General features: G+C 63.5%; 96 protein-coding genes and 1 tRNA gene (1 of these 97 cut by a window edge). 54 read left to right on the top strand and 43 right to left on the bottom strand.

Translation table 11 applies throughout. The features are described from left to right. Positions 1-108: the 5' end (the start) of an amidohydrolase family protein gene (locus IC234_RS10460; protein WP_223827599.1), read on the bottom strand. The gene continues 2,979 nt to the left of window position 1, outside the view; the window shows 108 of its 3,087 coding nt (coding positions 1-108); it begins with the start codon at positions 106-108; its stop codon lies off the left edge, out of view. A gap of 179 nt (positions 109-287) precedes the next feature. Between IC234_RS10460 and IC234_RS10455 the strand changes: the two genes are divergently transcribed. Further along, entirely contained in the window at positions 288-497 is a 210-nt protein-coding gene (locus tag IC234_RS10455) for a hypervirulence associated TUDOR domain-containing protein (RefSeq protein WP_190924225.1), read from the top strand. A 67-nt stretch (positions 498-564) separates the two neighbouring features. Beyond that, the gene (locus tag IC234_RS22175) at positions 565-1,854 is read left to right on the top strand and encodes a DUF418 domain-containing protein (RefSeq protein ID WP_190924223.1); all 1,290 of its coding nucleotides are present in this window, start codon (positions 565-567) and stop codon (positions 1,852-1,854) included. A 74-nt stretch (positions 1,855-1,928) separates the two neighbouring features. On the opposite strand, the gene IC234_RS10445 is transcribed toward IC234_RS22175, so the two are convergent. Together IC234_RS10445 and IC234_RS10440 are read right to left on the bottom strand one after the other, a co-directional pair. Then, positions 1,929-2,474: a hypothetical protein gene (locus tag IC234_RS10445; protein WP_190924221.1), complete on the bottom strand. Its 546-nt coding sequence runs from the start codon at positions 2,472-2,474 to the stop codon at positions 1,929-1,931. A gap of 127 nt (positions 2,475-2,601) precedes the next feature. Further along, the gene (locus tag IC234_RS10440) at positions 2,602-4,182 is read right to left on the bottom strand and encodes an amino acid permease (RefSeq protein WP_190924218.1); all 1,581 of its coding nucleotides are present in this window, start codon (positions 4,180-4,182) and stop codon (positions 2,602-2,604) included. Positions 4,183-4,434: 252 nt separating this feature from the next. Between IC234_RS10440 and IC234_RS10435 the strand changes: the two genes are divergently transcribed. Both IC234_RS10435 and IC234_RS10430 read left to right on the top strand, forming a co-directional pair. Continuing rightward, positions 4,435-4,836 carry a hypothetical protein gene (locus IC234_RS10435; RefSeq protein WP_190924216.1) on the top strand — a complete coding sequence of 134 codons (402 nt, stop codon included), beginning with the start codon at positions 4,435-4,437 and terminating at the stop codon, positions 4,834-4,836. A gap of 172 nt (positions 4,837-5,008) precedes the next feature. Continuing rightward, positions 5,009-5,443 (top strand): hypothetical protein, encoded by a 435-nt coding sequence (locus IC234_RS10430; RefSeq protein WP_190924214.1) that lies wholly within the window; start codon positions 5,009-5,011, stop codon positions 5,441-5,443. A gap of 79 nt (positions 5,444-5,522) precedes the next feature. Here IC234_RS10430 and IC234_RS10425 read toward each other — a convergent pair whose 3' ends face one another. Further along, complete coding sequence (locus IC234_RS10425) at positions 5,523-6,884, bottom strand: T9SS type A sorting domain-containing protein (RefSeq protein WP_190924212.1); 1,362 nt, start codon at positions 6,882-6,884, stop codon at positions 5,523-5,525. Between the two features lie 382 nt (positions 6,885-7,266). On the opposite strand from IC234_RS10425, the gene IC234_RS10420 reads away from it, so the two are divergent. The 3 genes from IC234_RS10420 (at position 7,267) to sbcD (ending at position 10,619) form a co-directional block, all read left to right on the top strand. Further along, positions 7,267-8,646, top strand: a complete 1,380-nt coding sequence (locus IC234_RS10420; protein WP_223827598.1) for an MBL fold metallo-hydrolase — start codon at positions 7,267-7,269, stop codon at positions 8,644-8,646. A 152-nt stretch (positions 8,647-8,798) separates the two neighbouring features. Beyond that, complete coding sequence (locus tag IC234_RS10415) at positions 8,799-9,194, top strand: lipocalin family protein (protein ID WP_190924209.1); 396 nt, start codon at positions 8,799-8,801, stop codon at positions 9,192-9,194. Positions 9,195-9,362: 168 nt separating this feature from the next. Continuing rightward, positions 9,363-10,619: an exonuclease subunit SbcD gene (sbcD, locus tag IC234_RS10410; RefSeq protein WP_190924207.1), complete on the top strand. Its 1,257-nt coding sequence runs from the start codon at positions 9,363-9,365 to the stop codon at positions 10,617-10,619. Here the strand turns inward: sbcD and IC234_RS10405 are convergent, their stop codons facing one another. Further along, positions 10,620-11,546: an alpha/beta fold hydrolase gene (locus IC234_RS10405; RefSeq protein ID WP_190924205.1), complete on the bottom strand. Its 927-nt coding sequence runs from the start codon at positions 11,544-11,546 to the stop codon at positions 10,620-10,622. Between the two features lie 183 nt (positions 11,547-11,729). Between IC234_RS10405 and IC234_RS10400 the strand changes: the two genes are divergently transcribed. Next, positions 11,730-15,473, top strand: a complete 3,744-nt coding sequence (locus IC234_RS10400) for an AAA family ATPase (RefSeq protein WP_190924203.1) — start codon at positions 11,730-11,732, stop codon at positions 15,471-15,473. Here IC234_RS10400 and IC234_RS10395 read toward each other — a convergent pair. After that, a complete protein-coding gene (locus IC234_RS10395) occupies positions 15,470-15,709 on the bottom strand; it encodes an HNH endonuclease (RefSeq protein ID WP_190924200.1) in 240 nt (79 codons plus the stop codon). The two genes, IC234_RS10400 and IC234_RS10395, sit on opposite strands and share 4 nt — an antisense overlap. 261 nt (positions 15,710-15,970) lie before the next feature. On the opposite strand from IC234_RS10395, the gene IC234_RS10390 reads away from it, so the two are divergent. The 5 genes from IC234_RS10390 (at position 15,971) to IC234_RS10370 (ending at position 20,758) form a co-directional block, all read left to right on the top strand. After that, on the top strand, positions 15,971-16,420 hold the full coding sequence (locus IC234_RS10390; protein WP_190924198.1) for a hypothetical protein: 450 nt from the start codon (positions 15,971-15,973) through the stop codon (positions 16,418-16,420). A 134-nt stretch (positions 16,421-16,554) separates the two neighbouring features. Then, positions 16,555-16,866, top strand: a complete 312-nt coding sequence (trxA, locus tag IC234_RS10385) for a thioredoxin (protein WP_190924196.1) — start codon at positions 16,555-16,557, stop codon at positions 16,864-16,866. 136 nt (positions 16,867-17,002) lie between these two features. After that, entirely contained in the window at positions 17,003-19,318 is a 2,316-nt protein-coding gene (locus tag IC234_RS10380) for a TonB-dependent receptor (RefSeq protein ID WP_223827597.1), read from the top strand. 59 nt (positions 19,319-19,377) lie between these two features. Continuing rightward, positions 19,378-20,232: a DUF4249 domain-containing protein gene (locus tag IC234_RS10375; protein WP_190924192.1), complete on the top strand. Its 855-nt coding sequence runs from the start codon at positions 19,378-19,380 to the stop codon at positions 20,230-20,232. A gap of 196 nt (positions 20,233-20,428) precedes the next feature. Next, a complete protein-coding gene (locus IC234_RS10370; RefSeq protein ID WP_190924190.1) occupies positions 20,429-20,758 on the top strand; it encodes a hypothetical protein in 330 nt (109 codons plus the stop codon). 81 nt (positions 20,759-20,839) lie between these two features. On the opposite strand, the gene IC234_RS10365 is transcribed toward IC234_RS10370, so the two are convergent. The 3 genes from IC234_RS10365 to IC234_RS10355 form a co-directional block, all read right to left on the bottom strand. Next, positions 20,840-21,661 carry a purine-nucleoside phosphorylase gene (locus IC234_RS10365; protein ID WP_190924188.1) on the bottom strand — a complete coding sequence of 274 codons (822 nt, stop codon included), beginning with the start codon at positions 21,659-21,661 and terminating at the stop codon, positions 20,840-20,842. A gap of 147 nt (positions 21,662-21,808) precedes the next feature. After that, positions 21,809-23,584, bottom strand: a complete 1,776-nt coding sequence (gene sppA / locus IC234_RS10360; RefSeq protein ID WP_190924186.1) for a signal peptide peptidase SppA — start codon at positions 23,582-23,584, stop codon at positions 21,809-21,811. A gap of 207 nt (positions 23,585-23,791) precedes the next feature. Next, positions 23,792-25,120, bottom strand: a complete 1,329-nt coding sequence (locus tag IC234_RS10355) for a replication-associated recombination protein A (protein ID WP_190924184.1) — start codon at positions 25,118-25,120, stop codon at positions 23,792-23,794. A gap of 157 nt (positions 25,121-25,277) precedes the next feature. Between IC234_RS10355 and IC234_RS10350 the strand changes: the two genes are divergently transcribed. The 3 genes from IC234_RS10350 to IC234_RS10340 all read left to right on the top strand — a co-directional run bounded on the left by IC234_RS10350 (position 25,278) and on the right by IC234_RS10340 (position 28,805). Then, entirely contained in the window at positions 25,278-26,774 is a 1,497-nt protein-coding gene (locus tag IC234_RS10350) for an ArnT family glycosyltransferase (RefSeq protein WP_190924182.1), read from the top strand. Between the two features lie 81 nt (positions 26,775-26,855). After that, positions 26,856-27,791 (top strand): DMT family transporter, encoded by a 936-nt coding sequence (locus tag IC234_RS10345; protein WP_190924180.1) that lies wholly within the window; start codon positions 26,856-26,858, stop codon positions 27,789-27,791. 90 nt (positions 27,792-27,881) lie between these two features. Continuing rightward, positions 27,882-28,805, top strand: coding sequence for a tetratricopeptide repeat protein (locus IC234_RS10340; protein ID WP_223827596.1), 924 nt, complete (start codon positions 27,882-27,884; stop codon positions 28,803-28,805). Positions 28,806-28,897: 92 nt separating this feature from the next. On the opposite strand, the gene lpdA is transcribed toward IC234_RS10340, so the two are convergent. Beyond that, positions 28,898-30,292 carry a dihydrolipoyl dehydrogenase gene (gene lpdA / locus IC234_RS10335; RefSeq protein WP_190924176.1) on the bottom strand — a complete coding sequence of 465 codons (1,395 nt, stop codon included), beginning with the start codon at positions 30,290-30,292 and terminating at the stop codon, positions 28,898-28,900. A 222-nt stretch (positions 30,293-30,514) separates the two neighbouring features. On the opposite strand from lpdA, the gene IC234_RS10330 reads away from it, so the two are divergent. Beyond that, positions 30,515-31,471 carry a tetratricopeptide repeat protein gene (locus tag IC234_RS10330; RefSeq protein ID WP_190924173.1) on the top strand — a complete coding sequence of 319 codons (957 nt, stop codon included), beginning with the start codon at positions 30,515-30,517 and terminating at the stop codon, positions 31,469-31,471. A gap of 99 nt (positions 31,472-31,570) precedes the next feature. On the opposite strand, the gene IC234_RS10325 is transcribed toward IC234_RS10330, so the two are convergent. Further along, positions 31,571-32,812: an NAD(P)/FAD-dependent oxidoreductase gene (locus IC234_RS10325; protein ID WP_190924170.1), complete on the bottom strand. Its 1,242-nt coding sequence runs from the start codon at positions 32,810-32,812 to the stop codon at positions 31,571-31,573. Between the two features lie 100 nt (positions 32,813-32,912). Between IC234_RS10325 and fabG the strand changes: the two genes are divergently transcribed. From fabG to IC234_RS10295, 7 genes are all read left to right on the top strand, one after another. Beyond that, entirely contained in the window at positions 32,913-33,662 is a 750-nt protein-coding gene (gene fabG, locus IC234_RS10320) for a 3-oxoacyl-[acyl-carrier-protein] reductase (RefSeq protein ID WP_190924168.1), read from the top strand. Between the two features lie 8 nt (positions 33,663-33,670). Then, positions 33,671-34,447 (top strand): DUF4262 domain-containing protein, encoded by a 777-nt coding sequence (locus IC234_RS10315; RefSeq protein WP_190924166.1) that lies wholly within the window; start codon positions 33,671-33,673, stop codon positions 34,445-34,447. Next, positions 34,444-34,929: a YiiX/YebB-like N1pC/P60 family cysteine hydrolase gene (locus IC234_RS10310; protein WP_223827595.1), complete on the top strand. Its 486-nt coding sequence runs from the start codon at positions 34,444-34,446 to the stop codon at positions 34,927-34,929. The genes IC234_RS10315 and IC234_RS10310 overlap by 4 nt, the downstream gene beginning before the upstream one ends. A gap of 48 nt (positions 34,930-34,977) precedes the next feature. Further along, entirely contained in the window at positions 34,978-35,121 is a 144-nt protein-coding gene (locus tag IC234_RS21785) for a C40 family peptidase (RefSeq protein ID WP_223827594.1), read from the top strand. A 67-nt stretch (positions 35,122-35,188) separates the two neighbouring features. Next, positions 35,189-37,270, top strand: a complete 2,082-nt coding sequence (locus IC234_RS10305; protein WP_223827593.1) for a VWA domain-containing protein — start codon at positions 35,189-35,191, stop codon at positions 37,268-37,270. Between the two features lie 176 nt (positions 37,271-37,446). Further along, the gene (locus IC234_RS10300) at positions 37,447-38,127 is read left to right on the top strand and encodes an NAD-dependent epimerase/dehydratase family protein (RefSeq protein WP_190924164.1); all 681 of its coding nucleotides are present in this window, start codon (positions 37,447-37,449) and stop codon (positions 38,125-38,127) included. A 6-nt stretch (positions 38,128-38,133) separates the two neighbouring features. Beyond that, positions 38,134-39,264 (top strand): MBL fold metallo-hydrolase, encoded by a 1,131-nt coding sequence (locus IC234_RS10295; protein WP_190924162.1) that lies wholly within the window; start codon positions 38,134-38,136, stop codon positions 39,262-39,264. A gap of 45 nt (positions 39,265-39,309) precedes the next feature. On the opposite strand, the gene IC234_RS10290 is transcribed toward IC234_RS10295, so the two are convergent. Then, positions 39,310-39,966, bottom strand: a complete 657-nt coding sequence (locus IC234_RS10290; protein ID WP_190924160.1) for a class I SAM-dependent methyltransferase — start codon at positions 39,964-39,966, stop codon at positions 39,310-39,312. Between the two features lie 207 nt (positions 39,967-40,173). Here IC234_RS10290 and IC234_RS10285 point away from each other — a divergent pair, with 207 nt between their 5' ends. Beyond that, entirely contained in the window at positions 40,174-40,830 is a 657-nt protein-coding gene (locus IC234_RS10285; RefSeq protein ID WP_190924158.1) for a pseudouridine synthase, read from the top strand. Between the two features lie 86 nt (positions 40,831-40,916). Continuing rightward, positions 40,917-41,822, top strand: coding sequence for an alpha/beta hydrolase (locus IC234_RS10280; protein ID WP_190924156.1), 906 nt, complete (start codon positions 40,917-40,919; stop codon positions 41,820-41,822). 29 nt (positions 41,823-41,851) lie between these two features. Here IC234_RS10280 and IC234_RS10275 read toward each other — a convergent pair whose 3' ends face one another. The 11 genes from IC234_RS10275 to IC234_RS10225 form a co-directional block, all read right to left on the bottom strand. Further along, a complete protein-coding gene (locus tag IC234_RS10275) occupies positions 41,852-42,796 on the bottom strand; it encodes an SGNH/GDSL hydrolase family protein (protein WP_190924154.1) in 945 nt (314 codons plus the stop codon). A gap of 68 nt (positions 42,797-42,864) precedes the next feature. Further along, a complete protein-coding gene (locus IC234_RS10270; RefSeq protein WP_190924152.1) occupies positions 42,865-43,920 on the bottom strand; it encodes an alpha/beta hydrolase in 1,056 nt (351 codons plus the stop codon). A 201-nt stretch (positions 43,921-44,121) separates the two neighbouring features. After that, positions 44,122-45,411 carry a glycoside hydrolase family 5 protein gene (locus tag IC234_RS10265; RefSeq protein ID WP_190924150.1) on the bottom strand — a complete coding sequence of 430 codons (1,290 nt, stop codon included), beginning with the start codon at positions 45,409-45,411 and terminating at the stop codon, positions 44,122-44,124. Between the two features lie 146 nt (positions 45,412-45,557). Beyond that, positions 45,558-47,003 (bottom strand): glycoside hydrolase family 30 protein, encoded by a 1,446-nt coding sequence (locus IC234_RS10260; RefSeq protein ID WP_317173358.1) that lies wholly within the window; start codon positions 47,001-47,003, stop codon positions 45,558-45,560. Between the two features lie 62 nt (positions 47,004-47,065). Next, complete coding sequence (locus IC234_RS10255; protein WP_190924146.1) at positions 47,066-48,577, bottom strand: carboxylesterase/lipase family protein; 1,512 nt, start codon at positions 48,575-48,577, stop codon at positions 47,066-47,068. Between the two features lie 23 nt (positions 48,578-48,600). Then, positions 48,601-50,064, bottom strand: a complete 1,464-nt coding sequence (locus IC234_RS10250) for a glycoside hydrolase family 30 protein (RefSeq protein WP_223827591.1) — start codon at positions 50,062-50,064, stop codon at positions 48,601-48,603. Between the two features lie 44 nt (positions 50,065-50,108). Further along, positions 50,109-51,542 (bottom strand): glycoside hydrolase family 30 protein, encoded by a 1,434-nt coding sequence (locus IC234_RS10245; RefSeq protein WP_190924144.1) that lies wholly within the window; start codon positions 51,540-51,542, stop codon positions 50,109-50,111. A gap of 186 nt (positions 51,543-51,728) precedes the next feature. After that, a complete protein-coding gene (locus IC234_RS10240) occupies positions 51,729-53,216 on the bottom strand; it encodes a RagB/SusD family nutrient uptake outer membrane protein (protein ID WP_190924142.1) in 1,488 nt (495 codons plus the stop codon). Between the two features lie 23 nt (positions 53,217-53,239). Beyond that, positions 53,240-56,416, bottom strand: a complete 3,177-nt coding sequence (locus IC234_RS10235; RefSeq protein WP_190924140.1) for a SusC/RagA family TonB-linked outer membrane protein — start codon at positions 56,414-56,416, stop codon at positions 53,240-53,242. Positions 56,417-56,688: 272 nt separating this feature from the next. Continuing rightward, a complete protein-coding gene (locus IC234_RS10230; RefSeq protein ID WP_190924138.1) occupies positions 56,689-59,445 on the bottom strand; it encodes a substrate-binding domain-containing protein in 2,757 nt (918 codons plus the stop codon). Positions 59,446-59,730: 285 nt separating this feature from the next. Continuing rightward, a complete protein-coding gene (locus IC234_RS10225) occupies positions 59,731-60,324 on the bottom strand; it encodes an HAD family hydrolase (RefSeq protein ID WP_190924136.1) in 594 nt (197 codons plus the stop codon). Between the two features lie 231 nt (positions 60,325-60,555). On the opposite strand from IC234_RS10225, the gene dnaK reads away from it, so the two are divergent. Further along, positions 60,556-62,496 (top strand): molecular chaperone DnaK, encoded by a 1,941-nt coding sequence (gene dnaK, locus IC234_RS10220; RefSeq protein ID WP_190924134.1) that lies wholly within the window; start codon positions 60,556-60,558, stop codon positions 62,494-62,496. A 198-nt stretch (positions 62,497-62,694) separates the two neighbouring features. Next, positions 62,695-63,357, top strand: a complete 663-nt coding sequence (locus IC234_RS10215; RefSeq protein ID WP_190924132.1) for a hypothetical protein — start codon at positions 62,695-62,697, stop codon at positions 63,355-63,357. Positions 63,358-63,431: 74 nt separating this feature from the next. On the opposite strand, the gene IC234_RS10210 is transcribed toward IC234_RS10215, so the two are convergent. Next, positions 63,432-64,574 carry an endonuclease/exonuclease/phosphatase family protein gene (locus IC234_RS10210; RefSeq protein ID WP_190924130.1) on the bottom strand — a complete coding sequence of 381 codons (1,143 nt, stop codon included), beginning with the start codon at positions 64,572-64,574 and terminating at the stop codon, positions 63,432-63,434. A gap of 93 nt (positions 64,575-64,667) precedes the next feature. Then, entirely contained in the window at positions 64,668-65,153 is a 486-nt protein-coding gene (gene purE / locus IC234_RS10205; protein ID WP_223827630.1) for a 5-(carboxyamino)imidazole ribonucleotide mutase, read from the bottom strand. Positions 65,154-65,354: 201 nt separating this feature from the next. Between purE and IC234_RS10200 the strand changes: the two genes are divergently transcribed. Beyond that, a complete protein-coding gene (locus IC234_RS10200) occupies positions 65,355-65,975 on the top strand; it encodes a MarC family protein (RefSeq protein ID WP_190924126.1) in 621 nt (206 codons plus the stop codon). A gap of 46 nt (positions 65,976-66,021) precedes the next feature. On the opposite strand, the gene IC234_RS10195 is transcribed toward IC234_RS10200, so the two are convergent. Continuing rightward, the gene (locus IC234_RS10195) at positions 66,022-66,699 is read right to left on the bottom strand and encodes a response regulator transcription factor (protein ID WP_190924124.1); all 678 of its coding nucleotides are present in this window, start codon (positions 66,697-66,699) and stop codon (positions 66,022-66,024) included. A gap of 11 nt (positions 66,700-66,710) precedes the next feature. Next, positions 66,711-68,219 (bottom strand): sensor histidine kinase, encoded by a 1,509-nt coding sequence (locus IC234_RS10190; protein WP_190924122.1) that lies wholly within the window; start codon positions 68,217-68,219, stop codon positions 66,711-66,713. A gap of 150 nt (positions 68,220-68,369) precedes the next feature. Between IC234_RS10190 and IC234_RS10185 the strand changes: the two genes are divergently transcribed. From IC234_RS10185 to IC234_RS10155, 7 genes are all read left to right on the top strand, one after another. Further along, positions 68,370-69,173 carry a GLPGLI family protein gene (locus IC234_RS10185; protein WP_190924119.1) on the top strand — a complete coding sequence of 268 codons (804 nt, stop codon included), beginning with the start codon at positions 68,370-68,372 and terminating at the stop codon, positions 69,171-69,173. Between the two features lie 21 nt (positions 69,174-69,194). After that, on the top strand, positions 69,195-72,002 hold the full coding sequence (locus tag IC234_RS10180; RefSeq protein ID WP_190924116.1) for an outer membrane beta-barrel family protein: 2,808 nt from the start codon (positions 69,195-69,197) through the stop codon (positions 72,000-72,002). Positions 72,003-72,221: 219 nt separating this feature from the next. Further along, positions 72,222-72,656: a MarR family winged helix-turn-helix transcriptional regulator gene (locus IC234_RS10175; protein ID WP_190924114.1), complete on the top strand. Its 435-nt coding sequence runs from the start codon at positions 72,222-72,224 to the stop codon at positions 72,654-72,656. A 151-nt stretch (positions 72,657-72,807) separates the two neighbouring features. Then, positions 72,808-75,246: a TonB-dependent receptor gene (locus IC234_RS10170; protein WP_190924112.1), complete on the top strand. Its 2,439-nt coding sequence runs from the start codon at positions 72,808-72,810 to the stop codon at positions 75,244-75,246. A 117-nt stretch (positions 75,247-75,363) separates the two neighbouring features. Further along, positions 75,364-76,389 (top strand): uroporphyrinogen decarboxylase, encoded by a 1,026-nt coding sequence (gene hemE, locus IC234_RS10165; RefSeq protein ID WP_190924110.1) that lies wholly within the window; start codon positions 75,364-75,366, stop codon positions 76,387-76,389. Between the two features lie 142 nt (positions 76,390-76,531). Further along, the gene (locus IC234_RS10160) at positions 76,532-76,723 is read left to right on the top strand and encodes a hypothetical protein (protein WP_190924108.1); all 192 of its coding nucleotides are present in this window, start codon (positions 76,532-76,534) and stop codon (positions 76,721-76,723) included. A gap of 136 nt (positions 76,724-76,859) precedes the next feature. Beyond that, complete coding sequence (locus IC234_RS10155; RefSeq protein ID WP_190924106.1) at positions 76,860-77,069, top strand: zinc ribbon domain-containing protein YjdM; 210 nt, start codon at positions 76,860-76,862, stop codon at positions 77,067-77,069. A gap of 38 nt (positions 77,070-77,107) precedes the next feature. On the opposite strand, the gene IC234_RS10150 is transcribed toward IC234_RS10155, so the two are convergent. The 5 genes from IC234_RS10150 to IC234_RS10130 form a co-directional block, all read right to left on the bottom strand. Continuing rightward, complete coding sequence (locus IC234_RS10150; RefSeq protein ID WP_223827590.1) at positions 77,108-78,112, bottom strand: bifunctional heptose 7-phosphate kinase/heptose 1-phosphate adenyltransferase; 1,005 nt, start codon at positions 78,110-78,112, stop codon at positions 77,108-77,110. 118 nt (positions 78,113-78,230) lie between these two features. Next, complete coding sequence (locus IC234_RS10145; protein ID WP_190924104.1) at positions 78,231-79,454, bottom strand: pyridoxal phosphate-dependent aminotransferase; 1,224 nt, start codon at positions 79,452-79,454, stop codon at positions 78,231-78,233. A 71-nt stretch (positions 79,455-79,525) separates the two neighbouring features. Further along, a complete protein-coding gene (locus IC234_RS10140) occupies positions 79,526-81,544 on the bottom strand; it encodes a glycosyltransferase family 2 protein (RefSeq protein ID WP_190924102.1) in 2,019 nt (672 codons plus the stop codon). 138 nt (positions 81,545-81,682) lie between these two features. Continuing rightward, positions 81,683-82,297 carry a recombination mediator RecR gene (gene recR, locus IC234_RS10135; RefSeq protein ID WP_190924100.1) on the bottom strand — a complete coding sequence of 205 codons (615 nt, stop codon included), beginning with the start codon at positions 82,295-82,297 and terminating at the stop codon, positions 81,683-81,685. Between the two features lie 97 nt (positions 82,298-82,394). Continuing rightward, on the bottom strand, positions 82,395-82,676 hold the full coding sequence (locus IC234_RS10130; protein ID WP_190924098.1) for an ATP-dependent Clp protease adaptor ClpS: 282 nt from the start codon (positions 82,674-82,676) through the stop codon (positions 82,395-82,397). Between the two features lie 134 nt (positions 82,677-82,810). On the opposite strand from IC234_RS10130, the gene IC234_RS10125 reads away from it, so the two are divergent. Then, positions 82,811-83,368 (top strand): hypothetical protein, encoded by a 558-nt coding sequence (locus tag IC234_RS10125; protein WP_190924096.1) that lies wholly within the window; start codon positions 82,811-82,813, stop codon positions 83,366-83,368. A gap of 76 nt (positions 83,369-83,444) precedes the next feature. On the opposite strand, the gene IC234_RS10120 is transcribed toward IC234_RS10125, so the two are convergent. Then, complete coding sequence (locus IC234_RS10120; protein ID WP_190924094.1) at positions 83,445-84,089, bottom strand: YceI family protein; 645 nt, start codon at positions 84,087-84,089, stop codon at positions 83,445-83,447. Positions 84,090-84,167: 78 nt separating this feature from the next. After that, complete coding sequence (locus IC234_RS10115; protein ID WP_190924092.1) at positions 84,168-84,653, bottom strand: MarR family winged helix-turn-helix transcriptional regulator; 486 nt, start codon at positions 84,651-84,653, stop codon at positions 84,168-84,170. A gap of 157 nt (positions 84,654-84,810) precedes the next feature. On the opposite strand from IC234_RS10115, the gene IC234_RS10110 reads away from it, so the two are divergent. Then, positions 84,811-85,377 (top strand): DUF6799 domain-containing protein, encoded by a 567-nt coding sequence (locus IC234_RS10110; protein ID WP_190924090.1) that lies wholly within the window; start codon positions 84,811-84,813, stop codon positions 85,375-85,377. Positions 85,378-85,399: 22 nt separating this feature from the next. Here the strand turns inward: IC234_RS10110 and IC234_RS10105 are convergent, their stop codons facing one another. Next, positions 85,400-86,407, bottom strand: coding sequence for an enolase C-terminal domain-like protein (locus IC234_RS10105; protein ID WP_190924088.1), 1,008 nt, complete (start codon positions 86,405-86,407; stop codon positions 85,400-85,402). A gap of 200 nt (positions 86,408-86,607) precedes the next feature. On the opposite strand from IC234_RS10105, the gene IC234_RS10100 reads away from it, so the two are divergent. The 5 genes from IC234_RS10100 to IC234_RS10080 all read left to right on the top strand — a co-directional run bounded on the left by IC234_RS10100 (position 86,608) and on the right by IC234_RS10080 (position 93,372). Then, positions 86,608-87,831, top strand: coding sequence for a DUF6799 domain-containing protein (locus IC234_RS10100; protein WP_190924086.1), 1,224 nt, complete (start codon positions 86,608-86,610; stop codon positions 87,829-87,831). A gap of 187 nt (positions 87,832-88,018) precedes the next feature. After that, the gene (locus IC234_RS10095) at positions 88,019-89,419 is read left to right on the top strand and encodes a dicarboxylate/amino acid:cation symporter (protein WP_223827589.1); all 1,401 of its coding nucleotides are present in this window, start codon (positions 88,019-88,021) and stop codon (positions 89,417-89,419) included. Positions 89,420-89,617: 198 nt separating this feature from the next. Continuing rightward, positions 89,618-90,277 carry a hypothetical protein gene (locus IC234_RS10090; RefSeq protein ID WP_190924082.1) on the top strand — a complete coding sequence of 220 codons (660 nt, stop codon included), beginning with the start codon at positions 89,618-89,620 and terminating at the stop codon, positions 90,275-90,277. Positions 90,278-90,391: 114 nt separating this feature from the next. Then, positions 90,392-90,928: a hypothetical protein gene (locus IC234_RS10085; protein ID WP_190924079.1), complete on the top strand. Its 537-nt coding sequence runs from the start codon at positions 90,392-90,394 to the stop codon at positions 90,926-90,928. A gap of 74 nt (positions 90,929-91,002) precedes the next feature. Continuing rightward, positions 91,003-93,372, top strand: coding sequence for a GAF domain-containing protein (locus IC234_RS10080; RefSeq protein ID WP_190924077.1), 2,370 nt, complete (start codon positions 91,003-91,005; stop codon positions 93,370-93,372). A gap of 50 nt (positions 93,373-93,422) precedes the next feature. Here IC234_RS10080 and IC234_RS10075 read toward each other — a convergent pair whose 3' ends face one another. Both IC234_RS10075 and IC234_RS10070 read right to left on the bottom strand, forming a co-directional pair. Next, positions 93,423-94,097 (bottom strand): phosphatase PAP2 family protein, encoded by a 675-nt coding sequence (locus IC234_RS10075; protein WP_190924075.1) that lies wholly within the window; start codon positions 94,095-94,097, stop codon positions 93,423-93,425. 99 nt (positions 94,098-94,196) lie between these two features. Beyond that, positions 94,197-94,278, bottom strand: a tRNA-Leu gene (locus tag IC234_RS10070). Between the two features lie 191 nt (positions 94,279-94,469). Here IC234_RS10070 and IC234_RS10065 point away from each other — a divergent pair. The 10 genes from IC234_RS10065 to IC234_RS10020 all read left to right on the top strand — a co-directional run bounded on the left by IC234_RS10065 (position 94,470) and on the right by IC234_RS10020 (position 104,687). Beyond that, a complete protein-coding gene (locus tag IC234_RS10065; RefSeq protein ID WP_190924073.1) occupies positions 94,470-95,162 on the top strand; it encodes a class I SAM-dependent methyltransferase in 693 nt (230 codons plus the stop codon). Positions 95,163-95,331: 169 nt separating this feature from the next. After that, positions 95,332-97,194 carry a M61 family metallopeptidase gene (locus IC234_RS10060; protein ID WP_190924071.1) on the top strand — a complete coding sequence of 621 codons (1,863 nt, stop codon included), beginning with the start codon at positions 95,332-95,334 and terminating at the stop codon, positions 97,192-97,194. An 82-nt stretch (positions 97,195-97,276) separates the two neighbouring features. Next, positions 97,277-98,290, top strand: coding sequence for an MBL fold metallo-hydrolase (locus IC234_RS10055; RefSeq protein WP_190924069.1), 1,014 nt, complete (start codon positions 97,277-97,279; stop codon positions 98,288-98,290). 118 nt (positions 98,291-98,408) lie between these two features. Next, positions 98,409-99,911, top strand: coding sequence for a sodium:solute symporter (locus IC234_RS10050; RefSeq protein ID WP_190924067.1), 1,503 nt, complete (start codon positions 98,409-98,411; stop codon positions 99,909-99,911). A 6-nt stretch (positions 99,912-99,917) separates the two neighbouring features. Further along, positions 99,918-100,433, top strand: a complete 516-nt coding sequence (locus IC234_RS10045) for an energy transducer TonB (protein ID WP_190924065.1) — start codon at positions 99,918-99,920, stop codon at positions 100,431-100,433. Positions 100,434-100,626: 193 nt separating this feature from the next. Further along, positions 100,627-102,471: an ABC transporter ATP-binding protein gene (locus tag IC234_RS10040; RefSeq protein ID WP_190924063.1), complete on the top strand. Its 1,845-nt coding sequence runs from the start codon at positions 100,627-100,629 to the stop codon at positions 102,469-102,471. A gap of 32 nt (positions 102,472-102,503) precedes the next feature. Next, positions 102,504-103,037, top strand: coding sequence for a hypothetical protein (locus tag IC234_RS10035; RefSeq protein ID WP_190924061.1), 534 nt, complete (start codon positions 102,504-102,506; stop codon positions 103,035-103,037). A gap of 117 nt (positions 103,038-103,154) precedes the next feature. Further along, positions 103,155-103,391, top strand: a complete 237-nt coding sequence (locus tag IC234_RS10030; protein WP_190924059.1) for a DUF433 domain-containing protein — start codon at positions 103,155-103,157, stop codon at positions 103,389-103,391. Further along, on the top strand, positions 103,378-103,623 hold the full coding sequence (locus IC234_RS10025) for a hypothetical protein (protein ID WP_190924056.1): 246 nt from the start codon (positions 103,378-103,380) through the stop codon (positions 103,621-103,623). Before IC234_RS10030 ends, IC234_RS10025 begins: the two co-directional genes overlap by 14 nt. A 170-nt stretch (positions 103,624-103,793) precedes the next feature. Continuing rightward, the gene (locus tag IC234_RS10020; RefSeq protein ID WP_190924054.1) at positions 103,794-104,687 is read left to right on the top strand and encodes a DUF2911 domain-containing protein; all 894 of its coding nucleotides are present in this window, start codon (positions 103,794-103,796) and stop codon (positions 104,685-104,687) included. Between the two features lie 171 nt (positions 104,688-104,858). On the opposite strand, the gene IC234_RS10015 is transcribed toward IC234_RS10020, so the two are convergent. The 5 genes from IC234_RS10015 to IC234_RS09995 form a co-directional block, all read right to left on the bottom strand. Next, positions 104,859-105,947 carry an acyltransferase family protein gene (locus IC234_RS10015; RefSeq protein ID WP_190924051.1) on the bottom strand — a complete coding sequence of 363 codons (1,089 nt, stop codon included), beginning with the start codon at positions 105,945-105,947 and terminating at the stop codon, positions 104,859-104,861. A 31-nt stretch (positions 105,948-105,978) separates the two neighbouring features. After that, entirely contained in the window at positions 105,979-106,866 is an 888-nt protein-coding gene (locus IC234_RS10010) for a glycerophosphodiester phosphodiesterase (protein WP_190924049.1), read from the bottom strand. A gap of 120 nt (positions 106,867-106,986) precedes the next feature. After that, a complete protein-coding gene (locus tag IC234_RS10005) occupies positions 106,987-107,661 on the bottom strand; it encodes a phosphatase PAP2 family protein (RefSeq protein WP_190924047.1) in 675 nt (224 codons plus the stop codon). 88 nt (positions 107,662-107,749) lie between these two features. Then, the gene (locus tag IC234_RS10000) at positions 107,750-109,126 is read right to left on the bottom strand and encodes an aspartate kinase (protein WP_190924045.1); all 1,377 of its coding nucleotides are present in this window, start codon (positions 109,124-109,126) and stop codon (positions 107,750-107,752) included. Positions 109,127-109,348: 222 nt separating this feature from the next. Continuing rightward, entirely contained in the window at positions 109,349-112,033 is a 2,685-nt protein-coding gene (locus IC234_RS09995; RefSeq protein WP_190924043.1) for a PIG-L family deacetylase, read from the bottom strand. Between the two features lie 384 nt (positions 112,034-112,417). Between IC234_RS09995 and IC234_RS09990 the strand changes: the two genes are divergently transcribed. Then, positions 112,418-114,142: a S8 family peptidase gene (locus IC234_RS09990; RefSeq protein WP_190924041.1), complete on the top strand. Its 1,725-nt coding sequence runs from the start codon at positions 112,418-112,420 to the stop codon at positions 114,140-114,142. Positions 114,143-114,325: 183 nt separating this feature from the next. Here IC234_RS09990 and IC234_RS09985 read toward each other — a convergent pair whose 3' ends face one another. Next, a complete protein-coding gene (locus IC234_RS09985) occupies positions 114,326-115,135 on the bottom strand; it encodes an SDR family oxidoreductase (protein WP_190924039.1) in 810 nt (269 codons plus the stop codon). Positions 115,136-115,343 lie beyond the last annotated feature (208 nt).

The following is a 115,343-nucleotide window of genomic DNA, read 5'->3' as shown; positions in this document are numbered from 1 at the left end:
CTGGTCGTACACGCCGTTGCGCGGGAAGGTGCCGGGCTGGGCCGCGGCCGCGGTGCCCAGCATGGCCAGCACCGCCACCAGCGGCAGCGGTTGGTAAGAGTTTTTCATGCAGATGGAAAAAGGGATTTGAGATTTTGGCGGGAATCACCCGGCATCTTTCCCAATATTTCATCAAATGTAGTCCTTTGTGCCGTGCGCTGGCAACGGTGCAGCCCAAATGAAAGTAAGAATAGTTTTAAGGGGCTTCTCCCATCCTTTCTTCCACTTTTCCACTCCTTCTAGTAGGTATGCGCAAAGGCACCAAAGTCACCTGGAAATACGGCACCGGCTCGGCCACGGGCAAGATAGAATCGGTGCACAAAGAGCCCATCAGCCGCACCATCAAGGGCTCAGAAATTCACCGCAACGGCTCGGCCGACGACCCGGCCCTGGTCATCGTGCAGGAAAACGGCGACCGGGTGCTCAAGCTCAAAAGCGAGGTAAAAGCCGCCAGCTGAGTAGACCGGGCGGCAGCAGATTATATAATATTATAACTATATTACAGGCACACCACCTCCTGCGCCTGTGAACTCTCCTGTCCCATTGCCGGCCGCGCCGCTGGCCGAAACCAACCGCGCCGAGCTCCTGGACGCCCTGCGCGGCTTCGCGCTCTGCGGCGTGTGCCTGGCCAATCTTTTCACGGGCTTCGCGGCCTGGAACGAGCCCGGCGGGCCGCCCGCCGCCCAGCTGCCCACCGCCGCCACCGACCCAGCCGCCGCTTTCCTCATCCGCGCACTGGTCGATGGCAAGTTCTACTCCTTGTTTTCGCTGCTGTTTGGCGTGGGCTTCGCCGTGCAGCTGCACAGCGCCACCGCCAGGGGCGACACGCAGCTGCTGACGTACCGGCGGCGCCTGTGGGTGCTGTTGGGCATCGGGCTGATGCACTTGCTGTTCGTCTGGCCCGGCGACATTCTGGCGTTCTACGCGCTGGTGGGGCTGCTGCTGGTGCGGCTGCGCCACCTGCCCGACCGGGCCATTGGCCGCTGGGCCGCGGGCCTGCTGCTGCTGCCGGTGCCGCTGTGGGCGGTGTTCTGGTTGGGCGGCGGCTGGCAGGCGCTGGTGCCCCTCACGCCAGCGGCGCCCTTCTACGCCGTGGCCCAGGCCCTCGACCGGCCGCTGCACATCACCTCCTTCTACCAAGTGGTGGCCAACTCCGACTGGGGCTTTTTTTGGAAGGCCATGCGGTCGGGCTTCTTCTACCGGGCCGGCGACCTGCTCTTTCAGTGGCGCATTTGCAAGGTGCTGGCCATGTTTCTGCTGGGGCTGTGGGTGGGCCGGCACCAGGTGTTCCGGCAGCTCGATGCCTACCGGCCCCTGTTGCGGCGCGTGGCCCTGGGCGGGCTGGCCCTGGGCCTGGCCGCCAACCTGCTCAACGCCTACCTCAACCACGGCCGCGAATACAACCTGGGGCAGGCACCCGGCCTCTGGTTTGCTGTGCTGTATGCGCTGGGCGTGGGGCCGTTGGCGCTGGGCTACGCCGCCACGTTTGCGCTGGCCTGGCGGCGGCCGGGTGCCCGGCTGGTACTGCGCCAGCTGGCCCCGTTGGGCCGCATGGCCCTGACCTGCTACCTCAGCCAGAGCCTTATTGGCAGCTTTCTCTTCTATGGCCTGGGCTTGGGCTGGGCCGGCAAAGTGGGCCCCACGCTGCTGTGGCATTTGGCCGCGGGCATTGTGGGTAGCCAGCTATTGTTCTGCCGCTGGTGGCTGCAGCGCTACCAGTTTGGGCCCGCCGAGTGGCTCTGGCGCAGCCTCAGCTACCGGCGGGCCCAGCCTCTGCGCCGCGCGGCCGCGCTGGCGGTGACTGCCGCGGCTTAGGGCGGGTTGTGAGATTCAGCAAGATTGGGTGGGAAGGCGCTTAGGGCCCGGGCCGTGCAACCCCGGCTACTCCATTAGCGCCGCAAAACGGCCCCGCGGCCTGCTTCGTCGCCGTCGGCCACCACGGGCACGCCGTTGAGCACGAAGCGGCGGCGCGTGTTCTGGCCGCAGTTGCAGCAACCATCGCCACTGCCGCCCCCAATCTGCAACTCAATGTTGCTCAGGTCATACGTCCGGTTGGCAGCAGGGAGCACGAAGCGGAAGCTGTAGCTCTCCAGATTGTAGGGGGCGGGTATCGAAACTACTGTCGGCCAGGGCAAAGTGCGCAGCGTGACACCGCCAGTGTAGAAATTGGGCCCGCCGCGCACTAGCCGCACGGTATCAACCGGCCGGGCAAAACCCGGCGCCACGTAGCGCACCGAGTAGCTCCCGGCCAGGTCGGCCTTGCGGAAGCCACCGTGCAGGCTGTCGCCGTCTATGTAAACGGAGATGTTGTCGATAGAGACATCGCACGGCGAGCAATAGACGCCGGCGCATTTGTCGCCGCAGCCGCTCAGGAGCGTACCAAGCACGGTTAGCGCAACGGCGCTGACGGCGGCCAGAAGGTGAGCGTTTTTCATCGGAAGGCTAGGGACGGACCACGGCAGACTGACCGCCTACCGGCCAGATTGGTTGCTTAAGGATACTAAAAAAAATCCCCGCCAGTGAGTACCGGCGGGGGTTTCATTAGGTGGACCAACAAGCAGATTACAGGTTGTTCGGGTCGGGCTTAATGAAGGCTTCTTCCTCCATTTCGGTGGGCACCACCACCACGCCCTTCTGCAGCATGGAGTTGCGCTTGCCGTAGAGGAAGTACACGATGAAGCCCAGCAGCATCCAGCCTACGGCTACTTTCAGCGTGAACGAATCGAGGCCGACGATGAGCAGCGTGCACACCAGCGCGCCCATGATGGGCACCAGCGGGAAGCTGGGCGACGAGAGCGGCGCGCGGAAAGGCCGCGGCTGGTCGGGGTCGGAGCGGCGCATAATCCACACGCCGATGCTTACCAGCACGAAGGCCAGCAGCGTGCCAAACGAGGTAAGGTCGCCGGCCAGCGAGCCGGGCACGAAAGCCGCAAACAAGCCCACGAACACCATCAGCATCAGGTTCGACTTATAAGGAGTGTTGAACTTGGGGTGCAGCTCCGAAAACGCCTTGGGCATCAGGCCGTCTTTGGCCATGGAGAAGAACACGCGGCTCTGGCCCATGAGCATCACCAGAATTACCGAGGTGAAGCCGAGCAGGATGCCCACCGTGACGCCCGTGGCCAGCCAGCCGTAGCCGGGCATGTGCGCCCGGATGGCGTAGGCCACCGAGGCCTCGCCGCCCAGGGCCGGGTCGGCAAACTCGCGCCAGCTGGCCACACCCGTCAGCACGTGGCCGAACAGGATGTACAGCACCGTGCAGATGGCCAACGAGCCCAGAATGCCAATGGGCATGTCGCGCTTGGGGTTGCGCGCTTCCTGCGCCGCCGTGCTCACGGCATCGAAGCCGATGAAGGCAAAGAACACAATGCCGGCGCCGCCGATGATGCCGCCCAGGCCGTGCTTGAAGAAGCCTTCGTAGGTGCGCACCGTTTCGCCGGCCGCGTTTTTCACCACGGCATCGGCCGGAATGAGGTAGGGCGTGTGGTTGGCCGAGTTGATGAACTGCCAGCCCACGGCGATGAACACCACCACGATGAGCACCTTCAGCACCACGATGATGGCGTTGAACAGCGCCGACTCCTGCGTGCCTTTCACCAGCAGCAGGCTGAGCATCACGATGATGAACAGCGCCGGCAGGTTGACGATGCCGTGCTGCTCCACGTTGTTGATGACGGCGTGCTCGAAGGGCGAGTGGCTTAAACTATACGGTATACTGGTGTGGAAAACCTCCAGGAGCTTGTTGAGGTATTCGCTCCAGGCAATGCTGACGGTGGCCGCGCCCAGGGCATATTCCATCACGAGGGCCCAGCCGATGACCCAGGCCACAAACTCGCCCATGGTGGTGTAGGCGTAGGTGTAGGCCGAGCCGGCAATGGGAATCATGGCCGCGAACTCGGCGTAGCACAGGCCCGCAAACACGCAGCCAAACGCCGCCAGAATGAAAGCCAGCGTGACGCCCGGCCCGGAGGCCTGCGCGGCAGCCGCGGCGGTGCGCACAAACAGGCCCGCCCCGATGATGGCGCCCACGCCCAGGGCCACGAGGTTGCCGGCGCCCAGCGTGCGCTGCAGGGTGCCGTGTCCGGAAGCATTGGCCTCGCCCAGAAGCACGGACAGGGGTTTTTTGGCGAAAATACTTGCCATGTGTTAGATGTAAAGGAGGAAGAAGTGTGAAATAAAGGGTTCGGTAAGCGGGATGGTCCGACGCCATTTGCCCGGGTTTGATTCCCAAAAACAGCGGCGGGCCCGAAATATAGGCAGCAAATTGGCTCCGAATGGGAGCCGCCCGCCGGGGCCATTGGCGCGGCCGGGCTTCCGCCGTTGCCCGGGCGCGCTTAAACCCACCGGGCGCCGCGGCATCCAACGCCCGTGTTTCACCCCTCATCACTCCCGTTTATGAAAAGAATCCTTGTGTTGCTCGCCCTTTCGCTCGCCGCCGCCGGCGCGGCTTCGGCCCAAGCCCCTGCCGGCACGGCCGCCGCGCAGGCCTCGCCCGAGCAGCAGGCCCAGCGCCGCACCCAGTACCTCGCCAAAGAGTTGGGCCTCAGCGCCGACCAGCAGGCCAAGTTGCAGCCCATCTTGCTGGCCCAGCGCCAAGACATGCTGGCCATGCGCGAGAAGGTGCAAACCGGCGGCCGCCAGCGCGGCATGGGCCAGGAACTGAAAGCCGCCCAGGCCAAATACACCGAGCAGATTAAAGCCGTGCTCACGCCCGAGCAGTTTGCCAAATTCGACCAGATGAAAGACGAGGCCCGCGACAAGATGCGCGAGCGCCGGGCCAGCGGCCAGGGCCGGTAGGTAGGACGGTAAGCTCCCCGGTTTTGGTCTGGAAAAAGCGCCTGCTTATCGATACAAGCCGGCGCTACAAACCAAGGTCCGGCACTTGGCATACTGCTTGCAAACACCCTAGCAAGCGGATGAACCCCGCTTCCCCTCTCCCTTATTCCCTTCCTTCCTTCTGTTAAAAATCATGAAAAAGACCCTGATGTTGCTTGCTGCTCTGGCCTTTGCCACCGCCGGCACCAGCTTTGCCCAAACCGCTCCCGCCGCTACTACCAAGGTGAAAATGCACCACGGCAAAGGCGGCCACCAAGACCCCGCTAAAAAAGCCGACCACAAAGCCGCCAAAATGGCCAAAGAGCTTGGCCTCAGCGCCGACCAGGAAGCCAAAGTGGAGCAGCTGATGCTGGCCCGCCAGCAGGAAACCGCCGCCCTCAAAACCAAGTACGCCGCCAACAAAACCGCCGGGCGCGCCGAAATGAAAGCCTCGCACGAGAAATTCACCGCGCAGCTCAAAAGCATCCTCACGCCGGAGCAATACGCCAAGTTTGACAAGCTGAAGGACGAGCACCGCGGCCACGGCAAGATGCAGGGCGGCAAAACCAAGGTGAAGGCCAAAGCGTAATCGCCCACTTGCAACAAACGTAAAAAAGCCCCTGCTTAATAAGCAGGGGCTTTTTTACGTTTGTTTATTACTGATATGCTCAGTGCACCACTGAAATTCTCTGCGTTGTGGTCACTCCCGTGGTCTTCTTGATGGTGATGAAGTAGAGGCCCGCGGGGGCGGCCGAAAAATCAAGCTCGCCAGACATGTTGCTGAATGCCTGCACCCGGCCCGTGGCATCATATACCCTCACGGCGCTTCCTTCGCTGCCGGGCAATTGAACGCGCCCAGTGGTCGGATTAGGATATGCCAAGGCATTGCTGGCGGCGGTTGCTTTGGTTGCCAGTGGCGCGCCGGCATAACGAAGGATTACATCTGCTCCGGGGAAGCTTGGACGAGGAGAGTATGTAGGGCCAACGGTTGACCAAAGTTGTTCGTCGGCACTTAAAGCCAAATCTTCAATGGGAAAGTTTTCAACTTTTCGGGTTTGCCAGGTCACCCCATCGTCAGACGAAGTAGATATCGTGCTTATCCCTTGTCGGAATGAGGAAGAAACATAGGTGCTTGATGACCCGGGCTTCGTAGTTAAGATATATACTCCATCAGGCAACGTAGTCACGATGGGTGACCAGGTAATTCCTCCATCTGTGGTGCGGGCCATAGCACTGGTTCCGCTGAAAGCCAATCCGTTGAAAGTATCCCGGAACGCAATTCCACGCAAGGCAGCCCCTAGTCCAGTGTCGGAATAGGCCCAGGTCATGCCACCGTCCAGCGTTTGCAGCGAGTTGCCGTTCGTGAGGGCCAACCACAGGCATGAACCTTTGGCTGTTTTGGCCACTATCGTGGCTCCCCCCGCTGGTACCGGCAGAGCCGTTGGCAGGGCCGTCCAGGTAACGCCCGCGTCGCTGCTGCGGTAAATTTGCCAGGTAGTGCCGCTGTTGCCGAGGGCAGCGGCAACCCCCGTGGTGGCGTCAAAAAAATGTATTCTTTGAAACAGAGCCGGCAGCACGGCGCATACAGTTACAAAATGAGGATTTGAAGTAGTATTAGGACCATTTGTAGTCCTTGTCAAGATGGCCGTATTATTCGGCGAAACGGGGCCTATCGTCGCGTATGAGAGCGACCAGGCCGTATTGTTGTCAAGGATGGAAGAGTCCACTGGCCTTCTACCATTGAAGCTTCCACCCCAGCCTTCGGTATACTCACGCTGCCATGTTTGCCCATTGTCGAGCGTGCGAATGAACCCACCCTCATAGCTACGAGAAGAGCTGTTGATGAAGACGCCCCACAAAACGCCCGGACCGAGGGCCACTATTTTCCTTACCTCGAACCAATCATAATTATTCTTAGGCGCATTGGGCATGGTTACCCAGGTCTGCGCATTGGTTTGTTCAGGCAGAGCTACACTCATAAGTAACGTCATTACCACCAACAGGTTGCGCAGTACAAGATTAGGTCTCATTTGAATATAGGAAAAAGTGGAAGGCAGGTAAATGTAAGTAGCTCCGACCAATTTAAGGCAAATAGCTTAACCGGCTGTCGCGTGCTGGACCTGCTTATAAATAATTGTTTAACTAAACTGCGAAACGGTGACAATAGCGTAAAACAATGTTTGCTCCATTTTCATGCGCAGCACCGCGGCAACGGCAAAGGCCCGGGCGGCAAAAAAAAGTAAAAGTCAAAGTGTAATCGCCTTCGTTATCAAACACTTCAAAAAGCATCGGCCCCACCGGCCGGGGCTTTTTTGTGCGCAAAAGTCTACCTGAACCAAACCCTGCATTCGGGCGGTTGCTTATATTTGGCCTAACCACCTGGCCCGGATAGGGCCTTATTCCTCCACCCCCATGCCTCCCCTCCCCAGTAGCACGGCCTCGGCCGTGCAAATTCAGCAGTTTTATGACAAGGGCCTGGCCCACGCCAGCTACGCCGTGCGTTGCGGCCGCCAGGTTGCCGTCATCGACCCGGGCCGCGACCCCCAGCCCTACTACGATTTTGCCGACGAGCACGAGGCCGACATCGTGGCCGTGATTGAGACGCACCCGCACGCCGATTTCGTGTCGTCGCACCTGGAAATAGCTCAGGAAACCGAGGCCACCATCTACTGCAGCAAGCTGGTGGGCGCCAAGTACCCCCACAAAGCCTTCGACGACGGCGACCGCCTCAAGCTGGGCAGCGTGGAGCTGCACGCCATCAACACCCCCGGCCACTCCCCCGACAGCATCAGCATCCTGCTCATGGACGAGTTGGCCCAGAGCCGCGCCGTGTTCACAGGCGACACCTTATTCGTGGGCGACGTGGGCCGGCCCGACCTGCGCGAGGACGAGGCCATTGGCGGCCACAAGCGCGAAGAGCTGGCCGCCGAGCTCTACCGCAGCACCCGCAACAAGCTCATGACCCTGCCCGGCAGCACCCGCGTGTACCCGGCGCACGGCCCCGGCAGCCTCTGCGGCAAAACCACCAGCCCCGACCTCGACTCCACCATTGCCAAGGAGCTGAAAACCAATTACGCCCTGCAGCCCATGTCGCAGGACGAGTTCATCAAGGTGCTGCTCGAAGACCAGCCCTTCGTGCCCAAGTACTTCGGGCACGACGTGAAGCTGAACAAGGCCGGGGCCCCCAGCTTCGAAGACAGCATCCGGGCCGTGCCGCACCCGAGCGGCGCCGCCCCGCTGGAGCCCGGCGTGCTCATCATCGACACGCGCCCGGCGGCCAAGTTCCGCGCTGGCCACCTGCCCGGCGCCATCAACCTGCAGGACGGCGGCAAGTTTGAAACCTGGCTGGGCTCGGTGGTGGGCCCCAACGAGCCGTTTTACCTGCTGGCCGACACCAAAATAGCCCTGGACACGGTGGTGCGCAAAACCGCCAAAATCGGCTACGAGGCCAACATCAAAGGCGCCTTGCTGGCCCCGCTGGCCCTGCCCGAAACCTCGCCCGCCGTAGACGTGGAAGCCGTGCGCCAGCACCCCGAAGCCTTCACCATCGTCGACATTCGCAACCGCGCCGAGGCCAAGGTGCCGGTGTTCGACAACGCCCTGCTCATCCCGCTGCCCGAGCTGCGCGAGCGCGCCCACGAAATCCCCACCGACAAGCCGGTGCTCATTCACTGCGCCGGCGGCTACCGTTCGGCGGCCGGGGCCAGCATCGTGCACCAGGCCCTGCCCGGCGCGGAAGTGCTGGACTTAGGCGAAGCCATTACGGAGTTTCAGAAGCAGGCGGTGCATTAAGCGCTGGGGCCAAACCCAACGGCCGCCGAGCGTAACCCCGCTCCAACCAATGCAATGCGTGTTTGAGCCCGGACGTGCAATTGAATTACCACCGAGCCGCGCAGCGCACCAGTCGCAACCAAACCGCTAACGCACTGCGCGTCAGTTGATGTATGAAAAAGTGTACTATCCTCCTTTCCATAGGGCTTTCGCTTGCTTCTTTCAAACAGGCACCCGCCGCTAAGCAGCCCCAGCCAGACACCAAACGGGCACTTTGCCACAAGTGGGAACTGACTCATATGGAAGCACAGGGCAAGCAGCTTGCCTTACCGTCAGGAACGGGGGCATCGTTTATGACCCTGAAGCCGGATGGTACCTTTGTAGAAATAAGTGAGGGCCAAAGTAGCCCCGGTACGTGGAGCTATGCCCCACAGTCCAAAACCATCACCACCGTTGACAAAGCAGGCACGGAGGTACACAAGATACTAAAATTCAATGCCAACCAGTTGATTTTAAGAAATCAGTACGAGGGCTTGCTCATGAACATGGTTTTTAAGCGAGTTGATTAGCCCGCTGCGCTGTTCTCTGCGCAAGTAAGCATCTTGCCGTTGGTAGCCCCGAATATGCGGCACCAACACACCCAAATCCACTAACAAATTTCTCAAAAGCCCCGACGCCTCGCGCTGGGGCTTTTCCTTTCCTGCCAGCCTGGGTATCTTTGAGATTATCTCTACCCTATGCGCGTCCTCCACACCGCCGATTGGCACCTCGGCCAGCACTTCCTCACGGGCCAGGAACGCACCACCGAGCAGCAGGCCTTCCTCGACTGGCTCCTGCTGACCGTGCAAGACCAGGGCATTGATACCCTGGTGATTGCCGGCGACATTTTCGATACCCAAACGCCGTCGTACACGGCGCAGGAGCTGTATTATACCTTTCTGGTGAAGATGCAGGCCACCTGCTGCCGCGACATCGTGGTGGTGGGCGGCAACCACGACTCGCCCACCATGCTCAACGCCTCGCGGCAGCTGCTGCGGCGGTTGCGCATCCACGTGGTGGGCGGCGTGCCTACCGACCCCACCGAGCAAATCCTGCACCTGAACGCGGCCGATGGCCGGCCCGGGCTGGTGGTGTGTGCGGTGCCGTTTCTGCGCGACCGCGACATCCGGCTGGCCGTGGCCGGCGAAACGCTGGACGACCGCCAAATCCGTATTCGCCAGAGCATTGCAGACCACTACGCCGCCCTGGCCACCCACGAGTTGGTGCTCCGGCTGCGGGAACAAGACGTGCCGGTGCTGGCCACCGGCCACCTCTACGCGGCCGGCGGCGAGGCCCGCGAAGGCGCTGAGCGCGACGTGCACATCGGCGGGCTGGGCCTCATTGGCGCCGAGCATTTTCCGGCCGCGTTCGACTACGTGGCCCTGGGGCACCTGCACCGCCCGCAGGTGGTGGGGGGCCGGGCGCACATTCGCTACTCGGGCTCGCCGGTGCCGCTGTCCTTCACCGAGGCCGACGACAAGCAGCAGGTGCTGCTGCTGGAATTCAACGGCGCCGGCGCCCCGACGATTACCAGCGTCCCGGTGCCGGTGACGCGCCGTTTGCAGCGCTTCCATGGCACCCTGGAAGAAGTAGAGGCCGATATTCTGGCGTTCGACAACTCGGCCTTCCAACTGGTGGCCTGGGCCGACGTGCTGGTGCGCTCCGACGAGACGCCCGCCGAGGTGCAGCGCCGGGTACAGGCGGTGCTACAGCTGCAAAAGCAGCAGGTGGTGGCCCCGCGCGGCGTGCGCCACCAGCGCGCCACCGAAGCACCCGACCTGGCCGAAACCGCCATCCCGCTGGCCCTGCTACACGAGCTAACCGTGGACGAAGTATTTGGCCGGCGCGTGGCGGGCCTGCCGCCGGAGCGGGCAGCAGCCCTTACCGCCACCTTTGGTGAACTGCGCCAGCTGCTGGCCGAAGCTGACCCGCTGGCCTGGGGCGGCCAGGAATAATTACTTGGTAGCTGCTGGCCTTCTGGCCAATAGCCAGATGCCGCCCAGCACCAGCGCCGCCACGCCTGCCGCCACTGCAACCGACGCCTTGGGCGTTTTCACTTCTTGGCGGGCAGGCTGCGCAATGTCGGCCTCCTGAAATGATTCTCCGGCGGTAGCAGCCAGAATCAGGCGAACGGTTTCGGCGGGCTGGTCCCACTGCGGAAAATGGCCACAGCGGTCGAACCAGTACAGGCGGGCATCCGGGAATTTTTCCAGAGCGCGTCTGGCCTGGCCGGGCAGGCACACCTTGTCCTGCCGGCCCCAGCCGATGACCAGCGGGCTGCTGATGGTGCCCCGCGGCGCCCCCTGCTGCACTTCGCCGTAGGCCAGGTTCGAGAGCAATTCATCGAACGACGGCGAGTGCGCGAAGCTGCGCATCTCGTCGAGCGCCGCGTAGGCCGGAATGGCCCACGGCCGGGCCGAGAACTGCGCAAACAGCAGGGAGCGGGTGGCGGCGTTTCCGGTCAGGAAAGGCATCGCGGGCTGCAGGGCACGCACGAGCTTGGTCGAAATCGAGACGCTGTGGTAGAAAACCGGAATTTCCCAGCCCTGCCAAAAACCGCCGGGGTCGAGCGACACCACCGCGCCTAGCACGCCGCCCCGCCGGGCCAGCTCCAGCACCAGCCGGGCGCCCATGGAACTGCCCACGGCGTCGATGCCCAGCAGGTGTTGCTCGCGCAGGAAATCCGTCACGGCATCGGCCAGGGTGCCGATGGTGACCGGACCGGCCAGCGGCGGCGTGTTGCCAAAGCCGGGCAGGTCGACGGCAATTACTTCGCGCCGAGTGGCCAGGTCTTCCAGAATGGTTTGCCAGGAGCGCCAGCTGCCGCCAATGCCGTGTAGCAGCAGGAGCGGCTTGCCCGCCCCGCGTCGAATAAAGTTCATAGGTGCCGGCGTGTGTAGGTGAAGCGACGCTTGGCTGAACGGCGGCGTGGCCGCCAGGGTTATTGGCCAACGCGCCGCACTCCTGCGCTGGCAGGGAACCGAAACCAGCCGCAGCGCTTTTCCAGGGTGATTTCCGGCCGGGGCTGCCGTACCTTCGGGAAGTATTTTTGGGAGAAGTATCGAATGAAAATTATCAGCGTCCGTTTCGCTAACCTCAACTCGCTGCCCGGTCCGTTTCTGATTCGCTTCGATGAGACGCCCCTGGCCGATACGGGGCTGTTTGCCATCACAGGGCCCACGGGGGCAGGCAAAAGCACCCTGCTGGATGCCATTTCCGTCGGCCTCTACGGCCGGGTGCCGCGCCACGACCGGCAGGTGGGCGAAATGGTGAGCCGCCACGCTAAGGACGCTTTTTCGGAAGTGGAATTTGAAGTGCACGAAACCGACGCCGACACCGGCCAGGTGGAGCGGGTGCGGTACCGCTCGCGCTGGGAAGTGAAGCGCAAAGTGCGCGGCGAAGACAAAGGCAGCCTGAATGCCGACGCCATGACGCTGGTACTCAGCCCTTCCAACGTGGCCGTCATCAGCGGCAAGGAAGCTGTGCCGAGGCGGGTGAGCGAGCTGTCGGGCCTCGACTTCGGGCAGTTTGAGCAGTCGGTGCTGCTGAGCCAGGGCAAGTTTGCGCGCTTTCTGCACGCCCCGGAAAAGGAGCGCAGCGCCCTGCTCGAAAAGATGACCAACGTGGGCGTCTACTCGCGGCTCAGCGTGGCGGCCTTTGAGAAAGCCAAAGAAGAAGAACTGAAAACCAAGCTGCTGCGCGCCAAGCTGGACGCCACGCGCCTGCTGACCCAGGAAGAGCGCGCCGAGCTGGAGCGGCAGCTTGACGTGCTGAACGAGGAAGCCGAGCAACACCACGAGGAAGCGCAGGAACTGAACGTGTGCCTTACCTGGCGCACCATTCTGGACCAGCTCGACAAACAGCTCGCCGAAACCGCCCGCGAGGCCGAGCGCCTGCGCCGCGACGACGACACCCTGCAGCCGGAGTTTGCCCGGCTCGACGGCCACCTCCGCGCCGCCGCCGTCGACAAGCCCTTGGAACTGGCCGAAGCAGCCGAAAAAGAGGTAGCCACCGATGAGAAGCAGCTTCGGGAGCTGGAAGAGGCCCTCCCCCGCCTGACGCAGGCGGCCGAAACGGCGGCCACTGCTTACGCGGCCGCCACGGCGGCCCACGCCCAGGCGCAGGCCGAAGAAGACCGCCTGCGCCCGCTGCTCAGCCAGGCGCAGCAGCAGGACGCGGCCATTGCGGCCGCCCGGCACCAGCTGCAGCTGCAGCGCTATGCCCACGCGCAAGGCCAGCGGGAGCACCAGAAAAACGCCGAGGACCTGGACCTGGAGGCCCGGGAAATTGCCGCCCTGCAAAGCCAGAACAACACGCTGGACCGCTGGCTCATCGAGCACAGCGCCGAGGTGGACCTCAAAAACCAGGTACTGGCGCTGGACCGCGAAATCATCGACCTGCTGGGCGCGCAAAAAGAAATGGCGGCCCGCGACGCACGCCGCGCCGAGCTGCGCAACAACCTGGAGCAAACGGCGGCCGACCTGCGCCAGCAGCAAGCCCTCGAAGCCGACGCCAAAGCCCGCAAACAAGCCATTGAGGACGAAGGCAAGCCCTGCCGCACCGAGCGCGACGCCCTGCTGCTGGGCACCGACGCCGCTGCCCTGGCCCAGCGCGCCGACGACCTGACCGCGCGCCAGCAGGCGCTGCAGCAGCTGCTTCCGAAAGCCGAAGCCGCCTACGAGCACCACACCCGCGCCGAAACGCTGGCCGCGCAGATTGCACAGGAAGCGCCGGCCCTGGCCGCGGCCGAAACCACCGCGCGCCACCTCGAAACTCGCCGGGCCGACGGCCAAAACCTCCTCGAAAGCTACCGCCGCGAGCTGCGCACCCAGCAGGCCTTGGCCGACCTCAACCAGCACCGCCAGCACTTGCTGCCGGGCCAGCCCTGCCCGCTGTGCGGCGCGCTGGAACACGCTTTCACCGCCGATTTTGCCGCCGAAGCCGACGAGCAGGAGCAGCGCGTGGCGCAGCAGCAGCTGGCCCTGACCAAGCTCGATGAAGAGCTGCGCCAAGCCACCACCGCCCTCGCCCGCCGCCAAACCGAGCAGCAACAGCGCCAGCAGCTGCAGGCCGAAGCCCTGGCCGCTGCCGACCTGGCCCGCCAGCAGGCCGCCGCGCTGGCCGCCGCCCTCGCGCCCGCCCCGCCCACGCCCACCGACCCTGCCGCCGTGCGCGCCCTGCTGGAAATCACTACCCGCGAACAGGCCGCCGCCGGGGCCGCCCGCCGCCGGGTGGCTGAGTTAGACGAGCAGTTGGCCAAACTGCGCGAGCAGTACCTGAAAGAAGGCGAGGCCGCCTCGGCGGCCCAGCGCGAAATTCCCCGCCTGCTGGAACGGCAGCAAACCACCGAAGCGGACCTTGCCAAGTTGGCCGAGGAAATGCTACACTGGCAGGAACAGGCCGGCATTTTTGAAAATACCATTCGGGACTTTCTGGCGCCGCACCGGCTGGCGCTGCCCGCCCGGCCGCCCTACGACGGCGTGCTGGCCACGCTCCGGGAGCGCGCCGACCACTACGAGGCCCAGGTGGCCAAGCTGAATGAACTTGGCAAAATGCTGCTGGAAAAAACCAGCCAGCACAAAGCCCGCGCCGAGGCCCTGGCCCAACAGGCCGCCCAGCTTGCCGCCGCCGGTGCCGCCCTGCAAACCGAGCAGCAGGCCATCGACCAGCAGCAAGCGGCCCGCCTGGCCCACTACGACGGCCCCAACCCCGCGGCCGAAACCGAACGGCTTCGCCAAGCCACCCAGCGCCTGGCCGAGGCCGCCCAGCGCGCCCAAACGCAGTTGGCCGACCAGCAGAAGACGCTGGAAATTCAGCAAAACCGGCAGGGCGACTTGCGCGCGCAGCTGGCCACGCACCGCGCCACCCACAGCCAGCGCCACACGGAGCTGGCAGCGGCCCTTGCGGCCGCCGGCATGGCCACAGCCGCCGAGGCCCGCGCCCTGCTCCTGCCCCCCGCCGAGGCCGAACGCCTGCACCAGCGCCGCCAGGACCACCTCACGGCCACGGCCGCCACGGCCCGCCGCCTCGCCGACCTCACCGCCGAGCAGCAGCGCCACGCGGAGGTGGGCCTCACGCCCCTCACCGCGGCCGAGCTCACCGCCCAGCTCAACGCCCTCTCAGCCGCCGGCGACACGCTGCAGCAAAAGCTGGGCGCCGTTGGCAACCAGCTGAAGCAGGACGACGACGCCCGCCAGCTGCAGGCCGACGGCCTGCGCGAGCTGGAGCTGCGCCAAAAAGAAGAACAGCGCTGGCAGGACCTGAGCGAACAAATTGGCTCGGCGCGGGGCGACAAGTTCAGCCAGTTTGCGCAGGGGCTCACGCTCACGCATTTGGCCCGGCTGGCCAACTTGCGCCTGCGCCAGCTCACGGGCCGCTACACCATCTTCAAAACGCCGCACCGCAACCTGGAGCTGCAAATCATCGACCACGACCAGGCCGACACCGTGCGCCCCATGGCCTCGCTCTCGGGCGGCGAAAGCTTTCTGGTGAGCCTGGCCCTGGCGCTGGGCCTGAGTGAGCTGGCCGGCCACAAAGCCCGCATCGAGTCGCTGTTCATCGACGAAGGCTTCGGCACGCTCGACCCCGACTCCCTCAACACGGCCCTGGATGCCCTGGAGCGCCTGCAGCACTCAGGCAAGATGATTGGCATCATCTCCCACGTGTCCGACCTGAAGGACCGGATTGGCACCCAGATTCGGGTGCGGCCCGGCGCCGGCGGCAACAGCACGGTGCACCTGGTGGGCGTGATGGGCCACGAAACCAGCTGCGCCGTGCCCGCGCAGCGCCCCGAGCCCGTGGCCGGCTAGCGCCGGGCCCGCCGGTTGGTGATGCGCTCCACCCGCTGGCGCTTTATCCAGCGCAGGTAGGTTTGCAGGCCCTCAGCGGCGCGCAGGGCTTCCACCGTGGGGTACAGCCGCGCCAGCTCGCGGTTGGTGAGGAAGCGGTGCACGCTGCTGTGGCAGGGCTGGCACAGGTCGATGGTGGGGCCGTAGCGGCCGCCTTCTTCGCGCGGCACCAAATGGTGGCGCGACGTGGACTGCACCTCGCGCTCGCAGAGGCCACACCGGGTGGCCGCGTCAGCTGAATGGGTTAAGGGAGGCCCCTCACCGGGCCGCAAGCGCCGTCTCGCCATGCGTCGAAATCAGGAAATCAAAAGCCTACAATGAATTACACCAGCAACGGCCCCGGCGCGGCGCAAGTTGCTATTCTGCTGGGTACCCGCTAACTTGGCCTGTAATGAGCGTACTTGCTTCAATTAAGCAACCCATACTTTTTGCCCCTCACCTCTTTTCGCTACTTCTATATGACAACATCTGTACCCGCATTATCCTTCGCCGCCCGGGCCTCGTTTGGGGGCCGGGCACTGGCCGCGCTGGTGGCCTTGCTACTGGGTGCCGCGCCCGCGGCGCGCGCCCAAACCTGGATGGTGAGCACCACGGCCCACATCAAGCTCGGCATTCTGGACAAATACGGCCAGCTGGGCCCCTACACGGCCACTTTTGTGGTGCACAGCGAAAAAACCGGCAAGGACTACTTCCTGGTGAAACAGCTGGTCAACAACCAGACCGGCGTGGATGTGCTGTTTCCGACCGACCCCTCCGACCCCGACTACTTCAAGACCGAAGGCGGCGAGGCTGCCGTGGCCGCCCCCGGCCGCTACACCTGGGAGTGCCGCGTGAAGGGCGTGAAAGCCGTGGGCGGCCGCTTCGTGTTTCCCGAAGTCGGCAACGACGTAACGGTCATCAACAAATAGGGCGCTGCCCCGGCGCCCCTCGAATTTTACCAAAAGCCTGGCCGCGTGCCAGGCTTTTTCGTTATAACCACTTGCTCGTGCGGCGGCGGTTTCCGGGCCACGTGGGCTTTCTGGCTGACTCCATTCCTCTCCTTATGCCACGCAAATCCTTCCCCGAACTCATCAACAGCCCCGGCATGCCGGTGCTGGTCGATTTTTACGCCACTTGGTGCGGGCCCTGCAAAACCATGGCGCCCATCTTAGAGCAAGTGGCGGCCCAGCACGGCGGCAAGCTGCGCGTCATCAAAATCGACGTGGACCGCAACCCCGCCGTGGCCCAACAATACCGCGTGCAGAGCATTCCCACGCTGATTCTGTTCCACCAGGGGCAGCCGGTGTGGCGCCAGGCGGGCGTGGTGCCGGCCGCCCAGATTGGGCAGGCCCTGCAGCCTTTCGTGGGCAAATAGCGCCTCTTGGGCCCCCGCGGCCCTCCGGACAAACTATCTGCCACCGGCTGGCGTTGGGGGAGCCTTATCTTTGCGGTTCCCTGTTGCCAACTATATGATTTTTAGCTCTTCCGTACGTTATCTGGTTCTTGTTTTATTGTTGATTGGATGGGGGGCGCAGCGGGCCGTGGCGCAGGATGCCAGCCGCTTCACGCTGAGCGGCACCGTGCGCGGCGCCCGCGGCGAGGCGTTGCCCGGCGCCAGCGTGGCCGTGCCCCAGCTGAGCACCGGCACCGCCGCCGATTCGCTGGGCCGCTTCACGCTGTCGCTGCCGGGGGGCCGGCACCAGCTGGTGGTGACGTCCATTGGCTACCAGCAAATTACCCGCGACCTGAACCTGACCCGCAACCAGCGCCTCAGCTTTGTGCTGGAGGAGAGCGGCAACGAGCTGGGCGAAGTGGTGGTGCAGGGCGCCGTGACGCTGGAAGAAAAGCTCAAAACCACCCAAATGGGCGTGGAGCACCTCAGCGTGCGCGAGGCCAAGCTGCTGCCCGCGCTGTTTGGCGAGGTCGACATCCTCAAGACCCTGCAGCTCAAGCCGGGCGTGCAGAGCGGCGGCGAGGGCACCAGCGGCTTGTTTGTGCGCGGCGGCTCGGCCGACCAGAACCTGGTGCTGCTCGACAATGCGCTGGTGTACAACCCCAACCACTTGTTCGGCCTGTTTTCGGTGTTCAATTCCGACGCGGTGCAGAGCGTGGACTTGTACAAGTCGGGCTTTCCGGCGCAGTTTGGCGGGCGCCTGTCGTCGGTGGTGGATGTGAAGCTGCGCGAGGGCGACCGGCAGCACTACGTGGCCACAGGCGGCATCGGGCTGATTTCGTCGCGCCTCACCTACGAGGGGCCCATCAACAAGGGCAAAGGCTCGTTCATCGTGAGCGGCCGCCGCACCTACTTCGACATCTTCACGCGGGCCCTCAACAAGGCCAACGAGGGCAAGGAGGATTACAGCCCCATCCCCGATTATTATTTCTACGACATGAACGCCAAGGCGAACTACACGCTGGGCGACAAGGACCAGGTGTTTTTCACCGGTTACCTGGGCCGCGACGTGTTCGGGTTCAGCAGCACGGGCGGCTTCAACTTCAATTTTAATTGGGGCAACACCATCGGCACGCTGCGCTGGAACCACGTGTTTTCGCCGCGGCTCTTTGTCAACACCACGCTGGCCGTGTCGGACTACCAGTACAGCCTCACCAACCGGCTCGACCAGTTTTCCTTCGGCCTGGGCTCCAACATCCGGGACTACACGGCCCGCACCGATGTGGAGTACACGCCCACCGACAAACACCTCTTCAAGGCCGGGGCGCTGTTCACGCAGCACCGCTTCGGCGTGGGCCGCCTCGACGCCAACTCCGGCGACGGCCGCGTTAACTTCGGCTCCGACGTGAACTACTACGGCGCCGAGGGCGCCCTCTACGCCTCCGACAATTACAAAGCCAGCGACAAGCTGCAGCTCGAAGGCGGCCTGCGCCTCACCGGCTTCCGCAGCGGCTCGGACCAATACGGCGGCATCGAGCCCCGCGCCGCCGCCCGCTACGCCCTCAACGACCGCACCTCGTTCAAGGCCAACTACGCCCTGATGTACCAGTACGTGCACCTGGTCACGAACTCGGGCGCCACCCTGCCCACCGACATCTGGTACCCCTCGCGCCTGAGCGTGAAGCCGCAGCGCTCGCAGCAGGTGAGCACCGGCGCCAGCTTCCTGCTGGGCGATGGCAAGTACTTGCTTACTAACGAAGTGTACTACAAGTGGGGCCAGAACCAGGTCGATTTTAAAGACGGTGCGCAGCTGTTCGTGAACCCCGAGCTGGACGCGGAATTCATTTTTGGCAAGAGCTGGGCCTACGGCAATGAGATTTACCTGGAAAAGAAAACCGGCCGCACCACCGGCTGGATAGGCTACACCCTGGCCTGGAGCTGGCGCAATTTCCAGCCCCAACGCGGCACCACCGGCATCAACAACGGCGAGGACTTCCACCCCGGCTACGACCGCCGCCACAACCTGACGGTGGTGGTGCTGCACCAGCTCAACGCCCGCATCAACCTCACGGCCAGCTTTGTGTACACCTCCGGCAACCTGACCACGCTGCCCCTGGGCCGCTTCGGCGTGCAGGACATTCCGGGTTCCAGCGTCGGCATCGACCCGCGGCCGGTGCCCATCTACCCCAACCGCAATTCCTACCAGCTCATCCCCTACCACCGCCTGGACCTGGGGGTGGTCTACAAAATCGGCGCCCGCCTCAACCAAGACCTTACCCTGAGCATCTACAACGCCTACAATCGCCGCAACGCCTATTTCGTGTTCTTCGAAACCGTGCGCGACAAGGCCAGCGGCCGCACCACGGGCTTCGCAGCCAAGCAGGTGTCGTTGTTTCCCGTCATCCCGTCGCTGACGTACAATTTCCGGTTTTAGCGCTTTCTCCCGTCATGTCTCGGCGGCGCTCCCCTCGATGTGACGTTCTTTTTCCAGCCATGAAATTCATTTCCAACCTCACTGTTCTGGCGCTGCCCTTGCTGGCCCTGGCCGGCTGCGGCAAGCTCCAAAACGACATCGACGTGCCGCTGCCCACCTATGCCTCGGAGCTGGTGGTGGAGTGTTACCTCGAGCCCGGCAAGGTGCCCAGCCTGGCCGTCACCACGTCGGTGCCCTACCTGAGCTCGGTCATTCCGCAGGTGCCCACCGACGTTACCGTGACCCTGACCATGCCCAACGGCACGCTCGTGCCGCTGGCTTTCTCGCCCAACTACAAAGCCCTGACCGACACCACGGGCGAGAAATTCCATTCCCACATCGGGCGCGACCCGCTGGTGGCCCGGCCCGGCGACGTGTTCAAGCTCGACGTGCGCGACACCAAGGGCCGCCACGCCACCAGCACCACCACCTACCTGGCCCCCATTGCCATTGACTCGGTGGAGTACAAATTCAACGACAAGTCGGGCTCGGAGCGCAAGGCCTACTTCCTGACCAACTTCCGCGACCCGGCCGCGCCCGGCGACTACTACCGCCTGCAACTGCACAAGGGCGACCCCATTCCCAAAAACCTGCGCAAGGGCCCGGAATCCGACATTTCGCTGGAAGACCGGCTGCTCAACGGCCAGAACTTCACGGTGGGCACCAGCTACCGCTTCAACGCCAACGACACCGTGACGGCCACGCTCTACCACACCGAATACGCCATGTTCCGCTTCCGCCAGTCGGTGCGCGACGCCCGCAACGCCAACGGCAACCCCTTCGCCCAGCCGTCGGCCATTTATGGCAACGTGCAAGGCGGCGTGGGCATTTTTGGGGTGCTCAGCGCCACCCGCGTGACCAAGGTGATACGGTAAAGGCTGGTCGATTTTCAGGAAATATGTAACGATTCCGGAAAAAAGTCATACCTTTAAGTATTCCTTCTTTTTTTAGCATTTTGGTATGGCGCCTACTTTACGTCCGGCCCTGTTTCTTTTTCTTGGTTTCGCTGGCGCTTCATTGGCCAGTTGCGGTGAGAAGGATGACGTTCAGCCTGCTCAACCCGCTGCCCGGGTGCTCACCCCCGAACAGATGCTTACCGGCCACACCTGGCTGCTGAACCGCACGGTGTTCAACAACGGCCGCAGCACCGTGGTGGCCCCACAAGGGCCTAATACGCAATACACCATCAAGTTTGCGGCCGGCGGCACTTATACCCAGGTTTGGATTGGCAACAATTCGACCACCACCGGCACCTGGACCCTGGACAGCAACAACCTAGACCTCTCCGAATTCAGAGGCGGCGGCTACAAAGTCGATTCCCTGACCACCAACAAGCTGCGCTACAGCTTCACCAACCGGGCCAGCGTGCCCGAAGCCAGGGTGTTCTCGGCGCTGCCCTAGGGTCAATGCACTCTCAAACAAAAACGGCCTTTGCACTCATGCAAAGGCCGTTTTTGTTTGCATTTGAGCTAGTATCTTGTTCTACAGGCCCTCCACCACGGCCTTGATAAGGGCCGTTAGGCGAGGCTCGGCAGCCCCGGCGGCGGCGAAAATGTCGGCCAGCACCACGGGCTTGAGGTGGCCGGGCGCGCACAAATCGGTGATGACCGACACGGCCAGCACCGGTAAGCCCAGGTGGCGCGCGGCAATGACTTCGGGCACCGTGCTCATGCCCACGGCATCGGCCCCGATGGTGCGCAGGTAGCGGTACTCGGCGGGCGTTTCGAGCATGGGGCCGGGCACGCTGGCGTACACGCCGCGCCGGGTGGTGCCGGCCTGGCCCAGCGCCTGGGCGGCGGCTTCGGCGCGGGCCAGCAGGTCGGCGTCGTAGGGCGCAAACATGTCGGGGAAGCGCGGGCCCAGCTCGTCGGGGTTGGGGCCGATGAGCGGGTTGCCGGGCTGCAGGTTGATGTGGTCGTCAATCAGCATCAGGTCGGCGATGTTGAAATCGGGGTTGAGGCCGCCGGCGGCGTTGCTCACCAGCAGCCGGCCGATGCCCAGCAGCTTGAGCACCCGCACCGGCATGGCCACCTGCTGCATGCTGTAGCCTTCGTAATAGTGGAAACGGCCTTGCAGCACGGCCACCTTTTTGCCGGCCATGCGGCCCAGCAGCAGGCGCCCGGCGTGGCTTTCGACAGTGGAAAGCGGGAAGTTGGGAATGTCGGCGTAGTTGATTTCGTGCTCCACCTCCACCTCGCGGGCCAGGGCGCCCAGGCCCGTGCCGAGAATGATGCCCGTGTCGGGCTGGAAGGAGTTGGAGTGCGCCTGGATGTACGCGGCGGCCGCGCGGAGGTCCTGCATCATAAAGTGGAAGAATTTACAAAAACTGTCATCCTCATCTGGCGTCCGCGCCGCGAAGGACCTTCTCACGTGCGAACGACGAGTTCAACAGGAAGAAGGCCCTTCGCGACGCGGACGCCAGCTGAGGATGACAGACGTTTACTAATCGGGTTACTGAATGTCGAGCGTGTACGGCAGGCGGGCCTGCACGCCGCGCATCTGCATGAGCTGCTGGTATTGGGCGTAGGCCGGGTAGAGCGGCCCAAGCTCGGCTTTCAGCGCTTTGGTTTTGGCCTCGTCGTTGTCGTCGCCCATCCCAAAGGTGCTCAGCAGGCTTTCAATCTCCGAGCGCTGCCGCGGCAGGCGCTGCACGCGGTAGTCGTCGGCTTTGAGGTGGGCGCGGGCCGCGGCAATCTTCAACGCGTCCTGGTAGTCGCCCAGCACGTCCACGAGGCCGTTGCTCTTGGCTTCGAGGCCGCTCCACACGCGGCCGGAGGCCAGGCGGCGCAGGCGCTCCACGGGCATGTGGCGGCCCTGCGCGGCCTTGCTGGTGAAGTCGGCGTAGATGCGGTTCACTTCTTCCTGCAGGGTGCGCTTCTCAAACTCCGACAACGGCCGGGTGATGGTGGGCAGGTCGGAAAACCTACCGGTAGTCACGCGGTCAACCGTGATGCCGAGCTTGTCGGCCAGCAGCGGCTGAATGTTGGGCAACACCCCAAACACGCCAATGGAGCCCGTGATGGTGTTCGGATGGGCCACAATGGTGTCGCAGGCCATGGCAATGTAGTAGCCGCCCGACGCCGCCACGTCGCTCATGCTGGCAATAATGGGCTTCACTTTCTTGGTGAGCACCACCTCGCGGTAGATGATGTCGGACGCCAGCGACGAGCCGCCGGGCGAGTTGATGCGCAGCACCACGGCCTTCACCTTGTCGTCGAGGCGGGCCTTGCGGATGGCCTCGGCAAACTTGGTGCTGCCGATGTTGTCGTCGGAGCCCTTGCCGGTCACGATGTCGCCTTCGGCATAAATCACGGCAATGCGGTTGCCGCTGGTTTTGCCTTCGTTTTCGTCGGCTTCGTCGTTTTTGGTGTACTCGCTCAGGGTCACCAGGTTGGGTTTCTTGTCTTTGGCCAGGTCGAGCTTGCCGCGCATGTAGTCCTGCACCTCATCGAAGTAGCCGAGCTTGCTCACCAGCTTCAGGCGCAGGGCGTCGGGGGCGTTGTGCACCAGCATCGAGTCGGAGATGACCTTGAGGCGGGCGGGGTCGATGCCGCGGGCCTTGGCCACCTGGCCCACCATGTAGCCGTTGATGGAGTTCAGGAACGACACGGTCTGGTAGCGGGCCGAATCGGAGAAGTTCTCGCGGAAAAAGGGCTCCACGGCGCTTTTGAACGAGCCCACCCGGAAGATGTAGGGCTGAATGCCGGCCTTGTCGAAGAGCCGCTTGTAGAACAGCACCTCCGAGCTCAGGCCGTTGAACTCGAGCGTGCCCTGGGGGTTGAGGTAGATTTCGTTGGCCACCGACGACAGGTAGAAGCTCTTTTCGGAGGCGATTTCGTGGTAGGCCACCACGAATTTGCCGCTCTTCTTGAAGTCAAGCAAGGCGTCGCGCACTTCCTCCAACGACGCCATGCCGCCCTGCACAATGCCCAGGTTGAGCAGAATGCCCTTGATGTCGCCGTCGGTTTTGGCGCGGCGAATGGCTTCCTTCAGGTTCACCAGGCCCGTGGCCGAGTTGTTGCCGCCGAAATTGAACTTGCTGTCGCGCCCGCGTTCGGCGAGGGGTTCGTTCAGCTTGAGTTCGAGCACCGAGTTGGCGGCCACCTTCTTGTGCTCGCCGGCGCTGGCCGCCGCCCCAATGATGCCCGCCAGCACCAAAAACCCAATGAAACTGAATGCGACCAGCCCGACGAGGGTGGCCAGCACGTATTTAAAAAACTGACGCATGAGACCGCAGATTTAACGGATGGTGACGGAATGAACTGAATGCCTGAGCGGCAGGCGTAAGCCGTTGGCCACTCCTGCGCTTCCCAATGAGCTGGCAAGTTACAAGCCGTTGTATCGTTTGACTTTGCCGGGCATTACAGAAAAGCTAAATCTTCGCCGAACGGCAGCGAGGCCTTCGCCACCCGTCAAAACAGCCTATTTTGCCGCCTAATAGCCATACTTTTCGCCCCACCAGCCGCGCAGGCGCTCCTGAATTTTCTGCTCGCTGGCGTTGTGGCCGGGCTCGTAGAACCGGGTGCCGCTGAGGGCGTCGGGCAGAAACTCCTGCTCCTCGAAATTGCCTTCGCCGTTGTGCGAGTAGGCGTACTCCTTGCCGTAGCCGAGCTGTTTCATCAGGCGCGTGGGGGCGTTGCGCAGCGGCACCGGCACGGGGTACACGCCGTGGGCCTTCACCTCGGCCTGCGCCGCCCTGATGGCCAGGTACGAGGCGTTGCTCTTGGGCGAGGTGGCCAAGTACACCACCGTTTGGGCCAGAATGAGGTCGGACTCGGGCAGGCCGATGACGGTGCAGGCCTGGAAGCAGCTCGTGGCCAGCATCAGGGCGTTGGGGTTGGCGTTGCCGATGTCCTCGGAAGCCAGAATAACCATGCGCCGGGCAATGAACTTCACGTCTTCGCCGCCTTCCAGCATCACGGCCAGGTAGTAGAGCGCGGCGTTGGGGTCGGAGCCGCGCATGCTTTTGATGAAGGCCGAAATGACGTCGTAGTGCATTTCACCGCCTTTGTCGTAGCGCGCCAGCGGGCGCTGGGCCACTTGCTGCACCACGGCATCGGTCACCTGCACGACGCCCTTTTTGTCGGGCGGCGTGCTCTGCACCACAATTTCGAGCAGGTTGAGCAGCTTGCGGGCGTCGCCGCCGCTCAGGGCCAGCAGGGCGTGGTCCTCCACCAGCTTCACCTTTTTTTGCTGCATGGCCGCGTCTTCGGTTAGGGCCTTCTTCACCAGGTCGCGCAGGGTTTCCGCGCTCAGCGGCTCCAGCACGTACACCTGGCAGCGCGAGAGCAAGGCCGGAATGACTTCAAACGACGGATTCTCGGTGGTGGCGCCAATGAGCGTGACCGTGCCGTGCTCCACCGCTCCCAGCAAGGCGTCCTGCTGGGCTTTGCTGAAGCGGTGAATTTCGTCGATAAACAACACCGTGCCCCGTTGCCGCTTGGCTTTCTCGATGACGTCGCGCACGTCTTTCACGCCCGCGTTGATGGCGCTCAGGGCCGAGAAGGGCTGCTTCAGCTCGCTCGCCAGCAAGTGGGCCAGGGTGGTTTTGCCCACGCCGGGCGGCCCCCACAGGATGAGGCTGGGCAGCCGGCCAGAATTCAAATAGCGGCGCAACACCCCGGCTTCGCCCACCAGGTGCTGCTGGCCGGCGTAGTCGGCCAGGCGGCGCGGGCGCTGGCGCTCGGCCAGGGGCGCGTCGGGCCCGGGCGTGGGCGGCGGGGTGAAGGCGGTGGGTTCGTCGTCGGGAAAGAGGGAGGCCATGGCAGGGTTTTGGGCAAAGGTCGGGCAAGGGCAGGTTTCAACGGCCAGAAAAGTGGCCGGTTGCCACTGCGGGTTCCATACGTGCCCGGGGCCTGAAACGCTTCCCCTGGGCAGCTGCTTCGGACCTGGCCAGCGGCGGTCACGACTACCTTTAGGCATGGCATCTTTCTGGCGGCGTTTTGGGGCAGCTTCCCGCATCGACTGGCTAGTGCTGGCGCTGCTGGGGGCCGTGGCGGTGCTGTTTGGCTGGAAGGCGGGAACGCCGGTCCTGCACGTGTGGGACGAAGCCCGCCTGGCCGTGAACGCGACTGAAATGCTGCAAAGCGGCGACTGGCTCATCACGCGCTACAACGGGCAGCCCGACCTGTGGAACACCAAGCCGCCGCTGCTCATTTGGCTGCAGGCCGGCTGCCTGCGGCTGCTGGGCCACAACCTGTGGGCGCTTCGCTTGCCCTCGCTGGTGGCCGCCATGGGCACTGCCTGGCTGCTCTACCGGTTTGGGCGCCGCACGCTGCAGAGCCGATTCGTGGGCACATTCGCGGCCTTGACACTGGCCACCAGCCCCGGCTTCAACGGCACTCACGTGGCCCGGTTCGGCGATTATGACGCGCTGCTCACCCTGACGCTCACGGCAACGGCCCTGCAGTGGTACCAGTACGCGCACGACCGGCAGACCAAGCAACTGTGGCGGGGCGCCGCGTGGTTTGCGCTGGCATTGCTCACCAAGTCGGCGGCCGCGGTGCTGCTGCTGCCCGCCGTGGGCGCGGGGTGGCTGGCACTGCCCGGCGGGCGCTGGGCCGCCCGGCAATGGCGCACGTACGGGGTCGTTCTGGCGGCGTTTGGCCCGCTGGCGCTGTTCTACTGGCTGCGCGAAACCGCCGCGCCGGGCTATCTGGCGGCCACCTGGTTCAACGACTGGTACGGCCGCATCAGTCAGCACCTTGTCACAGTGCAGTATCCGTGGTGGGTGTATTTTCAGCGGCTGCTTTTTCCGGGCTTGCTCACGTGGAGCTGGCTGCTGCCCGTGGGGGGCTGGCTGGCCAGCTCAGGTGCCGCAGCGGCGCGGCCCAAGCGGCTGTTTGCCCGGTTTGCCGGACTGCTCGTGGTCACTTTTCTGGTCATCATCTCGGCCGCCCGCACTAGGCTGGGGTGGTACAGCGCGCCGGTCTACCCCATGGCCGCCCTGCTCTGCGCGCTGGGCCTGGAGCACCTCGTGCTGCTGGTGCGGGCGCGCTGGCACTGGCCGCGACCGGTGGTGGCCGGCCTCCTCGCCGTGGCCACGGCGGTGCCGGCGGGCCTGCTGCTCTACCACGAGCATGGGCGCTGGGAAGATGAAAAAACCGACCCCATGCTGCACCACGGCTACCAATTGCCGCCGCTGCTGCAGTTGCCGCCGCCCCGCGCCGTCACCCTTGTGCAAGCCGAACGCTACCCGGCGGTGTTGCTGTTTTACAAGGCCGCGCTGCGCGAAGCGGGCGTAGACTTGGCGGTGGTGGGGCCTGCTCCGGCCCACTTGCAGCACCTGCGCCCGGGGCAGCGGCTGCTGGTTGGCGCCGATTCGACCCGGCGCTATGTGCTCCGCCATTACCGGGCGCAGTCCGAACCCACCGTGGCCGGGGGTACGCTGCTAAAAATTATGGGCAGCCGGGAATAAAACGTCCCGGCCCGGCAAGGCATTCGGGCGTCGCGGCGCGACCTTTGTGGCCCGCGTCACGGCGCGCTTTGCTCCTTTCCTATGCGCAACCAACTCCGCGTGCACGCGGCCCTTCTCGTCGTCACCATCATCTACGCGGCCAATTATAGCCTGTCGAAGGACGTGATGCCACACTACCTTCACCCGTTCGGCATCGTCACGCTGCGCATCCTGGGGGCCATCATTTTCTTCGCCGGCATCAAGTTTCTGGTGGCCCGCCACGACAAAATCATCGGCCGGGCCGACAACCTCCGCTCCGTTGCCTGCGGGGTGCTGGGCATCGGGCTCAACCAGCTCCTGTTCTTTTCGGGCCTGAACCTGACGGCCCCCATCAGCGCCTCGCTGCTGCAAACGGTGGCGCCCATTGTGGTGGTCATTGCCTCGGCCGTGCTGCTGAGCGAGCGCATCACGCTGCCCCGGGCGCTGGGCATCGGGGTGGGCGCCGTGGGCGCGGCCTCGCTCATTCTGGGCCGCAACGCCCAAACGGCGGCCGTGTACCCGCAGGGCACGCTGGGCAACATTTTCATTCTGCTCAACGCCACAGTATTTGGCATTTACCTGGTCATCGTCACGCCGCTTATGCGCAAGTATCACCCGTTTACGGTGCTGAGCCGGGTGTTTCTGGTGGGCGGCTGCATCGCCATTCCCTTCGGCTGGCGCGAGGCCGTGCACGCCGACTATGCCAGCTTCCCGCCCTACATCTGGGCCGAGGTCGGGTTCATGATTTTCTTCCTCACCATCTTCGCCTACCTGCTGAATAACTGGGCCCTGAAGTACGCCTCCCCCGCCCTGCTGGGCGTCTACATCTATCTGCAGCCGGTGCTGGCCGTGCTCATCGCTGTGAGCCTCGGCAAAGACCACCTCACCTGGGGCAAGGCCGGGCAGGCAGCGCTTATTTTCCTGGGCGTGTGGCTGGTGAGCCAGAAACCCAAGGCGGTGAAGGAGCCGGCTGCGGCGGTGGAAACGGCCCGGGAGTGAGGCGTACCACATGGTTCTGCTCTTCGCTCTGCAGCGTAACTTGGCTGTTTCTTGACCTTTAATTGTGAGTGGCACGACGTCTTCTCGTTCATGACCAACTATTTCCGCTTCCTGCCTTTGGCCCTGCTGTTGGCCTGCAGCACGACCCGCCACTTCGACAGTGGCAACCGCTACATGGCCACCCGCAACTACGCTGCTGCCGTAGCTGAATTCGACAAGGCCCTGGCCACCGACGCTGCAAACTGGCGCTACCATCAAGCCCGGGGCATTGCCTATTACCACCTCGACCAGTACGACAAAGCCCGTCCGGACCTGGAACTGGGCGCAGCTGGCGGGGGCGACCACAACCCCGAGGTACTCTATTATCTGGGCGCCTTACACAACGACTTGGGCCAGTCGCGCGTGGCCGAGGGTTACTACCGCCGAGCCGTAATACTCGATTCCCTGAACTCGCAGGTACTCACCGGACTGGCTTGGACGTACGCCAACCTCGACGAAAACGAGCAAGCACTGAAATACTACACCCGCGCCCTGGCCGTGCTGCCCACCAACTGGAACGCTCTTAGCTGCCGGGCCGTGCTTCACCGCAAGGCCGGCCGCTTCCAGTTGGCGCTCGATGATTACGCCAAAGCATTGGAACTGAACCCAACTTCCAGCGACACGCACTCCAACCTGGGATTTTTGTACCTGGAAATGGACAAACCCCAAGCCGCGTTGCAAAGCTTCAACGAAGCGCTGCGCTACAACCCCAAGAATGCCTACGCCTTGGCCAACCGGGCCAAGTGCCGCCTCCGGATGGACCAAACCGCCGAGGCCCTTGCCGACATCCAGGCCTCCATCCGGCTCAGCCCCCAAAACGGCTATGCGTACCTAACCCGCGGCAAGATTTACGCCTCGTTGGCCAAACCCTCCGAAAGTTGCCGCGACCTGTTGCACGCCGACTCGCTGGGTGTTTTCGGTATCTACCGAAACGAATTGGACGCGCTGCTAGCGGCCGGCTGCCGCCGGAAATAGGCAACAGTGCCCATAAAGGCTTCAATCGAATACAGCCCCAACAAAAAAGCCCCTGCTACGACAGAGGCTTTTTTGTTGGGGCTGAAATCAACCTACAAGTGAATCACCTCGCCGTACGCCGCCGCAGCCGCCTCCATGATGGCTTCCGACATGGTGGGGTGCGGGTGCACGGCCTTGATGATTTCGTGGCCGGTGGTTTCCAGCTTGCGGGCCACCACGACCTCGGCAATCATCTCGGTCACGTTCGAGCCAATCATGTGGGCGCCGAGCCATTCGCCGTACTTCTTGTCGAAGATGACTTTCACGAAGCCGTCTTTCACGCCGCCGGCGCTGGCTTTGCCAGAGGCCGAGAACGGGAATTTGCCCACCAGCACGTCGTAGCCTTTTTCCTTGGCTTCGGCTTCGGTGTAGCCCACACTCGCAATTTCGGGCGAGGCGTAGGTGCAGCCGGGGATGTTCTGGTAGTTGAGGGGCTCCGGGTGGTGGCCGGCGATTTTCTCGACGCAGATGATGCCTTCGGCCGAGGCCACGTGGGCCAGCGCGGGGCCGGGCACGATGTCGCCGATGGCGTAGATGCCGGGCACGTTGGTCTGGTAGTAGTCGTCCACAATCACGCGGCCACGCTCCACCTTGATGCCCAGCTCTTCGAGGCCGATGTTTTCGAGGTTGGTGACCACACCGGCGGCGCTCAGCACCACGTCGCACTCAATCACCTGCTCGCCCTTGGCGGTTTTGATGGTCACTTTGCAGCCGGTACCGGCGGTGTCCACCTTGGTAACTTCGGCGCTGGTGAGCACGTTCACGCCGATTTTGCGGAACGACTTCTCCATCTGGCGCGACACTTCTTCGTCTTCCACCGGCACGATGCGGGGCAGGTATTCCACCACCGTCACTTCCGAGCCCATGGTGCGGTAGAAATAGGCAAACTCGACGCCAATGGCGCCCGAACCCACCACCACGAGGCGCTTGGGCAGCTGCTCCATGGCCATGGCCTTGCGGTAGCCGATGATTTTCTGGTTGTCGATGGGCAGGGCCGGCAGCTCGCGCGAGCGGGCGCCGGTGGCCAGGATGATGGATTTCGCTTCCACCGTTTCCTTGCTGCCGTCGGCCTTGGTTACTTCCACTTTGCCGGGGGCCAGCAGCTTGCCGGTGCCCATGATGGTTTCAATCTTGTTCTTCTTGAACAGGAAGTTGATGCCCTTGCTCATGCCGTCGGCCACGCCGCGGCTGCGCGCGATGACGGCCCCGAAATCGTAGCCCACGCCGTCGGCTTTGAGGCCGTAATCGGCGGCGTGGTTGAGGTATTCAAACACCTGCGCCGACTTGAGCAGGGCTTTGGTGGGAATGCAGCCCCAGTTCAGGCAGATGCCGCCCAGCGACTCGCGCTCGATGACGCCCACTTTCAACCCCAACTGCGACGCCCGAATGGCGGCCACGTACCCACCGGGGCCGCTGCCGACCACGACCAAATCAAATTGCAATGCCATAGAATTCTGCGAAAGAAAAAAGTACATCGGGCCCGGCTGGGGGACCCACCCAATTAGGGCAGCAAAGATAGCCGCCCCTGTGCACCGCGCCGCACTTCGGTGCCTGCTGCTTAGCTTGCCAACAATGTTTTGGCCCGAAGCGTGCTAGCAGCCAATCTTGTTCCGTCTCCGTATAAGCCCCCGGCCGCGCCCGGAAAGCGCGCCTTACACGTTCCGTACTCCATGAAATCACTTCTTCGCACGCCGCTGGCAGCCTTGGGGCTGCTGGCCTTCCTCACCAATTGCGCCACCACCGTCACGGAAAAGGAAAAACCCACCGTGACCAGCCAGCCCATGGCGGCGCCCGTGGCCACGGGCGCCACCCGGCCCGATTCGACCGGGGCCGCCGCCACGGCCACCGACGCCCGCGTGGCCACGCCCGTGCCCATTGCCACGGCCGAACCCGCCGCCACTGCTAACGGCCTGCCCGCCGAAACCGTGGGCGCCCCCGAAACCGCCGCCCCCAACACGCCCAGCGCCACCGCGGCCTCGGCCGAGCGGGCCAAAGAGAAAAAAATGACCGCCGCCGACTACCGCACCATGCTGGAGTCGGCCGATTCGCGCCTCAAAACCAGCCCCAAAGACCCCGCCGCCCTGCTGCAGCGCGCCAAGGCCAAAAGCTACCTCAAGCAGTACAAAGAGGCCATTCCCGATTACACGGCGGCCATCAAGTACCAGCGCAACAACCCCGACGCCTACTACAACCGCGGCGTGAACCGCCTCATGATGAAGCAGTACAAAGCGGCCGCCACCGATTTCTCGGGCGCGCTGAAGTACCGGCCCGACGACAAGGAATCCTTCTTCGGCCGCGGCGTGGCCAAGATGCAGATGTACCAGTACAAGCCCGCCGTGGTCGACTTCACGAAGGCCATTCAGCTCGATTCGGCCTACGCCGACGCGTGGGAATACCGCGGCATCAGCTACTCGTCGTTCGACAAGCTTTCCGAAGCCCGCCGCGACCTGGAGCGCGCCGCCAAGCTGAACCCCGATGCCGCCAAGAGCCTGAAGCGCTACGTGGGCAACGACGGCCACGAGCCCATCAAGCCCGCGCCAGCGGCCAAGCCCGGCACCGGCTACCACCCACGTCCCGGCTACAAGAAGCCGGCTACCCCGCCGGCCACGTCAACGCCAGCACAATAATTCAACAGGCGCGAAACTCCGGTTTCGCGCCTTTTTTGTTTGATTCGGCTGTTAGCCTGAACGCAGCCCGGCATGACGTTTTTTTTGTTCGCCTATGCCCTACTTCCCGCCGAAAAACAGCTTGAAGTAGAAGCTGGGCTTGCGCAGCTGCTCACGCAGGTCTAGGTCCATGAACATCATGGATAGGGTGGCGGCCAGCGTGGGGTTGCTCACGGCGCGGTTGGCCACGATGTTGAACAGGCTGGGGAAGTTGAGCAGGCGCTGCATCACGCGGCTCAGGCGCAGTTCCTGGCCCAGGCGGTTATAGACGGCTTTGTCGTAGTGTTTGCCAAACTCGGCGCTAAAATCGTCTTTTTTCACGGCCTCAGCGGCCCAAATGGCGGCGTGGCGCCCGCTCACCATGGCGTGCGAGATGCCCTCGCCCGAAAACGGGTCGATGAGGGAGCCGGCGTCGCCGAGCAGGAAGTAGCCCGGCCCCGACAGCGCCCGCCGCTTCGAGCCCAGCGGCAGGCCGAAGCCGCGCACCGGCCCCAGCCGCGTGGCCCCGGCAAAGCGCGGCGCCAGCGTGGGGTGCGTGGCCAGAATCTCGTCGAGGCGCTGGCGCAGGTTGATTTTTTTGGCGGCCACCGTTTTGGAGAGCATGCCCACGCCCACGTTGGCCTGGCCGTTGGGCAAGGGGAACACCCACAGGTAGCCGGGCAGGAAGTCTTTGATGAAGTGCAGCTCGATGAAATTATCGGGGCTAAGGCCGCTCACGCCCTCGTAGTAGGTGCGCAGGCCGGCACAGTGGTGGTCGGGCTCGAGGGCGTGGCCGGCCACTTTGCGGGCAAACTCCGACTGCGCGCCGTTGGCCACCAGCAGCAGGCGGCAGGTGGCGATTTCCTGGCCGGCTTTGTCGAACAGCTGCCAGCCCTCGGGGGTGCGCTCGGTGCGGGCCACGTCCACGTTTTCGCGGAAGTCGATTTCGGGCCGCTGCCGCACTTCTTCCACCAGGAAATTATCGAAGTCGAGGCGCTTGGCTACGTGGCCGGCGGTGGGGTCGGTGGCTTTGTTGAAGTTCGGCTTGAAAGGAATGCTGAGCTTGCGGCCATTCGGGGCAATGAAGTCGATGCCCCAGCTGGGAATCTGCATGGGCGAGGCGGCCAGCTTGGCGTGCAGGCCGGGCTCGATGCGTTTCAACTCGTTGATGACCTTGCCGCTGAGGGCGTCGCCGCAAATTTTGTCGCGCGGGAAGGCGGCGCGGTCGAGCAGCAGGCAGGTGTGGCCGGCGTTGGCCAGGTGCAGGGCGGCGGTGGCCCCGCCGGGGCCCGCGCCCAGTATGCAGATGTCGTGGTGGGGCATAATCTGCGGCGAAGTTAGCCCGCCGCAGCGCGGACTTTTAGTCCGTGCAGTGAAACCGTGCCCTTGCGGACTGAAAGTCCGCGCTACTTACCTTCGCCCCATGACCAACACACTCACCGGAAAAGTGGCCCTCATCACGGGCGCTTCCAAAGGAATTGGCCGCGCCATCGCGGCGCATTTTGCCCAGCTCGGCGCCGATGTCGCTTTCACGTATTTGTCGTCCGTAGAAAAGGGCCAGGCCCTCGAAAGCGAGCTTTCCACCGCCGGCACCAAGGTAAAAGGCTACCGCTCCGACGCCTCCGACTACGCCCAGGCCGAAAAGCTGATTGAAGACGTGGTGGCCGATTTCGGCAAGCTCGACATCCTCGTCAACAACGCCGGCATCACCCAAGACGGCCTGCTCATGCGCATGAGCGAGCAGCAGTGGGACCAGGTGCTCACCGTCAATCTCAAATCGGTGTTCAACCTCACCAAAGCCGCCACCAAACCCATGATGCGCGCCAAAGCCGGCTCCATCATCAACATGACCAGCGTGGTAGGCATCAAGGGCAACGCCGGGCAGGCCAACTACGCCGCCAGCAAGGCCGGCATCATCGGCTTCACTAAGTCGGTGGCGCTGGAACTGGGCTCGCGCAACATTCGCTGCAACGCCATTGCCCCCGGCTTCATCGAAACCGAAATGACCGATGCCCTCGACCCCAAGCAGGTGGACGAATGGCGCAAAGCCATTCCGCTCAAGCGCGGCGGCCGGCCCGAGGACGTGGCTAAGGCCACGGCGTTTCTGGCGTCGGATGACTCAGCTTATATCACCGGTCAGGTGCTGCAGGTAGATGGCGGGATGCTGACGTAAGAAAGCCAATGGCCACGCCGGAAGAACACGCTGCACACAACACCGCCGCCAAAAAGCGGATTCTCAGCGACATCAAGGAGCATGGGTTTCATGTGGCGCTGTTCAACGGCGATGGCTACTCGCCCAGCTTCGCCTATACGATTGGGTTGTACAGAAATTTTGGCTACCCGGAGCTAATCTGCTTTGGCTTCGGGCTGGATTTATTGCATTCGGTGCTTTGGGAAGGGAAGCGGCTGCTGGATAAGTACCCGCAACCTGACCAAAGCATCGGCTACCCCAATTTTCTGGAAGGATTCGACGTACGACTCGTAACTGTCGATGCATCCCGCTATCAGGATTATTTCGGTTACGCCGCGTGGTTTTATCAGAGCTGGGATTTCCCGGCGTTGCAAATTGTATGGCCTGATAAACAAGCATTTTACCCATGGAACGAAGGCTTTAACTCCGATTGGAAAGCCGCACAGCCGCTGCTGGACCGCGACCACGACTTTAAATTTCCGGAAGACCGCAAGCTCGGCGTCTACACTACCCGTCAGGTTTTAGAAGGCTCACCGATTCTGCGAGTGTCGCACGAAACAGATGGCGACTGGCAGTTTCTGTGCGATACGACGAACGATGTGGCAGACGTGAAGATTGTTTGTCTGGAACACATCATCGAAAAAGACCCATCTGTCAACGAGTTATTTCAGTTGAACTACGGGTGGACGGCATGGCGCGAATCGGTGGAGGACGACTGGGAAACCTGGGAAGAGCCTGAAGAAAACGCTGAAGACTCTGGGCAATGACCCGCCGGCTGCTCCTCCCCTTGCTGCGCCTGGCCGCCCTCGCTCTCGCCGCCTACCCGCGCCTGCACCGACGCCTGCTGCGCTACCAGTGCCACCGCGCCGCCGCAGCCGCTACCGCCCAAATCGCGCCGCAGCTCCGCGATGGCGACCTGATTTTCCACACTTCGCTCTCGGCCCAGTGCCGGGCCATTCAGCTCGCCACGCACTCGCCCTACAGCCACTGCGGCATTCTTTACCAGCAAAACGGCCAGTGGCAGGTATTTGAAGCCGTGCAGCCCGTGAAGCTGACGCCGCTGGCCGATTGGATGGCACGGGGCCAGGGCGGCCACTTCGTGACCAAGCGGCTGCGCGATGCCAAAGCCGTGCTCACGCCCGCCGCGCTGGCCCGCCTGAAAGCGGCCGGGCAGCCGCTGCTGGGGCACCAGTACGACCTGTATTTCGGCTGGTCCGACGACCGGATTTATTGCTCTGAGCTCATCTGAAAAGTGTACGAGCGCGGGTTGGGTCGCCGGCTGGGGCAGCTGCAGCAGTTGCGCGATTTTGACCTCAGCCACCCCGCCGTGCGGGCCAAGCTGCAGGAGCGCTACGGCAAGCGGCTGCCGCTGCAGGAAACCGTAATTTCGCCGGTCAGCATCTTCCGCAGCCCCGAACTGGTTACCGTGCTCAGCCGTTGAGGCAGCGGGCGGCTGCAACCTTGGCAACTGTTGCCGACCTTTAGCGCTGATTCAATCCGACTTTCATTTGCTGACCACTCAATATTCTGCCTGGTTTATTCCGCTGTGCCTGCTCGTGGGGGCCGGCTACGCGGGCCTTCAATACTCGGCCAAAGCGCCCTGGAGCAAGCAGTTCAACTTCGCACTGGCCGCTCTGCGCTTCGCGGTGGTGAGCTTCTTGTGCTACCTGCTGCTGGCGCCGTTGATCAAAACCACCACCACGCGCACCGAGCAGCCCACCGTGGTGCTGGCCGTCGACAATTCGCAGTCCGTCGAGCTGTTTACGCCCAAGCCGGTGCTGAGCCAGGCCACCGCCGGCCTGGCCCGGTTGGCCGAAACCCTGCGCAGCCGCGGCTTTGCCGTCGAAACCCGCTCGTTCACTTCCTCCACGGCCCGCCCGGCCCGCCTCGACTCGCTGCGCTTCTCGGCCGCCACCACCGACCTCGACCAGTTGCTGGCCGGCACCCGCGACGCCTACGACGGCCGCAACCTGGCCGGCGTGGTGCTGGTGTCCGACGGCCTGGCCAACCAGGGCCGCAGCCCGGCCTATTCGGAGTTTAGCTTCCCGATATACAGCGTGGCCCTGGGCGACACCGTGCCCAAGAAAGACCTGCTCCTCACCGGCCTCACCTACAACCGGGTGGCTTTTAGTGGCAACAAATTTCCCATCGAAGCCGAGCTGGGCTTTGAGGGCTACGCCGGCGGCACGGCCACCGTGGAGCTGCGCGAGGGCCGCCGCGTGCTGGATTCCCGCCGCGTGGCGCTGCCGGCCGGGCGGCGCCGGGCCCGCGTGGCGTTCCAGCTCACGGCGCCCGCGCCGGGCAAGCGCCGCTACGAGGTGCGCGTGGTGCCCCAGCCGGGCGAGTTTACGGAGCTGAACAACCAGCGCACGGCTTTCATCGAGATTGTGAAGGGCAAGCTGCGCGTGCTGCTGGCCGGCGCCGCCCCCCACCCCGACCTGAAGGCGCTGCGCGCCGCCATTCTGGCCAACGACAACTTCGACCTGACGCTGGCCCTGCCCGGCGTGGCCCCGCTCAAGGCCGATGCCGATTTCGACGTGGCCATTTTGCACCAGCTGCCGGCCCAGGGCGGGTTGGGCAACGAGATTGTGGCCCAGGTGAAGGCCCGGCGCACGCCCGCGCTCTACGTTATTGGTGCGCAGTCGGACCTGGGCAGCTACAACCAGCAGGGCGCCGGCCTCACCATTCAGGCCCGGGGGGCGCAAACCGACGAGGTGACGCCGCTGGCCAACCCCGGCTTTGCCCGCTTCGCCACCGACGAGGAATCGGCCCGCCGCTTTGCGCAGTACCCGCCTGCCCCGGTGCCGTTTGGCGACTACCGCCTGGGGGCCGGCGCCGAAGCAGCCCTGTGGCAGCAGGTAGGCCGCGTGGCCACCCAAAAGCCGCTACTGGTGTTTGGGGGCCCGCAGGAGCGCCGCCAGGCCACCCTGCTCACCGACGGCAGCTGGCAATGGCGCCTGAGCGAGGCCGTGGAGCACGACGACCGCCCCGAGGCCTACGACCGCCTCATCATCCGCACGCTGCAGCTCCTCACCCAGAACGCCAACAAGAAGCGCCTCGACGTGTACCCCACGCAGGACGCCTTCGGCACGCAAGACGACGTGACGCTGGGCGCCGAAACCTACAACGCCGTGTTTGAGCGGCTCTACAACCAGAAAATTGACCTGGTGCTGACCGACGCCAAGCAGCAAACCCGCCGCTTCTCGTTCTCCAACGCCGAGGACGGCTCGCCCCTGCACCTGGGCCCCTTGCCCGAGGGCCTCTACCGCTACCAGGCGCGGGCCACGCTCGGCGGCCAGGCGCAACAGGATGCCGGCGAGCTGCTGGTGCAGGCCCAACCCCTGGAAGCGCTGGAATCGAAGGCCGACCACAACCTGCTGGCGCAGCTCGCGCGCCGTAGCGGCTCGCGGCTCTATTACCCGGCGCAGCTTGACCAGCTGGCGCAGGACATTCAGAAAGCCAACTACAAGCCCGTGATTACGGCCGAGGAAGACCTCAAGGATTTGATAAATCTGAAGTGGATTTTCTTCGTGCTGCTGGCCTTTCTGACGGTGGAATGGGCGTTGCGGAAGTACTCGGGCAGCGTGTAAATCAGCTCGGCGTAGCGACGCGACCCTTCGCGTCTCGGTGGGCGCGCCGGTCGGTTGTCGTCGGGTATTACTCAACGCCGAGACGCGAAGGGTCGCGTCGCTACGCCGTTCTTTTGGGTATTTCGTAAAGTAGAACTGCTCCCGCTGCGTCCTCCCTCCTACTTCATCGAACCACTATGAAAATACGAGCCATCCTAACCGGCGCCACCGGCATGGTGGGCGAGGGCGTCCTCCTCGAATGCCTTTCAAATCCCACCGTGGAGCACGTGCTGGTGCTCACGCGCAAGCCCACCGGCCGCAGCCACCCCAAAATGAGCGAGCTAGTGGTGCCCGACTTGCAAAACCTGAGCGCCGTGGAAAGCCAGCTGACGGGCTACAACGCCTGTTTTTTCTGCGCGGGCATTTCTTCGGTGGGCGTTTCCAAGGAGGAATACGAGCGCATCACCCACGACCTGACCCTGCGCGTGGGCGCTACCCTGGCCCGCCTCAACCCCGGCCTGACGTTCATTTACGTGTCGGGGGCGGGCACCGACAGCAGCGAGCAAAGCCGCCAGCACTGGGCCCGCGTGAAGGGCCGCACCGAAAACGAGCTGCTGGCCATGCCTTTCGGCGCGGCCTACATGTTTCGGCCCGGCTTCATGAAGGCCACCGAAGGCCAGCGCAACCTGCTGAAATGGTACCCCGCCATTGCCTGGCTCTACCCCGTGGCCCGGCGGCTGGCCCCCAACTTTGTGAGCACCCTGCAGGAAGTGGGCCGCGCCATGATAAACGCAGCCGACTACGGCTACACCAAACCCGTGCTCGAAGTGCGCGACATTGTGGCGCTGGCCCACGGCAAAGCCGCCCCGCGCCCTTAAAACACTATGCGTGAATTAGTAAAGAAATTTCTTGTGACGACCGGCGGCATTCTCGGCACCCTGCTCATTGGCGTGGTAGCCTTCACCAACTTCAGCCCGCAGCTGGGCGGCACGCCCACGCGGCTGGAAAAGCAAGCGTTTGCGAAATCAGGCCATTACGACGAGAAGAAAGGTGAATTTGTGAACCTGATTCCGACGCGGGAAATGACCGGTGGCAGCATGCCTTCGGTGTTGTGGAAATTCCTGTTTCATAAGTCGCCCCAGGCCGCGCCGCCTGGCCCGCTGCCGATGCGGCCCCTCGATTCGCTGGCCATCGTGCGCAAAACGCCCGACGTGGTGCGCATCACCTGGTTTGGCCACTCGGCCAGCCTGCTCGAAATCGCGGGCCAGAACATCCTGCTCGACCCCATGCTGAGCGTGGAAATGGGCCCCGTGAGCTGGGCCACGCCCAACCGCTACAACCGCGAGCTGGTCATCACCCCCGAAAAGCTGCCTTACATCGCCGCCGTGCTCATTTCGCACGACCACTACGACCACCTCGACTTCCGGACCATCGAGAAAATCAAGGACAAGGTGGGGCAATTTTACGTGCCGCTGGGCATTGGGGCGCACCTGCGGGCCTGGGGCGTGCCCCGCGAGCGCATCACCGAAATGAACTGGGGCGACCAGGCCACCCTGCCCGGGCTGCTGCTGCATTGCACGCCCAGCCGCCACTTTTCGGGCCGCGGCCTCACCAACCGCAACTCCACCATGTGGTGCTCCTGGGTGGTGCAGGCGCCCACCAAGCGCGTGTTTTACACCGGCGACGGTGGGTATGGGCCGCACTTTGCCGCCATCGGCCAGCAATACGGGCCCTTCGACCTGGCCGTGGTGGAGTGCGGGCAATACAACGAAAGCTGGGCCGACATTCACATGAAGCCCGAGCAGAGCGTGCAGGCCGCCCGCGACGTGCGCGCCGCCGTGATGCTGCCCGTGCACTGGGGCGCTTTCACCGAGAGCCTCCACGCCTGGAATGAGCCCGTGACCCGGGCCACGGCCGAGGCCGCCCGCCTAGGCCAGGTCATCACCACGCCGCACCTGGGCGAGCCAGTTACGTTGGGCGCTGCGCTGCCGCAGCAGCGGTGGTGGGAGAAGTAGCGCGGGACTCCAATAGCTGCTGCAAGTGCGGTGAAGCCCGCTGAATTATTTCTCGGCCACCACCAAAAATTGCTTGCCCATCACCCGCCAAGCCAGGGGGGTGTGCAGGTACGTTTTCACCGTCAGGGGTGTCACGGGCAGGAAACTGCCGCTGCGAAAGGAAAGCGGAAAAAACCGGCCGATGCTCTTGAGGACGGTGAAGCCGGCACCGTGCAAATGCTCCGCCACGCCCAGGTCAGTTAGCACCACGGTGTGGTCGGCAAAGTCGAAGTATTCTTTGTAGGTGTGCTTAAAATTGGGCCCCATGACCACAATGCGCCCGCCTTTTTTCAGGCTGGCGTACATGCGCTCCAGAAAAATGGCCACTTCTTTCTGGGTTTCGAGGTGCTCCAGAAAGTTTGAGACGAAGATGCCGTCAAAATAATTTTCGGGTATCTCCACTTCCAGGTTATTGCCCACCAGCACGTGTACGCCGGGGTCCGCGTGCTCGCGAATGAAGGCTTCGGACAAATCGATGGTCCACTTTTCGGCCGCGGGAATGGCGTTGATGAATTCGCACAGGCCCCCGGCGAGGTCGAGCACGCGGCCGGGCCGATTGAGGTAGCCGTGGTAGAGCCACGTGGCAAGCGCCGTCCAGACCACCTTTTTTTTGGTTTCGTTGGTGCTTTGAAACCGGTACTGATAGATACGTCCGTAATTCATGGTTTCATCGGCGAGGTCCAAATGGATACTGTCACAATAGTAAGCTTAATTCAGAGACATTGGCTTTCTCGCTCCTTCTGCTGTTGCACGCCTCAGTGCCATTCAGCAGGCCTAAAATCTTTGGTTCAGCCAGTTGTTCGGCACGGCTTGTTCGCGCGTAGACTTGTACATCCCGGCCTGGGCTAGCTTAATTCTTTTGGTTTTTTCATGCGCTACATCCTCGTCAACAAGCCCTACGAAGTCCTCACCCAGTTCACCGACGAGCACGGCCGCGCCACGCTCAAGGACTTTGTGCCCGTGCCCGACGTGTACCCCGTGGGCCGGCTCGATTTCGACAGCGAAGGCCTGCTCCTGCTCACCGACGACAAAGCCCTGCAACACCGCCTGAGCGACCCCAAATTCAAAGTTCCGAAAACCTACTGGGCGCAGGTGGAAGGCACCGTTTCGGAAGAAGCGTTGGCGAAGCTGCGGCGCGGCGTGCAGATAAAGGAAGGCCTTACCGCCCCCGCGCAGGCCAGCATCATCGCAGAGCCCGCCGAATTGTGGGAGCGCAGCACTCCCATTCGCTTCCGGGCCAACATCCCGACCAGCTGGCTGGCCATCACCATCTCGCAGGGCATGAACCGGCAGGTACGCAAAATGTGCGCGGCCGTGGGCCTGCCTTGCCTGCGCCTCATCCGGGCCCGCATCGACGAGCTGGAACTAGGCGAACTGGCCCCCGGCCAATGGCGCGAACTCACGCCCGAAGAATCGCGCAAGCTGAAAGCCAAGTTCTCGATGACGAAGAACCCAGCTAATCGAAAGGTGCTTGTGAAGGGCGAAAAAGCGCCCCAACCAACGCCACGCCGTCCGCTGAAATCCTAAGCCAGCGCCAGTCGACATTGAGAAAAAGTGCCCGCCTTCGCCCGCTTCTGCTGCTCTCGCTAGCAGGCTTCGCCGCGCTGAACGCCGTGGCCTTCTTCCATGCCTGGCGCTTCACGCATTTCAGCAACGAGCCCGGCGTGCACTCGCCCAACCCCGAGCAGCTCAGCCCTGGCCGGAAGCTGTGGGTGCTGCTCACCGGCATCCGCAACCCCAAGCCGCAGAACGGCCCCAAGCCCGACTTCCTGGTCGAAACCGTGACCATCGCCAGTCCCAACGGCCCCCTCGAAGCCTGGTACGCTCGGCCCGATACCGGCCAGGTGCGCGGCACTGTTGCGCTGTTTCACGGCTATACCAGCAGCAAGTCGCACCTCAGCCACGAGGCCGGCCACTTCCGCCGCCTGGGCTACAACGTGCTGCTGGTGGACCAAGCCGGCAACGGCAACTCGGCCGGTTTTCGCACCACCGTGGGCTACCGCGAGGCCGATGACGTGGCGGCTTCAGTGGCATGGTTGTATGACAACGATAGCGCAACAACTAAACACCACGCACTCATTCTCTATGGTGTGAGCATGGGTGCCGTGGCTATCATGCGCGCCGAAGCCGATTTACGTGTCCGCCCCACCGCCAATATTCTGGAGTGCCCCTACGGCAATATGCGCCAAACGGCCTACAACCGCTTCGAATCCATGCACGTACCCGGCTTCCCGATGGCCGATTTGCTGGTGTTCTGGGGCGGCGTGCAAAACGGCTTCTGGGCCTATGGCCTCAACGCTGAGCACTACGCCAGCCAGATTCATACCCCTACCCTCCTGCTCTGGGGCACCGCCGACCCGCGCGTGACCCGCCCCGAAACCGACGCCATTTTCGCCAACCTGGCCGGCCCCAAAGCCCGGCATGACTTTTCCGGCGTGGGCCACGAGCCGTACTGGAAGCGCTATTCGGCGGACTGGGAACAACTGACGCGGGCATTTCTGGCGGAGCCGGGGCGCTAGCGAAGCACATCTCCCGGACCCATTCCTGCTCAGCGCCCCTTATTCTTGCGCGCCACTTTCAGTTGCTCGGCGGCGACGCGTTGCAGGGCCACAGCTTGCGTGAGGCTGATGCCCAGGGCGGCGGCCGCTTCTTCGGTGGGGCCGAACTGGCGCGGGTCGCGGCCCGTGATTTCGCCGAACACCACGCAGGCGTTGAGGTAGGCGCCCCAGCGGCTGGGGTGGCGGTGGTCGGCTTCCCAGAGTTCCATTTTGTTGGGGTCCGGGGTGTAGGGGTTGGGCATGGCCACGCCTTCGCGAATGGCCCGTAGCCAGGCATCGCCGGCCGGAGCCACGCCTGCAATATGGCCGTTGCGACGGGCGAGGCCGTAGTAGGCAGCGTGCAGGTCGGCCGTCATCGAGTCGAGAGGCAGGCCGGCGTAGGGCGAGTTGGGCGGGATATTGAGGGCCGCGCCGGCCCAGGTCTGGTAGAGATAGACGCGGGCGGCGGGGTTGGCGGCGTGAATGGCCTGTTCCAGCTTGGTGGCGTACTCCTGAAACCGTTCGGGCTGGCCGCCGCGGCGCGTGGGCAGCGGCCCGGTGCTGAGGTCGTGCATGATAACGCGGTCCCAGCGCGGCTGCTGAATGATGGCCAGGGCGCTGTCGTAGTGAAACTTCAGCGTCTGCCCGCTGATGGCTTCAATGTGCACTTCGTAGTTGAGGCCGGCTTCGTCGGTGAGCTTTTTGAAGATGCCGGGCACGCCGCCCCAGGGGCCGGGCTCGTTCACGTACATGCGTTGGCGCTGGCCGCGGCGGTCGGGCGTGAAGTTCTCGTCGGTAATGGCCGCCGCGTTGTAGTTGAGCATGGGCGGCTTAGCACTGTGGAAGTAGCTGTTGCCCACGAAGAGAATGACAACGGGCTTTTTGGGCGGCTTGGCGGCCGGGGCAACGGGCGCGGTAAAACTCAGGAGCGGAAGCAGGAAGGCGAGCAGACGCATGCGGCGGCGGGGAAATTCGGAGCAAAACCAGCTGACGGCCCACTATCGGGCAGGCCGCCGCACCGGGGTTAGTTGAAATCTAAGTGCTTATCAAAAAACGGCAGGACGTGCTGGAACATCCGCCCATCGTGGCCCATGATGCGGCTGCCGTGGGTGCCCTCGTACTCCTCGGCCGCGTGGCGGATACTGAAGGCGCTGAGCCACTGGCTGAACGTGCGGCAGGTGGGCGGAATGTGCCGCACCTCGTCCTGCGCACCCCAGTCGAAGGCCAGGGCGCGCAGCTGGCGCAGGGCCGCCGTGTGGGTGGGCAGCTGGTAGGTGGGCGTGGCCGCCACCCACTGCGCCAGCGCGGCATCGCGCCGGGTCAGGCTGTCGGCACCCAGCGAGCCGGGCAGGTTGGCCCCAAAGGGCACGGCTTTGGGGTTGGGCGAAAAGGCCCGCGACACGGACACCGTCGAGAAGGCCGCGTGGTTGCCCTGCAGGCCCGCTGGGCCAGTGGCCCGCAAAGCCTGGGGCAGGCCCGGGCCGGGCAGGTAGCTGGGGTGCGGCCCCACCAGCGCGGGGCTCAGGGCGTAGGCAGCGGCCCAGATGCCAGGATATTGCAGCGCCAGCCGCAGGGTGCCGCCGCCGCCCATGGAGTGGCCCGCCAGGCCCCGGCTGCTGGGCCGCGACAGGGTGCGAAACTGCCCGTCGATGAAGGCTACCAGCTCGCGGGCGGTGAAATCGGCCCAGGGGCCGTTGGTGGCCGAGTTGGCGTACCAGCTGCCGCCGAAGCGGGTTTGCTCGTTGGGCACCACCACGATGAGCGGCCGAATCTGCTTTTCGGCAATGGCTTGGTCGAGCAGGGCTTTCATGCCGTCCTTATTGAAAATCAGGCTGTCGTTCCAGGTGAAGCCGTGCAGGTAGTAGAGCACGGGGTAGCGCTGGCCGGGCGCGGCGTCGTAGCCAGCGGGCAGGTACACGCTCACGCGGCGGCGCGGGGTTTCGCCGCCGGGGTTGCCGCGCAGCAGCTTCGAGTCGAGATAGGTGACGACGACGCGGCCGGCCGGCGGCGGGCTGGCCTGGGCCGCGAGGCGGGTGCTGCTGAGCAGCGTCAGCAGCAGAAGGAGCAGCAGGTTTTTCATGCGGATATGGCGAGCACGATTAAAGAACGGTCATGCTGAGCGCAGCCGAAGCATCTCTCCCGCTTCGTTGCCTGGTCCTCACCAAACCGGGCAGCGAATACTTGTAGTACCATCCGTTGCAGCGAATGAATTACTACTGCGGTAGAGATGCTTCGGCTGCGCTCAGCATGACCGTTCCTTTTGCTCTTCTTCTAGTTCGATTTACTTTTTCAGCTCCGCCCTTAGCGCGGCGATGACGTCCGGGTTCGGCAGGCAGTTTTTGAACTTGATGTTTTCCAGAATCGGCGGCAGCTCGGCGGCAGTTTTCACGTCGACGATATAGGGCGGCTTGATGCGCAGCAGGGCGGCAATGGGCTTGTCGTTGAAGCGCTTGTAGGTCCACTGGCACCAGCCGATGCCGGCGGCGTTGAGGTTGCGGGCGGCTTCGCCCATCCATTCGGGCGAGTTTTCGCCGGTTTCGCCCACCCACACGGGCACGTTCTGGGCCTGGCGGAAGGCCAGCAGGTTGCCGATGGTGCCGAGCTGGTTGGCGTCGGGGTTGGTGGCGTCGGGCGCGTTGCTGAGCGGGTATTTGGGCAGAATGCTGTAGCGGTGGGCGTTGTACACCAGGTTTTCGGGGTGGCTGAAGGCCCGGCGCTCGATGTCGTTGTAGTTGTTGCCGTAGCCGTTGCCTTCGAGCAGCAGCAGGTGCTGGTCGCCCTCGGCGCGCACCGTGTTGATGAGCCGCTCGAACATCTTCTGAATGGCCGGGTTGCCGCCGGGCACGTGGTTGGGCTCGTTCACGATGTCGTACATGGCAATGCGGCCGTCGTTCTTGTAGCGCCGGGCCAGCATGGCCCACAGCCCGTTGGTGAGGTCCTGATACATGGGCTCCTGCCAGAAGTCGTTGGTCTGCAACGCATCCGAGATGTTGGAATCGGTGCCCTGGGCGCCGGGGGCGGCGTGCAGGTCGAGCACCACGTACAGCTTGTTGGCAGCGCACCAGGCCAGCGTCTTATCGATGATGCGGATGGCCTCCAGCTTCTGGGGCTCGCGGAACAGCTCGCCTTTTTGCTGCCATTCCTTCAGCCGGGCCACGTAGTCGGCATACGGCACCGTGCCGCGGATGACGCCGTTGCGCACCGCGCGCTGCGTCTCGGTCAGGAACAGGTCGTAGTGCAGCGGCAGGCGAATGCAGTTGAAGCCCTGCTGGGCAATGAAATCAATATCGGCTTTGGTAATGAAGTTGTCGCGGTACTGCTGGTAGAACTTCTCCACGGCCGCGTCGCTCAGGCCAGCCTGGTAGAGCACCTTCTTCACCGAGCCCTGGGTGCCGCCGTAGCCGGGCTTCATCATGTAGCCTTCCTGCAGCAGCCAGCCGCCGAGGTTCATGCCGCGCAGCAGGACTTCGTGCTGCTGGGCATCCACGATTTTCGGCCCGTCGGCGCGGAGCAAGGGGGTTTGGGCCTGGCCCGCGAGGGCGGTGAGAAAGAAAAGCAAGAAAGTTTTCATGCGTGTTTGAATAGAACGATGTAGAGACGCGACACTTCGCGTCTCCCCGTTGAACGACTCGCGCAGGACAATTTCCGTCGAACGCCAGCCAGACGGCGCGAACGACGAGACGCGAAGTGTCGCGTCTCTACATCGTTCGGCCACACTTAGTCAATCACATACGTCGCGATGGAGTGGGCGGGGCTGGTGGTGCTGGCTCCCTGCCCTTTTATCCAGAGCTGGAATTCCTGGGGCTTGTCGCCGCTGTTCATCACCACCACGGCCACTTTGCCATCGGCGTTGCGGAAGGCGGTGGTTTGCAGCCAGTCGCGGTTCGAACTGCTCACAATGCGCTTGGCGCCGGGGCGGATGAACTTCGAGAAGTGGCCGATGTAGTAGTACGCGCTGGTATAGAGTAGCTTACCGGCCTTGGTATCGCCGATGATGGGCGCGAAGCAGAAGTTGCCCACGTGGTTGGGGCCGCCGGTTTCGTCGAGCAGCACGTTCCAGTCGGTCCAGCCCACGGTGCCGGCGTTGAAGTCGTTAATCATCGAGTGGCCGTACTTCTCGCCCAGGCTCCAATCATCTATTTTGGCGAAGTCGAACTTCTCCTTGCAGCCCTCCGTGAAAATCAGGTTGGTGTTGGGGAAGGACTCGTGCACGCGGCGCTCGTTGTCGAAGAGCATGGCGCTGGTGGTCCAGGTTTCGTACCAGTGGTAGCCGATGCCCCACACGTACTTGGCGGCCTCGGGGTCGTCGAGAATGGTGCTGGCGCGCTGGTAGAGCTGGTCGCGGTTGTGGTCCCAGGCAATGAGCTTGCGGCCGCCCAGCCCGCCCTTGGCCAGCGTGGGCCCGAGGTAGCCTTTGATGAAATCCCGCTCCTCCTCGGCCGTGTACAGGCACGACTCCCACTTCTGGTTGGCCATGGCTTCGTTCTGCACACTCAGGCCCCAGATGGGAATGCCCTGCTGCTCGTAGGCCTTAATGAACTTCACGTAGTAGTCGGCCCAGGCCTGGCGGTATTGGGGCAGCAGCTTGCCGCCGTGCAGCATCTCGCCGTTGGATTTCATCCAGCCGGGCGGGCTCCAGGGGCTCACAAACATGGTGAGCTTGCCGCCCGCCGCCGCCGTGGCCTGCTTGATGAACGGAATGCGGTACTGCTGGTCGTGCTGCACGCTGAAGCTCTTCAGCGCCTCGTCCTTGTCGGCCACGTAGGTGTAGCTGCCGCTCGAAAAGTCGGTGCTGTGGATGCTGGTGCGGCCCAGCGTGTAGCCGATGCCGGCCGTGGGGCTGTAGTAGGCCCGCATAAACTCCTGCTGCACGGCCTTGGGCAGGCGGGCGTAGGTTTCGGCCGAGGCGTCGGTCAGGGCCCCGCCAATGCCAAGCATGGTCTGGAACGAGTGGCCGGGGTCAACGAACACGCACACCTGGGTTTCGAGCGGCTGCCCGGCCGGCGCAAACGCCAGGGCCGGGCCGGCGGCCAGGCGCTGGCTGGTGCCCTGGGCGGTGGTGAATACCTGCGCCTTGCGGCCGGCGGCCGAATAAGCGGTGGGCGGCTTGGGTGGGGTTTGCGGGGCAGCGCTACCCAGCCCAAGGGCGGATAGAGCCAGCACGGGAAGGACGGTTTTTAGCATACAGATAGAGTGGGCCGCCGGCGAACTGGCTGACCGCTAGATTACAGCCGGAAGGCCTGGTTGGGAAAAAGCTTGTCTTCGTAAGGCGGAGGGAGCGGCCGGGCCCGGCTCACCGAGTCGAACAGCATGGCTTGCGGCCGCCGGGGCGCATATGCGGGCCAGTCCGCGCCCGGCGTGCCCGTCTTGATGAAGCTGACCCAGCGCCGGTGCATGTCGGCCGCCAGCGTCCGGCTGGAGCCGGCCTGCGCCGCCTTGGGGCCGAGGGAGTTCCAGGCGTAGGCCAGCTCCTGGGCGTGCACGGGGCCCGCGCCGCCCGGCGGGCGGTAGTCGAAGCGGTAGAGCCACACGGGCTGGCCGGCCGCGGCCAGGGTGCCGGCCAGCCGGTACGAGGCCAGGCGGTAGAGATAGTCGGTGGTGGTTTGCAGCCAGGCCTGGTCGGTGGGCTGGCGGCGGTGGGCCTGCTCGTAGGCGCGCCACACGGCCGCGCCGTTGGTTCCGAACAGGGCCGTCAGGACCTCAGCGTTGGGCTGCTTCAGGCTGGGCCAGAGGCCGATGAACAGGCCGGCTTCGTCGCGGTTGGTACCCACCAGCGCCCCGCGCAGGCGGGGCCGGCGCGCCAGGTGCGCCAGCGGCTCGTCGGGAATGGTGCGGCCGTCGCGCACGGGGCCGAACAGCTGCAAACCGTTGGGCCCGTCGGTGAGCTGCTGCTGGGCCCGGATGATGGTGGCCGTGGGCAGCGTCAGGAGCTGGGCGGCCTGGTCGGGGCGCAGGCCCAGGGCGGCCAGCAGCCGGGTGGCCACCGCGGCGGCCGTAGCCGTGTCGCGTACCGCCTGGGTGCCGCCACTTTCCAAAATCACCTGCTGAAAAAGGCCGTCGGCGGCGGGCGTGGCCAGCACGGCGCTCACCAGCTTGGCCCCGGCCGATTCGCCCATCACCGTCACGCGGGCGGGGTCGCCGCCGAAGGCCGCAATGTTCTCGTGCACCCAACGCAGGGCCGCCACCACGTCGAGCACGCCCGCGTTGCCGGCCGGCCGGTAGGCCGGGCCCAGTAGGCTCCCGAGTTGCAGAAAGCCGAAGCTGCCCAGCCGGTAGTTGATGCTCACGGCCACCAGGCTATCCTGGCGGGCAAAATTTTGCCCCGGGAAGTCGTCGCCCGAGCCGCCGGTGAAGGCGCCGCCGTGCACCCACACCACCACCGCTTTGGGCTGGGCGGCCCGCAGCGACGGCGTCCACACGTTCAGGGTGAGGCAGTTTTCGTCGCCCTGCGGGCCGGCGCTGCCGCCCTGCGGCGCCCGGGGCCCGAAAGCCGTGGCGGGCCGCACGCCCACCCAGGGCTGCACCGGCCGGGCCGGCCGAAACCGCCCCTCGCCCACCGGCGGCGCGGCATAGGCCACGCCCCGAAACAGCAGCAGCCCGGTGCTGTCGCGGGTGCCCTGCAGCTGGCCCGCCCGCGTCTGCACCACAGGCGCCGGGGCAGGCGCAGGCACCCGGGCTACTCCGGCGGAGGCCACACTCACCCACGCAGCGGCCAGCAGCCCCCGCAGGCCAGTCATTCTCCCCACCAACGTAGCCCAGCCTACCATACGTACGTCGCTACCGAGCCCCCGTAGAGCGAGGTGCCCACCAGCTTGCCTTTATACTGGATATTAAAATTCTGGAGCGAGCTGCCCGAGTTCAGCACCACCAGCACGCGCTTGCCGTTGGGGGTTTTGTAGGCCACGTTGGGCAGGTTGGTGGGCACGTTGGTGGCCACGCGCACCGAGCCGGGGCGCACAAACTTGCTGCTGTGGGCCACCGTGTAGTAGGCCACGTTGCGCGTCACGCTGTTGCCGTTGATGGTGACGGCGCCCAGGCACTGGGTGCAGCCGCCGGGCGTGTGGGGGCCGTAGTTCTGGTCGCTGGCCAGGTTCCATTCCAGCACGTTGCGGCTCCAGTTGCGCACCGCCCCAATCTCAAGGTTGGCCACGTGGTAGTTCAGGTCGCCGCCAAACGAGGCCGTGCCCGGCGCTTGCGTCCACTGCTCGGTGAAGTAGATGTTCTTGCTTGGAAACTGGTCGTGCACACCGGCCAGCGAATTAATGGAGCCGCCGTAGAGGTGGAAAGCCGAGCCGTCGACGAAGGCGCTGGCGGCGGCATCGCTCAGCACGGTGCTCACGAAGCTGAGGCCGGCCTGGTCGGGGTTGTGGTCGTAGGCAATAATCTTGGTGCTCAGGCCCGCGGCCCGGAACGCCGGCCCCACGTTGTTCTTGATGAAGGTAGCTTGCTCGCTGCCCGTCATCAGCATGCTGGGGTTGTTGCCGCCGTATAGGGGCTCGTTTTGCAGCGTCACGGCGTCGATGGGAATGCCGGCGGCCTGCATGCCCTGCACGTATTTCACGAAGTAGCGGGCGTAGGCGTCGTAGTACTGCGGCAGCAGGCTGCCGCCGATGGGGCTGTTGTTGCTCTTCATCCAGGAGGGCGCCGTCCAGGGCGAGCCCAGGATTTTGATGCCGGGGTTCACGGCCAGAATCTCCTTCAGCACCGGGATGAAATAGGCCTGCTCGGGCGCCAGACTAAAATTGGCCAGCGCGGGGTCGGGTGTGCCGGAGTCGTCGTAGGTATATACGCTGCTGCTCAGGTCCGAAGCCCCAATGCTGATGCGCAGGTAGCTCACCCCAATGCTGCTGCTGTCGGTGGCAAACAGCTCCCGGATGAGCGAGGCCCGGTTGCTGGCCCCCATCTGGCTCAGCACGTAGGCGCTGCCCCCGGTCAGGGTGTAGCCAAAGCCGTCCATGGTCTGGTAGGTCTGGGTGGTGTCCACCACAATGGTGGGGTCGTTGTTGGTGCTGGCCCCGAACACCAGGCTCACCTTCTGGCGGTAGAGCAGGGCGGTTTTGTCGGGCGCCGTCAGCCACACGGCCACCTGCGACGGGCCCGTGGGCGTCACCGGGCCCGTGGGCGGCGTGGCGGGCCCGGCGGGCTCCGCCTCTTTCTTGCAGGCGCCCAGCAGCAGCGGCATTGCCACAGCAGCCAGGTAGGTGAAGCGGGAAAGGAAATTCATGGGGAAAGGCAGAATGAATGGCTTGAAACAGCGGGCGGGAAGCCTCACCACACGTAGGTGGCCACGGCGCCGGCCGGCAGCGTGGCCGGCACGGTGCGGCCCTGGTAGTGCACGCTGAACGTTTGGGCCGTGGCCTGGTCGTTTTGCACCAGCAGCACGTGGCCGCCGGTGGGCGTGCGGTAGGCCACGTTGGGCAGCACGTCCGCGCTCGTCGAGCCCACGCGCACCGAGCCGGCCGGCACAAACTTGCTGCTGTGGGCCACCGTGTAGTAGGCCACGTTGCGCGTCACGGCATCGCCGGCCAGCGTGAGGGCGCCCAGGCACTCGGTGCAGCCGCCGGGCGTGTGGGGGTTCTGCTGCGGGTCGGCGGCCAGGTTCCACTCCAGCACGGTGCGGGCCCAGTTGCGGGGCGCACCGATTTCGAGCTGCTTCACGTGCCAGCCCAGGTTGCCGGCAAAGGCCGTTTTCGAGCCCACCCACTGCTCGGTGAAGTAGAGGTTCTTGGTCGGGTAGGCGTCGTGCACCTTGCTCAGGGCCTCAATGGGCCCGGCGTAGAGGTGGAAGGCCGAACCGTCGACGTAGGGGTTGGCGGTGGCATTGCCCAGCACCGTGAGCGGGTACTCCGGCTTGTCGGCGTTGTGGTCGTAGCAAATGATTTTGGTGTCGAGCTTGGCCGCTTTCAGGGCCGGGCCCAGGTGCTGGCCGATGAACTCGGCCTGCTGCTCGGCCAGCATCAGCAGGCTGGGGTTGTTGCCGGGGTGCAGCGGCTCGTTCTGCACCGTGATGGCGTCGAGGCGAATGCCCTGGGCCTGCATGCCCTGCAGGTATTTCACGAAATACTGGGCGTAGGCGGGATAAAACTCGGGCTTGAGGCTACCCCCTTTGCTCTCGCCGTTGGTTTTCATCCAGGTGGGCGGGCTCCAGGGCGAACCCATGAGCTTGATGGCCGGATTAATGGCCAGAATTTCCTTTAGCACCGGAATGAGGTGCTTCTCGTCGGGGGCCAGGCTGAACTTGGCCAGCGTGGGGTCAGTTTGGCCGGCGGGCAGGTCGTCGTAGCTAAACACCTGGGCATCGAGGTCGGACGCCCCGATGCTCAGGCGCAAGTAGCTCACGCCAATGCCGTTGGCGGCGGTGCCGAACAGTTCGCGCAGCAGCGCGGTGCGCTTGGCCGGGCTCATGGCCCGCAGCAGCTCGGCGCTGCCCCCGGTGAGGCAGTAGCCGAAGCCATCCATGGTCTGGAAGCGCTGGCGGTCGTCCACTTCAATCACCGGGCCGGCGGCGGCAGAAGTGCCAAAGGCCAGCTTGCCCGGCTGCAGTTGCAGGAGCTGCTTCTGGTCGGCGGTGCTCAGCCAGCAGGCCACGCTGGTGGCGGGGCCGGGCTTGGCCGCCGCTTTGCGGGCCTGGCCGTGGCCGGGCACCAACGCGAGCGACAGCAAGGCCGTGGCGCCCCAGCGCGATAAGTAGTGCAATGTCATGGGTTACTGGTACGATAGTCGACGGGTACGGTCTTGGTTAAGTCGTTTGTTGTCCGTTGGCGGCCCGCGCCGAAACGCGGCGCCCCCAACGGACAACCCAACAACGGCTAGCATGTCGCTCCGGGGCAGGAAGCAGAAAACTGTTCCCACCATCACCCGCCCCTGCCCCGCGAGCGACAGCTATGGCTAGTACCCCGGGTTCTGCTGAATCTGGGGGTTGGTGTTGATTTCGGCCTGCGGGATGGGAAACAGCAGGAAGTTGGCGTCGCGGGCCCCGCCGGCGCGGCGGCGCGAGATGATGTCGAGGGCCGTGACGGTGTGCGAGGCCGAGCCGTCGGCCAGCGTGTGGCGGGCGTAGCGCACCAGGTCCCACCACCGTTCGCCCTCAAAGGCCAGCTCGAGGCGGCGCTGGCGGTCAATTTCGTTGCGCAGGGCCTGCTTGCTGGCCGCCTGGGGCGAGGCCGTGGTGAGGGCCGTGAGGCCGGCGCGGGTGCGCACGCGGTTCAGCTTGTCCAGGGCGTCCTGGGTGGGGCCGTTGAGTTCGTTCGCGGCTTCGGCGTAGGCCAGAAATACTTCGGCCATGCGCAGCACGTAGCTGTTGTCGGCCGAGTTGAAGTTGCCGCCGATGCTGCTCCACTTGAACACGAACGGGCCCCGGTCGTTGGCGTTGGCGCCCGATGCCCGGTTTTTGGTGGCGTCGAGGTAGCTCACGTGGTCGCGGCCCACAAAGGTGCCGTTGCTGTTGATGTTGCCGTTGTAGGCCCAGCGGCGGTCGTTCACGGTGTCGGCAAAGGCAATCAGCTCGGCGCTGGGAATGCTGAATTTTGAGAAGGAATACGTTGCAAAAGGCAGCGGCAGCAACAAGTCGGGCAGAATGCTGCCCCCATCGGCCGTGCCGGCGTATTGAATCTCGAAGAGCGACTCGGCGCCCTTGTTCTCGGCCGGGAACAGCGACTTGAACGTGGCGTTCAGGGGCACGTTGCGGGCAATTACCGTTTGGGCGGCGGCCTGCGCGGCGGCCCAGTTGCGGCGCGTGAGCTGCACGCGGGCCAGCAGGGCGCTGGCCGCGTTGCGGCCGGCGCGGTTGGGGTTGGCGGCGGGCATCTGAATGGCGGCGCGCTGCAAGTCGCTCACCACCGCGTTGTACACGTCATCGGCCGAGGCGCGGGGCAGGTTGGTTTCGGTGGGCTGGCTGCTCTCGGTGGGCTGCAGGCGCAGCGGCACGCCGCCGTAGGCCCGCACCAGGTTGAAGTAGCACAACGCCCGGACGAAGCGGGCTTCGCCCAGAATCTGGCTGCGCCGGGTGGTGTCCATCGGCACGTTGGGCACGTACTTGAGCACGATGTTGGCGCGGTTCACCCCGACGTACATCTGCCGGAAAATGTTGTTGACCTGGCTCGTGTTGGGCGTCCAGGCAATGTTCTGCACCGCGTTCACGTCGCCGTTGATGCTGGTCACGTTGTCGGAGGGCATCTCGCCGGCCACGTACAGGTCCTGGCCGTAGCCCCCGGTGCCCTGCAGGGCGTCGTACACGGCCGTGAGGCTCGATTCGGCGTCGTCGGCCGAAGTAAAGAAGTTGTTGGGCGTGATGCTGGTGAGCGGCTCTTTCTGAAGAAAGTCGCAGCCGGCCAGCAGCAGCAGGGCGCAAATCGGGAGGATAAAGTGCTTTTTCATGGGAATGCTAGCAGAAAGTCGACTTAGAAAGTGGCGTTCAGGCCCACCGTGTAGGTGCGCGCTTGCGGGTACACGCCAAAGTCGCGGCCGAAGCCAGTGGTGGAGAAGGGGTCGGCGCTCACCTCCGGGTCGTAGCCCGAGTATTTGGTCCAGGTCACCAGGTTTTGGGCCGTGCCGTAGATGCGCAGGTTCTTGAGGGCGGCGTATTTGGCCAGGCTGGCGGGCAGGTTGTAGGCCAGCGTCAGGTTTTTGAGGCGCACGTAGGAGCCGTCCTCAATGAAGCGGGTCGACACGCGGTTGTTGCCGGCGGGGTCGCCAAACACGGGGCGCGGCACGGTGGTGTTCGTGTTGGTGGGCGTCCAGTGGCTGAGCACGGCCGTGCTCTGGTTCAGGGCCGTGGTCTGGCCTTCCGTGATGGTGCGGTTCTGGTTGTAGATGTCGTTGCCGAAGCTGCCCTGGAAGAACACGCTCAGCTCGATGCCTTTGAAGGTGAAGTTGTTGGTGACGCCCGCAAAGAATTTCGGGTTGGGGTTGCCAATGACCGTGCGGTCGGCATCGGTGATGACCTTGTCCCCGTTCACGTCCACGAAGCGGATGTCGCCGGCCTTGGGCGCCACGCTGTTTTGCTTGGGTAGCGTCGCCCCCTCGGCATCCGACTGCACAATGCCCTGCACTTGGTAGCCGTAGAACACGCCCAGCGGCTGGCCCACTTTCTGAATGCTGTAGCCCCCGATGAAGGTGCGCGACACCTGCTCGCCCTTGTCGTTGGGCGCACTGCCCAAGTCGATGACCTTGTTGCGGTTGGCCGTCACGTTGAAGTTCGTGCTCCAGCCAAACGCGCCGTTCTGGCCGTCCACGTTGTTGGTCACCAGGCCCAGCTCGATGCCGCGGTTTTGGATGGTGCCCACGTTCTGAATCACGCTCAGGTTGCCGGCCCCCGTGCTCTGGGGCAGGGTCACGCCCAGCAGCAGGTCGGTGGTGCGCTTGTTGTAGGCGTCAAACGTGAACGTGAGGCGGTTGCTGAACAGGCCCAGGTCGATGCCGGCGTTGTACTGCGCCGTGGTTTCCCAGCGCACGTCGTTGCCGATGTCGGTCTGGGTGATGCCGCCCAGAATGGACGTGCCGCTGCCCTGGTAGTTGCTGCCCACGCCGTAGCGCGAAAAGCGCTGGTAGGTGTAAATCTCCTGGTTGCCGTTGGCCCCGTAGCTGCCGCGCAGCTTCAGGTCCGACACCACGCCGCCCTGCGGGAAGAAGCTCTCGCGCGACACGCGCCAGCCCAACGACACGGCCGGGAAGTAACCGAAGCGGTTGGCCCCGCTGAAGCGGCTGCTGGCGTCGGCCCGGAAGCTCACCGTGGCCAGGTAGCGCTCGTCGTAGTTGTAGATGGCGCGGCCGAAGAAGCTCAGCAGCGACCATTGGTCGGCGTAGCTGCCCGGAATGCCCGAGGCCGTGGAGCCGCCGTTGAGGTAGGGCACGGCGTTGGAGGAAAAGCCGCGCGTGCCGGCCCCCGAGGTAAACCGGTCCGAGGCCTGCATCGACTGCCCCCCGAGCAGCGTCAGGTTGTGCTTGTCGTTGAAGGTTTTGTTGTAGGTAAGCGTGTTCTCCAGCAGCCAGATGACCTGCTGGTTGGCGGCGGTGTTGGCCGAGCCGCGCACTTCGGCCGGCGACGACGACGTGCCCGGGTAGTTGCGGCTGTAGAACGTGTTTTCCGACTGCGTGCGGAAATCCAGCCCCAACGACGTTTTCAGCGTCAGGCTCTTGAGAATGTCGAACTCCCCGTACACGTTGCCCAGCGCCTGGTACACAATGGCCTGGTTGCTGGTTTCGAGCAGGTTGCCCACCGGGTTGTCGCTCAGCGTGAAGGGGTTGGTGCCGTACGTATTGTCGGGGTTGCGCACCGGCACCGTCGGAATTTGGGTCAGGGCGCCCAGCACCGTGCCCGAGTTGCCCAGCGCTGCCTCCGAGCGCACGGTGCCGTTGGTGTGGCTGCGGCTCAGGTTGAGCGTGGTGCCCAGCCGGAACCGGTCGGTCACGCGCTGGTCGAGGTTAATCTTGAAGTTGTAGCGGTCGAACCCGGACTGGATGTTGATGCCCGCCTGGTTGAAATAGCCCCCCGACACGTAGTAGCGGGTCTTGTCGGTGCCACCGCTCACGCTCAGCTGGTAGTTCTGAATGTCGGCGGGCCGGAAAATGGCGTCTTGCCAGTCGGTGTCGTAGGGCGGCAGGTTATTCAGGTCGGGAAAACCGGGCGCCCGGCCCGCGTTGGCCAGCAGCTCGTTGTATTCCTGCGCAAACTGGCGGGCGTTCAGCACGTCCAGTTTCTTGCGCAGGTACTGGCGGCCGTAGTACACGTTCAGGCCCACCTGGGCTTGGCCGGCTTTGCCTTTTTTGGTCGTGATGACAACCACGCCGTTGGCCGCCCGCACCCCGTAAATGGCCGCGCCGGCCCCGTCTTTCAGCACGTCAATGCTCTCAATGTCGTTGGGGTTAATCGTGTTGAGCGGGTTCAGGCGCTGGCTGTTGTTGGTCAGCTCCTGCTGGTAGTCCGGCAGCACCGGAATGCCGTCTATCACGTACAGCGGCGAGCCGTTCAAGCTGAGCGAAGCATTGCCCCGAACCCGCACGTTGATGCCCGCGCCGGGGGCGCCCGAGGGCGCCGTTACCTGCACGCCGGGGGCCTGGCCTTGCAAAGCCTGGTCGAAGCCGGCCACGGGCTGGCGCGCAATGGCCGCCGCATTCACCGACGAAACCGCGGTAGTGAGTTCCTGCCGGCTCTGCGTGCCGTAGCCCACCACCACCACCTCTTTCAGCGCCTGGGTGTCGTCTTTTAGCTGCACGGTGAACGTCGTGTTGCTGCCCACGGCCACTTCCTGGCGCACAAAGCCCACCGAGCTAAACACGAGGGTGCTGCCCTCGGGCACGCTCAGCGAGAAGTTGCCGCTCACGTCGGTGGCCGTGCCAATGGTGGTGCCCTTCACGAGCACCGTCACGCCGGGCAGGCCTTCGCCGGCGGCGTTGGTCACGCGGCCCGTCACGGGGATGTCGCGCAGGGCGCGGGCCTGGGGCAGCGGCCGCAAGCCGGCCGCGTGCACCGCCGGGGCCGCCCCCAGGCTGGCCAGCAGCGTGCCGCCCAGGGCCGAAGTAAGCAACGCCTTCCGAAAGGGACCAGCCCCCGCTAAGAATGGTAAGGGAGTTATCATGGTGTGGTGAGATGGGTGGGAAAAGGTGATAATCTCCGGTGCAAACGATTGGGGCGAAGGCACGCAGAGCCGTTGGCCCCTCGGCAAACAAATGCAGAAGGGTTGCACAAATTTCCCAGCCCCCGGCACCCGGCACTATATCATTTGTATCACGAGCTGTTCAACCCAGATGTATTTCACTAACCAACTGATGCTCAGTAGAACATGAATAAAAAAAGTGACATCCGCTAAGCAGCAGATGTCACTCACGTAACGCAACTATCGAAATTATTTCAGGGGGCCGTGGAGGCGTGCAGCGCCCTGAACTTGGACGGCGTGAGCTGGTAGCGCGCCCGGAAGCTGGCCGTGAAGTACGACGGCGACGAAAAGCCTAGCTCGTAGGCAATGTCGGCGATGGTGAGGGCGTCGTCGAGCAGCAGCTCGCGGGCTTTGGTCAAGCGCACGCCCTGGATGAAATCGGTGACGCCCGTGTTCAGCACGGCCTTCACTTTGCGGTAGAGTTGCATGCGCGACACGCCCAGGCTGCGGGCCACGTCTTCCACGCTGAGGTTGCTTTTGGACAAGTCGGCCTCGACGACGGCCGTCAGGTCGGCCAGGAATTTCTGGTCGGCCTGGGTGGTCAGGCCCGCCGCGTCCACGCTCAGCTCGCGGCGCAGGTGCTCGCGCTGGCGGGCGCGGTTGGCCAGCAGCGTGCGCACGCTTTCGAGCAGAAAGGTCGGGTTGAAGGGTTTGGTGAGGTAGAGGTCGGCGCCGGCCTGCACGCCTTCCACCTGCTGCTCGGGGGCGCCGCGCGCCGTGAGCAATATGACCGGGATGTGCGAGGTGCGCCAGTCGGCCCGCAGCCGGGCCACCACTTCCAGCCCGCCCAGGCCCGGCATCATCACGTCGCACACTATCAGGTCCGGAATCAGGTCGGTGGCCATCGCGAAGCCGGTGTAGCCGTCGGCGGCGCTCTGCACGCGGTGGCTGGCCCCCAGCTTGCGCATCAGGAAGTCGTTCACCTCGGCGTTGTCTTCAATCACCAGCACCAGCGTTTCGCTCACGGCCTCGGCCGGCGCGGGCGCCAGGTCAGTCAGTTCGGCTTCGATGGGCTCCGGCTCGTCGAGCGAAAGCACCACGGGACGGGCCTGCTCCTCGGCCCGCAGGCTGGCGGGCAGCTCGCGCGGCAGCCGCACCGTGAACGTGCTGCCGCTGCCGGCCTGGCTGCTGAAGCTGAGCCGGCCCTGGTGCAGGCGCACCAGCCCCTGGGCCAGCGCCAGCCCCATGCCCGAGCCTTTGGCCACCGCGCCCTGGTCGCCCTGGTAAAACCACTCGAAAATGTGGGCCCGGTCCTGCTCGCTGATGCCGCGGCCGGTATCGGTCACGCTCACCTGCAGGGCCCGGCCCTCGTCGGCGGCCTGCAGGCTGATGGTAATCTGGCCGTGCTCGGGGGTGAATTTCAAGGCATTGGACAACAGGTTGAAAAACACCTTGTCCAGGATGTTGCCGTCGAACCAGGCCAGCAGCACCGGCTCGGCCGCCAGAAAGCGCAGGCGCACGCCGCGCTGGCGGGCGGGCTTCTCGAAGGCGTCCACAATCTCGCGCACGAAGCTCACCAGGTTGCCCTCGGTGGCGTGCACCGCCATCTTGCCCACCTCAATCTTGCGGAAGTCGAGCAGCTGGTTCACCAGCTGCAGCAGGCGCTGGGTGTTGCGGCGCACCAGCCCCAGGTCGTGCCGCTGCGTGCTGCTGAAACCGGCGCTGTTGCCCAGCAGCTCCTCCACCGGCCCCAGGATGAGGGTGAGCGGCGTGCGCAGTTCGTGCGAGAAGTTGGTGAAGAAGCGCAGCTTGGCTTCGGTATCGATGCGGGCGCGCTCGGCCATCACCTCCAGCTGGTTGCGCTGCGAGCTGATTTCCTCGTTCTGCGCGCTCAGCTGGTGGTTAATCTTGACGTTTTCGGCGTTTTGCAGGGCCAGCTGCTGGTTGATGAGGCGGTTTTTGCGGGCCGAGCGCCAGGCAAACGCGCCCAGCGCCAGCGCCCCCAGCAAAGACAGCAGCGCCGCATACAGCGCGTGCTGCTGGCTGGCGTAGGTCGCTTCGAGGTGCCCCATCAGGCCTTGCTGCCGCTCAATGTCCTGCTGCTGGCTCACCATCTTTTCGGTTTGCTGGCGCATGGTCAGCACGTTGGTCGAGTCGATGACCATGGTGCCCAGAATGTTCTCGCGCTTGAAAGGCTGCTTGTGGAGGATGTTCAGGGCCGTCCGGATGGCGTCTTCGCCGCCCGGCGAGTACAGCAGCGAGGCCTTCAGCATGCCGCGCTGCACCAGGTCTATCCCCTCCCCCGGGCTGGCCAGCCCATCCACGCCAATGATGCGGACCTTGTCGGCGCGCCCCAGCTCCTGGCAGATGAGGTAGGCCGCGCGGGCCATGCCGTCGTTGTGGGCGTAAATCAGCGATACTTCGGGGTGGGCCTTCAGCGCATCCACCAGGCCCGGCTTCAACGAGCTTTCGGTCCAGTTGCCGGTTACCTGGCTCACAATTTCGAGCCCCGGGTAGTCGCGCAGGGCCTTGCTGAAGCCTTCGTGCCGGCCCGAGGTGGCCGACGAGCCCGGCGAGCCCAGCACTTCCAGCACCTTGCCGTGGCCGCGCAGCAGCCGGGCGGCGTAGCGGGCGGCCGTCTGGCCCACTTCCACGTTGTCGGCCCCCACGAAGGCGGTGTAGGCCTGCGAGGCCGTGCGCCGGTCCAGCAGCACCACCGGAATGCCCCGGCGGTAGGCCTCCTCCACGGCCGGCGTCACGGGGGCCGATTCGTAGGGCGACACAATCAGTAGGTCGATGCCGCTTTCGATGAGCTCATGAATTTGCTGTTTCTGCAGCGCGCTGTTGTCGTGCGAGTTCAGCGTGCGCAGCTGCACGTCGGGGTGGAAGCTCAGTTCGCGCTCCATCCCCGCCTGCATGGCCTGGCGCCACGGCCCCTTCGAGCTGCACTGCGCAAACCCAATGCGGTAGTGCGGCGGCTTGGCCGGCTGCGCGCAACCACCTAGCAGCAACGCTAATGCAGTTATTGCCGCCCCCCAGGCCCGTGTATGCAACAATGTTTTCAACGCGTCTTCAAGACTGGTAAACTTCTGGCAGGCATCCGCCCGGTCCCACTGTGTAAAACTAGCAAAATCCCCGGCGGCATGCCCAATCGCAGTTGGGTAGGCATTTCGCGGCCCCAAAGCCCGCCACGACTTCCCCGCAACGGGCCACGAACCGCGCTGGCGGCGCTACCTCACCGATTGGGAGCAGCAGACGCAGGAATTTATGAGCCGCTAAGCTGTGCTGCTCTTTCGCTATTCGGAGGTACTGCCGGGTAAAAACCGGTGCTGCCACTGCCTTTTCTCGATATTTCTGACATTCTCCGCACCGTGTAACGCGTGCAAGTACTGTCCCAGTATCAATAATTCCTTATCGGTAGGGTCACCTAAGAAAGGAGTCGGATAAATGGCGTTTCCATAGCAGTTCCGCACCTTTTCCGGCGTATCATCCACTATCAAAACCCGATTTACATCGTAGCCGAGCCGCCTTACTTTCTTGAGCAGCTTGGCATATTCATAGTGGCTCACGCCATCCAAGTTGTAGTAGCCAAACTCGTCAATCTGCGGCAGCAGCAAGGGCGTACAGCGGGAGCGGCCCCACACAAACACCGGCTTTATCTCCGGTGGAAATATCTGTTCAACCACTTGCTTGACGTAATCGTCGCTGGCTGATGACCATACCGCCAATTCAAACTTCTCGGCGCAAATGGCCAGAAAAGCCTCTAATCCTGGCCGTTTGTATACGTAGTAATGGTAGAGCTGAAACGCAAAATCGTCGCCAAGCTTGGTTGCAGTAGCGTGAATCAACGTTTCGTCAAGGTCCAGAATCAATAGGATTTTACTTTCCATCGCAGCTAGCAAGTTACCTCCTAACCATTTCCCGCCCCCTTGTCAGGAAAATTTTGGGCGCTTGCAACAAATCCCGCCACCGCGTCGGATAATCTTGCGCGCCGGGCCGAATCGGTGACAATCTGTCACCAAAACGACGCTGGTACGTTGCTTGTAATCCCCGGGTAACGGCTGCAAAGCGGCTCCAACCTGACACATTCCACTCTCCATCTTAACCAACACACCCCTCTCATGGGCAAAATAATCGGCATTGACCTCGGCACCACCAACTCGTGCGTGGCCGTAATGGAAGGCAACGAACCCGTTGTGATTCCCAACAGCGAAGGCCGCCGCACCACCCCCAGCATCGTCGCGTTTCTCGACGGGGGCAAGGGCGAGCGCAAAGTGGGCGACCCGGCTAAGCGCCAGGCCGTGACCAACCCCAAGAACACCATTTCCAGCATCAAGCGCTTCATGGGCCGCCACTTCAACGAAGTGACCGCCGAGCAGAAGCACGTTTCCTACGACGTCGTAGCCGGCCCCAACAACACGGTTGCCGTGAAGATTGGCGACCGCAACTACACGCCGCAGGAAATCTCGGCCATGGTGCTTCAGAAAATGAAGCAAACCGCTGAGGATTACCTCGGCACGACCGTAACCGAAGCCGTTATCACGGTACCTGCGTACTTCAACGACGCCCAGCGCCAGGCCACCAAAGAAGCCGGTGCCATTGCGGGCCTCGACGTCAAGCGCATCATCAACGAGCCCACCGCCGCTGCCCTGGCCTACGGCCTGGACAAGAAGCACAAAGACCAGAAAATCGCCGTGTATGACCTCGGCGGTGGTACGTTCGACATCTCCATCCTGGAGCTGGGCGACGGCGTGTTTGAAGTGCTGAGCACCAACGGTGACACCCACCTCGGCGGCGACGACTTCGACCAGGTGATTATTAACTTCCTCGCCGACCAGTTCAGCAGCGACAACGAAGGCCTCGACCTGCGCAAAGACCCCATGGCTCTGCAGCGCCTGAAAGAAGCTGCCGAAAAAGCCAAAGTGGAGCTTTCGAGCTCGACCGAAACCGAAATCAACCTGCCCTACATCACCGCCACGGCCTCGGGCCCCAAGCACTTGGTGGTGAAATTGAGCCGCGCCAAGTTTGAGCAGCTCGCCGACGACCTCGTGCGCCGCTCGATGGACCCGGTGAAGAAAGCCCTGCAAGACGCCGGCCTGAGCACTTCGGACATCGACGAGGTTATCCTCGTGGGTGGTTCGACCCGCATCCCCCGCATTCAGGAGGAAGTGGAGAAGTTCTTCGGCAAGAAGCCTAGCAAAGGCGTGAACCCCGACGAAGTGGTGGCCATTGGCGCTGCTATTCAAGGCGGTGTACTGACCGGCGAGGTGAAGGACGTGCTGCTGCTCGACGTGACCCCGCTGTCGCTGGGCATCGAGACGATGGGCGGCGTGATGACCAAGCTCATCGAGTCGAACACGACCATCCCGACCAAGAAATCGGAAACCTTCTCGACGGCTTCGGACAACCAGCCGTCGGTGGAAATCCACGTGCTGCAGGGCGAGCGTCCGCTGGCCAGCCAGAACCGCACCATCGGCAAGTTTCACCTCGACAGCATCCCGCCGGCACCGCGCGGTGTGCCGCAAATTGAGGTAACGTTCGACATCGACGCCAACGGCATCCTGAACGTGACCGCCAAGGACAAAGGCACCGGCAAGGAGCAGAAAATCCGCATCGAAGCCAGCTCGGGCCTCTCGGAAGCCGACATCAAGCGCATGCGCGACGAGGCTGCCGCCAACGCCGAAGCCGACAAAGCCGAAACCGAGCGCATCAGCAAGGTGAACGCCGCCGACTCGATGATTTTCCAGACCGAGAAGCAACTGAAAGAGTACGGCGACAAGCTGAGCGGTGGCAACAAAACCGCCATCGAAGGTGCGCTGGCTGACCTCAAATCGGCCCACGAAGCCAAAGACCTCGCCCGCATCGACAGCGCCATGGAGGCCATCAACGCCGCATGGCAGGCTGCCTCGCAGGAGATGTATGCCGCGGGTGGCGCTGAAGGTGGCCAGCCCGGCGCCGGTGGTTTCCCCGGCGGCGACGGCCAGAGCCCGAACGGCAACGGCCAGGGCCAGCCCGCCGACCACGTGACCGACGTGGACTACGAAGAAGTAGACGGCAAATAAGGGCCGCAGACAGCGGGACGTGGTGGGTTGACTACAACCCACCGAGCCCTTGCAAAAAGGCCGGAGGCAGCAGCTTCCGGCCTTTTTCGTTGTCGGGGTTTTACCTTTAACCCTGCTTGCGCTTTCGCGTAAGCAGCGCATTGCTGCCGGCGCCGTTTGCTTGAGCGCGGCATTCTGTATCGCATCCTATTCTTTCTTATGAAAATTTCTTCCCTCCTATTTCCTGCCCGCGCGCTGGCGTTTGGCGCCCTGTTCTTTGCCGCCGGCTCCTGTAGCGTGAGCGAGCAGGTGAAAGACAAGCCCAGCGGCAAAAACGTCTCGGCCGAAGCCCTCGAAAACGAGGCTTACACCCTGATGCAGTACCGCCTCAACTTCGTGGACGAAGCCAAGCTCGGTGGCCAGGACATCCTGTTTGTGCGCCAGGCCGCCGACATTGCCTCGCCCCAGCAACAGCAACTGCAGGCCGCCCTGAAAAAAGGCAACCTGCCGCTGCACCTCGCCATGCGCGTGTACGCCAAAAACCCCAGCCCGACCAGCGTGCAGCTCAAGCAGCTCGACTACAAGCTGCTGCTCGACGGCAAGGAGCTGACGACGGGCTCGACCGGCGCCAACACGCCGCTCGAAGCCAGCGCCATCGAAACCCTGCCCATCACCGTCGACATCAACGTGAAACCGGCCCAGCTAGCGGGCAGCACGCCGGCCGCTTTCGCCTCCGGCCTCACCGATTTCACGGCGGCCAACCGGCGCCTCATGGTGCAGATTCGCCCGCAGTACGTGGGCGCCACCGGCCGCCAGGTGCCCGCGGCCGACTTCATGACCGTGGACCTGGTAACCAAGAAAAAGCCAACCGCGGCGAAATAGCCTACCTCTATTGCTTCACAAAAAAAGCCGCCCGTGAGGGGCGGCTTTTTTTATGGCCAATGCCAGTCCCGGCGTTACGCCTTGATGGCGTCGGTTTCCGCTTCATCCTCCTGCTCTTCGGCGAAGCCTTCGGCTATTTTCTCGTCGGCTTCGGCGCGGTCTTCGGCGTCGGCCTGCTCGGCGTTTTCTTCCTGCTCGGCTTTGTGCTGGGGCTCGTAGCTGAGGCGCACGAAAATGGGAAAGTGGTCGGAGCCCACGTGGGGCAGGCGGCGCATGTCGACCACCTGAAAGTGCGCCGACACAAACACGTGGTCGAGCGGCCAGCGCAGCAGCCGGTAATCGGCGTGGAAGGTGGGCATCAGGCCGCGGCCCACGCGCGGGTCGAGCAGGCCCGACACGCGCCGAAACAGCTCGGACGTGTGCGACCAGGCCACGTCGTTCATGTCGCCGAACACGATGGTGGCTTCGTCGCGGCGGTCCACCTCCTTGCCCACCAGCAGCAGCTCGGCGTCGCGCTTGGTGCTGGTTTTCGATTCCTGGGGCGCGGGCGGCTTGGGATGCAGGCCGTAGAGGCGCACCCAGGTGCGGCCGTCGGGCAGCTGCACGTGGGTGTGCAGCGAGGGAATGTCGTCGTCGAGCAGGTACTTTATCTGACAGCCCTTCAGGGGCAGGCGCGAGAAGAACAGCAGGCCGTAGGTGTTGTCGAGGGGCTCGTGGCAGGTGTAGGGGTGGGTTTCTTCGAGCGGCTGCAGCTGCTCGTACCACCAGGCATCGGTTTCGACGGCCATGATGACGTCGGGGTCGGCGGCGCGCACGGTGGCCAGGGCCAGCGCCCCCTCGCGGTTGTACTGCAGCACGTTCATCACCACGAGGCTGAGCTCGGCGCGGGGGTCGTGGGTGCGGGTACTGTCGGCCACGTCTTTGGGCACCAGCCGCGTGTACGGAATGATGCGCAGCAGCTGGTAGACCGTGGCGGCCGCCAGCGCCAGCAAAAACAGCTGCTGGCCGCGGCCGGCGCCGGCGTGGCCCAGGGCCAGGCTGGCCGCCGCCACCAGCACCAGGGCCAGCACAATCTGCAGGCGCGGAAAGTCGAACACCCGAATCCACCAGGCGGTGTGGCGCAGCAGGGGCATCAGCGTGGCCACCAGGGCGGCGCCCCCAATCAGCCAAACCGCCCAGTGGCTGGCAGTAAGCAATGCAGAAACAAACGTGGGCATGAAGGGCAACGGGGTGGGAATACGGAAACAGGGCAGGAAAAGGGCCGCGCCCGGAGCAGGCGCCCCGTGCGGGCTGCACGGGGCGCCTGCGGCTTAGAGGTCGTCCTGAAAGCCGCCCTTGCGCAGCTCTTCGATGGTGCGCATCACCCGGTCTTTGAGGGTGGTGCGGTACTTCTCCAGGGCATCGGCCAGGCGGGCGTTGTTGAGGGCCAGAATCTGGATGGCCAGCACGGCGGCGTTGGCGGCGTTGTCGAGGCCCACGGTGGCCACGGGCGTGCCGGCCGGCATCTGAATCATGCTCAGAATGGAATCGAGCCCCTGAATGGACAGCGTGCTGTTGATGGGCACCCCGATGACGGGCAGCGTGGTGAAGGCCGCCACCATGCCCGGCAGGTGGGCCGCCCCGCCCCCGCCACAAATGAGCACGCGCAGGCCGCGCTTGCGGGCGCTTTCGGCGTACTCCACCATGCGGTGCGGCGTGCGGTGCGGCGACACCAGCGTGATGTCGTACGGGATGTTGAACTGGCGCAATAAATCGGCGGCGGCCGACATAATTTTCAGGTCCGACTTCGACCCCATGATGATGCCCACGATGGGGTTTTCGGTCACGGGGCGGTCGTTTTCAGTACCGGCGGAATGCTCGCCGGGGGAGGAGTCAGGAATCATGGGGTGGGAAGGCGAAAAAGCGTAAACTGGCCTACGCAAAGCGGCAGGCCGCCGTTGAGCCGGCAAAATAGTACTTTTCCGCCCGGTTCGGCCCCGCCCCTACCTTTGCGCCCTATGGAAATTCTGCTCGCCACCTTCACCACCCTGTTTTCCATCGTCAATCCTTTCGGGGCCATGCCGGTGTTCCTCACCCTCACCGCCGACGACCGCGCCTCGGAGCGGGCGCGCACGGCGCTACGGGCCTGCATCTACATGGTGATGGTGCTCACGGTGGCGTTCTTCGGCGGGCAGTACATCCTCAATTTTTTTGGCATCAACATCCAGCACCTGCGCATTGCGGGCGGCATTCTGCTCATGCGCTCGGCGTTTGAGCTGCTCACGCCCGGCGCCAACCGCGACCGGGTGGGCCCCGACGCCCTCGAAGAAAGCAAGCACAAGGACGACATCAGCTTCACGCCGCTGGCTATGCCCATGCTTTCGGGCCCGGGTTCCATGGCCATCTGCATCGGCCTCATCCGCCCCAGCTACGTCGACAAGGCCATGACCGTGCTGGGCTTCGTGCTGGTGGCGCTGGGCGCGTTCGTCATCCTGTTGTTTTCGCTGCGCCTCACGCGGGTGCTGGGCAAGCCCGGCATGGCGGCCATGTCGCGCATCATGGGCTTCATCACGCTGGCCATCGGGGTCAATTTTCTGGCCACGGCCATCTCGGCGCTGTTTCCGGGGCTCACGCGGTAGGGTTCGGGCGTAAGCAAAAGCACGTCCTGCTGAGCTTGTCGAACTGCTACAAAATCAGCTTGTAGCCGATGCCACGCACGTTCACAATCTGCACCTGCGGGTCGTCTTTGAGGCAGCGGCGCAGGCGGGTGATGAACACGTCGAGGCTGCGCCCGTTGAAAAACGAGTCGTCGCCCCACAGCTCTTTGAGCACGGCATTGCGCTCCAGCACCTGGTTGCGCTGGTCATACAGCCGTTTGAGCAGCTCGGCTTCGCGGTTGGTGAGGGTTTCCTCCTGGGCGCCGAAGCGGAGCTTTTGCTTGGGATGGTCGAACTGGTAGCGGCCGATGGCAAGCGGGCCAACCGGGGCCGGCGCCGCGGCGGGCTGGCGCGACAGCTGGGCTTTGATGCGGACAATCAGCTCGTCCATGCTGAAGGGCTTTTTCAGGTAGTCGTTGCCGCCCAGCTCGAAGCCGCGCACCACGTCGGCGGGCTGCGAGCGGGCCGTGAGAAAGAGAATGGGCACCGCCGCGTTTTCGCGCCGGATTTGCTCGGCCAGCGAAAACCCGTCGAGCTTGGGCATCATCACGTCGGCCACCACAATGTCGGGGCACTGCTGCCGAAACAGCTGCAGGCCGGCCTCGCCATCGGACGCAAACTGCACCGCGAAGCCGCGGCTTTCCAGGCTGTCTTTCACGATGAGGCCGAGCGACGGCTCGTCTTCGATGAGGAGAACGGTGGGCATGAGCTGAGTTTCTAACCTTGTGGAATCCAGAGGGCAAACTCGCTGCCGCGCCCCAGCCCGCTGCGCACGCCGATGCGGCCGCCGTGGCGCTCCACCACCTGCCGCACGTAATACAAGCCCAGGCCGAACCCTTTGACGTTGTGCAGGTTGCCGGTGGGCACGCGGAAGAAGCGGTCGAAAATGGCTTCCTGATAGCCGGGCTCGATGCCGGGGCCGTCGTCGGCCACGGTGAGGTGCCAGCCGCTGGGTTCCTGCCGGCCCCGGATGGTTATGGTAACGGCTTCTTTCGAATACTTGATGGCGTTGTCGATGAGGTTGTTGATGACGTTGCCCATGTGCAGCTTGTCGAACTTGACGGCCGCGGCCGGCGCCACCTGCACGTCAAATTTCACGGGTTTAGCGGCCTGCAATTGGTGGCGGGCCACGATTTCAGCCACCAATTCGGCGGGCTGCACGGGTTCGGGGCTGAGTTCCAGCTGCTGGCGCTCGTCGATGGCAATGTTGAGCACTTTCTCCACCAAATCGGACAGGCGCTGCAGCTCCTTGCGCGAGATGCTGAGGTAGGTCTGGGTTTTGGCGGGGTCATTCAGCGCGCCGAAGTGTTGCAGCGCCTCCACGGCCGCCGAAACGGTGGCCAGCGGCGTTTTCAGCTCGTGCGTCATGTTGTTGATGAAGTCGTTCTTGACGTCCGACAGCTTTTTCTGCTGCAAAATCGTGCTCAGCATCAGCCAGAAGCAGCCGGTGGTGAGGGCCAGCAGCAGCACCGAGCCGCCCAGCAGCCCGCCCATTTCCCGCAGGATGTAGGACGTGGGCGGCTGAAACGAGGCCCGGACGTACAGCTCCCGAAACGGATTGAGCGACACCGGCGGGGTTTTGACGCTGTAGCCGGGTCGCTCCGGCAGCCTGCTGAAAGCCGCGGGGCGCGCGCCGGGCTGGCGCAGGGGCAGGCTCAGCGTGTCGAGCACCAGGGGGGCGTCGGCGCCGCGCAAGCGCAGCTCGCGGTGGTAGTCGGCGGCCAGCTGGCGCAGGTCGGCGGGCTTGCTGTCGCCCCAGTTGTTGATGAGCAGCTTGGAAAGCGTGCGCACCATGGTATCGGTTGCGCCCGCTACCCGGCCGGGCGGCCGGTCGAGGCGATACACCCGGACTTCTTTCACCCCGTCGAGCCCGGTGCGAAGGGGAGCCGCTTCGTTTACATTACGCTGCACCAGTATATCGCGGCGCTTGTTCATGGCGGAGTCGATGCCCTTGCCCTGCAGCACCACGCGGTTAAGATGCCCGTCGTCGTCGGTGTTCTGGAACACCATGATGCGGTCTTTGGCCCCCCGGCCGCGGTCGACGAACTGCCGGGCCTGGTCGAGTTGGTGGCGTTGCACCACGCTGGATAGCGCCTCGCGCGCCGTGCGAGCAAACTGGCTTCCCGTGAGCTGGTAGGTGTTGTAGAGCCAGTAGGCCTGGAAGCCGTTGATGCCTACCATGCACGCCACCATGAGCCAGAAAATGGAGCGAATGCGGCGTTTCATGGGAGGAAATGGCGGATGAAGTTCGGCCAAACAAAAGTACGGGCCCAAGCAGCTGTTTTTGCCTCGTTAACACTATTTAACACAGGATAACAGTACTTTACAAAAGATTACCGGTGCTTTGTAGCGTTCAATTCAACCCTGCTAGCTCCGATGAAAAACACTGCAAAAGACCTGGTCCTAACCTGCTCCCTGGGCCTGCTCGCGGCCGGCGCCGCTCTGGCCCAAACCAGCGGCCGCATCAACTACGAAGCCACCCAGCGCACCGACATGAGCCAGGTGCGCGTCATCATCAACGGCCAGGCCGTGAAGCCCGGCAGCCCCGATTTCCCAACCGACATTCCCGAGTCGCGCAGCTTCGGCCTGACGCTCAGCTTTGCGGGCAACTACGCCAAAGAGCAGCGCGAGGGCGGCGCCATGGTGATGCGCACCGTGGAGGGCGGGCCCGGCGCCGCGCCGCAGGTGTCCAGCATTGCCCGGCCCATCGAGGAAACCGTGTACCTCGACCTAGCCAACCGCACCACCACCACGGTGCTCACGGTGAAGAAGGACGACGGCGCCACCGCTTACCGCAGCGAGGCCCCCATCCCCGCCCCCGCCAACTGGACGGTAACCGCCCAAACCAAAAAAATAGCCGGCTACACCTGCCGCAAGGCCACCGTGCCCTACAAAAAGGAAACCTACACCGTGTGGTTCACCACCGACCTGCCCTTCACCTACTCGCCCGTGCGCGACCTGACGCCGGAGAAAGGCGTGGTGCTGGCTCTGGAAAGCGAAGACCAGCAATACCGCGCTGCCAAAGTGGACCTCAAACCAGTGCCCGAAGCGGAGGTGCAGCCCAACGCCACCGCCCAAAAAGTGACGCCCGCCGAGTTGAAGGACGCCCGCGAAAAAGCCATGGCCGACTTCCGCCAGAAGATGATGGAAGGCGGCGGCCTGCGCATCAACCGCAACTAGTACCCTTGCCCTACCCTTCTCATGCGCCTTTTTCTGCTCTTCAGTTTGCTGCTCGGTCTGGCTACGGCCGGCCGGGCGCAGGCCCCTACCCGTCCGGGCCCGGGCACCATCAGCGGTGCCTTGGTCGACTCGACCACCGGCAAGCCCCTGCGCGAAGCCTCCGTGTCGCTGACCCTGGCCAAGGATTCGAGCTACGTCACCTTCGGCATCACGGACGGCGATGGGCGGTTCGCCGTCAAAAACGTGGCCGTGGGCCACTACAAGGTGCAGGTGTCGGCGCTGGGCTACCGGGCCCGGCTGCTGCCCGTGAGCGTGACGGCCGCCAGCCCGGCCCCCGACCTGGGCTTGCTGCGCCTGGGCCCGCTCGCCCAGAAGCTGGGCGAGGTGGTGGTGACCCAAAACGCCGCGCCCGTGACCCTGCACGGCGACACCGTGGATTTCAACGCCAAAGCCTTCAAAACCCAGCCCAACGCGGCGGTGGAGTCACTCCTAAAAAAGCTGCCGGGGGTAGAAGTGGACCGCGACGGCAGCATTCGCTCGCAGGGCCAGGCCGTGAACCGCGTGCTGGTGGACGGCAAGCCCTTTTTCGGCGATGACCCCAAAATGGCCACCCGTAACCTACCCGCCGACATCATCGACAAGGTGCAGATGTACGACCAGCAGAGCGACCAGTCGGCCTTTTCGGGCATCGACGACGGCAACCGCCAGCGCACCCTCAACCTGGTGACCAAGCGCGACAAACGCAAGGGCTACTTCGGCACCGAAGCCGTGGGCCGGGGCACCGACGGCCGCTACCAAGCCCGCCTGGGCCTGAACCGCTTCAACAACGGCCGCCAGATTTCGGCCCTGGCCCAAGCCAACAACCTCAACCAGCAAGGCTTTTCGGACAACGGCGGGCCGGCTTCGGCCGATTTTGGTCCGCCTGCGGGGGGCCCCAGCGGCGGAGTGGTGATGCGCCTGGGCGGCAGCGGCGGGCGCCAGAACGCCCCCGGCGCCACCAGCCAGCCCACGAACATCACCGAGTCGGGCGCCATCGGCCTGAACTACCGCGACGCCTGGGGCAAAAAAGCTGAAGTAGCCACCAGCTACCTGGCCAGCCGCGCCACCGTGACCACCGACCAGCAGCTTCGGCGCCAGAACGTGGCCGGCAACACCGGCCCCGAGGCCGGCCAGCCCATCGTCAGCGACCAAAGCCTGCTGAACCGCACCACCACCACTGGCCACCGCTTCAACCTGCGCCTCGACTACGTGCGCGACTCGCTGACGTCGCTGCGCCTGACGCCCTACGCCTGGTGGCAAACCACCGACCTGTCCCGCCAAAACCAGCAGCAAACCAGCGTGGGCGGCCGCCTGCTCAATCAGGGCCGCAACGCCTACAGCGGCACCACCGATAACCCCAACGGTGGCGGCAACTTCCTGCTCATGCGGCGCTTCGCCAGGCAGGGCCGCACGTTCTCGGCCAACCTCAACTCGACGCTCAGCAACCAGGACGTCGCCGATTTTAACCGCAGCACCACCACGTTTTTCGACGCCTCGGGCACGCCCCTGCCGCAGGCCACGCAGCAGCTCAACCAGCGCATTGAGCAGCACTCGCCGGTGCGCAACCACGCGCTGACCTTGTCCTACGTCGAGCCGCTGTCGCTGCGCACCAAGCTCGAAACACACTACACGTTCAACGACGTGCGCAACAACGGCCGCCGTTTCACCACCGATTTCAACGAAGCAACGGGCCAATACGACCGGCTGAACCCTGCCCTGAGCAACGAGTTCACTAGCCTCTACCAGTCGAACCGGGCGGGCCTCACGCTGCAAAAGCGCCGCCTGCGCTACACCGTGGGCGTGGGCCTGGACGGCCAGCAGGCCGACCTCACGGTGCGCAACCTCTCAGCCGACACCACCGTGCAGCGCCGCTTTACTAGCCTGCTGCCCAATGCCTTGTTCAGCTACACGGGCAGCCGCAACCGCCAGCTGCGCCTCAACTACCGCACCCGCCTGAACGCGCCCAGCGCCACGCAGCTGCAGCCCGTGCGCGACAACTCCAACCCGCTCAGCATCCAAACCGGCAACCCGGCTTTGCGCCCCGAATACGTGCAGTCGCTGGTGGCCACGTTCTCGCAGTTCAACGCCGCCACCAACCGCAGCGTGTTTGGCCTGCTGAACGGCAGCCGCGTGGATGACCGCATTGTGTCGGCCACCACCTTCGACGCCCGCGGCGTGCAAACCACCCGCCCCGTGAACGCCAACGGGTTTTACAGCCTGAACGGCTTCCTGTCGGTGGGCCAGCGCCTGGCTACCCACAAAATCAACCTCAACCTGACCACCAACGCCAGCTTCGTGAAGTCGCCCAGCTTCGTGAACGGCCTCGCCAACACCGGCCGCACCTGGAGCCTGGGCCAGGGCGCCAGCGCCAACTCGGCCTTCAACGAAACGCTGGAGTTCGGCCTCAGTGCCAACGTGACCTACCAGAACGCCAGCTACTCGCGCCTCACCGACCAGAACACCGACTACCTCACCCAGACCCTCACGGCCGACGTGTACTACCAGTTGCCCGCCCGCTTCGTGCTCACTTCCGACCTCTGGTATAGCAACAACACCGGCCGCGCCGCCGGCTACAACCAGCGCATCGCCCTCTGGAACGTGGGCCTGGCCCGCCAGTTTTTCGCCAACAAGCAAGGCGAGCTGAAACTGCAAGTGTACGACCTGCTAAACCAAAACCGCAGCGTGGTCCGCAACACCACCGAAACCTACGTGGAGGACGTGCGCAGCCGCATTCTGCAGCAATACTTCCTGCTGAGCTTCACTTACAACCTGCGGCAGTTCGGGAAGTAAGTAGCAATCCTTCACCAAGAATAAAGAACGTCATGCCGAGCGCAGCGCAGCATCTTGCGCGCTTCGAGTAACTGCTACCACAAGCGAGATGCTGCGCTGCGCTCCGCATGACGCACTTCTTCCATCCGCCATTGCACACCTTTTCTCCTACAAACGAGTCACCCGCGAGCGAAGGCAATTTCTATGATATATCATACATCTTGCCTTATCTTTGCCTTGATGCTGAACTCCATCCTCTTTTACTCGCTCGACAAGGCCATCCGGAGCTACCGGCGCCTGGCCCAGGCCAACATCGACCGGGCCGGCCTCGACATCACCGTGGACCAGTGGCTGGTGCTGCAAGTAGTGCTGGAGCACGACGACCTCACGCAGCAGGAAATTGCCGAGCGGGTGTTCAAAGACCAGGCTTCGGTGGCGCGCATGCTGGCCCTGCTCGTCAAGCGCGGGCTGCTGCTGGGCATCCCCCTTCCGAACGACGGCCGCCGCACCCGGCTCCGCGTGAGCGAAGCTGGCCACCAGATACTGGACGCCGTGCAGCCCATCATCCTCGCCAACCGGGCCGTGGCCCTGGCCGGCCTCGCCGAGAACGACCTCACGGTACTGCGGCAACTGCTGGAGCGAATTGCGCAGAACTGCGCCCCCGTAGCCAATTAGAATTCTTAGCTAAAAAGAAGCCTTGCTGGAGAAAATTCTCATTTCCGCGCAACCTTCATGACATGTCATAATCTTTTGCTCGCATGAGCAAATCTGCATTCCGCCTTCCAGCCGCGCCTTTTTTCTGCAAATCTTTTTTCGGCTTTTCTGTATGAAACCTTCCCTGCCTCCTGCTTACCCGCTGCTATTGGCGACCGGCTTGCTGCTCGGCGCTGCTCAGGCCCGGGCCCAGGCCCCTGCCGATGTGCGCGGCTCCGTGCTCAGCGCCGACCGCAGTCCGGTCGAGTTTGCGACCGTCACCCTGCACCGCGCCACCGATTCCACGGTGGTGAAATCCGAATTCAGCGACGCCAAGGGCTTGTTTCAATTTGAACGGGCTCCGGCGGGGCGTTACCTCGTGTCGGCGGCGCAGGTGGGGTTTGAGCGGCGCTGGTCCCAGCCGTTTGAGGCCGCCGGGCAAGCCGTGGAGCTGCCAACCCTGACGCTGGCCACCAGCGCCGCCACCCAGCTGAAAGAAGTGAAAGTGGTGGGCCAAAAGCCGCTGTACGAGCGCGAGGCCGACCGCACCATCGTGAACGTGGAAGGCTCGACGCTGGCGGCCGGCAACACCTCGCTGGACGTGCTGCGCCGCTCGCCGGGCGTGACCGTGGACGGCAACGACAATCTGGCCCTGCGCGGCCGCCAGGGCGTGCTGGTCGTCATCGACGGCAAGCGCCAGCCCATGACCGGCACCGAGCTGGCCGAATACCTGCGCGCCCTGCCCGCCGAGCAGCTCAAAAGCATCGAGCTGATAACCAACCCGCCGGCCAAATACGACGCGCAAGGCGGCGCCGGCATCATCGCCATCAACCTCAAGAAAGACCAGAAGCTGGGCACCAACGGCAACGTGAACCTCACCTACGGCCGCGGCGAATACAACCGCTACACGGGTGGCCTGAGCGTGAACCACCGCCAGAAAAACCTCAACCTGTTCGGTTCCTACAATTATTCCGACCGGTCGTTTTTGAACACGCTGACCATTCACCGCGACTTTTACGGGCCCGCTACTGCGACAGGCCGCGCGCTCGTGAGCACCTCCGACCAAGACAACCGCCAACCCGTGCAGGTGTGGTCGCACAGCTGGCGCGGTGGGCTGGACTACAACCTGTCGGACAACACGACGATTGGGGCCGTGGTGAGCGGCCTCAACAACCGCAACACCCCCGCCGGCACCAACCAATCGGTGGTGTACGACCTGCTGCGCAACCAGGTGCTGCGCTACAACGCCACCAACACCGGCGAAAACCGCCTGGACAACGTTTCCGGCAACCTCAATTTCCGGCGCACGTTCGCCAACGCTTTTGGCCCGCAGGAGCTGACGGCCGATGCCGACTACGCCCGCTACCACAGCCAGCGCGACCAGCTGCTGCAAACCTATTTCGAGCGCGAGCCCACCCTGGCCAACAGCCTGGACCAGGACGGCCGGCTGACCATTCAATCGGTGAAGGCCGACTACACGCAGGCCCTCAGCAAGCAGCTTCGGCTGGACCTGGGCGCCAAATCGAGCCTGGTGACGGCCGATAACGACCTCCAGAATTTCACCAACGGGCAGCTGGATTTGACCCGCTCGAACCGCTTTCGCTACGACGAGAACATCAACGCCGGCTACGTGAACCTCAACTACAGCCAGCCCAAGCTCACGCTGCAGGCGGGCCTGCGCGGCGAGCAAACCAACGCCAGGGGCCAGCAAGACCGCGAGGTGGAATACAAAGACTTTAAGCGCAACTACTTCCAGCTGTTTCCGAGCGCGGCCATCAAGCGCCAGCTTTCGGAAAACCACGAGCTGGCCGTGTCGCTGAGCCGGCGCATCGACCGGCCGGGCTACCAGCAGCTCAACCCCTTTCGGCAGCTCATCGACCGCACCACCTCGGGCAGCGGCAACCCCAACCTGCTGCCCCAAACCAGCTACAACGTGGAGCTGACGCACACCTTCAGGCAGAAATACAGCCTGGGCCTGAGCTACAGCCGCACCAGCGACCCCATTGTGAACACGGTGGAGCCCGAATCGGAAAGCACCGTGGTGTCCACCTTTCGCAACCTCGACCTGCAGCACAATTACGCCCTCACGCTAACCGCCCCGGTGGACATCACGAAGTGGTGGAAAACCTACAACAACGCCGTGCTCTACTACAACCGCTTCAACGGCGCCGTGGCGGGCACCAACCTCGACCGCGGTGGCGTGAGCCTGACCCTGACCTCGAACCACACTTTCACCTTCGGCAAGGGCTGGGGCGCGGAACTGAACGGCAGCTACCAGTCGCGGGAAGTCGACGGTTTCTTTGTGTCGCGGCCTAACGGGGAGGTGAGCGCCGGCGTGCAAAAGAGCCTCTGGGAGCGCAAAGCCACCCTGAAACTGGCCGTAAACGACATGTTCTTCTCCCGCGTGGGCCGCGTCACGTCTACCTACGACAACTACGTGGAGCGTTTTGTGATGCGCCGCGACTCCCGCTTCGTCAACCTGACTTTCGGCTACCGTTTCGGCAACGACAAGGTGGCCCCCACCAAGCGCCGCACCGGCGGGGCCGAGGACGAAAAGCGCCGCGCGGGCTAAAGTTGGCGGCGGGGCATTTCACCCCTCGCTACAGAAGCAACGTCGATTTTCGCAAGGGTGCACTTTTCGGACTGGGCTGAAAGCACCGGGCCGAAGGGTGTACCTTTGCCGTTCCTTATGCTGAAAAACGACCTTTTCCTCCGCGCTGCCCGTGGCGAAGCCACCGAGCGCACCCCCGTTTGGCTGATGCGCCAGGCCGGCCGCATCCTGCCCGAATACCGCGCCCTGCGCGCGCGCCTCTCCGGCTTCAAAGAACTGGTGGAAACCCCCGAGCTGGCCGCCGAAGTCACCATCCAGCCCATCGACGCGCTGGACGTGGACGCTGCCATCATCTTTTCCGACATTTTGGTGGTGCCCGACGCCATGGGCCTGCCCTACGAAATGGTGGAAGCCCGCGGCCCGCTGTTTCCCAACGTCATCAAGACGGCCGCCGACGTCAACAAGCTCCGCATCCCCGACCCCGAGGAAGGCCTGGGCTACGTGCTCGAAGCCCTGCGCATTACTAAAAAGGCCCTCAACGGCCGCGTGCCCCTCATCGGCTTCGCCGGCGCCCCCTGGACGCTGCTGGCCTACATGGTGGAAGGCCACGGCTCCAAAACCTTCTCGAAAGCCCGCGGCATGCTCTACCGCGAGCCCGCCCTGGCCCACCAGCTGCTGGCCAAAATAACGGCCACCACCATCGCCTACCTCAAGGCCCAGGTGGCGGCCGGCGCCCAGGTGGTGCAGGTGTTCGACTCCTGGGCCGGCACCCTGCCGCCCGCCCACTACACCGAGTTTTCGGCCCGCTACATCGCCGAAATCACCGAGGCCCTGGCCCCGCTCGTGCCCGTCACCGTGTTTGCCAAAGGCGCCTGGTGGGCCGTGCCCGAATTTGCCGCCACCGCCTGCCGCACCATCGGCCTCGACTGGAACCAGGACCCCGCCCAGGTGCGCTTGCAGGCCGGCAACAAAACCCTGCAAGGCAACCTCGACCCCTGCGCCCTCTACGGCACCCGCGAGCAGGTGAAAGCCGCCACCGAAACCATGCTGCGCCAGTTCGCCGGCGGCCCCCACATCGCCAACCTCGGCCACGGCGTTTACCCCGACACCGACCCGGACAACGTACGCGTGTTCGTGGACACGGTGAAGGCCTGGCGGGGGTAATTTGATTTATGATTTGGAACGGTCATGCTGAGCGCAGCCGAAGCATCTCTACCGCAGGCATAAGTTCGTTGCGCGGCAGAGATGCTTCGGCTGCGCTCAGCATGACCGTTCTTTAGATTTCTTGTCAACTCGCACCCTTACCATGGCCACGACCTTCGGCACGCCCTTCTACATCACCCTGGCCCTGCTCTTGGGCCTGCTCTTCTTCATGTGGCGGTGGTACTTGCGCAAGTCTGAGCGCTCCGGCATTGAGACCTTTATGGTCGTGCTTATCTCGATTGGCAGCCTTTCGCCGGTGTTTTTTCTGGCCTACCTGCTGCTCTTCCGCCGCTAGATATATGGTATGCTCAGCGAAGTAGAAACGCATATTTGCGTTTCGTCGTTGAACGATAATCGTCCAACAACGCCCAAACGGCGCGGCCGACGAGACGCAAATATGCGTCTCTACAAACCCCAATCCCCTCCCGCTAATGGACGTCAAAGACAGCAACGGCACCCTGCTTGCCGAAGGCGACTCGGTTACCCTCATCAAAGACCTCAAGGTGAAGGGCTCTTCGCTCACCCTCAAGCGCGGCACGCTGGTCAAAAACATTCGCCTGACCAACAACGCTGCTGAGATTGAAGGCCGCGCCGGTGGCAGCACCATGGTGCTCAAAACCGAGTTTCTGAAGAAAGCCTAACAACGCTGCGAGGACGGTGCAGTCCGCGCAGCGCTTTGCTATTGTAGCCCCGCTTCCTGCGCTTCTTCCAGCAGCCGCTGCTTCTCCACGGGCACCACGCCCACCTGCTCGCACACCAGCCCGCCGCCCAGGTTGGCCAGCGCGGCTGTGAACGCGGCCGGCCGGCCCAGCGCCACGCACAGCGCCGCGATGCTGATGACGGTATCGCCCGCGCCCGATACGTCGGAAATGGTGCGCAGATGCGCCGGCAGGTACGTTTTCTGCGCGTTTTGTTGGGCAAACACCCCGTATTCCGACAGCGTCACTAGCACGGTTTCGGGCGTGAGCACCTCGTGTAGTCGGGCCACGGCGGCCTCGAAGCCCACGCGGTCGGCCACCGGGTCGCCAAATTCCAGCTTCAGTCCTTCGCGTAGCTCCTTCAAATTGGGTTTGAAGAGGGTGCAATGGCGGTAGGCTAGGAAGTTTTTCTTTTTGGGGTCGACAACCGTCGGGATATTGCGCTGCCGGGCCCGCGCAATGCACTCCGTGATGATGGCCTCATTGAGCACGCCCTTGTCATAATCCTCAAACACCACCACGTCGGCGCGAGCCAGCAGGTCGTCGTAAGCGGCCAGCAGTTGCGCGCTTTCGTCGGCGTCGATATCCGTTTCTACTTCCGAGTCGATGCGCAGCAACTGCTGGCCGTGGGCCAGAATGCGCTGCTTTACGGTGGTGGGCCGGTTGGCGCTGCGGATGATGCCATCGGCGGGCAGGCCGCTTTCGTGCAGCAGCTGCAGCAGCTGGTCGCCGCCCGCGTCGGTGCCAATCACGGCGCACAGCAGCGGCGTGGCGCCCAGGGCCTGCACGTTCAGCGCCACATTGGCGGCCCCGCCGAGGCGCTGCTCGGTGCGGGCCACGTGCACGATGGGCACCGGTGCTTCCGGCGACAGCCGCGTCGAGCGGCCCCACACGTAGGCGTCCACCATCACGTCGCCGATGATGAGGACGCGCAGCTTGTTGAAGTCGTTGAACAGCGTTTGCAGGGAAGAATCGGAAGTAGGCAAGCTTAAAGCAAAAAATCTGTCATCCTGAGCGCAGCGAAGGACCTTCTCAGGTTTGAATGTATACCCAAACGTGAGAGGGTCCTTCGCTGCGCTCAGGATGACAGGGGTGATAAATAATTTAGGCCAGTTTCGCCAGGCTTGCCTTCACGCGCCGGAAGGCTTCCACCAGCTTGTCATCGGCGGCGGCGGTGCTGAAGCGCATGCACTCCGGCGCCCCAAACGCCTCGCCCGACACAGCCGACACCAGCGCGTCGTTCAGCAGGTACAGCGCCAAGTCCATGGAGGTGTTGATGGTGCGGCCATCGGGCGTGGTGCGGCCGAAATAGGCCGACACTTCCGGGAAAATGTAGAAAGCCCCACTGGGCGTAGGCGTTTTGAAGCCGGGAATATCCTTCACGATGCCCAGCACCAAATCGCGGCGCCGCCGGTAAGCGGCCACCATCTCGTCGGCCGAACTGCGGCCGCCGCGCAGGGCGGCTAGGCCGGCGCGCTGCGTGATGGAGCAGGTGCCGGAGGTAATCTGGCTCTGCATCTTTTCGCAGGCGTAGGCGATGTCGGGCCGGGCGGCCAGGTAGCCCAGGCGCCAGCCCGTCATGGCGTAGCCCTTCGAGAAGCCGTTGACGGTGATAACCCGGTCGTGCACTTCCGGAAACTGGGCCAGGCTCACGTGCTCGCCCACAAAATTGATGTATTCGTAAATCTCATCGGCCAGGGCGTAGACGTGCGGGTGGCGGGCCAGCACCTCGGCAATGGCGCCCAGCTCTTCGCGGCTGAACACGGCCCCCGTGGGGTTGCAGGGCGACGAATACATCACCAGCTTGGTGCGGGGCGTGATGGCAGCTTCCAGTTGGGCGGCCGTCACCTTGTACTCGTTTTCGAGGGTGCCGCGCAGCGGAATGGCAGTGCCGCCGGCCAGCTTCACCATCTCCTCGTAGCTCACCCAGTAGGGCGAAAACACGATGACCTCCTCGCCGGGGTTTACCAGGCTCATCACGGCGTTGGCCAGGGCCTGCTTGGCGCCGGTGCCCACCACAATCTGGTTGGGCTGAAAATCCAAGTTGTTGTCGCGCTTGAATTTGTCGCAAATGGCCTGCCGCAGGTCCGGAATGCCGGGCACCGGCGTGTAGAAGGTGAAGCCGTCGTCCAGCGCCTGCTTGGCGGCGTCCTTGATGTACTGCGGAGTTTGAAAGTCGGGCTCGCCGAAGCTGAGGTTGATGACGTCGAAACCTTTGGCAATGAGTTCGCGGCACTTCTTGGCCATGGCAATGGTGGCCGATTCCTGCATGTCCTGCGCACGGGCAGACAGCGGCGAAACAAGGGCAAGCGTAGCGTTTTCAGACATAGAGGCAACCCATTGGCGGGCCCACAAAGCTACGGCAACCCTCGCAGAAGCAGGCCAAAACCCGGCGGCGCCTACTTTCCGCCCAGGTGGCGCCAGCAGCGCCACAGCACCCGCAGGTCGGTGCTGGTTTCGTAGTCTTTGGCATAGAGCAGCTCCAGGCGGCGCTTGGTGGTGTCGTTGAGCGGGGCGGCCGACACGGCCGCATCGGCCGGCGACACCACGGCGGGCACCGTGCGGGCCGGGCCGGCGGTGTAGCGCAGGCCCACCCAGGTGCGGCGGCCCAGCAGCACGGCCACGCAGTTGCCCAGAAACCGGGACTTGTGCGGCTGCACCCACACGTGCAGCGGCGACGTCGCCAGCAGGCCCAGGCTCAGCAGCACGTCGAGCAGGCGCTTGGCGCGGGCCTGCCGGGGCTGGTACAGGTTAAGGGCAATGTCGAGGGCGTAGTAGTCGCCGGGCGAGTCTTTGCTGCTGCTCCCGATGATGTACTGGCTGTCTTCGGGCAGGATTTTGTAGGCCACCGGCGGGTCGGCCGGCAGGCTCAGCATGAGCGTGATGATGCGGCTGGCGGGCAGGTCCTTGCCACAGAAAATCAATTCATTCAGCTCGTACAGGCGAATGATGTCGGCCAGCTGGCGAAGCTCGCCCAAGGGCTCCTCCGGGGCTTCGGGCAGGGCGGCGTGACTGGCCGAGTAATAGGCTTCGGCCCCGGCCGGCACCAGATTCTCGACCGGCGCCAGGGCCACGTAGCCAATCACGCGGGCCTGCACGCTGGCCGCTTCGAGGAGCTTGCGCACCCGCCGGCTCTCGGGGCCCGAACCCACGATGGCGATGTTTTTCTGGCGCCGCTCGCTCATGCGCAGGTCGCGGTACTTGATGAAATGCGTGAGCAGCTGCCGGCCCACCAGTGCCGCCACGGCCCACACCCCCCCAAGAATGATGAGCGCTTTAGAAAAGCGCCAGGCATCCAGAAAATTCGACGCCGCCGAAATCAGCAGCGTGCCCACAAACACGCCGCGCGCCATGCGCGAGGTGCGCACCGGCGGGTCGTAGCCCCCGCTGAGGTAGGCCGACGTGAGCCACACCAAGATGTAGGCAGGCACGGCCACGGCCATGTACTGCGGCGGGTAGTCGCCGGGCACAAACTTGTGGTTGCGCTCCCAGTAGCTTTTCAGGAAGTACATGCCCACCCAAATCAGGCCCGCGTCGAGCAGCAGCGGGGCCAGGCGCACGGCCAGCCGCTCCAGCACTGCCGCGCCGGCCCGCAGCCAGATGGCCGCGTTTATCAGCAGCGAAAACAGGCCCGCCCGGCCCGGCGCGAAGTGCTTGCGGGCAAAGATGACCATGGCCCGGTAAAACACAAACACGTAGTTCACGCTGGTGCGCTTCGTGCTTTCGCCCTTATAATGAATGATGCGGGTGCCGGGAAAATAATAGTTCTTCCAGCCGCCTTGGGTGAGGCGGTACGAGAGATCGATGTCCTCGCCGTACATGAAGTAGTCTTCGTCGAGCAGCCCCACCTGGTCCAGGGCTTCCTTGCGCAGCAGCATGAAGGCCCCACTGAGCACTTCCACCTCGTGCGTTTCCTCGGGGCTGAGGAAGCCCAGGTGGTAGCGGCCGAATGTGCGCGACCGGGGCATGAGCTTGGCCAGGCCAAACATCTTGTAGAACGCCACGGCCGGCGTGGGCAGCGCGCGCTTGCTTTCGGGCAGAAAGTGGCCCTGGCCGTCGAGCATTTTCACGCCCAGGCCACCGCATTCGGGGTGCGCGTCCATGAACTCGCAGCAGGCCCGGAAGGTGTCTTCCTCCACCACGGTGTCGGGGTTCAGCAGGAGCTGGTATTGGCCGGCGGCCTGGCGCAGGGCCTGGTTGTTGCCCCTGGAAAAGCCAGGATTGTGGCGGTTGGCCATAATGTGCACTTCCGGAAACCGCTCGCGCACCATGGCCACCGAGCCATCCACCGAGTTGTTATCAACCACGAACACCTCCACGGGCTGGCCCAGCTTCTCCACGGCGCGGCGCACCGAGAGCAGGGCCTGCTCCAGGAAATAGCAGACGTTATAGTTGACAATGACGACCGAGAGCTTCACCACAAGGGACGAAATTACGCATTTCCCTTGGGCTTGAGGCTATAAAAGCGCTTTTTGTCAAGTTCAGCTTCCGGCAGCAAAAAGCCCCGGTTCCGCACGGAACCGGGGCTTTTTGCTGCCGGAAGCTGCGAGTCGCGCCTACCGCGCCTGGCGCAGGCGCTCCACAATGCTACGGCCGAGGGTGATTTCGTCGGCGTATTCCAGCTCGCCGCCCACCGGAATGCCGCGGGCAATGGTGCTAATGTGCACGTTGGGCAGGTCGCGCAGGCGGCGCGAGAGGTAGAAGGCGGTGGTATCGCCCTCCATGGTGGGCGAAATGGCCAGGATGACCTCCCGAATTTCGGAGTCTTCGGCGGCCGCGCGCTCCACCAGCGAATCGATGTGCAAATCGGATGGGCCAATGCCTTCGATGGGCGAAATGACGCCGCCCAGCACGTGGTACACGCCCTTGTACTGGCCGGTGTTTTCGATGGCGATGACGTCGCGCACGTCCGACACCACGCAAATCAGGCTGTGGTCGCGCAGCTTGTTGGCGCAGATGCCGCACTCCTCGCTGTCGGAAATGCTATGGCAGGTCTTGCAGTAGGTGATTTCGAAGCGCATCTTGGCCAACGCCTCGGCCAGGGTGGCGGTGGTGTCCATTTCGGCCTTGAGCAGGTGCAGCGCCAGGCGCAGGGCCGTTTTGCGACCAATACCGGGCAGGCGGGCCAGCTCCCCGACCGCGTTTTCAATCAGTTTAGAAGGAAACTCCATATGTTGATGTGGTGATTAGAAGAAGTGCTGATGTGCTGGGATGGGCAAGCTGAAGCAATCGGGCCACAGCACATCAGCACATTAAAGAATCAGCACATCAAACAACGTCGGCCGAGATGCCGCGGTCGTGAATGGCGGTGCACTGCGGCTCCAACTCTTCGTAGGTGCCCACTTTCACGGTGCACTGGCCTTTGTAGTGGATGAGCAGGGTGCACTGCTCGGCCTGCTCGGGCTGGTGGCCGCACACGTCCATCAGGGTTTTGATGACGTGGTCGAACGTGTTTACGTCGTCGTTGTACACAACGAGGTTGCGCAACTCAACTTCTTCTTCGAGCAGCAGGACGTCCTCATCGTGCTCAATTTGCGGGCGGGTGTTCATAAGGGCAAATTTACGCAGGAAAGCCCGCGTGGGGCAGCTGGTAATAACTGAAAACGGCGCAGATTCGTTTCGTGAGAATGGCGTGATTTGCCTGCTGCGGCCGCTATTTTGCGCCGCCCTCCCCTCCTACTTCCATGCCCGTCCCTTCCGCCGATTTCAAAAAAGCCCTTAAGCGCCTCAGCGAGGCCGAAAAAGAAGCCCTGCTGCTGCGCGCCGTGCGCCGCGACGCCGAGCTCTACGAAACTTTTCGCTTCGAGCTGCTGGCCGACGTGACCCTGGCCCAGGTGCAGGAAGAAACCGCCGACCGCATCCACGAGCTGTTCAACGTGGCCGTGACCGGGCGCCTGCTCAACCGCAGCCTTGTGAAGGCCGTGCGCGCCAGCGTGCAGGAAGCCGCCCGCGCCCGCCGCATCACCAAAAACAAGCAGCTCGAAATCGACCTGTTGCTCTACATCCTGCGGCAATGCATCGACAACTACTCCGGACAGTTCGACAGCGTGTACGACGGCTTCTACAACGCCACGGCCCGCCTGGCGGCCCGCGTACCGACCCTGGTGCTCAAGAGCCTGCACGAGGACTTGTGGGTGGAGTACAAGTCCGACCTCGACGAGATACTGCGCGACCTCCACAGCCGCAAAAAAAGCCACCAGCTCAAGTTCGAGCTGCCCCGAAAATTCGAGATTCCGGAATAGCGCCCCACTCCCCCAGCACGCAAAAAGCCCTGCCGATTCCTCAGCAGGGCTTTTTTGGTTGAATGCCCGAAAGCAATTAGGCTTTCTTGGCGATGACGTTGAAGGTCAGGTCGAAGGTGTCGTAGATGGCCTTGTCGCCGATGCTTTCGAAGAAGGACTTCGAGCCGTATTTCAGGCCGAACTTGGTGCGGTCGATGGTCACTTTGCCGGTGGCGGCAGCCACGCCGTCCTTCACGCCCACTTTGGCGGGGAAGCTGATGCGCTGCGTCACGCCCTTGATGGTCATGTCGCCGGTGATGGTGGCGTTGTCAGCGTCTTTGGCGGCGCCTTTGATGGGGGCCACGCTCACGATTTTGAAGGTGGAAGTGGGGTACGTGGCCACGCCGAAGAAGTCGTCGCTGCTCATGTGGCCCACAAATTTGCCGTGGCTTTCGGCGTCCTTGATGTCGGTGGCTTTCATGGTCTTCATGTCGACGGTGACGGTGCCACCCACCACGGCGTTGCCTTTCACCAGCAGCTCGCCGCTGCTGAAGTTCATGGTGCCGTTGTGGCCGTGGGTCACGGCTTTGCCTTCCCAGCCCAGGGTGCTCAGCTGCGGCTGCAGGGCGTAGGCGGGGGCGTTGGTGGCCATTTTGGCGCTGTTGTTCTTTTGGGCCGAAGCGGCGGGAGCGGCGCCCAGTACGGCAACAGCAAACAGGGCGGGCAACAGGTATTTTTTCATCTTGAAGAAAAAAGTAAAAAAGGGTTGATTTCGAAATGGTGCGGCCGGTGGGCCACTAACTAAAAAATGTGCCAAAGGCTACTCGCAGGAAGGCACGGCGGGAGTTGCCCCGTCTTCGGTCCTGATTTTGTCGAGCAGCGCGTTGAGCTGACGGGCTTCGGCTTCGCTGAAGCCCTTGGGAATGGCGTTATCGAGCAGACCGGAATCCTCGATTTGCTGCAGCAAGTCGAGGCCGGCGGCGGTGATGCGGATGTCAACGGCGCGGCGGTTGGCCGGGCACACGGTGCGGGTCACGAGCTTTTTCTCCTCCAGCCGGTCCACGATGCGGGAAGCGTTGCTGGTTTTGTCCAGCATGCGGTCGATGAGCAGCGCCACCGTGGCGGGCTGCGGGTGCTGCCCGCGCAGAATGCGCAGAATGTTGAACTGCGGCAGCGTGAGACCAAACGATTTAAACGCCGTGGCCTGGCGCAGCTGCAGCCAGCCAGTGGTATACACCAGATTGATGATGGCCTTCTGGTACTCGTCGCGGAAAATGGGCTGCTTGATTTCGTCTTCGATGCGCATGGGAGGCAGTGGAATCGAGTGCAAATATAATGTACATACATTAAATGTCACGACATCGTTCCAAAAAAGTTGAAAAATAAGTATCTGCTCGCGTGCGTCGTGCCACCCATCGGGGCCAGAATCCCGTATTCAGGCCCATTACCTACTTTTCAGCGCCATGAAACGCATCCTCACGCTTTTATTAGTTGCCGGCAGCCTGGCCGCCGCGCCCCGCCTAGCCGCCGCGCAAGACGGCGGCTTTCCCGTGCAAACCACGCCGCGCACGCAATTCGTGTTCCTCAACGGCGAGGTGGTGCGGCGCGAAGGCAGCCAGACCACGCCCCTCACCCAAAACGTGAAGCTGCGCAACGGCACCAAAATCAACTACAAAAGCGGCATCGTGGAAATGCCCGCCGACAAAGTAAACCCCCAGGGCAAGAAGCTGACCCTGCACGAAGGCGACTACGTGCGCGCCGACGGCGGGCTGGTGTTTGCCACGCCCAGCAGCGCGGCGGCGGCCCGCGGCGAGGCGCCCGCCGGCGGCCCCAACAAATTCGACACCTACACCCAGCGCGGCCCCGGCTATTCGGACCCCGCCACGCAGGTGTCGCTGCTCAACAAAAAGGTGGAGCTGCTGAACCAGAAGGTGCAGCTCCTCAGCCAGGGCCGCACCGATTTGCCCGATACCAAGGCCATCGACGACCAGCTGCTGCAGCTCAACACTCAGCTCGGCACCCCGAAATAGCCCGTCGGCTGTCGTGGCCCGCCTAGCCGCGCAACGACAGCCGCCCGCCGCTTTCGCTCACCAGCCCGAACGGCTCATCCTTGATAATAAGGATGCCGTCGAGGTCGTGCACATCGGCCAGGGCGCTGATTTGCAGGGCGGCGGCAATGGCCACGCTGGTTTCCACCATGCAGCCCATCATGGGCACCAGGCCGTGGGCGCGGGTGCGGCGCAGCAACTCGATGCCCCGCCGGAAGCCGCCGGCCTTCATCAGCTTCATGTTCACGCCGTGAAACTGGCGGGCGATGTCGGCAAAGTCGGCCGTGTCGGTCACCGACTCGTCGGCCAGCAGCGGCACCGTGCTGCGGGGCTGCAGGTAGCGGTAGTCATCGGCCAGGGCCGCCGGCAGCGGCTGCTCCAGGTAGCGCATGTTGAGGCCCGGCAGGGCGGCGGCCTGCTCCAGAAAGGCGAGCACGGCGTCGGCATTGGTCCAGGCCTCGTTGCCGTCCACCAGCAGCGGGTGGCCGGGCAGCACGCGGGCCACCTCACGCAGCAGGTCCAACCCGCCGTCTTGGTTCACCTTGATTTTGAGCAGCTCGAACCGGGCCGCCTTCTGCTCTTGCACAAACGCCGCCACCGCGCCGGGCTCCATGATGGGCAGCGTGAAGGCCGTGGGCACCGCGGCGGCCGGCGGCGGCACGCCCAGCCACTGCCACACGGGCTGCCCGGCTTGGGCGGCCAGCCATTGCACCAGCGCTGCTTCCAGGGCAAAGCTGAGGGCGTGGGCCACGGGCTGCGCGGCCAGCAGCAGGTCCAGCTCTTCCAGCGAGGCCACTCCGCTCAGGCCGGCGGCTTGCAGGTGCTCAAACTGCCGGGCCAGCAGCTCCGGCGTTTCGCCATAGCGCACGTTGGGCGCGGCTTCGCCCGTGCCGTGGTGGCCCTGCCCGGCCACGCGCACCAGCAAGTTGGTTTTGGCAGCCGAAGCGTTGCGGGAAATTTTCCACACGAAGCGCAGGGGCAGCTCGTGGGCGGTAAGGGTCCAGGTGGGCATGGATAAAGAAAGCGGGGGCACCGAAGCAAACCCGAAGATGCGGCGAAAACACCACAGCTACGAACGCCAGGCGAAAAGGGTCACTTTAACGAGTGTTTTAGATAGCTGGCCTAAAACAAGGAAATAGATGGAACGCCATGGCTCAGCTTTGCACGCTGCCAAGCTTCGGCAGCATTTCGCCATTGTTTTACCCCCTTTTTATGAAAAACACCCTACTCCACCTGCGGACTTTCCTCGTTGGCGCCCTCCTGTTGGCTAGCGGCCCTCGATGGGTGCAAGCGCAAAGCAGTTCCGAATACTCCAACAGTCAGCTGCCGTGGTTTGCGATGCACAACAACACCCTGGTGGTGCAAACGGGCAATAAAGCCAAACCGCTGACCAAGGACGTGACCTTACCCAACGGCACCCGCGTGGAGTACGCCACCCAATCGGTGGTGCTCACCGACGGCAAGCGCGTGCCCATGCAGGAGGGCGACATGCTGAGCCTGAACGGCGAATTCATTCGCAACCAGCCAGCGCCTCCGGCCGCCAAAGCCGTGGCCAGCGCACCCGCCGCGCCGGCGCCGGCACTGGCCTCAGTCCCAGCCGAAGCCCCCAAGCCGGCGCTGGCCGCGCCGCCCACGTTCACCTACCGCCCGGCGGCACCCGTCGGCGGCAAGCTGCGGGGCGTGGTGGAGCTGGGCGCCAGCGGCTTCAACCTCTTCATCATCCGCATGGACGAGAAGCGCAACTGGAAGCTTGAAAAATCGGAGTTTGGCAACAGCCTGGTGCTGGAAAACATGGCCACCGAAGCCGACATCAGCAAGGGCCTCAAGGCCTACATCGGCCAGATGCTGGACTATGGCGTGGCCGGCCGCGACATCCACTTCGTGGTGAGCTCGGGGGCGGCCATGGGCGAAGGCACCCAGAAAATCATCAAGGGCCTGCAGGCCATGAAGTACGTGGTGACGCCCGTGACGCCTAAGCGCGAAGGGGAACTGGGCCTGCTGGCAGCCATGCCCGCCGGCTACGCCGACCGCGCCTTCGTGGTCGACATGGGCTCGGGCAACACCAAAATTGCCTGGCAGGACAAGGGCCAGACCCGCGTGGTCGACACCTACGGCGCCAAGTACTACGAAATGAACGTGGACGCCGCCGCCGCCGCCGACGACGTGAAAGCCAAAGCCGGCCAGGTGCCCGCCAAGCTGCGCCAAACCTGCTTCATCATCGGCGGGGTGCCCTACGAGCTGGCCAAGGCTGGGCGCCAGGGCAAGGAGCCCTACACCGTGCTGCGCGCCCCCGAAGCCTACCCCGAGCCCGCGGCCGCCAAGGCCAAAGCCGGCCTGAACATCTATCAGGCCGTGGCGGCCGCCACTGGCTGCCAGGAATTTGTGTTCGGCTACGACGCCAACTTCACCATCGGCTACCTGCTGGCGCTGCCGTAGCCTCGGCCATCTCACCGGCCCCAAAAGCCGCCGTGCCCGCCGGGCGCGGCGGCTTTTTTGGTCCGTGGCCCCCGGCCTTGGGGCTTGCTCCGGGCGTGCTGGCTGGATAATGCCGTTCTTTAGGGCCTCATTCCCAACCCCGGCCTTTTTTTATTGCATGCCAAAATCCCGTTTACTTCCTCTTGCCATGGTCTGCCTGCTGGTGGCGGGCCTGCTCACCGCCCTCAGCGCCAACCACCTGCTGGCCCTGCCCGAAGCCGCGCTGATGGCCATCCGCTGGGTGGCGCTGCTGGTGCTGGCCGTGGCCGTGGCCCCGCGTCGCTCCCTCACCCTCTGGATAGTGCTGGCCATGTTGGTGGGCGCCGAAGTTGGTGCCGATTTTCCGGAGCAGGCCCAGAACCTGAAAGTGCTCAGCGACGTCTTCCTCCGCCTGGTGAAAACCATCATTGCGCCGCTCGTTTTCGCCACGCTGGTGGTGGGCATTGCTGGCCACGCCGACCTAAAAAAGGTGGGCCGGATGGGGGTCAAGGCGCTGGTGTATTTTGAGGTAGTGACCACCTTCGCGCTGTTCATCGGCCTGGCCGCCATCAACCTCACCAAGGCCGGCCGCCTCGACCCGGCCGTGCTGGCAGCCGCCCAACGCTCCAACAACGTGAACGAAACCATTGCGGCCGCGCCCAAGCAGACGGCGGCCGACATCATCACGCACATCTTCCCCGAAAACATCGCCAAATCGATAGCCGAGGGCCAAGTGCTGCAGGTGGTGGTATTTGCCATCATCTTCGCCATCGGCCTGGCCATGGTGTCGGAAAAGCACCGTCGGTCCATGCTGGAGTGGTCGGAAAGCCTGTCGGAGGTGATGTTCAAGTTCACCAACGTGGTAATGTTCTTCGCGCCGCTGGGCGTGGGTGGCGCCATTGCCTACACGGTGGGAAAAATGGGCTTTGGTCCGCTGGTCAACGCCGTGCAGCTGCTGCTGACGCTGTATGCGGCGCTAATCGCCTTTGTGCTCCTGATTTTGCTGCCGGTGGCCCTCATCGCCCGCATTCCGCTGAAGCGCTTCATCCAGGCCGTGGCCGAGCCCGTGAGCATCGCCTTCGCCACCACTAGCTCCGAAGCAGCCCTGCCCCGCGCCATGGAAGCCATGGAAAGCATCGGGGTGCCGCGGCGCGTGGTGGCTTTTGTAATGCCCACCGGCTACTCGTTCAACCTCGACGGCACCACCCTCTACCTGTCGCTGGCGTCCATCTTCGTGGCTCAGGCCGCCGGGGTCGACCTCACCCTTGGCCAGCAGCTGGTGATGGTGTTCACCCTCATGCTCACCAGCAAAGGCGTGGCCGGCGTGCCGCGCGCCTCGCTGGTGATTCTGCTGGCCACAGTGGCCTCGTTCAACCTGCCGGCCTGGCCGGTGTTCATCATTCTGGGAATTGATGCGCTGATGGACATGGCCCGCACGGCCGTGAACGTGCTCGGCAACTGTTTGGCGTCGGCGGTGGTTGCCCGTTGGGAAGGCGAATTCGTAGACGACTATCACGGCCCCGACCTGACGGCCGCCGTGGAGGCTCCGCAACCCTACCCACAACACTAGAGAAATTGAACTAAAACTGACCGGAAGCTTTTCAACCAGTCAAGGGCTTTTTTCTTTCATTCGCCGAGAAATGTCCTTTTAGCCTTCAGAATTGCCTAATTTAGCTTTTGGAACCGGCCATCGGCCTCTGCCCTGCTGCCGACCGGTACTTTAGGCTTTTTTCCTTTCCTTTTTTTGGCATTTTTCTATTTTACGTCTATGAAAGCTACTCGTCATCTCGCGCTGCTTGCCATGGTGCCGGCTATGCTGGCGGCCCCGGCCTGTGTTTCGGTCAAAAACCAAATGCGGAGCACGCCCTCGGCCGCCATCGCCAAGCGCTTGCCGGCCCTGGAAGTGCTGGCCGACCAAGGCCCGCTCGCGATGAATGACGGGGCGCTGCCCGAAGACCCCCTCAAGTTGTTTCAGCAGGAGTGCCACACCAACCTGACCGAGCCCACCGACTCGGCCACCTACGGCTACGCCAAGCTGGTGGTGAAAAAGGTGAAAACCCTGCGCACCGGCCGCGCCGTGCAGGGCCTGCAGGTGCTCACCTTCATGGTGCCCGCCGTGCTGGGCATTCCATTGGAATGGTACAAGACCACGCTGCAGGCCGAAGTGCAGGTGAGCGACGCTGCCGGCAACCTGCTGGGCTCCTACGTGGGCACCGGCTCTTCCGAAGTGAAGGTGGCCATGTACCACGGCTATTCGCAAACCACCGCCCCGCGCCTGGCCGATATTATTGCCCTGCGCGGCGCCATGGCCCAGATTCGGCCCCAGCTCGATACGGCCGTCGTGCGCCTGCGGCCCCTGCTGCTGGCCGGCGGCACCGTGGAGAACCCCACGCTGCCGTCTTCTTCGGTGGTCACGGGCAGCCGCTAGCCCCGGTTTTGGTAGCGCCCGCGGCGCTGCTGTTCGATGTATTTCTGGCCCGCAGCGCCTCGGCCCGCCCCTTCGGCGAGCCGAGGCGCTGCGGGCCTTATCTTTGGGCCCGTGATGGCACTTTCGCTCCCGTTCCGATTTGCTACCCGCGGCGCGTTGGGGCTGCTGGGCGCGGCCCTGCTGGCTGGCTGCTGCGCCAACGACGTGTGTGAGGCCGACGACCCACTCGCCGACGCCGTGCAGCTGCGCTTTGCGAAAAATTTTTCGGTCGCCGACCTCGACACGGTCATCGTGCTGCGCTACCCCAAAAAATTTACCAACACCCCCCGCCCTGAAACCGTGACACTGGTGCGTACTCCCGCTCAGGCCCGCGATTCGGTGCTGCTGCTGAACAACGACGCCCCGTTTTCGCGGGTGGGCAACGCCAACCTCGGGGCTTACCGCTACGTGGTGCAGTACCTGGCGCATCCCAATGGCGTGAACAAGCCCGTGACCACCACGGCCCTGGTCATCGACAGCATTCGCGTGCAGGGCAATTATTACAAAACCAGCGGCTGCTGCACCAACTACCGCAACACCGGCAAGACGGCCTACGTGCAGGGCAAGACCTACGACCTGACCCAGCTTCCTTATCTGGAAGTGCCGAAGTAGCCGGGCCGGTAGCAGCGCACGTATAGGGCGCGCGGGCCTGCAACGATTGCGGGGCGCGCCATGTTTATTCTCCCATGCCTGCCGACTCCTCCCTGACCCTCGCCCTCGCCGTTCCGGACTCGCGTACCAACGCGGCGCCCACGTCCTTCCCGTTTCGGTCCACGCTCAGTCTTGAGCCGCTCATTGCCTACTGGCAGCGCCGCGAGCAGTCGACCAACGCGGGCGTGCGGCTGCTGGCCGTGGCCATTGGCCAGCAGGTGGCGGAGGCCGACTGGTGCCGCGGCCCGCTCACCGACTATTCGGTGCTGGAATGCAACTGCGACCTCATCGAGACGCTGATGCTGGCCGTGTTTCCGCCGGCTTCGTTTTCCACCGACATCAGCGGCGTAGTGGGCCCGTTTCAGCGGTACTGCTTCTACTCCACCACCCATTTTGAGGAGGTGATGCTGAACAAGGACCGCACCATCAAGCAGCCCCTGAACATCGACATGCCCACGATGGAGCGGCACATGGGCCTGATGGCGTACCACTTGGTGCTCAACCGCGTGTACGGGGCCGAGATACCGCCGCTGGGCACCATTGTATTCACCGTGCCCGATTACAAAATCGGCCTCTACCGCCACTACGGCGTCGATTTCAATTCCGATTTTGTGACCGTGAAGGTGGTGGGCGAGCCGCCGCAGCTCACGCCGGAGCAGTTGGAAATGCTGATTCACAACCGCCACCGCCCCGAGCTGTGGCGCGAGCTGCTGCCGCCCGAGCATTTTGAGCTGGAAGGGTTTAACCTCATCCAGCTGCTGGACGTGACCGACCAGGAAATTCTGTCGGAGCTGAAATACGACCTCCTGGAACGCGACGTGCTGCAGAACGCGGCCCGTTTCGAGCAGATTCAGGAGAAGCTGCGGGTGCTGTTTGCTCAGCCCTCGCTGCAGCTGGGCATTGCGGCCTACGACGAGAAGAAGCGCGCCTTTGTCGATTTCGGCAAAAAAATCAACCACAGCTTCCTCACCAAGCAGGTCCAGACCAACTCGGCCGCCGACGGCAGCTTCCGGCAGATTTACGACCGGTTGCTGCGCGAACGGGAGCCCCTGGTGCTGAAGGACCTGGCCACGGCCGACATTCCGGAGGATTTGCGCGAGCAAATCACGGGGCTGGGCATCAACTCGGCCATTCTGGCCCTGCTGCCCTACGGCAACGACACGGTGGGCCTGCTGGAGCTCGGCACGCCCCAAGCGGGTGCCCTCGACGAGTTTGACATGGACAAGGTGTCGCAGTTTGTGCCGCTGTTTGCGGTGGCCGTGAAGCGCAACGCCGAAGACCTGCAATCCCGCGTGCAATCCATTATTCGCGAGAAGTTTACGGCCATTCACCCCACCATGGAATGGCGGTTTATGGACGCGGCCCGCAACCTGCTGGCCAAACTCGACGCCGGCAACCGCACGGCCGAGATGGAACCCATCGTGTTTGAGGACGTGTACCCGCTGCACGGCTCCTGCGACATCCGGAGCAGCAGCACGGTGCGCAACGAGGCCATTCAGGGCGACCTGATTGAGCACCTCACCCTGGCCAACAAGGTGCTGAAAAAAGCCTCCGAGTGCCAGGAGCTGCCCATTCTCGACGAGCTGAAGTTCTACGTCACCAAAAACCTGAAGCGCCTGCGCGAAGGCATGCTTTCGGGCGACGAGGCCAACATCTACGACTCGCTGAAGCGCGAGGTGGAGCCCCTGTTTGAGTACCTGGCCACCCACACGCCCGAGCTGCGGCCCATCATCACGAAGTACTGGAGCAACATCGACCCCAAGCTGGGCATCCTCTACAAGCGCCGCCAGGACTTTGAGACGAGCGTAACCACGCTCAACGACGCCGTGAGCGACTACCTCGACGAGGAAGAGGAAAAGGCGCAGCAGATGTTCCCGCACTACTTCCAGCGCTACAAAACCGACGGCGTGGAGTTCAACATCTACGTAGGCAGCACGTTGGTCGAGAACAAGCCCTTCGACCTGGTGTTCCTGAAAAACCTGCGCCTGTGGCAGCTGCTGACCATGGTGGAAATCACGCGCCGTACCGCCGCGCTGAAGGCCACCCTGCCCGTGCCGCTCGACACGACCCAGCTCATCCTCATCCACGGGCAGCCGCTGAGCATTCGGTTCCGGCAAGACGAGCGCCAGTTCGACGTGGACGGCGCCTACAACATCCGCTACGAAATCATCAAGAAGCGCATCGACAAAGCCACCGTGCTGGGCACCGGAGAGCGCCTCACCCAGCCCGGCACCATCGCCCTCGTGTACGCCCAAAGCCGCGAGGCCGTGGAGTACTACGAGTACATCGACTACCTGCAGGACCGTGGCCTGCTGGAGCCCGGCGTGGAAGAGCTGGAACTGGAGGAGCTGCAGGGCGTGAAAGGCCTGCTGGCGTTGCGCGTGCGGGTGCAGATTGTGGGTTAGGTGCCAGGTTTTGAGTCTCAAGGCTCTGCATACCAAAACCCGAACACCTGCTATTTGAGCACGGCCTTTTCTTCTTTCCAGAACAGCTTGAGCGCGCCGCGGCTGGCAACCAGCCACGCCGCCCCGCCCGCAAAGCCGGCCAGCACGTCGGTGGCGTAGTGGGCGTGCAGGCACACCCGCGTGAGGCCGATGAGGCCGGCCCAAAGCAGCAGCGGGGCCACCCAGCCGCGCTGGCCCAAGTGCCGGGCCAGCAGCCAGGCCAGGCAGCCGTAGAAGGTGAGCCCCATCATGGCGTGGCCGCTGGGGAAGCTCAGGCCGTAGGTATGCAGCAGGGTATTGACGGGCCGGGGCCGGTTGAAATACAGTTTTAGCAGCTGGTTGAGCAGCACGCTGCCGGCCATGGCCAGCAGCCATTCCCAGGCTTCGCGCGGGTGCCCGGCTCGTCGCATCAGTAGCGGGCCGATGATGCTGGCGGGCAGCAGAAAATAGAGCGAGGCGAAGAACGTGACGAAGTGAACGGGCCCCTCCACCCACGGGTGCGCTTGCTGCCAGGCATCGACAATGGCGAACGCCCAGGTGTCGAGGGCTTGGGAATGGTGCACAAACACGACCCGCGCCAAGTAGAAAAACCCGGCAAACGCCGCCACAAACAACCCCAGCCCCGCGGCCACCTCTACAGTGAACAGGCCGGCCAGGGCCAGCAATCGAGAAGTGAGTCGATTCATGAACTTACGCGGCGGGATGAAGGAAAGTACCAGAGATGCGCCCCGAATAATACGCAAAACGAAAAAAGCCAGCCCCGGGGGGCTGGCTTTTTATTAACGTGCGCTCGGAGAGACTCGAACTCTCACACCTTGCGGAACTGCCGCCTGAAGACAGCGCGTCTACCAATTTCGCCACAAGCGCAGTTGGGGCTAAAAAGCCGCGCTACCATGAGGAAGTGCGGCCTTTTGATGGCACAAAGATATAGCCCCAATTTGCCGCGGCGCAACTATTGGCCCATTTTTTTCGGCATTCGCCTGCTGTGAACCGTACCGCCGATTGTTTTTCAGTTACTTGCCGCATGATATTTTTTTCTCGGCCCCGTGCTTTCCACCATGCCTGAGCCGCCTGCGGACGCATTTTCTGCGGCCAGCCGCCCTGCGCTCCGCGGCTTCGACCGCGTGGCGTGGTGCTATGACGCGCTGGCAGGCCTCGTGTTTGGCCCCGCCCAGCGGCGCGCGCAGCATGCAGCGCTGGGCGGCCTGCCTGCTGCTGCCGCGCCGCACGTGCTCATTCTGGGCGGCGGCACGGGCTGGGTGCTGACGGAAGTGCTGCGCCACCGTCCACTGGCCACGGTGCTCTACCTGGAAGCCTCCCCCAACATGCTGGCCCGTGCGCGCCGGCGCCTGGCCCGCGAATGCCCGGCCGCCGGGGCGCAGGTCGAGTTTCGGCACGGGACCCAGGAGGCCTTGCGGCCGGGCGAAAGCTTCGACGTTCTCGTTACCTTTTTTGTGCTCGACTGCATTCCGGCCCCGGAGCTGGCTGGGGCGCTGGCCCAGCTGCGGCAGGCCCAGCGGCCGGACGCGCCCTGGCTGGTGGCCGATTTTCGGCCCGCCCGCCGGGGCTGGCGCCGCTGGCTGCTGGTGGCCATGTACGCTTTTTTTCGGCTCACCACGGGCCTGCGCGCCCGCCAACTGCCCGACGTACGGGCCGAGCTCACCCGCCGGGGCCTGCGCCCAACGCAGGAGCAGCGCTTTTTCGGGCAGGCCATCGAAGCCGGGGTTTACATCGGGCGAAACGAAGCTTGACCCTTGATTTTTAATAATTGCCGGGGATATAACAAAAACATAATTTTAGCATTATTAACCGGCTTGCGCAGGGCCAAACCACTTATTCTATTGTAAATTTTCCGCAACTTTGTGGCGTGCTTCGGCACAGGCCCGCCGGCCCATACCTTGTTTACCTATTATTTCTACTATGAGAAACTTCGCCCCTATGCTATTGGCCCTGCTCGCGCTGGGCGTATCCGAAGCCACTGCCCAAACGGGTGCCGCCGGGCCGGCCGTGCGCTACACGGTGTCGTTTCCGAATGCGGTGCACCACGAGGCGAAGGTGACGGCCACGTTTGCCGGCCTGCCCGCCGGCCCCTTGCGCGTGCGGATGGCGCGCAGCTCGCCCGGGCGCTACGCCTTGCACGACTTTGCCAAAAACGTGTACTACGTGGTGGCCACCGACGGTGCCAATCACCCGCTGCCCCTCAACCGGCCCGACCCCTACAGCTGGGAAGTAACGCCGGCCACCGACGGCAAGGTCATCTTCAGCTACACCCTCTACGGCGACCTCACGGACGGCACCTTCGCCGGCATCGACCAGCAGCACGCCCACCTCAACATGCCGGCCACGCTGTGCTACGCCGCGGGCTTGGAAGAGCGCCCGGCCGAAGTGAAGTTTGAGCTGCCGGCTAGCTGGAAAGTGGCCACCCAGTTGCGGTTGGGCGACGACAAAACCGTGTATACGGCCCCCAACCTGCAGTACCTGATGGACAGCCCCGTGTCGCTGGGCGCCCAGCAGGTGCGCAGCTGGCAGGAAGGCGACCAGACCATTGAGCTCGCGGCGCTGTACCTGGGCACCTCGGCCGAGCTGGATGCCTACGCCCGCAAGGTGCAGAAGGTGGTGAAGGAAGAAAAAGCCATTTTTGGCGAGTTGCCGAAGTTCGACTTCGGGCGCTACACCTTCATTGCCGACTACCTGAGCCAGGCCACCTCCGACGGCATGGAGCACCGCAACTCGACCTCGCTCACCAGCCCGCGGCCCCTGCGCGAGGAAGACGGCACCCGCAACCTGGGCACGGTGGCCCACGAATTCTTCCACTCCTGGAACGTGGAGCGCCTGCGCCCCCGCGACCTGGAGCCCTTCGACTTCCAGCGCGTGAACATGAGCGACATGCTGTGGCTGGCCGAAGGCTTCACGCAGTACTACGGCCGCCTGGCCCTGCGCCGCGCCAAGCTCATTGAGGACGAGGAGTTCTTCGACGACATCAGCGGCTGGGTGAACCAGCGCCAGAACAGCCCGGGCGCGCGCTACGCGTCGGCCATCGACATGAGCCGGCAGGCGGCGTTCACCGACGGCTCGGGCAGCACCACGCCCATGAACACGGTGAACACCACGCTGTCGTACTACACCCAGGGCGCGGGCATTGCGCTGGTGCTCGACATGCAGCTGCGGCAGTTCCACCGCACCTCGCTCGACAAGGTGATGCAGGCGCTGTGGCAGGAGTTTGGCTCGAAGCAAAGCAACTACGCCCCGGCCAAGCCCTACACCATCCGCGACGTGCAGCGCGTGGTGGGCGAGGTGAGCAAGGACACGGTGTTTGCCGGGCGCTTCTTCCGCCAGTACATCTACGGCCGCGAGATGCCCCGTTTCAGCGAAAACCTGTTGGTGGCCGGCCTGGCCGTGATTCCGACGCGGGTGCTGGGCGCGGCCCTGCCCCGGCAGGTAGACTTCGACGACGAAGGCCGCTGCATTGTGGCCTATAACACCCAGATTGGCTCGGGCCTCTACAAGGCCGGCATCGACCGCGGCGACCAGCTGGTGGTGCTGGACGGCAAGGAGCTGAAAAGCCCCGGCGACCTCGACGGCGTGCTGCGCAAGCACTCGCCCAGCGACGTGGTGTTTGTGAAAGTGAAAACCCGCGGCGGCGTGGAGCGCACCACCCAGCTCATCCTCGGCGAAGACCCCAACGTGCAGGTAAAACCCGTGGACTCGGTGGAGAAAATGGTGTACACGCCCGCCCAGAAGGCCCTGCGCGAGGCCTGGCTGGCCAGCCAGGCTTCGAACTAACCGCGTGTTTCAGGTTTCAGCATTTCCTTACTGAATTGCCCGATTACCGCGCGTAGTCGGGCAATTTTCGTACTTCAGCAACATGGCCAAGCGCATTTCCCACCTCCGCAACGACGCCCTGCCCACCGTGCGGCCCGGCTACCCCGGCAACAAGCTCTTCGGCAACGAATTCGCCAACGGCGAGGAGCTGTTTGAGCCCAGCTTTGCGACGGTGCTGAAATGGCAGCTATCGACCAACCCGCAGAAGGATGAAAAGAAGGCCGACACCTGGGCACCGACCGTGATGGACTGCACGGCCGCGTTTTCCTCCACCGACGACATGCTGGTGTGGCTGGGGCACTCCTGTTTCCTGCTGCGCGCGGCGGGCGTCACCCTGCTCTTCGACCCCGTGCTGTTCAGCTCCCTGGGGCTGCGGCACCGGCACGCCCTTCCCTGCCCGCCCGAGGCCATTCGCAGCATCGACTACTTGCTGCTCTCGCACGGCCACCGCGACCACCTAGACGAGAAATCCATCAAGCTGCTGGCGGCGCAAAACCCGCAGATGCGCGTGCTCTCGCCGCTGCGCATGGGGCCGCTGCTGCGCGGCATGGCCAAGGGCCTTCCCGTGCAAGAAGCCGGCTGGTGGCAGCAGTACGACCTGGGGCCGGATTCGCCGCTGGAAATCACATACCTGCCGGCCGCTCACTGGCACCGCCGCGGGCTGGCCGACCTGAACGAGGTGCTGTGGGGCAGCTTCCTGATTCGGGTGGCCGACAAGCTTCTCTACTTCGCCGGCGACACGGCCTACGGCGACCATTTTGAGGCCATTGAGGCGCGCTTCGGTCCCGTCGACATCGTGCTGATGCCCATCGGCGCCTACAAGCCCGCTTACATGATGGCCAAAAGCCACGTGAACCCGCACGAAGCCGCTAAGGCCGCCAACGTGCTGCGGGCCGGCCACGTGGTGCCCATGCACCACGGCACCTTCGATTTGTCGGACGAGCCGGCTTCGGAGCCCCTGCGCCAGCTCACGGAAGTGGCGGCGGGCGGCATGTTGCGCGGCGAGCTGCACGCGCCCGCCGTAGGCGAAGTGCTGCGCTGGCAGGACTGGGAATAGGTTTTGAGGGCAAAACGGGCCGGGAATGAGAGGGCATGAGTTATTCTAACGACCTTTGCCCTTTCCTTCTGTTCCGAACTCCTACCCTTTTGCCCCCACTCCCTCCCACCCTGCTTACATGTCGCCAACTCTCGTTCTCAGCCTCGTAGCGGGCTACTTCGCGGTTCTCATTATCATTGCCATCCTCACGTCGCGGGGGGCTACCAGCGAAAGCTTCTTTGTGGCCAACCGCAACGCCCCGTGGTACATGGTGGCTTTTGCCATGATTGGCACCTCGCTTTCGGGCGTCACCTTTATTTCGGTGCCGGGCAACGTGTACGGCAAAAGCTGGAGCTATTTGGCCGTGGCCCTGGGCTTTGTGGCCGGCTACGTGGTGATTGGGCTGGTGCTGATGCCGCTGTACTACCGGCTGCGGCTGGTGTCCATCTATTCGTATCTGGACGAGCGGTTTGGTTACTGGAGCTACAAAACCGGGGCGCTGTTTTTTCTGATTTCGCGCTCCCTGGGCTCGGCCCTGCGGCTGTACCTGGTGGCGGGCGTGCTGCAGCTGGCCGTGTTCGATGCCATGGGCGTGCCTTTTGCCGTGACGGTGGTGGTGAGCATCCTGTTCATCTATCTCTACACCTTCAAGGGCGGCCTCAAGACCATTCTCTGGACCGATACCTTTCAGACGCTGGCCATGCTGAGCTGCGTGGCCCTGAGCATCTACTTCATGGCCGATGCCCTGAACTACTCTTTCGCCAAGCTCATCACGGCGGTGAAAGACAGCCCGATGTCGCAGGTGTATTTCTCCGACGTGCGCGACGACAAGTTCTTCTGGAAGCAGTTCGCCTCGGGCATGTTCATCACCATCGTGATGACCGGTCTCGACCAGGACCTGATGCAGAAGAACCTGAGCTGCCGCAGCCTTGGCGAAGCCCGAAAGAACCTGTTCTGGTTCACGCCGGTCATTGTGTGCGTCAACATTCTCTTCCTGACCCTGGGCGTGCTCATGTACCAATACGCCACCGCCCGCGGCCTGAAACTGGAGCAGCTGCCGCAGCTGCTCAACCTCAACGGCTCGCTGAACACCGACAAGGTGTTCCCCTACCTGGCCACCACGCAGTTTTCCATCGTTGCGGGCATCATCTTCATTCTGGGCATCATCGCCGTCACCTACGCCTCGGCCGACTCGGCCCTTACTTCCCTCACGACCTCTTTCTGCGTCGATTTTCTCGACATCAAGAAATACCCGGAAGCCCGCCAGACGCGCCTGCGCCAGCTCACCCACCTGGGCTGGTCGGTGGTGCTGATTATCATCATCCTCATCTTCCGGGCCTACAACAACCAGAGCCTCATCGATGCCGTGTACAAGGCCGCGGGCTTCACCTACGGGCCCTTGCTGGGGCTGTTTGCCTTTGGCATCCTCACCGGCCGCCGGCTGCGCGACCAGCTGGTGCTGCCCGTGTGCGTGGCCGGCGTGGGCCTCACCTGGCTCATCGTGTCGCACTCGGTGGAGTGGCTCAATGGCTACAAGTTCGGCTTTGAAATCCTGCTCCTCAACGGCGCGCTCATCTACCTGGGCCTGCTGGCCATTTCCCGGCCAGCGGCGGTGAACCCCGCCGCCCAAACCGCGGTTTAACTTCCCATGACGAAAACTATTCTTTTGACGATTTTGGCCGTGGGGTCGGCGGCCTCGGCGGCGCGGGCCCAAGCGCCCGCGGCCACGCCCGGCGCTGCGCAGCAGCCCATCATCCTCAAGGCCGACAACATGCAGGTGCAGGCCCATTCGGCCGCCAACCGCCCCGACCGCGCGCCCGTGTACCCCGGCGGCGAGCAGGCCCTGGGCTTGTTTTTTCTCGAAAACATAAAATATCCGGAAGCCGCGCGCGTCAAAGCCCTTAGCGGCATCGTGCTGGTGACGGCCACGGTGAATGCCGACGGCAGCGTGACCAACCCGGTGGTGGCCAAGTCGCTCTCGCCCGAGTGCGACGCCGAGGCCCTGCGCGTGGTGCCCCTGCTCACGGGCTGGCAGCCGGCCATGCGCAAAGGCCGGCCGGTGCCGGTGCTCATTCAGCTGCCGGTGCCCTTCGGCGGCGCGGGCAACATGAAGATTGAAATGAACAACCGGCCCTCGCCCGCCGGCGTGCGGCGCGTGAAGTAGGTCGGGAGGGGCGTCGCGCTAGCGGCGCAGTACCCCGCAGCTGTGCTGCGGCCCGACGGACGCCGTTCAACGATTTCCGCCGAGCCGCAGCACAGCTGCGGGGTACTGCGCCACTGGCTACGCTTCATCGTGGCCTCACGCCAGGCTGCCGTATTTGCCGTGTTCGATAGTTAGTTAACATTACCCCCGCCTGATGGCCAGAAGTGGATTAAATACCAGTGGCAGCGACGTGACCACCGACCTGCCCAAACCGAAAGTAAACAAGGAGTCGCTCAAGCGCAGCCTGCGGATTTTCCGCTACATGCTGCCCTACCGCGGCAAGTTTCTGGTGGGCATGCTCATGCTGGTGCTCAGCAGCAGCACGTTCATGGTGTTTCCGTGGCTGGCCGGCAAGCTCATCGACGCGGCCAACCACAAGCCGGTGGTTATTCTCGACCGCTTTCCGCTCAGCATCAACGGCATTGCGCTGCTGCTGTTTGCCATCATCACCTGCCAGGGTTTCTTTTCGTTTGGGCGTATCTGGTTTTTTACGCAGGTGAGTGAGTTCACGGTGCGCGACATCCGGCAGGCGCTCTACGGCAAGTTTGTGCAGCTGCCCATCCCCTTTTTCGAGCAAAACCGCGTCGGGGCCATCACCTCGCGCATCACCACCGACGTGGGCCAAATTCAGGACACGTTTTCGCTCACCATTGCCGAGCTGTTTCGGCAGGTGTTCACGCTGATTATCGGCATCACGGCCATTCTCATCGTGTCGCCGAAGCTGTCGCTGTTCATGCTGCTCACGTTTCCGCCCATTATCCTGGCGGCCGGCGTTTTTGGGCGCAAAATCCGGGTGCTGGCCCGCAACACCCAGCAAGAGCTGGCCGCCACCAATACCATTGTGGAGGAAACCCTGCAGGCCATCAACTCGGTGAAAGCCTTCACCAACGAGCGGTTTGAAACCCAGCGCTACGGCACGGCCCTCAACCGCGCCGTGCGCGTGGCCCTGAAGAGCAATTTGTTCCGCGGCGGCTTTGTGTCGTTTGTTATTATCGGCCTTACCGGGGGCATCATCCTCATTCTGTGGCGCGCCGCCACGCTGGTATATTACCCTGGTCCCGACCACCTCGAAGTGAGCCAGCTGCTCACGTTCCTGCTCTTTACGGTCTTCATCGGCGCCTCCATTGCCGGCCTGGGCGAGATGTACGGCAAGATTCAGAGCACGCTAGGCGCTTCCGAGCGCATTCTCGAAATCTTGGACGAGGCGCCCGAACCCACGCACATCGAGCCGCCCGTAGGCATGGTGCCGACCCGGCTGCACGGCGACATCCGCTACGAGCACGTGGCCTTTCGCTACCCCACCCGGCCCGACGTGCCGGTGCTGAAAGATATTGATTTCCACATCGCGGCGGGCGAGAAAATTGCCCTCGTCGGCCCCAGCGGCGCGGGCAAAAGCACCATTGCCGGCCTGCTGATGCAGTTTTACCCCTTAAGCAGCGGCCGCATCATCGTGGACGGGCACGACGTGCAGGATTACGACCTCACCGCCTTGCGCCGCCACATTGGCATCGTGCCGCAGGAAACGCTGCTCTTCGGCGGCACCATCCGCGAAAACATTGCCTACGGCAAGCCCAACGCCTCCGACGCCGAAATCATCGAAGCCGCCGAGCGGGCCAATGCCTGGCAGTTCATCCAGGCCTTCCCCGAGGCGCTCGATACCGTAGTGGGCGACCGGGGCATCAAGCTCTCGGGCGGGCAGCGCCAGCGCGTGGCCATTGCCCGTGCCATCCTGAAAAACCCCGCCATCCTCATTTTGGACGAAGCCACGTCTTCGCTCGACAGCGAAAGCGAAAAGTTGGTGCAAGGCGCCCTCGATGAGCTAATGCAGAGCCGTACCAGTCTGATTATTGCCCACCGCCTCTCCACTATTCGCAAGGTTGATAAAATCCTGGTGATTGACGGTGGCCGCATTGTGGAGGCTGGCTCGCACGAGGAGTTGAGCGAGCGGGAAGGCGGGCTTTACGCGAATTTGCTGCGGCTGCAGTTTGAGTTGACGTAGTAGATTGCATACTCTATTCAGCCTCAGCCCTTATGCAACCAATTGTATTTGAAAAGTCACCGATGACGCTTGCTGAATTCAGCTCGATTAATTGGCTGATGCTGCGAAAGAAAATTGGGTACCTAATAATATTCCCAATTATCGTCTTGCTGTCATTCGTGGTCACTACCTGCAACATGGTTGTGGGCATGAAGTCCGACGATACCACTTACCCAATGGATTCGGAAAGTATTATGACGATGTTAGGGGGTGCACTTTTTGTGGGCTTTATTTATTATTCGTACCGAAAAGCCATTAAGAAAAACTACCTCAATACTCCTGCGCTAAGCGAGGGCCTGAACTACACGTTAACTGAGGAGCTAATTCAAACCCAAAGCAGCACAATAAACGGTTCTCAGCCTTGGGCTGCATCCTTCAAAACGGCAAACAAGGTTGGCAAATGGATACTTCTTCCTTCCTCCGGCAACGCCTTTTTCTTTTTAGACACGGAAAAAATCCTTCCGCCATCCACCATGTCGGATGTTGAAGAGCTTTTCAATCGAAAAGGTGTGAAACTGAAGAAATAATTACGTGAATTGCAGGTACTGAAACTTTACGAATGTCCAGTTCACTGCTAAAAGATGAAGGTTTGTAGCTCTAATGAACTAGCTTTCGCAACCTGTATTCACTACTTTGAGGCAGCAATGGACCTCAACTCCCTCATCACCGTTGACCCCGACATCCTCGGCGGTCAACCCGTTTTTGCCGGCACTCGGGTGCCCATCGAAACACTGTTTGACCATTTGGAAGCCGGTGTTTCGCTGGACGAGTTTTTGGATGACTTTCCTACTGTTTCCAAAGCACAGGCCATTGCGCTGCTTGAAACCGCCACTAAGCTCCTCACTGCACCTAACGTAGCCCAACTCTATGCGGCTGCTTGATGAGAACCTGCCGAAACGGCTGAAGCAGGATTTTCCAGCTCACGAAGTTTTTACGGTGCGCGACCAAGAGTGGAACGGCATCAAAAACGGGGAACTGCTGAAACGGATGCTAGGTGCTGAGTTTGATGACCTACTAACTTTCGACAAAAACTTGCAGCACCAACAGAATTTCAGCAAGTACACGCTGACCGTGTTTGTGTTACATGCGCCTATCAATACTACGCCGAGCTAACCAAACTGTCTCATCAAATCAACCGTCAGCTAACCGCTGGCGGCTTGCCACCGGGACCAGTCATCGTTTCGATGGCATGATTACCATTTAGAATTCCTCGAAACCCGCGCCCCAAGCGCGGGTTTCGTATTTTTGGCCCCACACTCACCCCCTCACGCTTTCCTTACCTGATGAGCAAGCACTTCCTTAGTTTCTCCGCGGCCGTGGTTACGGCTGCTACCCTGCTAGTTGCCCCGGCCGCTCAGTCTCAAATCCGCACGCCCGCCGCCAGCCCCCAGAGCACCATCACGCAGCGCGTGGGCCTCACCGACATCACCATCGTGTACTCGCGCCCCAGCGCCAAGGGCCGCAGCATTTTTGGCAGCGACAACTCGCTGGTGCCGAACGGCAAGCGCTGGCGCACGGGTGCCAACGGCACCACCAGCATCAAGTTTTCGGACGATGTGATGATTGAGGGCAAGAAGGTACCGGCCGGCGAGTACGGCATCTACACCGTGCCGCGCCCCAACGAGTGGACCGTGGTACTGAACAAAAGCCTCAAGCAAGGCGCCGACGTGGACGGCTTCAAGGACGACCAGGACGTGGCCCGCTTCACCATCAAGCCCTACAAGCTGAGCAGCAAGGTCGAAACCTTCACCATCGCCTTCACCGACCTGACGCCCGCCACCGCTAACTTGGCCATGGAGTGGGAAAACACGGGCGCCAAATTCAAAGTGACCGCCGACGTGGACACCAAGGTGATGGCCCAAATTGACGAGAAAATCACCAAAAACGCCAACCCGGCCCCCGCCGACCTCGCCGCGGCCGCCGTGTATTACTACGACAACAACAAGGACCTGAAGCAGGCCCTGGCCTGGATGGAAAAGGCTAACGCCGCCGAGCCCACCAAGTACTGGAACCTGAACACGGAAGCCAAAATCCGCCTCAAAATGAAGGACTACGCCGGCGCCACCAAAGCCGCCGAAGCCTCCAAAAAAGCGGCCCTGGCTGCCACGCCGCCCAATGGCGAGTACGTGAAAATGAACGAGGACCTGATGGCCCAGGCCAAGAAGGGCGGCAAATAAGCCTCTCGACATTGTGAGCGCATCCAACGAGGGTCAGCGCAGCTAATCCTTCCGGCAAGACGTAAAACCCATTAGAAGTAGAAAGCCCCGGCTCTGCATTGAGTCGGGGCTTTTTGTTGCCTTCTGGCAGAAACAGGAATTGCACGGACATGGCCTGAGTACTCGCCCGCACTATGCCCGCACTGCCCGGGCGCTTAAGTAACGGCGAAGCGGTGCGTCCACCAGCACCAGAATCAGGTAAGCCAGCCCGACCAATGCCAGCGTGGCGCCGGGCACCAGCCAGGCCAACGTAGCCGTGGATGGTTTTTGCGTTCCGACGTAGCTCAGAAATACCCACACAAAGGGGTAGTGAACCATGTAGAGCGGATAGGAAATCTCCCCGAGCCAGCGGCAGGGCCCGGCCAGCCGCGGGGCCAGGTGTGCGCCAGCGCCCAGTGCCACCAGCAGCGGAAAATAGATGAGCACCGTCAGCAAATCCGTGAGGCGGGTCAGCTCATTGTAGTATGGAAACAGGAGGCCAACCACCAACAGGGCCCCCACGCCCCCGAACCCGAGGCGCGTGGGCACAATCCAGCGGGACCGGTACAGCACCATGCCCATCAGGAACGAGTAGCTGACGCGCGCGCCCCCTCCCCAAAACGTATCGAGGCCCCAGCCGATGCTCAGGTTTGGGACCAGATACGCCTGGTACACCAACGCCGCGGCGGCCAGCAGCGTGAGCAGGCGCAAGCCACCGGGGCGCAACCGCACCAGCAAAAGCGCATAAGCGACGTTGGCCAGGTATTCCCAGAACAGCGACCAGGTGGGCGCGTTGAGCGGGAAGAGGTTGAACGTGCGCTCGGACACCACGGGATAAGGAATCAGCAGGCACGAAGCCACGAACAGCTGCCAGGTCTGGCTGGCGTAGGTGGCGTACAGGTTGATAAAGGGGTCGAAGAGAAAGGTCAGCAGGCCGAGCACCGACCCCACCAGCACCAACGGATGCAGGCGAATCAGCCGCCGCCGCAGAAAGCCCAGTATGCCCATACTGCCGAGGCGGGCGTCGTAGGCGCAGGCAATGACGAAGCCGGAGAGGCAGAAAAAGAAGTCAACGGCCAGGTAGGCATGGGCGATGAACAGCTTTTCGTAATCGGGCACCACTATTTCCATGAAGTGGTACACCACCACGGCCAGGGCGGCAATGCCGCGCAGGCCATCTAGAACGGCGAAATGCGGCGTGGGCGGGGAGGGCGAAGGGGTGTGGCGGTTGGTTTCCTGCACAACAATGAATGGGGTGGGCTTCGCAGTCACCCTACTTCCGCCGCCCCTGCAAAATTAGCAGGCGCTTCAGGTTGTCGACTTCAATTTCGTTGGGCTGGGTGGCCAGCACGCGCTTGAGGTCCTTGGCCGAGCGGCCGCCGAACACCACCACGCCGAGGCCGGCGGCGCGGGCCTGGGCGGTTTGCTCCGGCGTCACGCGGTCGGCGTCGAGCACCACGGTGTGCAGCTTTTCGGTGCGGGCCAGCTTCAGGCCAAAGGCAAATTCGTCGGAGGCGATTTCGAGACCGATGGGAACTTTGGGCATGGCCTTGCGGACCAGCGGGATGGTGCCGCTTTCCTGGGTGATGAGCAGGACTTTTTCGGGCGGCACGCGGTAGCGGGCGAGGCTGCGGGCAATCTGGCGGATGAGCAGCGGCGTGCGGGCGTGCTGCTGGCCGGCGGGCAGGCACTGGTCGTCTTCGTGCAGGTCGAGGTGCAGGCGCGGGAAGGTGGGCCGGCGGCCGAGGCGGGCCAGCAGGGTATCGAAAGTGATGGGATGCTCCTTCTGAATCCAGTCGTAGGGCCAGCCGCCGCGGTAGCGCAGCTGCACCAGCTCGGCGGCGGTGTGCTGGCTCACGCAGCCGGTGCCGGAGCCGTGGTCGTCGAGCTTTTGGTCGTGGTAGAGCATCACCACGCTGTCCTGGCTGAGCTGCAGGTCGATTTCGACGCCATCGGCGCCCCGCAGCAGGGCTCGCCGAATGCCGCGCCAGCTGCTGGGCGGCCGAAAGTTGAAGGGGCTGATGGGGGTGAAAAAGCCCGAGCCCGCGTGGCCCAATATGACCAGCTTGGGGTCGGGCGTGACTTTGGTGGTGGCGCAGCCGGCCAGCTGCCAGGTGATGGCCAGGGCCAGCGCGGCCTTAAATACGAAGTGGTTTCTCATGAAAAAGCGTGGACCGGCACGTGCCTTGCGCACCTGAACGGGAAAGTGGCCCGCCGGGATGTAGAGACGCGTATCCGCGTCTCGTCGTTGAACTAGCCAAACCGCGCCGCAGGGCGTCAATCAAGCGTCATCGTTCAACGACGAGACGCGAATACGCGTCTCTACATCCCGGCGCGGCTTCTCCAACAAGCCGAACAGGAACGTGAGCGCCACCACCAGCCACAGCGACGCCCACACGTCGCTCAGATAGTGCATGCCCAGCACCAGCCGGCCCAGCCCAATCAGCCCCGGCAGCACCAGCAGCGGCACCCGCCAGCGCGGAAACGCCACGGCCAGCGGCAAAAACAGGCTGAAATACACGGCCGTGTGGTAGGAAGGAAACGAGTCGTTGTGCGGGCCGGCGGCCCACAGCCCGGTGCCCGCATAGCCCTTGGCAAACTGCACTTCCGGCCGCAGGCGGTGCACCGAGCCCTTCAGCGCCTTGGCCAGCACCATGCTGAACTCGTGCGTGAGCAGCAGCACCAGAAACAGCGTGGCGCCCGGGCGCCTCAGCCCGTAGCGGCCGATGGCGAAGGCCAGCCCCAGCGCCACAAAAATGAAGGGCAGGCCCACCACGTGCGTCATCAGTGCCTCATGCGCGGCGTCGGCGCCGGTGGTGAGGGCGGCGAAGAAGGGCCTGGCCCACCCGAAATGCGCGTGGATGAAAGCGGCCAGCGGCTGGTCGAGGAACAGAATGAGCAGCGCGCAGACCGGCAGCGTAAGGGCAGTGAAAACAAGAAACTGGCGAAGCGTCATGTGGCAATGTATCGCGGACTCTGCGAGTCCGCGCGGGTCGGAACGTTCGTGCGTCAGGGCGCGGACTTGCAGCGTCCGCACTACGGTGCTACCCCAGCGCCTGGTTCAGGGCCACGATGGCGGGCCGGTATTCCTCGCGCCCCACAATGAACTGAATGTTGACCTTGCGCAGGGCAAAGCCGGCACTGCGGATATTGATGCCGGCCTCGGCCAGGGCGCCGGCGGCGCGGGCCAGCAGGCCGGGCTCGTCGATGTTGGAGCCGATGAGGCAAACCAGGGCAGCGTCTTCGATGGTGACCTGCTCGTATTTAGCCTGCAGAGCAGCGGTGAGTTCGGCCTTCAAATCTTTGGCCCACACCAAAACGGAAATGCTGTTGGCGCTGGTGGCTTTGAAGATGTAGCTCACGTCGAGGTCGTAGAACACCTGCATGAGGTGCAGGTCGAAGCCGGCGGTGCCCACCATCAACGGGTCGTGGATGTCAATCATCACCACTTTATCGGTGCCGGTGATGACTTCGATGTGCTTGTCGGGGCTCACGAAGTCGCGGGTGATGAGCGTGCCGGGGTGCTCGGGCTCGAACGTGTTTTTGATGCGCAGGTCGATGGCGTGTATCTCAAGCGGCTTCGAAGCTTTGGGGTGAATGGCTTCCATGCCCACGTCGGCCAGCTGGTCGGCCACGTCGTAGTTGGTGAAGCCCACGGGGCGGCAGTGGTCGACGCCAACTAGATTGGGGTCGGCGGAGCAGAGGTGGTATTCCTTGTGAATGACGGCCTCCTGGGGCCGCACGGCCACGGCAATCTTGCTGAACGTGACTTCCGAGTAGCCCCGGTCGAACTCGCGCATGATGCCTTCGGTGCCCTTGGTGTAGCCGGTGGCGATGCAGATGGTGCCGGCAAAATCAATGTCGGCAAACGCCTGCCGAATCCGCTCGTCAATGGTCAGGGCCTGGGCGTCGTCGAAGCCGCTGAGGTCGACCAGGGTGGCGTGTACGCCGCGGTTCTGCAGGATGTTGACGGAATTGAAGGCCGAGTGCGCCTCTCCTATCGAGGCCAGGATTTCGCGGGCCGCCTGCAGAATGTTGGCGCTGTTGACGTAGCCGGAAGCCAGCACGTTCACTAGGCTCTCCAAGTACACCTGCGCCTGGTCGATGCGCTGCTGAATGAAGGCATCGGCCACGGCCAGGTTCAGGCCCAGCGGCTCGTAGTGCTTATTCAGCTCCTGCAGCTTGGCGGCCACGTCTTGCAAGGCCACCCGAAACTCCTGGTGCTGGCTGATGCGGTGATACACGCCGGGGGCGCTGGTTTTCTTGTTTTCGAGCAGCCAGTTGGTGACGTTGGCGTAGGCCGACACCACAAAAATGCGGTTGTACAAGGCCGCGCCCTGGCGGCCGTGAAAGATGATGTTCTTGAGGACATCGGCGAAGGCGGTCATCGAGGTGCCGCCGATTTTTTCTACTGTGAGCATACGGTGCTAGCGGGCGCCTCACCCCCCGGCCCCCTCTCCGCAGGGAGAGGGGGAGCCACGGCGGCGCGGACGCGAAAATTCAATTAGACAAATAAGAAGGTCGTTCGGGTAATGCCCAAACGACCTGCAAGGTAAAATCGGAACAAAGGCAAACCGCTAACAAGTGTGCCGCCGTGGCTCCCCCTCTCCCTGCGGAGAGGGGGCCGGGGGGTGAGGCGCTCGTTACTGCGCCACTTCCTTCCCATAGGAAATCATGTTCGTAATCAGCCGATAGGCGCCCGGCACACCCGCCGGCAGTTCCCGAAACAGCGACAGGCCGGTGTAGATGTAGTGGCCCTTGCCGTAGTCCGTCACCAGAATGGCGCTTTCCTTGGGGGCTTCGCCGGGGTCGCTGCTGGAGATGACGGTCTGGTATTTGGGGTCCCATTTCGAGGGGTAGTAGAGGCCCTGCTCCTGCACCCAGTCTTTGAAATCGTCGGCGGTGATTTTGTTGGGGGCGGCCAGCAGCTGGTGCTTCGTGAGGGTCACGGTAGCGTCTTCCACGGTCACGCGGTCGGAGGAAAGCGTCATGGGGTAGGGGCCGATTTCGGGCATTACGGTGCCGCGGTTCACTGTGTATTGCACCACGACGTTGCCGCCCTGTTCGATGTATTTGAGGATTTCGGGCTGCTGGGTTTTGAGGCGGTCGACGGTGTTGTAGGCGCGGATGCCGACCACGAGGGCGTCGAATTTCTTGAGGGTGGCGGCGGTGAGGTCTTTGGGTTCGAGCAGGGTCACGTTGTAGCCGATTTGGCGCAGGGCGTCGGGCACTTCGTCGCCGGCGCCCATGAGGTAGGCCACGTTCTGGCCGCGCCGCTTCAGGTCGAGCTTCACCAGCGGGGCCACGGCTTCGGGGAAGAGGAACTGCGTGGGGATGTGCGGGTACTCAATCTTCTGGATGCCGCGGGCGTAGGCCTGGCCGGCCACGGTGGCGGTGGCGCGCAGCTCGGCGCGGCCGGGCGCGGCGCCGGCCAGGGGCTGCACCTGGAAGTTCACGGTCAGCTCCTCGTCTTTGGCGGCAAGGGCGAAGTCGGCGGTGGCGGGCTCGCACTTCCAGCCGGCGGGCAGGGCCAGGGCCAGGCGGCCGCTCACCCCGGCGCGCCCGGCCCGCAGCGTGACGGGCACGGTCTTGGGCTGGGCATCGGCGAAGACGTAGGAACGGGCGGGCGGCAGGTTCACCAGCACGGGCGGCACCACGGCCAGCGGCTGGTATAGTTCGCCCAGCACGGGGTCGGTGTGCTTGTATTGCACGGGGATTTCAAATTTGAGGAAGCTCTTATTTTTTGAATCCTTATCCATTGAGATGCTCACCATAAATTCTGCCGTAGCAGCAGGGGGATTTATGGGTTCGCCAATCATTCTTTGTTTTGACAGCACTTGGTCAAAAGGCCCGTTGTAGGATTTCAGGTCTTCAACCTTTTTAGCATTGCCTTCATGTCCCGCTCTATCATCGGTGTCATAACCAACGGGGAGACGTTCTGGCAAAACATACATGCCGGTGGTGTTCGGTTTTCGCAACCAGTAAGGCTGAGTTATTGCTGCTGAATCGGGCAGTACAAACTTCAAATTAAAGATTGTCGCAGCCTTCGTAATGAGTGCCGGACGCTCAAATTTCAACTTGTTTGTGAACTGTTGGATGGACAGTGACTCAAGCAAAACAGGAACTTGGGATGCATTAAGAACAGTAGCATTCACCTCAAGCACTTGGCCCGGTGTTACTGTCGATTGAGCAGTGCTAGCTTCCAGATAAAGCCCCAAACTCGCTTTAATAAGCGCCTCAACTTCTTCTGTTTTCTGAATTATCCAAGCGGCATTATTCCTCAATCCATGCGTTGCAGTGGGCGCAACCTTGTTGAGGTGCAGCTTCAATATTTCTTCCCGCACCTTCAGCAGCCCCGCCACGCTGGCGCTGGGGTTGCTCGGGTCGTACTTGCGAATCACCTCCTCGATGAGCTTGCCCACGGCCGCGCCGCCGGGCACGCGGTTCCAGGTCTGGTCCACGCCTTCGAACAGGTCCTTGGTGGCTTTATCGCCTTTCACGGGCTGGAAATACTCCAGCGCCTCGCCCCGCTGGGCGGCCGAGCCGAAGCCCTGGCTGCGGTGGTTGGAGCGGCTGCGGGCCGCGATTTCGCCGTAGCTCTGGCCCAGCAGGGGGTTGTAGCCGCCGGCGTCGAGCCGGAGGTAGCCGTCCATGTTTTCGCCGGGCTTCACGAAGAAGCTGCCGGTGTTCCAGAATAGCCGCTTGGGCTGCCAGGCTTGCACGTACCGGAGCTGTTCGGGGAAGCGCTTGGGGTCGCCGGCGGCGTCGAAGGCTTCGGCGGCGAGGATGGCGCTGGCCTGGTGGTGGCCGTGGCCGGCGCGGGCATCGGGCGGGAAGCGGGTGATGAGCACGTCGGGCCGGCGCTGGCGGATGACCCACACCATGTCGGCGAGCACCTGCTCCTTGTCCCAGATGCGAAAGGTTTCGTCGGAGGTTTTGGAGAAGCCGAAGTCGTTGGCGCGGGTGAAGAACTGCCGGCCGCCGTCGAGGCGCCGGGCCGCCAGCAGCTCCTGCGTGCGGATGACGCCGAGGCCTTCGCGCAGCTCGGGGCCGATGAGGTTCTGGCCGCCGTCGCCGCGGGTGCAGCTCAGGTAGCTGGTTTCGAGCAGACGCTCGTTGGCCATATAGGCGATGAGGCGGGTGTTTTCGTCGTCGGGGTGGGCGGCCAAGTACATCACCGAGCCGAGGACGTTGAGCTTCTTGAGGCCCAGCAGGATTTCGGAGGAGGTATAGGTTTTGGGCGTTTGGGCCTTCGTTTCAGTTAACAGGGAGCCGTTAACAGTGAGCAGTAGCAGGGCCGCGAGGCGCGGACGGAAGAGTCGGAACATGGGCGAGAAACCGGGATTGAGGGTGTGAAGTTACCGGACGTTCAACGGAGCGCCTCACCCCCCGGCCCCCTCTCCGCAGGGAGAGGGGGTGCCAATCGACATCAGGTGTTGGTAGGCGGGTGGCATCCTTTACTGTGACAACCACGCACAGTAAGCGCCGCCGTGGCTCCTCCTCTCCCTTGGGAGAGGGGGCCGGGGGGTGAGGCGCCCGGCACAACAAGCCCAATGGCGCAGGTTCGCCGACACGCGCCAGCACGTATGCCACGGGACGGGCGCAACATTGGGCGGCCGGGGCACGTCTTTGCCTCGGCTGAACTTCATTTGCCCCGTTTTCGGTTTACTTCCCCACAGCGGCCGCCCGGATGCGCGGCTTTTTTCTTGCTTATGACGACAACCTTCCCCCGCGTTTCGCTGCCCCTGCTGCTGGCCGTCACGCTGTTTTCTTCCTGCGCCCGCCGGCCCCTGGCCACCACGCCCGCTGCCTCTGCGGCCGTGAGCGTGCCCGTGGCGGCCCCAGTGCCGGTGGCTCCCGAAACGCCGGCCCCCGTGGCCAAACCCAACCCCCAGGCCGACCAAAGCGCCGCCCAGTGGTACCTCAAAGACCCCGAGCTGGACAAGGTGCCCGGCGTGGGCGCCACCCGCACCTACGCTGAGCTGCTGAAAGGCCGCACGCCCGCCCCCGTGGTGGTGGCCGTCATCGACTCCGGCATCGACACAGCCCACGTCGACCTGAAGGCCGTGCTCTGGACCAACCCCAAAGAAATTCCCGGCAACGGCATCGATGACGACAAGAACGGCTACGTCGACGACGTGCACGGCTGGAACTTCCTCGGCGGCCCCGACGGCCGCAACGTGAACGCCGAAACCCTGGAAATGACGCGCATCGTGGCCGCCGGCCGCACGCGCTTCAAGGGCAAAACCGCTGCCACGGTGAAGCCCACCGAAAAGGCTGATTACGCCCTGTACCAAAAGGCCGAAAAGGCCTACAAAGCCCGCCTGGCCGAAGAAACCGAGCGCAACCAGCAGGTGGAAAGCATGGCCGGCCCCCTCACTCAGATGGTGGCCGCCATGAAGCAGGCCCTGGGCACCGAGAAACTGGACACCACCGCCCTCAAAAACGCTAACACCGACGACCCCAACCTGAAGCGCGCCACGGCCGGCATGCTGGAAATGATGCGCCAGACCGGCGCCTCCGACGCCGACGACTTGATTAAGCAGCTGAACGAAGGCGTGAAGCAGGAGCGCAGCATGCTAGATAATTCGCTCAACCTGAAGTTCAACCCGCGGGCCGACATCGTGAAGGACAACCCCAACGACCTCACCCAGCGCTACTACGGCAACAACGACCTCCACGGCCCCGACCCCATGCACGGCACCCACGTGTCGGGCATCATCGCGGCCGTGCGCGACAACAACCTCGGCGTGCAGGGCCTGGCCCCCGCCCCGGTGCGCATCATGACGGTGCGCGCCGTGCCCGACGGCGACGAGCGCGACAAGGACATCGCCAACGCCATTCGCTACGCCGTGGATAACGGCGCCAGCATCATCAACATGAGCTTCGGCAAGGAGTTCTCGCCCCAGCGCCCGGCCGTGGAAGCCGCCTTCAAGTATGCCGCCAGCAAGAACGTGCTGCTGGTGCACGCGGCCGGCAACGAGAACAACAACCTCGACGTGAGCGACAACTACCCCGCTTCGTTCTACCTCAACAAAGCGCCGGTGCCCAACCTGCTCACCGTGGGCGCTTCGGGCCCCAAAGACAACGCCAACCTGGCCGCCGATTTCTCGAACTACAGCAAGAAAGCGGTGGACGTGTTTGCGCCCGGCGTGGGCATTTTTAGCACGTTGCCCGGCAGCACCTACGGCAACGAAAGCGGCACCAGCATGGCCTCGCCCGTGACGGCCGGCGTGGCGGCGGTGCTCAAGGCCTATTTTCCCAAGCTCACGGCGGCCGACCTGAAGCGCATCATCATGCAGTCGGCGCAGGTACACCACACGCAGGTAGACGTGCCCGGCACCGAGAAAAAGGCCGATTTCAGCACGCTTTCCGTGACCGGCGGCGTGGTGGACATGTACGAAGCCGTGAAGCTGGCGCAGAAAGCGGCGCTGTAATCGTTCTAACGTGGCGCCTCACCCCCCGGCCTCCTCTCCCGAGGGAGAGGGGGAGCCAGACGATAGAAATACTCATCGTTTCCTATGCAAAAAGCCCTGCCTCAATCATGAGGCAGGGCTTTTTGTTGAATTACATCAGGCTTCCCCCTCTCCCTGAGGTGAGGGGCCGGGGGGAGGCGTCCGTCAGCCCACGTCCACGCCCTTTTCCTCCTTCCGGAAGTGGTTCAGCACCAGCTTGTCGGTGAGGCCGGGGAAAAGCTTATTGAGGAAGACGGTGAGCTTGCCCTGGCCGGTGAGCACCAGGGTGCGCTTGCGCTGCTGCACGGCTTTGAGGATTTCGTCGGCTACGGCTTCGCTGGTCATCATGGCGCCCTCGTCGCGCGGCGACTCGCCCTGCGAGGAGCCGTCGGCGGCCAGGGCCGTGTTGCGGATGTTGGAGGCCGTGAAGCCGGGCGCGGCCGTGAGCACGTTCACGCCCTGGTCGAGCAGCTCGGTGCGCAGGGCTTCGAGAAAGCCGTTCATGGCAAACTTGGAGGCCGAGTAGCCGGTGCGGCCCGGCAGGCCGCGGTAGCCCGCAATGCTGCTGATGCCCACGATGGTGCCCTTGCTCTGCAGCAGGTGCGGCAGGGCAAACTTGGTGGTGAAAACGGTGCCGAAGAAGTTGGTTTGCATGAGCCGCTTGATGACCTCCAGGTCGGCGTCCTGAAAGCGGGCGCGCATGCTGATGCCGGCGTTGTTGAGCAGCACGTCGAGGCGGCCGAAGCGGGCTACGGTTTCGTGCACGGCGCGCTCGGCGGCGGTTTCGTCGCCCACGTCGGCGCGCACCGTGAGGTGGGCAATGCCGGCCGCGGCCAGGGCCTGGGCCGTGTCGTGGAGCTTGGTTTCGTCGCGGCCCGTGATGGCCACCTGGTAGCCGGCCCGGCCGAAAGCCAGGGCGCAGGCCCGGCCAATGCCGGAGGTGCCGCCCGTGATGAGTACCGTGGGAGTTGGCATAAATGGTAAAATACAGGGCCCGCGCCGGGGCCGATACAGCAAAATCGCGCAAGCGCCGGGCAAACTTACGGCCGCGGGGTATGATTTTTGCGGGTCGCGGTTAAACCCGGCCCGCAGCGTGCGGTCAGCACTGCCGTCGGCCGGGTTTCGGAGGCTGAAAGCTCGCATTGGTGGAACCGGGCCGGCACATGGCCGACTTAAATAGAAT

It is taken from the genome of Hymenobacter armeniacus, from assembly GCF_014699055.1.
GTDB classification, from domain to species: domain Bacteria; phylum Bacteroidota; class Bacteroidia; order Cytophagales; family Hymenobacteraceae; genus Hymenobacter; species Hymenobacter armeniacus.
This window is presented reverse-complemented; position numbering and strand designations above follow the sequence as displayed.

Coding starts and splice junctions, on each gene's coding strand:
- IC234_RS10455 (WP_190924225.1), top strand. CDS start 288: ATGCGCAAAGGCACCAAAGTCACCTGGAAATACGGCACCGGCTCGGCC.
- IC234_RS10445 (WP_190924221.1), bottom strand. CDS start 2,474: ATGAAAAACGCTCACCTTCTGGCCGCCGTCAGCGCCGTTGCGCTAACC.
- IC234_RS10440 (WP_190924218.1), bottom strand. CDS start 4,182: ATGGCAAGTATTTTCGCCAAAAAACCCCTGTCCGTGCTTCTGGGCGAG.
- IC234_RS10435 (WP_190924216.1), top strand. CDS start 4,435: ATGAAAAGAATCCTTGTGTTGCTCGCCCTTTCGCTCGCCGCCGCCGGC.
- IC234_RS10430 (WP_190924214.1), top strand. CDS start 5,009: ATGAAAAAGACCCTGATGTTGCTTGCTGCTCTGGCCTTTGCCACCGCC.
- IC234_RS10425 (WP_190924212.1), bottom strand. CDS start 6,884: ATGAGACCTAATCTTGTACTGCGCAACCTGTTGGTGGTAATGACGTTA.
- IC234_RS10420 (WP_223827598.1), top strand. CDS start 7,267: ATGCCTCCCCTCCCCAGTAGCACGGCCTCGGCCGTGCAAATTCAGCAG.
- IC234_RS10415 (WP_190924209.1), top strand. CDS start 8,799: ATGAAAAAGTGTACTATCCTCCTTTCCATAGGGCTTTCGCTTGCTTCT.
- sbcD (WP_190924207.1), top strand. CDS start 9,363: ATGCGCGTCCTCCACACCGCCGATTGGCACCTCGGCCAGCACTTCCTC.
- IC234_RS10405 (WP_190924205.1), bottom strand. CDS start 11,546: ATGAACTTTATTCGACGCGGGGCGGGCAAGCCGCTCCTGCTGCTACAC.
- IC234_RS10400 (WP_190924203.1), top strand. CDS start 11,730: ATGAAAATTATCAGCGTCCGTTTCGCTAACCTCAACTCGCTGCCCGGT.
- IC234_RS10390 (WP_190924198.1), top strand. CDS start 15,971: ATGACAACATCTGTACCCGCATTATCCTTCGCCGCCCGGGCCTCGTTT.
- trxA (WP_190924196.1), top strand. CDS start 16,555: ATGCCACGCAAATCCTTCCCCGAACTCATCAACAGCCCCGGCATGCCG.
- IC234_RS10375 (WP_190924192.1), top strand. CDS start 19,378: ATGAAATTCATTTCCAACCTCACTGTTCTGGCGCTGCCCTTGCTGGCC.
- IC234_RS10365 (WP_190924188.1), bottom strand. CDS start 21,661: ATGATGCAGGACCTCCGCGCGGCCGCCGCGTACATCCAGGCGCACTCC.
- sppA (WP_190924186.1), bottom strand. CDS start 23,584: ATGCGTCAGTTTTTTAAATACGTGCTGGCCACCCTCGTCGGGCTGGTC.
- IC234_RS10355 (WP_190924184.1), bottom strand. CDS start 25,120: ATGGCCTCCCTCTTTCCCGACGACGAACCCACCGCCTTCACCCCGCCG.
- IC234_RS10350 (WP_190924182.1), top strand. CDS start 25,278: ATGGCATCTTTCTGGCGGCGTTTTGGGGCAGCTTCCCGCATCGACTGG.
- IC234_RS10345 (WP_190924180.1), top strand. CDS start 26,856: ATGCGCAACCAACTCCGCGTGCACGCGGCCCTTCTCGTCGTCACCATC.
- IC234_RS10340 (WP_223827596.1), top strand. CDS start 27,882: ATGACCAACTATTTCCGCTTCCTGCCTTTGGCCCTGCTGTTGGCCTGC.
- lpdA (WP_190924176.1), bottom strand. CDS start 30,292: ATGGCATTGCAATTTGATTTGGTCGTGGTCGGCAGCGGCCCCGGTGGG.
- IC234_RS10330 (WP_190924173.1), top strand. CDS start 30,515: ATGAAATCACTTCTTCGCACGCCGCTGGCAGCCTTGGGGCTGCTGGCC.
- IC234_RS10325 (WP_190924170.1), bottom strand. CDS start 32,812: ATGCCCCACCACGACATCTGCATACTGGGCGCGGGCCCCGGCGGGGCC.
- fabG (WP_190924168.1), top strand. CDS start 32,913: ATGACCAACACACTCACCGGAAAAGTGGCCCTCATCACGGGCGCTTCC.
- IC234_RS10315 (WP_190924166.1), top strand. CDS start 33,671: ATGGCCACGCCGGAAGAACACGCTGCACACAACACCGCCGCCAAAAAG.
- IC234_RS10310 (WP_223827595.1), top strand. CDS start 34,444: ATGACCCGCCGGCTGCTCCTCCCCTTGCTGCGCCTGGCCGCCCTCGCT.
- IC234_RS10300 (WP_190924164.1), top strand. CDS start 37,447: ATGAAAATACGAGCCATCCTAACCGGCGCCACCGGCATGGTGGGCGAG.
- IC234_RS10295 (WP_190924162.1), top strand. CDS start 38,134: ATGCGTGAATTAGTAAAGAAATTTCTTGTGACGACCGGCGGCATTCTC.
- IC234_RS10290 (WP_190924160.1), bottom strand. CDS start 39,966: ATGAATTACGGACGTATCTATCAGTACCGGTTTCAAAGCACCAACGAA.
- IC234_RS10285 (WP_190924158.1), top strand. CDS start 40,174: ATGCGCTACATCCTCGTCAACAAGCCCTACGAAGTCCTCACCCAGTTC.
- IC234_RS10275 (WP_190924154.1), bottom strand. CDS start 42,796: ATGCGTCTGCTCGCCTTCCTGCTTCCGCTCCTGAGTTTTACCGCGCCC.
- IC234_RS10270 (WP_190924152.1), bottom strand. CDS start 43,920: ATGAAAAACCTGCTGCTCCTTCTGCTGCTGACGCTGCTCAGCAGCACC.
- IC234_RS10265 (WP_190924150.1), bottom strand. CDS start 45,411: ATGAAAACTTTCTTGCTTTTCTTTCTCACCGCCCTCGCGGGCCAGGCC.
- IC234_RS10255 (WP_190924146.1), bottom strand. CDS start 48,577: ATGACTGGCCTGCGGGGGCTGCTGGCCGCTGCGTGGGTGAGTGTGGCC.
- IC234_RS10250 (WP_223827591.1), bottom strand. CDS start 50,064: ATGAATTTCCTTTCCCGCTTCACCTACCTGGCTGCTGTGGCAATGCCG.
- IC234_RS10245 (WP_190924144.1), bottom strand. CDS start 51,542: ATGACATTGCACTACTTATCGCGCTGGGGCGCCACGGCCTTGCTGTCG.
- IC234_RS10240 (WP_190924142.1), bottom strand. CDS start 53,216: ATGAAAAAGCACTTTATCCTCCCGATTTGCGCCCTGCTGCTGCTGGCC.
- IC234_RS10235 (WP_190924140.1), bottom strand. CDS start 56,416: ATGATAACTCCCTTACCATTCTTAGCGGGGGCTGGTCCCTTTCGGAAG.
- IC234_RS10225 (WP_190924136.1), bottom strand. CDS start 60,324: ATGGAAAGTAAAATCCTATTGATTCTGGACCTTGACGAAACGTTGATT.
- dnaK (WP_190924134.1), top strand. CDS start 60,556: ATGGGCAAAATAATCGGCATTGACCTCGGCACCACCAACTCGTGCGTG.
- IC234_RS10215 (WP_190924132.1), top strand. CDS start 62,695: ATGAAAATTTCTTCCCTCCTATTTCCTGCCCGCGCGCTGGCGTTTGGC.
- IC234_RS10210 (WP_190924130.1), bottom strand. CDS start 64,574: ATGCCCACGTTTGTTTCTGCATTGCTTACTGCCAGCCACTGGGCGGTT.
- purE (WP_223827630.1), bottom strand. CDS start 65,153: ATGGGGTCGAAGTCGGACCTGAAAATTATGTCGGCCGCCGCCGATTTA.
- IC234_RS10200 (WP_190924126.1), top strand. CDS start 65,355: ATGGAAATTCTGCTCGCCACCTTCACCACCCTGTTTTCCATCGTCAAT.
- IC234_RS10195 (WP_190924124.1), bottom strand. CDS start 66,699: ATGCCCACCGTTCTCCTCATCGAAGACGAGCCGTCGCTCGGCCTCATC.
- IC234_RS10190 (WP_190924122.1), bottom strand. CDS start 68,219: ATGAAACGCCGCATTCGCTCCATTTTCTGGCTCATGGTGGCGTGCATG.
- IC234_RS10185 (WP_190924119.1), top strand. CDS start 68,370: ATGAAAAACACTGCAAAAGACCTGGTCCTAACCTGCTCCCTGGGCCTG.
- IC234_RS10180 (WP_190924116.1), top strand. CDS start 69,195: ATGCGCCTTTTTCTGCTCTTCAGTTTGCTGCTCGGTCTGGCTACGGCC.
- IC234_RS10175 (WP_190924114.1), top strand. CDS start 72,222: ATGCTGAACTCCATCCTCTTTTACTCGCTCGACAAGGCCATCCGGAGC.
- IC234_RS10170 (WP_190924112.1), top strand. CDS start 72,808: ATGAAACCTTCCCTGCCTCCTGCTTACCCGCTGCTATTGGCGACCGGC.
- hemE (WP_190924110.1), top strand. CDS start 75,364: ATGCTGAAAAACGACCTTTTCCTCCGCGCTGCCCGTGGCGAAGCCACC.
- IC234_RS10160 (WP_190924108.1), top strand. CDS start 76,532: ATGGCCACGACCTTCGGCACGCCCTTCTACATCACCCTGGCCCTGCTC.
- IC234_RS10155 (WP_190924106.1), top strand. CDS start 76,860: ATGGACGTCAAAGACAGCAACGGCACCCTGCTTGCCGAAGGCGACTCG.
- IC234_RS10145 (WP_190924104.1), bottom strand. CDS start 79,454: ATGTCTGAAAACGCTACGCTTGCCCTTGTTTCGCCGCTGTCTGCCCGT.
- recR (WP_190924100.1), bottom strand. CDS start 82,297: ATGGAGTTTCCTTCTAAACTGATTGAAAACGCGGTCGGGGAGCTGGCC.
- IC234_RS10130 (WP_190924098.1), bottom strand. CDS start 82,676: ATGAACACCCGCCCGCAAATTGAGCACGATGAGGACGTCCTGCTGCTC.
- IC234_RS10125 (WP_190924096.1), top strand. CDS start 82,811: ATGCCCGTCCCTTCCGCCGATTTCAAAAAAGCCCTTAAGCGCCTCAGC.
- IC234_RS10120 (WP_190924094.1), bottom strand. CDS start 84,089: ATGAAAAAATACCTGTTGCCCGCCCTGTTTGCTGTTGCCGTACTGGGC.
- IC234_RS10115 (WP_190924092.1), bottom strand. CDS start 84,653: ATGCGCATCGAAGACGAAATCAAGCAGCCCATTTTCCGCGACGAGTAC.
- IC234_RS10110 (WP_190924090.1), top strand. CDS start 84,811: ATGAAACGCATCCTCACGCTTTTATTAGTTGCCGGCAGCCTGGCCGCC.
- IC234_RS10105 (WP_190924088.1), bottom strand. CDS start 86,407: ATGCCCACCTGGACCCTTACCGCCCACGAGCTGCCCCTGCGCTTCGTG.
- IC234_RS10100 (WP_190924086.1), top strand. CDS start 86,608: ATGAAAAACACCCTACTCCACCTGCGGACTTTCCTCGTTGGCGCCCTC.
- IC234_RS10095 (WP_223827589.1), top strand. CDS start 88,019: ATGGTCTGCCTGCTGGTGGCGGGCCTGCTCACCGCCCTCAGCGCCAAC.
- IC234_RS10090 (WP_190924082.1), top strand. CDS start 89,618: ATGAAAGCTACTCGTCATCTCGCGCTGCTTGCCATGGTGCCGGCTATG.
- IC234_RS10085 (WP_190924079.1), top strand. CDS start 90,392: ATGGCACTTTCGCTCCCGTTCCGATTTGCTACCCGCGGCGCGTTGGGG.
- IC234_RS10080 (WP_190924077.1), top strand. CDS start 91,003: ATGCCTGCCGACTCCTCCCTGACCCTCGCCCTCGCCGTTCCGGACTCG.
- IC234_RS10075 (WP_190924075.1), bottom strand. CDS start 94,097: ATGAATCGACTCACTTCTCGATTGCTGGCCCTGGCCGGCCTGTTCACT.
- IC234_RS10065 (WP_190924073.1), top strand. CDS start 94,470: ATGCCTGAGCCGCCTGCGGACGCATTTTCTGCGGCCAGCCGCCCTGCG.
- IC234_RS10060 (WP_190924071.1), top strand. CDS start 95,332: ATGAGAAACTTCGCCCCTATGCTATTGGCCCTGCTCGCGCTGGGCGTA.
- IC234_RS10055 (WP_190924069.1), top strand. CDS start 97,277: ATGGCCAAGCGCATTTCCCACCTCCGCAACGACGCCCTGCCCACCGTG.
- IC234_RS10050 (WP_190924067.1), top strand. CDS start 98,409: ATGTCGCCAACTCTCGTTCTCAGCCTCGTAGCGGGCTACTTCGCGGTT.
- IC234_RS10045 (WP_190924065.1), top strand. CDS start 99,918: ATGACGAAAACTATTCTTTTGACGATTTTGGCCGTGGGGTCGGCGGCC.
- IC234_RS10040 (WP_190924063.1), top strand. CDS start 100,627: ATGGCCAGAAGTGGATTAAATACCAGTGGCAGCGACGTGACCACCGAC.
- IC234_RS10035 (WP_190924061.1), top strand. CDS start 102,504: ATGCAACCAATTGTATTTGAAAAGTCACCGATGACGCTTGCTGAATTC.
- IC234_RS10030 (WP_190924059.1), top strand. CDS start 103,155: ATGGACCTCAACTCCCTCATCACCGTTGACCCCGACATCCTCGGCGGT.
- IC234_RS10025 (WP_190924056.1), top strand. CDS start 103,378: ATGCGGCTGCTTGATGAGAACCTGCCGAAACGGCTGAAGCAGGATTTT.
- IC234_RS10020 (WP_190924054.1), top strand. CDS start 103,794: ATGAGCAAGCACTTCCTTAGTTTCTCCGCGGCCGTGGTTACGGCTGCT.
- IC234_RS10010 (WP_190924049.1), bottom strand. CDS start 106,866: ATGAGAAACCACTTCGTATTTAAGGCCGCGCTGGCCCTGGCCATCACC.
- IC234_RS10005 (WP_190924047.1), bottom strand. CDS start 107,661: ATGACGCTTCGCCAGTTTCTTGTTTTCACTGCCCTTACGCTGCCGGTC.
- IC234_RS10000 (WP_190924045.1), bottom strand. CDS start 109,126: ATGCTCACAGTAGAAAAAATCGGCGGCACCTCGATGACCGCCTTCGCC.
- IC234_RS09995 (WP_190924043.1), bottom strand. CDS start 112,033: ATGTTCCGACTCTTCCGTCCGCGCCTCGCGGCCCTGCTACTGCTCACT.
- IC234_RS09990 (WP_190924041.1), top strand. CDS start 112,418: ATGACGACAACCTTCCCCCGCGTTTCGCTGCCCCTGCTGCTGGCCGTC.
- IC234_RS09985 (WP_190924039.1), bottom strand. CDS start 115,135: ATGCCAACTCCCACGGTACTCATCACGGGCGGCACCTCCGGCATTGGC.